This is a genomic window from Actinophytocola sediminis (genome assembly GCF_054779715.1).
In genome coordinates this window covers 56,182-169,823 of the sequence record NZ_BAAGXS010000020.1, presented here as the reverse complement: position 1 = coordinate 169,823, position 113,642 = coordinate 56,182, and the positions used below count along the sequence as shown (strand labels likewise).

Genomic DNA, 113,642 nt, shown 5'->3' with positions numbered 1-113,642 from the left:
CGACGATCACGCCGGGGCCGGTCATAACGGCAGCACCCCGCCCCTGGCCAGCACCGGCTGCTCGGCCAGCGGCGCGGTGTGCGGGTACTTGAGGGCGCTGCCGGTGTTGAGCACCACGACCTCCTCGCCGCCGTCGAGCCAACCGGTGCCCCGCAACCGTTCCACGGCCGCGAGTGTGGCCGCGCCCTCCGGGCACATCAGCACACCCTCGGCGGCGGCACAGTCGGCCTGGGCCTTGACGATGTCCTCATCGGACACCGCGATCGCGGTGCCGCCGGTGTCCCGGACGGCGTCCAGGATGAGGAAGTCGCCAAGCGCGCTCGGCACGTTGATGCCGAACGCGACGGTGTGCGCGTCCGGCCACGGTTGTGCGGTCCGCGCACCCTCCTCGAACGCGCGCACGATCGGCGCGCAGCCGGTGGCCTGCACGGCCACCAGTCGGGGGAGCTCGCCGGTGAGCCAGCCGAGCGTGCGGAGCTCGTCGAGCGCCTTGCGGATGCCGATCAGCCCGACGCCGCCGCCGGTCGGGTAGACGATCACGTCCGGCATCCGCCAGCCGAGCTGCTCGACGATCTCCAGGCCCATCGTCTTCTTGCCCTCGATCCGGTACGGCTCGCGCAACGTCGAGGTGTTGAACCAGCCGTCGGCCACCGCCTGCGCGGCGAGCTGGCCGGCGTCGCCGATCAGTCCGTCCACTATGTACAGTCGGGCGCCGGCGAGCGCGGACTCCGTCCTGGTGATCGACGGTGCCTCGGCCGGCATCACCACCAGCGAGGACAGCCCGGCCCGAGCCGCGTAGGTGGCCCACGCCGCGCCGGCGTTTCCGTTGGTGGGCATGGTGATCCGGTCGATGCCCAGCTCACGTGCCTTGGACACGCCGACCGCGGCGCCCCTTGCCTTGAAGCTGCCGGTCGGCAGCAGGCCCTCGTCCTTGACCAGCAGGCCGGGCAGGCCGATGCGCTGGCCGAAGGTGGATAGCGGGAGGATCGGCGTCATCCCCTCGCCGAGGGTGACGACATTGTGCTGGTGTACCACCGGAAGCAGTTCCCGGTAGCGCCACAGGTCGGGTGCGCGGGTCGCGATGTCCGCTGTGGACACCGAGGCGCCGACCAACTCCAGGTCGTACCGGACGAGCAGCGGGCTGCCGCAGGCACACACGTTCTGTGGGACCGACGCGTCGTGGCGGGTGCCGCAGCGCGCGCACTCCAGGTGGGTCAGGCCACTGGTCCATGATCCGTCCACGGGACTCCTGTTCGCTCTGCGCCGGGGAGGACGCCCGCGTCGTCGCGGGCGTCCTCCCACGGGCCGGGGTCAGTCCGCGACGGCCGCGAACTGTGCTGGGTCCAGCGTGGTCGCCGGGCCGTTGAACAGGGCGTTGAAGACCATCTTCTGCTCGCCGCGGTTCCAGGTACGGAACGCGGCCTGGTTGCCGAAGGTGACCACCGAGCCCTTGCCCACCTGCCAGGACACGGTGTTCACCGCGTCGCTGAGATACTCGCCGCCGATCAGCCAGCCGCTCTCGAGCTGGTCGTCGCCCGCCGGGTACTTGCCGACCACGGTGTGCGGATACTTGTCCTGGTCGGTGATCCGGTAGGCCCGGTCACCCTCGAACCACACCGGGTTGTCCGCCAGCATGCCCCAGGCCGCCGGGTCGGTGCTGTCGATCTCCTGGCGCAGCAACGAACCTGGACCGTAGAACACCGAGGAACTGGATGGCAGCACCGATTCCAGCGGCAGCTCGAACAGCTCCTGCGCGGTGGCGGCCGCGCTGCCGACGCTCACCAGCGTGCCGCCGCCGGTGACGAAGTCGCGCAGCTGGTTCCAGCCGGTCTCGCCGACGCCGAACGCCCAGCTCCACTCCTTGGGATAGTTGTTGGCGTTCAACCCGTTGACGATGGAGCCGCGGCTGACGCCGTCGGGCATCAGGATCGCGTCGAACTTGCCGGACAGGTTCTGGTAGTCCTTCGCCTTGACGATCTTGTAGTTGACCTTGTACTGGTCGAGCATCCACATCAGCCAGCCCGCCGGCATGTTGTTCGGCGGCTTGAGCAGGCCGATCCTGGTGCCCTCCTTGAGCCGCACGCCCTCGATCGCCGGCACGTCGGCGATCGCGTACACCGGGATGCCGGTCGCCTTCGACTGGTTGGCCAGCACCCGTTGCGCCGGCTCGGTCGGCGGCACGATGAACGTGCCGGCCGGGTGGTCCCGGCCGCTGTCGCTGAAGGCCGCCGCCGCGCGGAAGGTCGGGATGCCCTGCTGCTGGAGCTTGGCCACGATCTGGTAGACGCCGTAGGACTCCGGCCCGAGCACGTAGGCGCCGCCGTCGCCAGGTGCCGGTGGCATGGTCACCGGTGCCGGCTTGATCTCGGTCAACTCCTTGGTGCCGACGGAGAACTGCTCGGTGACCAGGTCGGCCTCGAAGCCGAGCAGCATCGGCAGGGTGTGCGCGGTGACGTCGTACGGCCGCTGTGGCGGGCCGCCGGGGTACTGCAGCAGCTCGGGGTAGTGCTGCACCTCCAGCAACGTCTTGGCCCAGCGCGAGTACGGCTGTTTCATGTAGATCACGTAGGAGCCGGCCGGGTAGGTCTGGTCGCCGGCCGTGAACTCGGTCTTGGCCTGGTGCACCTCGACCGCGCCCCGGAGCATGATCTCCATGGTGTCCCGGACCGCTTGCGGGTCGCGCTGGCCGGCGGGGATCACGTAGGCGAACGCGTCGGTTCGGGTGACCGCGTTGTTGGACACCTTGTAGAAGTCCTTGAGCCAGTTGTAGCCGTCGTTGGCCAGCTCGTCGACCGCGGAGTAGAACGACTGCGAGGTGTAGTCGACGATCTGGCGCAGCCGCCAGGTGTTCGAGTCGTACGGCTCGATGAAGTTGATCTCCGACTCCTGCTGGCCGAGCGGGCCGTCACCGACCTGTGGATAGGCCAGATTGGACACACTGGCCGCCTCGGTCAGCAGCCGGGCCGCGCCGTGGTAGACCTGGTACTGCCGTGACGGGGTCCAGTAGTCGTAGGACTTGGCCCAGCCGACGCCCTTCATGCCGGCCGAGGTCATGCCGCGCTGCATCGCCATGCCGGCGTCGTTGGTCTGCTGCACGGTGATCGGGTCGATGTTCGGGTCGTAGGGCGACAGGTAGGGCGGGGTGAACATCCTCGGCGCGCCGGTGCCCGCCTGGTGCGCGTCCTGGAACGCCTGCGGGTGGTACTTGTTCTGAATCGAGACCATCAGCTTGGACTCGTCCTGGGTGAGCATGAACCAGTCGCGGTTGTCGTCGTGCCCGGTGTACTTCTGGTACAGGTCGGGGTAGACGCGCGCGTAGTTGGTGCCCGCGGTCGCGTTGAAGTAGTCGTTGATGTGCCGCAGGCCGTCCGGGTTCTGCGACGGCACCATCAGGATGACTGCCTTGTCCAGGATGTTGTTGATGTACGGGGAGTTCTCCGTGGCGAGCCGGTGGGCGATCTCCAGCATGGCCTGCGCGTTGCCGACCTCGTTGGCGTGGATGCCGGCCTGCACGTAGTAGAACGGTTTCCCTTCCCTGGCAAGGGACTCGGCCTCGGTGGGGGACAGGCCGCGGGGGTCGGCCAGCCGGGAGTTGATCTCGACCAGCCGGTCGAGGTTGTCCAGGTTCTTCTTGGAGCTGATCGTCAGCATGACGTACGGGTTGTCCTCGGTCGTGCGACCGACTTCCTCGTGGTTCACCCGGTTGCTGCGATCGGCGATGAGCTTGAAGTACGGGAACATGGTGTCGATCGTGGCGAGCTTGCCGTCGGATCCGATGCGGAAGCCGAAGTACTGCTCGGGGTTCGGGATGCTTGGCGCGGCCGACGCGGCTGTCGGCAACACCGGCGCCACCAGAGCGATGACCGCGGTCGTGACCACGGCCATTCTCCGAAGAGGTGCGCGCATGTCCGCTCCTTCGGTGTCATATCCAGTTGTCAATCGCCAGCACGGCCGTACGGGCGACCGTGCGCAGGAGTCAGCGGACGACGGCGACGTCGCCCCGTAGCGGGATGGGTGGGGAGGATGAGTCCGCATCGGACCGTCCTCTGTGGAGGATGGTGGGGTGCGGGCTCTCACTCGTTTCTAACACCCAGGTGACACGGGATGCAATACTCGAGATTAGATCTAATGTTTAATCTGTGAGTCGGCTGCGCCGGTTGGCGTAACACAGCGGGGGCCGAGGACGAGTGGGTAACGTGGGCGTGCGGTGGAAGCAGGGAGTACGACCGGATGTCACTGACGCGAAGCACCCTGAGCAGCATGGCCTACCAGGCGCTGCGCCAGGCGATCCTCAGCGGCCGGCTCGCGCCCGGCGCACACGTGAGCGTGCGGCCGCTGTGCGAGGAGTTCGGGCTCTCGGCCACGCCGGTGAAGGCGGCACTGCACGCGTTGGAGCGGGAGGGCTTCCTGGTGCTGCGTCCGCACCGGGGGTTCTTCGTGCCCGAAGTGGACCGTGCGGACATGCGCGAGCTGTACGAGCTGCGCGAGGTGCTCGACGGCATCGCCGCGCGCCGGGCGGCGGCGTCCACCGAGCGCGACGGTCTGGTCGGCCGGCTGACCGGGTTGCTGGCGCGGCAGACCGCGGAGGTCGCCAAGCCGGACCTGGCCGGCTACGCGGACCTGGATGTGCTGTTCCACCAGGAGATCCTGACCGTGGCCGGCAACGGGCGCCTGCAGCACGTCGCGGAGAACATGATCGGCCAGCTCCGGCTCGGGCGGGCGACCTCGGCCAGGGTGCCCGGCAGGCCCGCGGCCGCGCTGGCGGAGCACGGGGAGATCATCGCCGCCATCGCCGCCGGCCAGGGACATCAGGCCGAGCGCCTGGCCCGCCGACACGTACGCAAGTCCGCTGACGCCCTGGACCGATACCTCTCGCGCACGGCTGGGTAACTGCCCTGAATGCCCCATTCAGGACGTTGAGCGTCGTCAATGCCTCATTCAGGGCATCGCAACTGGCGCCTCGCGTTTGTCCGCGTAGGCGGCCAGGGCTCGGTCGACCAGCAGGCCGCAGATGCCGAGGTAGCCGGCTGGGTCGAGGAGGGCGGGCAGGTCCGGGGCGGTGGCGCCGGCTTTGGCCAGTGCGACCGCGAGCACGTCGGCGAGGTCGGTGCCGGTGCGCTCGGCCTCGACGGTCGCCTCGGCGAGCAGGCGTTTGGCCGCGACCTTGCCCAGCAGCGGCGCCAGCGCCACGTTGACCCGTTCGGACACGATCGCGCCCCGGGTCAGTTCGAGGTTCGCGGCCATCGTCTCGGTCGAGACCCGCAGCGACGCGGTGAGGCTGGCGGCGTTGGCGGCGGCGCCGGCGGAGATCCGCAGGCTTTCCCGCAGCGCCTGCCATTCCGCGTGCCAGCCGCCGGATGACCGCTCGTCCTCGACGATCATCGACTGGAACAGCGTCATGGCGAGCGGCGGCAGTTGGCGGGCGGCGGTGGCCACCATCGTCGCGAACACGGGGTTGTGCTTCTGCGGCATGGCCGAGGACGCGCCCCGGCCGAGCGCCTGCTCCTCGGTGACCTCGCCGATCTCGGTGCGGGCGAGCACGAGGACGTCGGCGGCGAGCTTGCCCAGCGCGCCGGTGGTGACCAGCAGCGCGGCGGCCACATCGGCGATCGGGGTGCGGATGCCGTGCCAGGGCAGCACCTGCTCGACCAGGCCGAGCCTGCCGGCCACCAGCGCCGGCAGGCGCAGCGTCTGGCCGGCCGGGTCGTCGACGTGCAGCGCGTACTCGTGGTAGGCGGACAGGCTGCCGGCCGCGCCGCCGATGGAGACCGGGAGTCCGGCGCGGGTCGCGCGGACCCGGTCCAGCGCGTCGAGCACCAGCTGGAGCCAGGTGGCCGCCTTGACGCCGAAGGTGATCGGCACCGCCTGCTGGGTCAGCGTGCGGCCCGGCATGGCGGTCAGCCGGTGCCGCCGCGCCTGCGCGGCCAGGCTGTCCGCGCACGCCAGCAGGTCGCGCTCGATGTGGTCGAAGGTCGTCGCGCACAACAGCATCAGCGCGGTGTCCAGAATGTCCTGACTGGTCGAGCCGCGGTGGACGTACTCGGCGGCGTCGGGGTCGACCGCGCGCACCGCGGCGGTCAGCTGGCCGACGAAGGCCACCACCGGGTTCGCCGTCTCGCGCACCCCGGCGGCCACCTTGGCCGGGTCGATGTTCGCCGGCACGGCCGCGGTGCGGATGGCCGCCGCCGCTCGCGCCGGCACCACGCCGAGCTCGGCCTGTGCCTCGGCGAGCGCGACCTCGGTGTCGAGCATCGCCCGCAGCAGCGCCTCGTCGTCGACCAGCTCGGCCGCGCCCGTCGCCGCCCAGGCGGGGGCGAGAATGCCATGGTCCACAGTCGTCAACTCGCTCTCCCGAGATCGTCGTGGCCGGTGTTGGCGAACGCGAGCGATGGTACGTGGTCCAGCGCGATCCGCAGGGACGCGCGCGCCATCGCGTCCGCGTCGCCGAGGATCACCGAGTTGACGCCGGGGCGGATGCCGGCCGCGGTCACCCAGTGCACTGCCTCGGTCGGCACCCCGAACGCCAGTCGCCTGGCGTGCGGGCGGTCCTGCGCGTCGAGTAATCGGTAGGGGCGTCTGGAGACCGCCACGCCGCCGGTGAGGTAGTGCCCGCCGCCGCGGATCGGGATGCGGTAGGGCGCGCACTCGCCCCTGGCGAGCAACGAGACCAGCAGCGGATCGGTCGTGGTGCGCAGGTCGGTCTCCGGCAGCCGGGCCTCGATCAGCGTGCTGGCCGCGACCGTCCGGTCAGGACAGACAAGCGAACTGGCCACGAACCGCCCGTCGGCGCAGTCGACCCGCAGGTCCGGGCCGAGCACCTCGAGCAGCCCGGCGTCCATGAGCGCGCCGAACTGCTCGATGCGCTCGGCGGGCGGGCCGATCGACAGGAACGCGTTGAGCGGCATGTACCAGCGCTGCAGATCGTCCCGATAGGCGTCGCCGGACAGTCCACTGTGGTCGACCAGCAGCCGGATCTCGTTGCGCAGGTCGCGCAGCACGTCCAGCGCCGCCTTCAGCGAGCCGGTCACGTTTCCCTTGGCCGACTCCGCCATCTCGGTGTCCACATAGGAGCGCAACCAGCGTTGGAACCGTTCGGTCGAGGTCAGGTCCGCCGCGGTGTACGGCGTCGCGATCCGCGCCCAGTCCCAGGCAGGCTCGAGGTCGAACTTGGCGAGCACCTCGCGCTGGGCCTCGCTCTCCTGGATCGCCATCGGGTCGGCCCCCGGCGGGAGCACCGCGGGCTCGGCCGCGGCGAACGCGGCGCTGAACTCCTCGGCGTCGCAGGTGCAGCCCCGCTCCCGGACCTCGGTCGCGTAGTAGACCGTGCGGACCTCCTGGTCGACCAGCGGCCAGATGTCCCGGCGGAAGTCGGCCGGCGCGCCGTTGTCGGCCTCGGCGCGCATGCGCTCGATCACCTGCTCGGTGATGTAGCGGGGTTCGTGCCGGCCGAACGCGCCCTTCTGGTTGGCCGCGCGCGCCTGGTAGGGCACGCCTCGGCGGGATCCGGTGACCAGCAACGGTTCCTGCCCGGACGGGTGGTACCGCAGCACGCCATCGGCGTCCCGGACGAACCGGCCGCCCCGGCCGAGGGTGAACAGCGCGAGGTAGTCGAAGAAGTTGAGCCCCATGCCGCGCAGGATGACCGGCTCCCCGGCCGGCACGGCCCGCAGCGACACGTCGGCCGGGTTGCTCGGTGCGAGGTAGCGCAGCCCGTGCCGGCCGGCGAAGTCGCTCAGCGCGGCCTCGGTGTCGCCCAGCCGGTGGGGTAGATGGCCGAGCGCGAGCACCACGGCGCCGAGGCCGCCGATCGACTCGCCGTTGTCCAGCCGGATCTCCTGGCGCGTGTCCGCTGTGTCCACCAGGTCGACCGCGGTCGCCTGGTGGGACACGAAACTGACCGACGCTGGCGCGGTGCGCATGATGCGCCCCCTGGTCCAGCGCAGGTAGCTGCCGTAGAAGGCGCGGGACGGGTAGTCGTCCGGGCCGAGCCGGTCGGCCTCGGCGCGTACCGCGCCCGGCACGCTCGGCGTGCCGAGCAGGGTGATCGAGCGGGCCCACTCGTACAGGCTCGGCCCGCTGACCACCGGCCCGGCGCAGTCGACGGTCTCGTCGACGAACATGGTCACCTGGCTCGCGACCGTGTTCATCAGCAGCAGGCGGTTCTGGCTGCTGCGCCAGACCCGGCCACCGTCGAGCAGGTGCGGGTCGACGAGGTGGATGACCAGCTGATGTCCTTGCGGCAACAGCGAATCGGCGTTGGCACACAGGCGTTCCACCACCGAAAGGCCGCGTGGACCAAGGCCGATGACGGCGACCCGGATCACGTCAGTTGACACCGGGCCGCCGCCTGTCTCCCGTTGGTGATCACTTCGACCAGTACTCCCGATCTACGGTGCGGGCCCTCAGCCGGACGTGACCATGGTGAACTCGCGAATGGACTCGGCGAGCTTGGCCGGCTGGTCGAGCGGGATCAGCGTGTAGCTGTCCGCGATCTCCACCAGCTTGCTCTGCGGCAGCAGCTCGTCGAGCTGACGGCCGTGCGCCGGCGGCATGACCTTGTCCTCCGACGCCCACACGATCAACGTCGGCCGGTCGAAGGCGCGCAGGCCATCGACGGTGTCGGTCAGCAGCGTGCGGTTGGCCGAGATGGCGCGCAGCACCCGGACGGTGTCCTTGCGGATCTCCGGCTGGGTCAGGACCGGCCGCATCCAGCTGGCCATCGCGGCGTCGCCGCGCTTGGTCAGCCAGCCGAGCGTGAACGGCATCCGGCGCACCATCTTCAACCGCATCTGCTGCATGAACATGCCGAACACCGCGGGCGCGAGCTTCCCGGTGAGCACCAACGTCTTGCCGCTCAGGCCGGGCGGGAAGTTGTCGAACGCGTCGCAGGATACCAGGACCGCCTTGCCCACCCTCGGGTTCTGGTCGGCCATCAGCAACTGCACGATGACCCCGCCGGTGTCGTTGCCGACCACCGTGACGTCCCGCAGGTTGAGCTTGTCGAGGAACTCGGCGACCAGATCGGTGATGCCGCGCATCGTCAGGTCGGCGTCGGCGCCCAACGCTCTGGTGTGCGAGCCGAGCGGGAGCATCGGTGCCACACACCGGTAGTCCGCGCCCAGTTCCCTGATCACGTCGGCGTACAGGTCCGGGGTCATCAGCAGCCCGTGCAGCAACACGACCACCGGGCCGTCGCCGCCGGTGTCCACGTAGTCGATGGCGCCGGCCGCGAGATCGACCTTCTCCATGGTCATGCGAATTACCTACTTTCCGTCCGCTGGTTCGGTTGTCGCGTCGACGAGCGCGGTGCCGATCACCGGCTCACACCGCACCGGCGCGGGGCTTGTCCCGTACCGGCGCGCCAACCTTATTCTCTTTCGGTCGCATCGAGCTCGCCAGCGGATTGCGGCCGTTCCACAGACCGTCCACTTCGTACGGTCGCAACCGGACGAACACGGTCTCGTGGTGGAACACCTTGTCGTCGTTCTTCTTCATCGCGTCCCGGTGGCCGCCCGGGTAGGTGCCGACGGTGTACTGGCGCATCTCCCGCGCGGTGCGCCACAGGGTGAACGTGCTGATCAGGTTCGGCGGGTGCATCAGGGACGCGCCCTCGATGAACCCGGGGTGGCGCTGCGCCTCCCGCTCGGCCGGGCCGGCCGCCGCGGCGAACGCCCCGAGCTTGGTCAGCCGCATCTTGGCCATGGTGAGCACGGCGACCGGCTCGTCGTCGGTCGGCTTCTCCGTGCGCGGCAGGTCCGGCATGCCCGGCCAGGCGCCGACCGTGCGGACCGGCTCGAACCGGGCCCGCCAGCCCGGCTCGTACAGCTTGGCCAGCGGGTGGTGCAGGAACCGGTCGAGCGAGTCGTCGTCGTCCCAGGCGGCGATCAGCGCGATCCCCTGTACCTGGGTCGATGGCAGCAGCCCGGTGCGGAGCGGACTCACCAGCCAGCTCTCCGCGTAGCGAAGACCCTGGATCGCCCGTGGGTCGGGTTTTGCCCGCAACCCGGCGACCGCCTTGGGAGCCCCGACATTCACGATGTGGGCGGACAGAATCATGGCACTACTCCTACTGCTCCTGATCTCACACGATGACTGCGGACGTCTTCTTGCTCTTCGCTTCGTGCCCGACGATCACAGAATCATGGCGCTGTTCCTACGAGCGGTTTCACGCGATGACTGCGGACGTCTTCTTGCTCTTGGCCTCGTGCCCGGCGATCTCGGCCGCGACTCGCCGCCCGGAATAGATCGCCCCACTCATCGAGCCGTACTCGACGGGCACGGTCTCCGCGCCCGCCCAGTGAATCCGGCCGACCGGTTCCTTGAGCGCCGGGCCGAACTCCGTGTAGAGCCCGGGCGGGGCGTACCCGTGATAGCAGCCCTGGGTGAACTGCTCTGCCATCCAGTTCTGCTCGATGACCTCGTATGGCTTCTCCGCGCGCTTGCCGAAATAGCGGCCGAGCTGGCCGAGCAGCAGCTCCCGTCGGCGGGCCTGCGGCAGCTTGGCGATGGTGTGCGCGGGCGGGCCGGTGACGAAGACGGTGAGCACCCCGGGGGAGCCGTCCGGCGGGCTGCCGTCCAGTACCGCCCGGAACGGGCTGGTGAAGCTGATCGCCATCCCGCTCATCCCGTCGGTGCGCCAGAACGGCTCGTCGTAGAGCACCAGGTACTTGATCGCGGCGCCCATCGTCATCCGCTGGGTGAGCTGGACGCGGCTCTCCGGCAACGCCGGGGCGTAGTCGAGGTGTCCGGCCAGCGGGGTCGGCACGGCGACCACCACCCGCCTGCCGGTGGCCTCGAACCCGGGGCCACTGACCCGGACCCGGTCCTCGGTGTGCTCGATGCGGCGCACGTGCGCGTTGACATAGGTCTCGTCCCGCACGCTCTGCGCGATCCGCAGCGCGACGTTCTGCGAGCCGCCGGCGAAGCGGTTCTCCAACGTGCCGCCGGTGACCGAGGTCGTCGCGCGGAAACCGCCGGTGCCGTTGGAGTAGTTCAGCACGTGCAGCACCGAGACCTCGGTGGGCGAGGCGGCCATGCCGGCCTCGATCAGCAGCCGCATGAGCAGGCGGCCTTCCCTGGTCCTGATGTTGCGCCTGGTCCAGGACCACATGGTCTCGCTGTCCCACTGCGCGGCGTGCGGCGCGGTCCACGGCGACTCCTCCGGGACCTCCTTGCGCATCCGCTCGATCCGCAGCGCGGCCTGCCCGAAGTCCGCCAGCGCGAGCGGGCTGATCTTGGGGATCGAGCCCTTCCAGCGGGTGAGCTTGCTGCCGGTCTCGATCAGCTTGAAGCCGTCGTCGTACACCTTCTGCGAGCCGATGCCCAGCGAGGCCGCCATCCGGGCGCTGACCGCGTTGGGCTGCCCGTGGAACTCACAGCCAAGCTCGACGATCTTGCCCTCACCGATCGGGTGACTCAGCGACCGGCCGCCGAGGCGGTCCCTGGCTTCCAGCAGCGCGACCTGGTAGCCGGCCCGCTTGAGCTCGCTGGCCGCCGTGATGCCGGCGAAGCCCGCGCCGACGACCACGACGTCCACTTCGATCTTCGGGTTCTCCCGTACGTCCTGCACTTCATCCCCTCCAGCTGGTTTCACGCACCGTCACGCAGGACGACGTCTTGACGGATCGGTTCGGACGTCCCGAGCCGGTGGTTCTTGATCATCTCGGTGATCAGGTACCGCCGGGGCTTGACGGTCGCGGTGTGCAGCAGCTGCTCCGGGGTGACCTCGAACGGCTTGCCGAGACCGGCCAGGCCTGCCGAGGCGGTGTCCCAGGTCTGCGGGTCGAGGACCTTGCCGTCGCGCATGCAGACCACCGGGGTCGCCACGCCCTGCTCGTCGGGCACCACCACGATCTCCTCGGCGTCCGGGATCCGGCTCATCAGCACGTCCTCGAGCTGCAGGCAGCTGTCCACGCCGGCGATGCGGTCGGCGACCCGGTCGAGCACCTCGAGCTGGCCCGCCTTGCCCTTGCGGCCCCAGTCGCCGGTGTCGAACCACTTGCCGTGGCGGCGGTCCCAGTACTTCTCCGGCGTGCCGACGAACGACAGCGCCCTGGCCCGTGACTTCACCTGGATCATGCCGGGCTCGCCCTGGTCGGCGCGGCGCCTGCCGGTGTCCGGGTCGGCGATCCGTGCCCTGACCCCGGGGACCATCCAGCCGACGCTGCGGGAGTCCCGGTCGCCCGCCCGCTTGGTGGAGCCGAGCGTGTACGGCCGAACGGTGACCACCTGCACCTCGGTCATCCCGTAGCACTGGTACCAGACCGGGTTGGCCCGTTGCGAGGCCTCCAGCAGCCGCCGGATGGTGCGCGGGTGGATGGCGTCGAAGGTGTTCATGAACAGCCGGACGCTGGCGAAGGGCGACGACGGGTGGTCGATCTGCTTCTCCCAGCCGACATAGGCGTTCGGGTGACCCTCCACGAGGGTCGGCCGGTACCGGCTGAACAGGTCGACGATCGTGGCGTCGTCGTGGCCGCCGATGCCCAAAAGCGGGGTGCCCCGGGAGAAGGCCGCCTGCTGGGTGACCGCCGCGCGCACGTGCACGTGCGAGATCACGCTGGCGAACAGGTCCTCGGGGGAGTGCAGGAACGGGAACACCGACTCCATGAACGCGGAGAACCCGACCCCGGTCGCGGAGGCCTCGGCCAGCTTGGACACCCCGGTCGTGCTCGACGTGTGGGTGATCATCATCGGCTCGTCGTTACGGCCGGGGTTGGCCGCCGGGATCGGGCCGCCCCACAGGTCGGCCACCGGGATCCCGCCGTCGATGGACGCGATGGCCGTGCAGTTCAGCTCCCGCAGCCGCTGCGCGGTCAGCCCGACGCGGGCGGCGACCTCGGGGTCGGTGACGATGAAGCGGGCGTCGATGCGCTCCAGCAGGATCTGCAGGATGTTCGGGTCCAGCCTGGCCGACAGCAGCGCCGGGATGGCGCCGATCCTGGCCGCGGCCCAGGCAAGCGACTGGATGTCGTAGTTGGGCGACTTGAGGATGACCACCCGGTCCCGCTTGGTGACCCCGGCCTGCGCCAGTGCGGCGGACATCTGCTCGACCAGGGTGGCGACCTCGACGTAGTCCAGCTCGATCCGCTGCTGGGGGTCCCAGGTGAACGGCTGGTCGAGATAGATCGGCACCCGGCCGTGCCGGTTCGCCGCCAGCTCGGCCATCAGGCCGACGTTGACCGGCTTGAACAGCGACACCCGCTTGGGCGCGAACTGGGCGCGGAGCATCTTCGGGACGGTGGTGCGCCGGTCGGACAGTGCGACGGCGGACCTGCGTGCCTGTTCGGTCGTGGACATCGTGTCTCACCTTTTCCTGCGCTGCCAGGGACTCGCCCCGGCTCCGTTGGTCGCGCCCGCCGTCGCGAACTTGCGGCGTTCGGCGTCGAGCAGTCGTTCGTACTCTCGGGGGTCCACGAGCAGGTGCCCGGACGAGTCGTAGAAGCGCTTGTCCTGGCGGCGCCGGGAGCGGCGGATCTCCGACCACATGTGGCCGCGCGGCGGCAGGGCGACCCGGCCGGCGAGCAGGTCGCCGATCCACTCCGACTGGTGCTCGGCGACCGGCATGAGCGAGGTCATCGAGTGCAGCAGCCCGACGAAGTACAGTCCCTCGATCTCCGGCGGGACGGCCATCCGGTACAGCGGCGGCGCGTCGTCCCCGTCGCCGACGATCTGGTCGTCGAGGAACGGGTAGGCGATCCGGTAGCCGGTGCCGTGGATGAGCACGTCGGCGTCCACGATCTGGCCGTCGGCGAAGCGCACCTTCGTCCCGTCGACGGACTCGATCACCGGCTTGGGGCTGATCCGGCCGTGCATGATGCTGGGGAGGAACTCGCTGGTGGAGATCAGCGGCCCCTGCCCCGGCTTGTACGGTGGCGACGGCAGGCCGTAGGCCGACATGTCCCCGTGCACCAGCTTGAGCATCAACGTCATCAACGGCCGGCGCTGCTCGACCGAGAGCTTCTTCATGAACGGGGACAGCTTGTCGATCGGCTTGCCCTCGAGGATCTTCGGCACCACGTAGTGGCCGGTGCGCACCGACAGGTGCGTCTCCCCGGCCACCCGCGACACCTCGGTGGCGATGTCGGCCGAGGTGGCGCCGAGCCCGAGGACCACGACGGTCTTGCCGGCGAACTCCTCCGGGCCGTCGTAGTCGAACGAGTGCATCTCCCGGCCGGTGAACGTGCCCTCGTAGCGCGCGTAGGCCGGCACCCCGTGGCGTCCGCCGGAGGCCACCAGCACCGCGCGGTACCAGGTGGTCGTGCCGTCGGCCAGGGTCACCGACCAGCCGCCGCCATCGGCCTGCTCGACCCGGGTCACCTCGGTGTTGAACCGGATGTGCTCGCGCAGCCCGTAGTTGTCCACGTAGTCGTCGAAGTACCGCGCCACGTGCGAGTGATGCGGGTAGGGCGGCATCTCCTCCGGCATCGGGAAGCTGGGGTACTCCATGACCGTCTTGGACGTGTTCGCCGACAGCGAGGCGTAGGCACAGCTGTCGCCGCCGGGCGTGTAGCGCCACAGGCCGCCGACGCCGTCCCCGCGCTCGAAGCAGTCGAACGGGATGTCGCGCAGTACCAGCGAACGGCACATGGCGATGCCCGCCGACCCGGCGCCGATCACACAGACGCGGTCACTCGTGTCAGTTGTCCTGTCTGTCGTCGTGTCTGTCGTGTTAGTTGTCTTGTCATTCGTCTTGTCATTCGTCACTGGCGACCGCACCCCGCTTACGGTCCGCGACCACACCGGCCACCCCGAGCAGGGTCGCGACCAGGGCGATGCCGGTGTCGACGGTCGCCGACTTGGGCGGCTTGCCCTCGCGGTAGGCGATCAGGCCGGCGCCGACGTCGAGCGCGTCGCAGGCGATGCCGGCCTGGTACCACAGCCGGCGGGCCTTGCCCTTGCTCAGCAGCAGACCGGCGATGAAGGCCACGTTGCGGGCGGCGAACAGGCGGACCAGGTACTTGCCCTCGCCGTCGTCCTTGATGCCGAACACCTTGGCGCCGACCGACGGCGCGATGATGGCGCCGCCGCCCGCTGCCCGCAAGGCGCTCAGGAGCAGGGCGGGAACTTTGCTGTTGCTCATCTTGGGCTTACCTCGTTGGTGCCGTGATGGATGGGGTTGCTGTCCGCCGCGAAGCCGCTCTGGCGGACGATCACGCCGGCCGCCCGCAGCGCGGCGAGGTCGGCGCGGGGTTCGGCTGACTGCTCGGGAAACGACAGCCCGGCCGGCAGCCGGTGGCCGGCCAGCCCGAGCACGCGCTCGGCCGCGCAGACCGCGCCGACCGCGCTCAGATGCGCCTGTCCCTGGTGGTCGAGCACGTCGACGCGGGCCGTGCCGGCCGGGCCCTCCGCGGTGACCGTGATGCCGGCGAAGTCGCCGGTGCCCGGCCGCTCCAGCAGGGCCGACCGGGTGCGCCGCAACGCCGGCCGGGTGAGCGCGCGCAGCGCACCGGTCCGCTTGAGCCCGATCAGGGCGTAGAGCGATGCCGGATCCTGCAACGCCAACCGGGTCTCCACGGTCGGCACGCCGAGCGTGCGCGGCAGCGTGATCTGCTCCAGCGTGCCGACCAGCGCGGCCGGTCGTTCGTTGCCGTCGGCACACAGCACCCGGCGCACGCCGGTCAGCGGCTGCGCGGTCTGCCGCCTGCCGTGCCGCATCGGGTAGTACGGCCAGGCCAGTCGCTGGCCGAAGCCCTGGGAGTCCTTGCCGACCTCGTCGTCGGAGGAGGCCAGCGCCGTGATGTCGACCCGCAGCACCTCGCCGAGCTCGCGGATCACGGCGGCGGCCAGCAGCGCGGCCACCCCCGCCATCCAGCTGCCCGACAACAGCACCGGCGCGGTCGGCGCGGTGCCGGCCACCGAGACCGTGGCGTCCAGCACGCTCGCGTGCCCACCACGGTTGATGTCCGCGTAGGGCAGGCCCTGGCGGGCGGCGTCGATCAGCAGCTGGTCGACCGGGTCGCTGACCGCGGCCAGTACCGCGCTCGGCTGGGCCGACAGCGCCGCGAGCGGTTTGTCAGCGCTGGTGTCCACCATGACGGTGGTGGCGTTGATCGACTCGGCCAGCGCCCGCCCCTGTGCCGGCCGGCGGCCGCCGAGCACGATGCCGAGGTCGGGGTGGCGTTGGCGCAACATGCGGGCCGCCTGCGCGCCGACCAGGCCGTAGCCGCCGACGATGAGCAGCGTCGGGGCCTTCTTCGCGCGACTAGCCATGGTGGGTCAGCTCCTCTGCCGGTCTGCTGGCCGGCCGCTCGCCCGCGGCCCTGGCGAGCAGCTCGCCCGCCGCCCGGTTCCCCGAGTCGATGGCGCCGCCCATGGACCCCATCTGGTGGACGCCGGTCTCCGTGCCCGCCCAGTGGATCCGGCCGATCGGCGCGCGCAGCGCCGGGCCGTAGGCGGTCAGCGTGCCCGGCGGGGCGTAGCCGTGGTAGCAGCCGCGGGTGAACTCCTCGTCCAGCCAGTTCTGCTCGACGAAGTCCACGACCCGTGCCGCCTGCGGCCCGAGCCCCTTGACCAGACCGTCGAGCACGGCCGACCGGCGCTCGTCGGGCGGCAGCACGGTCAGCGCCCTGGCCGCCGAGCCGGTGACGAACGCGGACAGCACGCCGGGACTGCCGTCGGCCGGCGAGGTGTCGAACGCCACCCGGAACGGGCCGTCGGTGCTGGTCACCTGGCCGCTACGGCCCTGAGCGCGCCAGAACGGCTCGTCGTAGACCGCGAGGCACTTGATCGCCGACCCGGCGGGCATCCGCTGGGTCAGCTGGTCGCGGAAGCCCGGCAGCGCCGGCTCGTAGGCGATCCGGCCGGCCAGCGTCACCGGCAGCGCGACCACGACGTACCGCGCCCGTGCGGCGAACCCGGGGCCGCTGACCACCACCGAGTCCGACCGCTGCGCGATCGTGCGCACCACGGCGCCGGTGCGCAGCTGGTCGGACAGCGTGGCCGCCAGCTTGTTCGGGATGCTGTGCGCGCCGCCGTCGAACCGGTAGCGCTGGATGCCCTTGGTCACCTCGAGCAGGTAGCGGAACCCGCCGGAGGCGTTGGCGTAGGTGAGCACGTGCAGCAGCGACAGGTCGGCGGGCGAGGCGCAGTAGGCCGCCTCGACCGCCATGGTGAGGAACGCGCGGGCCGGCGCGGTGGCCACGTTGCGCCGCACCCACGACCAGAACGTCTGGCTGTCCAACCACTGCGCGTTGGGCGCGGTCCACGGCTTGTCCGGCGGCACGGTGCGGGCGAGCCGTTCGAGCTTGAGCACCGCCCGACCGAAGTCGGGCAGGGCCACCGCGCCCAGCTTCAACGGGATCAGGCCCGAGTACTCGAACCGTCTCCCGTTGATGAACGCGACCCGCGCGCCGTCGTCGTAGGTGGTGAACCGGTCGACGCCGACCGAGCGCGCGGTCTCGGCGATCGCGGTGCTCTTGTCGCCGAAGTACTCCCCGCCGAGGTCGACGGCCTTGCCGTGCCCGAGGTCGTAGCCCTTGAGCCGGCCGCCGACCCGGTCCCTGGCCTCCAGCAGCCGGACCGTCCAGCCCGCCCTGGTCAGTTCCCGGGTGGCGGTCAGTCCGGCCAGACCGGCGCCGACCACGATGGCGTCGGCTTCCAGGTTCGGCTCGTCGCCAACGTGCGTCGCGTCGATGTCGGGCTCAGCGGGTGCCATTACGCACCGCCTTGGCTGTTTCCTTTACGGCTTCGTCCTTTACCGCTTCCTTGGCTGCTTCCTTGATCACCGCGACCGGTGGCCCGGCCTCTGGGGCCGGGGTGGATTCCGGGGCCGGCGCGGTGTCCTCTGGCGGCCGGCGGCGGTCCAGCGGGGCCGGGGTGACCTCCGGGGACTTGAGCGAGGGCCTGCGGTTGATCCAGCGCCGCCGCGGTTCCCCGGCCAGCAGCGTGATGGCCTCCCGCACCAGCGGCAACCGCTTGCTCCGCCCGTTGAGCAACCGCTTTCCGGTCGCCAGGCCGAGATCGCGCAGCGGCAGCACCTCGTAGTAGTCCGTGCGGTGGCTGAACAGGTCGAGGAACTTGTCGAACTCGCCGCGCTCCTGCAGCCGCCGCACGGCCTCGGGGACCATCGACGGGAACGCGCCCGCCTTGCCGACGTCGGCCGCGAGCCAGTAGTAGCTCTTGAACCGCTCGTCGCGCCAGGAGCCCCACCGCGACAGCACGGTGTCCAGCTCGTCGCCGGATGGGTCGAGGCCCGCGATGATCGCCGGTGCCAACGCCTCGACCTGTAGGAAGGCATCGCCGATGCCCCGGCCGACGGCCGGGTCCTTGAAGTGCCCGGAGTCGCCGACCAGCACCCAGCCCGGCCCGGAGGCCTGCCGGAAGTAGCCGTCGAACTTCCTGATGCCGGAGATCTCGGTGGCGATCCGCGCGTCGGCCAGCGCCTCGGCGGTCGCGTCACAACTGCGCATGTGCGCGAGCAGCCCGAGATCGGTGTGGTGGCGGAAGTAGTCCCGCTCGTGCTGCTCGGGGGACACCCCGACCAGGTAGAGCCCGCCGTCGGCCGGCCCGGCCCACACCATCCGGTCACCCCACCGGTGGAAGACGAACGTGTCGTCGGCCGCCGGGTTCGCGCCCTCGAAGAAGGTGAAGTAGTACGAGCGCTGGCTGGGGTTCACGTTGTACTTGCGTGCCCCGACCATGTAGCCGATGGTCGAGGTCCGCCCGTCCGCGCCGACGACCAGCGGGGCACGGAGCAACGTGTCCTTGTTGTTGCTCCGTACCCGGACGCCGGCCGCCCGCTGGTTCTCCCACAGCACCTCGACGACCTTGGTGTTCATCCGGACGTCGGCGCCCGCCTCGATCGCCGCCTCGGCGAGGATCGAGTCGAGCAGGTGGCGGCGCAGGAACGCCGCCCCGCCGACGTCGTCGAACCGCAACGGCCACTGGGTGTTGATCCGGAACTCGTTGAGTCGCAGATCGACCTGCTTCAGGAACCGCACCCCGGTCTGGGTCACCGGATCGAGGACCCCGAGCCGCTGGAGGAACGACAGCCCGTCGGCCTCCATGAGATGCGAGGACAGCGTCGGTTTGGGGAAGGTCGCCTGCTCGACCACGACGACCTTCAGGCCGGCCCTGGACAGCAGGGTCGCCAGCGAGGAGCCGGCGCAGCGGGCACCCACGATGATCACGTCGAAGTGGGCGCTCGCGGCCGTCCTCCCGACCTCGTTCGTTGCCCGGATTGTTGTCGACATCGCCCACTCCGTCCTAGACCGGAAGCTTTTCCGGCGTGGAGAAGTCCTCGACCTCGACGTCCTGGAGCAGGCCCTCGTTGAAGCGGCCGTAGGCACCGAGGTCGAGCAGGCCGTGGCCGCTGTAGTTGAACACGATGGTGGCCTCGCGGCCGGTCTGCTTGCACTCCCTGGCGATGTCGATGACCGCGCGGATGGCGTGCGCGCTCTCCGGTGCCGGCAGGTAGCCGTGCAGCTGGGCGAAGGTCTTGGCCGCGGCGAAGACCTCGGTCTGCGGGTAGGCCTTGGCGTCGAGCAGGCCCTCGTGCCGCAGCAGACCCACCAGCGGGGCACAACCGTGGTAGCGCAGCCCACCGGCGTGGATCGGCGGCGGCACGAAGTCGTGGCCAAGCGTGTAGGTGTAGGCGGCCGGCGCCTTGCCCTCGGCGTCGGCGTAGTCCAGCCGGTACTCGCCGTTGGTCAGCGTGGCGCAGGCTTCCGGCTCGGCGGCCAGGATCTGGATGTCGGCGCCGTTGAGCTTGTCCTCGACGAACGGGTTGGCGAAGCCGCCGAGGTTGGAGCCACAGCCGACCGAGGCGACCAGGTAGTCGGGGGTCCGACCGATCATCGCCAGCTGCTCGCGCAGCTCGAGCCCGATCACCGTGTGGTGGAGCAGGCAGTGGTTGGAGAACGCGCCAACCGCCAGGCGGCTGTCCGGGTCGTCGTAGACGACCTCGATGGCCTCGCTGACCGCGGTCGCCTCGCTGCCGGGGTGGTCGGGATCCACGGCGAGCAGCTTCTGGCCGAACTCCGTGGTGTTGCTCGGGCTCGGCCGGACCTCCGCGCCGTAGGTCTCGATCAGGTGGCGCCGGTAGGGCTTCTGGTGGTAGCTGGCCCGGATCATGTAGACGACCAGTTCCAGGCCCATGAGCTTGCAGGCGAGGGCGAGCGCGGTGCCCCACTGGCCGGCGCCGGTGTCGGTCACCAGCCGCTTGATGCCGTCGCGCTTGGCGTAGTAGGCCTGTGCGAGCGCGGAGTTGAGCTTGTGGCTCCCGCTGGGCGAGGTGCCCTCGTACTTGAACCAGATCTGCGCGGGAGTGTCGAGTTCCTTCTCCAGCGCGACCGCCCGCACCAGGGGCGTCGGACGCCACATCTGATAGGCGTTGCGCACCGGCTCCGGAATGGCGATCCAGCGCTCGGACGATCTTTCCTGGGCGGACATGGCCGGCGTCAGCAGCCGGTCCATGAACTCCCTGGTAACCGGCTTTCCGGTGGCTGGATCGACATATTCCTCAGGGAGGCGTGGTAAATCCGGAATGACGTTGTACCATCGAGTAGGAATGCGATCCACCGGGAGATCGACTCGCTCAAGAATTCCCTCTGGCTTCATGGTCCCTCCAGAATTGCCGATAACCAGGACGCCATCCTATGGCGGTGGTTAGGGGTGAGTTCGCGTTCTTTGGTATCTCTAAGCCGGATTCGAGTCAGGCTTGAGCATGATCAGCATGCGGTGATCGAGGAATTACCGCACGTGTGCCGGGTCAGCGGGTGACGAGTTCGTCCAGCGGCTGTGGGTCACCGTTTCCCCAGGAGATGCCCTGTACATGGCTGGTGCGCAGGCCGACGAAATTCATCTCGCCGAAGACGCCGCCGGTCTTACCGGTGCCGCCGTGGGTGGAGAGGTAGGACGTGAAGCCGATGTGGGAGTCGTTGATCTTCAGCATGCCGCCGTTGTTGATCGAACTGGCGACCTCGTCCGCGATTTCCCGGGAACCGGTCCACAATGAGTTACGCAGGCCGTACTCGTTGTCATCGAGAAACTCGATGATGGTGGCCAGCAGTTCGGTGTCCTCGGTCGGGTCGCCGGCGTCGGGCACCACTACCGGCAGCAGCGGGAAGAACGTCTCCTCGCGCACCGCCGACAGCTTGCGGGAGTCCGCGAGGCCGTCGACCCGGATCACCGTCGGCTGCACGAACACCCCGTCGGCGGCCTCCTCGCCGTGGACGTCGACCCGCCGGCCGCCGCACAGCATGGTGGCGCCGGACTCGCGTGCCTCGGAGAGGAAGTCGAAGTACTTGTCGGTCTTCAGCACCGGCGACAGCAGCGTCGTCTCGTCTTCCGGGAAGCCCGGCTGCAACGCCTTGACCAGCGGAATCAGCTTGTCCAGGAACTCGTCGGCGACCGAGGGGTGCACCACGGCGTACTTGGGCACCATGCAGATCTGGCTCGACCCGTAGAAGCTCTCGATCAGCGCCCGCGCCGCCGCGTCGAGGTCGGCGTCGCGCCACACCACGAACCCGTCGTTGCCGGCGAGCTCCAGGATCGGCTTCTTGCCCCGGCGCACGCACTCCTCGCCGAGGCGCAGGCCGGAGACGCTGTCGCCGAAGAAGAACACGTCGTCCACGTCGGGGTCGGCCAGCCAGCCGTCGAGAACCTCGTTGGCACCACCGGAGATCACGTTGACGGTGCCGGCGGGAGCGCCGTACTGCTCGACCACCGGGATGACGATCTCGCGGTAGAACCAGGCCACGCTCAGCGGTGAGGACCGCGGCGCCTTGATCACCAGGGTGTTGCCGGCGAGCAGCGCGAGAATTCCCAGACCGGCGTTGGAGCCGGCGGCGTTCTGCGGCGGGTTGATGCAGACCACGCCGTCCGGCTTGCGGACCAGCTCGACCGTGCGGCCCTTGAATTCATAGGTCTGATGTAGTTGTTTCGTGTACCACTCGATCGTGGCCGGGTCGCAGCCGCGCAACACACCGCTGATCTCCCAGCGGGCGAGCCGGCGGGGGTGACCTTCGGCGACCAGCAGGTCCTCGAATTCCCGGACCCGGGCGACCACCGCATTGTGAATATCATTCAGCATTTTGGCGCGCGTGGCGAGCGGCGTGCGCCCGAATTCACGGCTGGCGGCCCGCGCCGCGCGCACGGCAAGACGAGCGTGCTCGGCGTTGCAGCGGGCGACCCGGCCGACGATCTCCTCCGGAATTTCGGCGCTCTTACCCAGTTCGAGCTGGCGCTTCATCCGAAAGGTGCCCCGGGAGTCCCGGAGATAAGCAGACGCTTTCGCGACATACGTCCAGCCGACCCCCTCAGCATCTTTACCGTCGATATACGGCGCATAACTGAGCACGACAATCCTCCTGTCGCATGCAAAATGGTGGATTGAGAGAAGTTCCCCTGCAGAGTAGGCTGCCGAGGCTAGCATGGCGAGCCAACCCGGACAACATCTTCATTTCAGGAGGCAACATGTCGGAGTATTCGCTCGAGCCTTACTCGGAAACCGCTCGTGCCGAATTAACTGGCGGTCGTAAAATCGGTGTTTTGCTCAGTCACGGATTCACTTCAAGCCCACACTGTCTGCGACCAATGGGGGAGGCGCTTGCCGCTCGGGGGTACGCCGTCGAGGTGCCACAGCTTCCTGGTCACGGCACGACTTGGCAGCAGCTCAACCGGACCACGTGGACGGACTGGTACGGCGAGCTCAACCGCGCCTTCGAGAAGCTCGAGCGAACCTGTGATCACGTTCTGGTCGGCGGCCATTCCTTCGGTGGTGGTATGTCGCTGCAGTTGGCCGCCGAGCGCAAGGACCGGGTCGCGGGCGTGATCCTGGTGAACCCGTCGGTGATGAACACGCGCAAGGACGCGACCGCGGTCGCGGTACTGAAAAACGTGCTGTCCTCGGCTCCCGGCATGGTCAACGACATCAAGAAGCCCGGCGTCACCGACTGGCTCTACCCCCGACTGCCGTTGAAGGCCGCCGCGTCACTGATGGCCGGCCGGTCGAAGGTGCGCTCCTACCTGCCGAGGGTGACCGCGCCGATCATCTTCTTCCGGTCCGTCGAGGACCATCTGGTGGATCCGCAGTCCGCGCGCAACATCATCAACCTGGTGTCCTCCGGCGAGGTCATCGAGCGGCGGCTGGAGAACAGCTACCACTTCGCCACGCTGGACAACGACGCCAAGCAGATCTTCGAGGAGAGCATCGCCTTCGTCGACCGGATCACCGGGCCCGCCCGGTAAGGCTCGTGACTCACTCGAGGCCGCCTCGAGCCCGGCGCGGTCGGCTCACGGTCAGTCCACTGTGAGCGGACCGGAGCCGGGCAACTTGGTGACCACGTCCGCGCCGAGCAACTGCGCCGGGGTGAGATAGCCGCCGGCCGGCGGGTTGCCGCGCAGCACGTCCACGGCGGCCAACGCGCCGTCGACGGTGATGCTGTACAGGTTCGCGGTGGTGATGCGCGCGGTGCGGCGTTCGCCCTCGGCATCGGTGACCTCGCCCCACACGCGCACCGGTCGCGCGTCGCGGGCGGCGGTCGCCGGGCCGCGCACGGTCCTGGCGACCAGCCACTTGAGTACCCGCTGCGCGGTCGGCCTGGCCAGCACCGGGCGCAGCAGGTTGCCCAGCCGCACCGCCCCCAGCTGTGTCGGCCGGACCCGCACGTAGACCTCGATATCGGGGATCGCGGTGGTGTGGAAGGCACTGGACACGTCCGCGGCGGGGAAGGTCATGGCCAGTTTCTCCCCGGCGCCGAAATCGATGCGCCGAGTACGCCAGGCCTGGGGCACCGCGATGATCCGGCCGTCGACCCGCACGCGCCCGCCGCTGGACAGGCCTTCGACAATCGTCTTGAAGGTGCCGGGCGACAGCCGGAAAGGCACGTCGAAACCGAGCTTCAACGCGGTGGCGGTCGGCAGTTCCTCGTGCAGTCGTGCCGCGACACAGTCGGTGGGGACGACGTCGAAACCCACTCCGGGGCACAGCACCACGCCGTCGCGCCGCGCCCGCGCGTGCCGGGTGGCAGCGTGCTCGAACACCTCGATCTCCCCGCTGATGTCCAGATAGTGCGTGCCCGTGCGCAGGCACGCCTCGACCATCGGCGCGCTGGTGGCGGAGAACGGTCCGGCGCAGTGCAACACGATGTCGACGTCGGTGAGCCCGCTGGCGATCTCCTCGGGGTCGGCGAGGTCGAACGCGCGGTGTTCCAGGCCGAGTTCGGCGGCCAGGGCGGCGATCCGGGACGCGTTGCGGCCGGCCAGGATCGGGCGCAGGCCACGGTTGGCGGCTTCGCGGGCGATCAGCTCTCCGGTGTAGCCGTTCGCGCCGTAAAGGAGCCAGGCAGTCTCCGTCATGCCGGCCACCTTAACGGTGGGCCACCGTCGCGCGAACGGTTTTGGTCAATCTGCTCCCGATTCATTGGCTGGCCACATTCGAATCACTCATTCCGTTCGGAAATTGTGACTCGAGGCGTCGAGCTGATTCCGCTACCAGGGTTGCTGTGAGTAATGACAGCTGGTCTCGGGAGTGATCGGCACCGCCTCGAGGCCGCCGATCGGCCAGGGACTAACGTCCGTTCGGCTTATATCCGACGCGTTGACGACTGGCTACGGTAACGCCACAAGCCTTCGACAGCTTCGCGTCGGCATTCCAAACACACACCCCAAGGTGAGGTCATGAGATCTGTCCGTATGTCACCCAGAGTCCTGAGTATTGTCTTAGGCTCGATGCTGGCCGCAGGCTCGCTTCTGGTCAGCACACCGGCCGCGGTCGGCGCCGACGACGAGTACGTCATCGCCAAGCCGACCGCCGTCGTCTCGCTTGGCGACAACGGGATCTCCGGGGAGGGCGCAGGCGACTACGTGGCCGGCACCAAGGGGGAGAACGGCAACTTCTGCCACCGCTCGGCGAACGCGCTGGTGCACCACACGGACCTGGCGGAGAAGACGATCAACATCGCCTGCTCCGGCGCGCGGGCCGAGCACGTCGCGTTCAACGGACCCGTGCACTACACCGAGGGCTCGCAGGCGAAGCGCCTCGGCGAGATCGCCCTCGACTACCAGGTGACCACCGTGATCGTGCGGGTCGGTTCCAACGACGACCCGCAGTTCTCCGGCACCGTGGCCGCCTGCATCTCCGCCTACCTGAACCCGGACAAGCCCGAATGCGCCACCGCGCTGCGTTCGGTGTGGCCGTCGCGGATGGCCGCGATGGCGCCGAAGGTCCGGGCCGCCCTCACCGACGTGAAGACCGCGATGAGCAACGCGGGTTACAGCTCCGGTTCCTACAACCTGGTGCTGACCTCCTACGCCTCGCCGATCACCCAGTACATGGTGCCCAGCGACCAGATCGGCGGCTGCCCGTTCCGTCTGCGGGACGCGGCCTGGGCCAAGCGGGAGGCGTTGCCGCAGCTGAACGCGGCGCTGCGGCAGGTCGCCTACGACTCGGGCGCCAACTACCTCGACCTCGGTGAGGCGACCAACGAGCGTGAGGCCTGCGCGGGCTACGACGACCCGTCCATCGAGTGGCAGACCCGGATCAAGGTCGACCCGTACAAGCTGGTGAGCGGCCAGCTGACTCCCGAGGAGAAGATTCTCGCCGCGGAGTCCTTCCACATCAACGCCGACGGGCACAAGCAGCTCGGCAACTGCATGACGGAGTTCGTCGAGGCCAGCGCCTATGACGGCTTCTGCCAGGAAGGTGCCGACGGCATGCTGCACGCGATCATCCCGAACCCGTAGCTGTTCGCTCGTGCGGTCCGCCGGGTCACCGACCTGGCGGACCGCACAGCTGTCTCAGGTGTTTCGCCGGCTGACCGCGTCGCGCACGCGGTCCACCAGCGCCATCCCCGGACCGGTCACCCGGTTGGCCGGCGGCGTGGCCGGCGCGCCGGGGTGCGGCCGGGTCGGGGAGACCTTCCTGGCCAGTTCGAACCGCCGGCCGAGCGCGGTGAGCGCGTCAGGCGCGGACGCGGCATGCAGTCGCGGCAGCACGTCGTGTTCCTCGGCGCGCAGGTGCGCCCGGACGTCGCTGACCAGTCGGATCACCAGCTCGTCGAACCAGGGTGTGGCGGCGTCGGTCTGCTGGAGCCGCTTCATCGTCTGCTCGTTCCTGGCGTGCGCGGCCAGTTCGTGGTCGGCGACCGCGTCGCCGTCGGGCAGCAGGCGGCGCACCGCCGGGTAGAGCACCTGTTCCTCGGCCGCCCAGTGCCCCGCCAGCTCGGCGATGACCTGTTCGACCAGGTCCCGGCGGTTGCGCGCGTCGCCGCTGGCGGCGAGGTCGTCGAGCAGCCGGGCCAGGGTGTGATGGTCGGCGAGTACGGCGTCGACAAGGTCAGTCATGCCTGCAAGGCCTCTTCCCGGGACATCGGCTTGGTTTCCTCGGAGGGTGTCGCCGTGGTGGCCTGTTCGGGTTGCCGCTGGTCGGGCGACTCCTCGTCACACGCGACCATCCGCTCCCGACACTGCCGGGCGAGTTGACGAGCGTGCACAGTCATGGCGTCCTCCTCTTTCCGGCACCCGAGTACCCTCACGCGCTGCTGGCCACACACTGTTCCGCCTCCCCGCGCTTCATAGTTTTGGTTGCGTTGGGGGTGACAGGTTCTGTGGGGACGTGCTCGTGGCTGGGTTGCTAGTCCGCCTCCCCGCGTTTCAAAGTTTTGGTCGCGTTGGGTGTGGCGGGTTCTTTGGGGGACGTGCTCGTGGCTGGGTTGCTTCACGTTCCCCTGAGGTGCGGTTGCGTAGGGCTTGGCTCCGCGCGTGCCGTCGGTTGGCTCCCGCCGAGTGCTGTCTGGACGCCGTCCAGGATGAGTTCCAGGCCGACGCGGAAGGTCTCCTGGGCCTGTGCCTCCAGGTAGGGCTGGTCGTCCGGGACGCGGTAGGTGTCCTCGGTGGCCAGGCCGACGATGGTCGGGTAGCGCTGCGCGAAGTCGGGGGCCACCTCGGGCATCACCGAGGAGCGCGCGGCCCACCAGTCCTCATTGGAGGTTCCGGTGGCGGCGGCGGCCAGCTGGCTGTCGGCGACGGTCTGCGCGGCGCCGCGGACGAAGTGGAACAGCGTGCTGATCGTGCGCAGCAGCAGCCGGGCGGGCAGGCCGCTTTCCCGCAGGATCACCGCGATCGCCTCCACCACGGTGTACTCGTGCGGGCCGAGGACCGGGCGCACCTGGGAGACCTGTAGCAGCCACGGGTGTCGTTGGTAGAAGGTCCACAGATCGCCCGCCCAGTCGACGGCGGCCGGCCGCCAGCCGGCGGTGGTCGGGTAGCTCGCCGGGAGTTCGGCGTGCACCCGGTCGTACATCAGGTCGATCAGCTCGCTCTTGTTCGGCACGTAGGTGTAGAGCGCCATGCCGGTGCGGCCGAGGCGCCGGCCGACCGCGCGCATCGACAGCGCGGCCATGCCGGCCTCGTCGGCGATGGCGACGGCCGCGTCGATGATCGCGTCGACGGTCAGCGCGGGTTTGGGCCCCGGGCGCACCTCGTCGGGCGTTGGGGCGCGCCACAGCAGCGCCATCGAGCGACGGGCGTCACCCTGAGCGGCGAAGACGACCACGGTGACATCCCCTTACCGACATCTCCTTACGGCGTAAAGTATCCTAACGGTACACCGTGGAAGGGGAGAACGCAGTGGGTAACGCACATCCAGCGGACGGTCACGAGCTGATCGAGGTCCGTGGCGCTCGCGGGAACAACCTGGCCGACGTGTCGGTCGACATCCCCAAGCGACGGCTGACCGTGTTCACCGGCGTGTCCGGCTCCGGGAAGTCCTCGCTGGTGTTCGGCACGATCGCGGCCGAGTCCCAGCGGATGATCAACGAGACCTACACCGCGTTCCTGCAGTCCTACATGCCGCGCATCGGCCGCCCGGATGTGGACGCGCTGCGCAACCTGAGTGCGGCGATCGTGGTCGACCAGGAGCGGATGGGTGCGAACGCGCGGTCCACAGTGGGCACCGCGACCGACGCGCACACCATGCTGCGGATCGTGTTGAGCCGCCTCGGTGAGCCGCACGTCGGCACGTCCGGGGCGTTCAGCTTCAACCTGGCCGAGGGCATGTGCCCGACCTGCGATGGCCTCGGTCGAGTGTCCGATGTGGACATCGACGAGCTGGTGGACCGGGACCTGTCGCTCAACGAGGGCGCGATCACCGTGCCGAACTTCGTCGTCGGCGGGTGGTACTGGAAGGGGATGGCCGAGTCCGGGTACTACGACCCGGACACGAAGCTGCGCGACTTCACCGAGCAGGAGTGGGCGGATTTCCTGTACCGGCCGCCGACCAAGGTCAAACTCGCCGACCTGAACACGAACTACGAGGGTCTCGTGGTCAAGGTCAAACGCCTGTACCTGTCCAAGGACCGCGAGTCGATGCAGGGGCACATCCGCGCGTTCGTCGACCGGGCCGTGACGTTCACGGTGTGCGGCGCGTGCCATGGCGCCCGGCTCAACGAGGCCGCGTTGTCGTCGCGGGTCGCCTGCCGCAACATCGCCGAGTGCTCGGCCATGCAGATCAGCGACCTGGCCGACTTCGTCCGCAAGCTCACCGACGAGTCGGTCGCTCCGCTGGTGGCCACCCTGAGCGAGACCCTCGACTCGCTGGTGGAGATCGGCCTTGGCTACCTGAGCCTTGACCGCGAGTCCGGCACGCTGTCCGGTGGCGAGGCGCAGCGGGTGAAGATGGTGCGCCACCTTGGTTCCAGCCTCACGGATGTCACCTACGTATTCGACGAGCCGACCATCGGCCTGCACCCGCACGACATCGCCAGGATGAACGACCTGCTGACCCGCCTGCGGGACAAGGGAAACACCGTGCTCGTGGTCGAGCACAAGCCGGAGACGATCCTGATCGCCGACCACGTGGTCGATCTCGGCCCCGGCGCCGGCACGGCCGGTGGTCAGATCTGCTACACCGGCGACGTGGCCGGCCTGCGCGCGTCGGACACGCTCACCGGCCGCCACCTCGACCACCGGGCGAGGCTGCGGACCACGGTGCGCAAGCCGACCGGCGCGGTGTCCATCACCGGCGCGAACCTGCACAACCTGCGGAACGTGAGCGTCGACATCCCGCTCGGGGTGCTCACCGTGGTGACCGGCGTGGCCGGCTCCGGCAAGAGCTCGCTGATCCACGGCTCACTGTCCACAGCGGAGGGTGTGGTGGTGGTCGACCAGTCGGCGATCCGCGGCTCGCGCCGGAGCAACCCGGCGACCTACTCGGGTCTGCTGGACTCGGTCAGGACCGCGTTCGCCAAGGCCAACGGGGTGAAGGCGGCGTTGTTCAGCGCCAACTCCGAAGGCGCGTGCCCGAAGTGCAAGGGCATCGGCCTGGTGTACACGGACCTGGCGATGATGGCCGGGGTGGCGTCGGTGTGCGAGGAGTGCGCCGGCCGGCGGTTCACCTCGGCGGTGTTGACGCACAAGTTGCGGGGCAAGGACATCGCCGAGGTGTTCGCGATGTCGGTTGCCGAGGCGCGGGAGTTCTTCCCGAGTGGACAGGCGAGGGTGATCCTCAACCGCCTGGCCGACGTCGGCCTTGGCTACCTGCGGCTGGGCCAGCCACTGACCACGTTGTCCGGTGGCGAGCGCCAACGCCTGAAACTGGCGATCCACATGGCGGAGAAGCGCACAACCTACGTTCTCGACGAGCCGACCACCGGCCTGCACCTGGCCGACGTCGACCAGTTACTGGCCCTGCTGGACCGCCTGATCGACGCCGGCAACACGGTGATCGTCATCGAACACCACCAGGCGGTGATGGCCCACGCCGACTGGCTGATCGACCTTGGCCCTGGCGCGGGTCACGACGGTGGCCGGATCGTGTTCACCGGCACCCCGGCCGAGCTGGTGGCGACCGGTGATTCGCTGACCGCGCAACATCTTCGTACGTACGTGGAGGCGTGATGGACCTGGTCGGCCTGCTGGCGGTGTTGTCGGTGAAGCACATGACCCCGAGAATGCGCCGGATCACCTTTGCCGCCCCGGAAGGTCTGACCACCTGGCCGGACCAGCAACTGAAGCTGTACTTCCCCCGCCAGGGCCAGCGGGTGCCAAGCCTCCCGCCCTCCGATGGCGACGACATGCGTTGGTACCAGGCTTTCCTGGCGATACCGGAGCAGGAGCGGCCGTGGATGCGGAGTTTCACCGTCCGCTCGCACGATCCCGCGCGCGGCGAGCTGGAGATCGACTTCGTCCTGCATGGCGCGAGTGGTCCAGCCGCCCGCTGGGCGGCGACGGCCGCGCCGGGTCAGGTCCTCGGTCGCTACGGCCCGTCGGCGGCGTACCGCACGACACTGCCGAAGGCGACGCGGTACCTGTTCGTCGGTGACGAGGCGGCGATCCCGGCGATCGGCTCGTTGCTTTCCGCGCTACCCGAGGATGTGCGGGTGACCGCGGTGCTCGAGGTGCGGGATGAGGCCGAGGAGCAGCCGCTGCCGTCACCGGCGTCCGTGGAGTTCCACTGGCTGCACCGTCATGACCGTGCCGCTGGCGGTGACCTGCTGCCGGCGAAGGTCGCCGAGCTGCCGGTGCCGAGTGGATCGGTGGCGTGGCTGGCCGGTGAGGCGGGGGTGGTGCGTTCCCTGCGGCGAAACCTGGTGGACCGGGGAATCCCGAAGAACATGATCGAGTTCACCGGCTACTGGCGCAGATCCCTGACCCAGGACGACCCGCCAACCACCGAGGACCTGGCGGAAGCCCAGGAACGCCTGACCAGATCGTGACGAGCGGGTCGACTGGCCTAGGCCGAGCCGCGGCGGACCAACGTCGGCGGGAAGATCACCTTGCTGGGTGGGGCATCCGGCTCGGCTATCCGGGCCAGCAGCAGTCGCGCCATCTCCGCGGCCATCTCCGCCACCGGTTGCCGGACGGTGGTGAGCGGGGGGTCGCAGGCCAGCGCCGCGCTGCTGTCGTCGAACCCGACCACCGCGACCTCCGTCGGCACCGACCGGCCGGCCGCCCGCAGCACCGCCAACGCCCCCTGCGCCATCAGGTCAGACGCCGCGAACACCGCGTCCAGCTCCGGATGCGCGGCCAGCAGCTGTGTCATCCCGACCGCACCGCTCTCCCTGGTGAACTCGCCCTCCACCCACGGCAGCTCGACATCGCCCAGCGCGTCCCGGAAACCGGTCAGCCGGTCCTGGCCGGCGGTGGTGTGCTGCGGGCCGGCGATCGTCACGATCCGGTCGCGGTGCAACGACATCAGGTGCCCTGCGGCCAGCGCGGCACCGGCGGACTGGTCGACGTCCACATAGGTCACCGGCAACGGGATGATCGGCCTGGACGACACCACCACCGGGTGGTTGGCCTCGATCAGCTGCCGGGGCAACGGATCCTCGCGGTCGGTGTGGATCAGGATCACCCCGTCCAGCCTGCCCCGCCGCAGATCGCTCACCACCTGCTCGCGGGTGTTGGTGTCCATCGTCATCAGCACCAGGTGCACGCCGCTTGGCCCGATCACGGTCATCACCCCGCGGATCACCGTCTCGAAGAACGGGTCGCCGACCAGGCGGGACTCCTCGGGCAGCACCAGCGCGATCGCGTCCGCGCGCCGGGTCACCAGCGAGCGCGCGGCCAGGTTCGGCACGTACCCGGTCGCCGCGATCGCGCGTTGCACCGCCGCCCGGATCGTCGCGTCCACGGTCGCCACGCCGTTCACCACGCGCGAGGCCGTCGCCCGCGACACCCCGGCCACCTTCGCCACCTCCTCGAGGGTGACGCGTTTCGTCGAGGGACTGCGCGGGTCGGACACCGCTTCTTTATACCTGCGGCCGACTGCCGCGCCGGTCCCGTTCAGCCAAGGCCGTCCAGCGTGGCCAGTTCGGCGTCCCGATCGGCGACCATGGTGGCGGCGACCGACTTCGTCCCGGCATGGGTGACGTTCTCGGCGGCCGAGTGTGCGACCGTTCTCGACTCGGTCAGGTGCGCCCTGGCCAGCCGGGCGAACTCGGTGTCGAACGCCGGTGACGCGCGCAGTGTGCTCAGCTCGTCCTCGGTCGGCATGCCCGGCATGTCGTGTCCGGCGTGGAGGTTCTGGTACTGCACCGACGCCTCGGTCAGCAGGGCGTGCAGTGCGGTGAGCTCCGTCCGCCTGGCCTCGGTGAGGTTCTTCGCGAGGTCGCGCAGCAGCGGCTCGGTCGCCGTGGTGGCGCCCAGTTCGAGCAGTTTCACCGCCTGGTCGTCGGTGGCGATCGCCAGTTGGACGAACGCCTGCTCGGTGACGCCGAAACCGCCGGCCGGCGTGGCCGAGGCCGGCGGCGGCGCGGAGACCGTCGGCGCGGGCGGTGCTGCCGGTGGAACCTGCTGGCCACAGGCGACCACGCCCATGGCCAGCAGGACGATCACGAGCGGACGCAACAACGTCACAGGGGACGCCCGTCGTGACCACACTTGACCACCGGTCGGATGCAGTCCCGCACCCGGCGCTCCATCTCGTCGGCCGGCCAGACGTTGAAGAAGTCGCCGTGCATGGTTCGGCCGTCGCCGGAGGCCAACCGCAGCACGGACGGGTCACCGCTGACCGGGTACCGCAGCACCATTCGCAGCTTCGGCACCTGCACCGGGTGCGACGACGGGCAGTTGCCGCCGACCGGGTAGGACATGTGGCTCTGGTGGTTCGCCGAGTCCAGGCTCGTGCCGTTCCAGCACTGCGGGAAGTCGAGATAGGTCTCCAGCTGGGTGCCGGACGGGCAGTTCACGAAGTTCTTCGACGGTGACACATGCCCGGCGTGCAGGCACGACCACCGGGCGATGCTGTCGTTGTCGCCGGTGGCCTTCGCGTTGCCGGCGACGATCTTGAGCCCGACCGGGGTCGGCTGGGTGGCCGCCGGGTTCTGCACCCCTTCGCCGAGGTAGTAGAAGGTGATTCCGGTCGGCACCACCGGTTGGTTGTTCCGGTAGAGCGTCGGCACCCAGTACGACGAGATGTCCGAGGCCGGGTTGCAGTTGCCGGTCGAGCCGAGCAGGTCCTCGTACTCGGAGAACGCGTCGGTCGCGTGGTTGCCGAAGAAGTCGTGCGAGTGCGACGCCCCCGGCAGGTTGGGTGCCACGATCGGATCGTCGGGCAGGCGGTGGCTCAGTGAACAGTCGGCCGGGAACTCGGCCACCGGGATCACCGCGTCGGCCCGCTTCGCCGCTCCGGTGACCCCACCGCCGATCACCGTGCTCGCGGCGAGCACGAACACCAGGCCGATCTTGGTGAGGGCGCGCCAGTTGGTCATGTTCTTCCCCATCGAAGACAAACTCCCTCGCTCTCAGGATTTGCAGGGCGTCGAGAGAGCGCTCTCACAACTAGAGGATGACCTGGCTCACACCTCTGGGTCAACGATTTTGTTCCGCACGGGAACAAATAGACGCCGTTCGGCCCAGTTCGTTGCGCCATCACGACCAGTGCGCCGCCGAGCTTGACAGCAGGTAGTCCGAAAGGCACTCTCTGTCCGGAGAGAGCGCTCTCACGGTTCCGTCTCTCCGTCTCCCGTCTCGTCTCGCGCCGCCGGCCCGCTGCCGCGGCGTGCAAAGGAGCACGCATGAAACCGGTGCTGTCCCGGCGGCGTGTCCGCCGGTTCCTCTCGATGGGTGTGATCACCGGCCTCGTGGTCACCCTGGTCCAGGTCCTCGCGCCCGCCGGCCCGGCCGTCGCCGCCGGCTCGCTGCTCTCCCAGAACCGCCCGGTCACCGCGTCGTCGACCGAGTCGGCCGCCTTCCCCGTGACCGCGGCCGTCGACGGCGATCTCGGCACCCGGTGGTCCAGCCAGTTCGCTGATCCACAGTGGATCCAGGTGGACCTCGGCCAGACCGCGACCGTTGACGAGGTGCGGCTCGACTGGGAGTCCGCCTTCGGCCGATCCTTCACCGTCGCGTTGTCCGACAACGGATCCACCTGGTCCACTGTGTACTCGACGGCAGCGGGTGTCGGCGGCGCACAGGTGTTGCCGGTCACCGGCACCGGCCGCTACGTCCGGCTGAACCTGACCTCACGGGCCACCCAGTGGGGGTACTCGCTGTGGGAGTTCCAGGTGTTCGGCACGACCGGTGGCGGCGCCGACCCCGGCCCGGAAGGCCTGCTGTCGTACCAGAAACCGGCGACCGCGTCGACCTATCAGGACGACGGCGCCTGTGGCGGCTGCACGCCAGCCAAGGCCACCGACCTCGACCCGGCCACCCGCTGGGCGACCAGCGCGACCAACGGCTGGGTGGACCCCGGCTGGATCACCATCGACCTCGGCGCGACCGCGACCATCGACACCGTTGTCCTGCAATGGGATCCCGCGTACGCGGTGGACTACCAGCTCCAGGTCTCCGACGACAACGCGAACTGGCGCACCATCTACACCACCACCGATGGCGGCGGTTTCAAGGAGACGCTGACGGTCTCGGGCACCGGTCGCTACGTGCGGATGTACGGCACCGAAAGGTCCAACGGCTACGGCTACTCGCTGTGGGAGTTCCAGGTCTACGGCACCGGCGGTGCGCCGACCCCGCCCCCGCCGACGCCCCCGGCACCCGACTTCACCCGGCTGGTGTGGAGCGACGAGTTCAACGGCGCCAACGGCGCCACCCCGGACCCGGCGAAGTGGACCCCGGAGACCGGCCCCGGCGTGAACAACGAGCTGCAGTACTACACGAACAACGACAACGCGCGGATGGACGGCGCGGGCAACCTGGTCATCCAGGCCAGGCGGGAGGTCACCCCCGGCTCGTCGTGCCCGCCGGACCCGAACAGCGGCGGCAGCACGACCTGCCAGTACACCTCCGGCCGGCTGAACACCGCCGGCAAGTTCGAGACGACCTACGGCCGGATCGAGGCGCGGGTCAGGGTGTCCAGCACCCAGGGGCTGTGGCCGGCGTTCTGGATGCTCGGCGGGAACTTCTTCGACGGCGTGCCGTGGCCGGCCAGCGGTGAGATCGACATCCTGGAACACATCGGCCGCGAGCCAACCCTGGTGCACTCGACGTTGCACGCCCCGGCCTACTTCGGCGCGGGCGGGCACGGCGCGCCGCTGGAGCTGGGTACCAACGCGAGCAACGCGTTCCACGTGTTCGCGGTGGAGTGGGACGCCGACCACATGACGTTCATCGTCGACGACAACCGGTTCTTCACCGTGGACAGGGAGACCCTCGAGCGGACCCGCGGCCCGTGGGTCTACGACCACCCGTTCTTCATCATCATGAACAACGCGGTCGGCGGCGACTGGCCGGGCCCGCCGGGACCGGGAACCGTGCTGCCGCAGAACATGATGATCGACTACGTGCGCGTGTACCGGTAGCTGGGGAGGTCACGGGGTGCGTAGGGCGGTGCGGACGCGGTCCATGAGGGTGTGTGACGGGCCGTCCTTGCCGGGCGTGGCGTGGATGACGAGTAGGCCGTCGGCGGCCAGTGCGGTGACGAGCTCGCGGGTGAGGTCCAGGGGGATACCCAGCCGGGCGGCGATCTCGGCCACCGCACTGGACTGGTGGCACAGGTCGCAGAGCGCGCGGTGCTCGGCGGGTAGGGAATCGCGGACAGCGTGGCCCTGCTCGGTGGTCAGGACCAGTGCCTCCAGGGCGAGGCGGTCGGTGGTGCGTGGTGGTGCGGGTGGCGGGTCGGCCAGCGCGTGCCGGGCGTGCCGGCCCCGGCTTGGCAGGCTCAAGTGCGCCAGCACCGCGACGAACCGGTCGGCCGCGTCCTCGAAGTTGTGCGCGGTGGCGCGCTGGAAGCACAGCGCGGCGCCGCGCACATCGCCCCGCTGCTCACACACCAGCCCGAGGGCGTAGTCGCCCTCGGGGTCGTCGTCGGCGGCCGGTGGCAGCGGTCTGGTCAGCTGTTCGTAGGCCGCGTGCAGCAGTTCCACGCCGTGGTCGACCTCGCGGGCCTCCTCGGGCGCGAGGGTGAACCCGCCGGAGTAGTCCGGGTCGCGGTGGCCGAGCGCCAGGTGCATGCGCACCACCGGCGCGCTGATCCGCTGAACCACCGCGATGTGCTCGACCGGTAACTCGACCAGGTCGTGCAGCACGATGGCGGTGGACCGCAGCGGGGTCGCCGAGGCCTGCCCGCGGAAGGCCCGCACCTGCTCGAGCACGATCGCGAACAGCACCACGTGCGGGTCGTCCAGCTCGTCGAGCGCCGCCCACTGCCGGCGGTGCTGGAGCAGGCTCACCCGCAGGATGTCCTCGACCAGATCGGTGCTGTCGTCACAGATCGAGGTCAGGAACGCGCGCAGCCTCGGCCGCCAGGCCGCGTGGAACTCGAGCCAGGCCGCGTCCCACACCTCGCCCGACTCCGGAAGGTCGCCAGCGGCGTTCACGAAGGGCAACTTACAACGTCGGACCCGATCGCCGTGCACAACCTCGCTCGAGTCCTAAAAGGACAGCGACGGTTGGAGAAACACTTGCCTTTTCAACTACATGGTGAAGAATTCGCCAGGTCGACCCCGGATGCCTGGGAGGCTTCATGTTCACGCGCCGATACGGCCACGCCGCCGCCGCACTCACCCTGCTCTGCTCGGCCGTCCTCGGCGCGAGCGTGCTTCCGGCGAACGCCGAGCCGGACCGGTTCACCGTCGCCGACGGCGAGCTGGCGCTCGTGCGGTTCGCCCTGCCGACCGAGACGATGTTGCCCGAGCTGATCGCCGGCGGCGCGGACGTCGCCGCGCACGGCCGGGACGCCGAGGGCCGGGTGCTCGCCGACCTCGTGCTCGACCGCGAGCGGTTCGACCAGCTGGTCGCCGAGGGCGCCCAGCCCCGGCAGCTGATCCAGACCGAGGGCGACGCGGCGGCCACCCTCGAACGCGGCGCGCGAGCGGCCCAGGACACCCTGCACGTCGTGTCCTCGGCCTGGTGGACCACCGGCGGCCAGACCTTCCTCGAGACCAGGGTGGCCACGACCGCGGTCCTCGACCCCGACGTCGAGATCACCGTGACCTGGCTGGCCGAGGACGGCACCACCGGCGCCTTCCCGCTGCGGCGCTTCGAGGACGCGGGCGAGTACCAGTACCACGTCACCGAGCCCCAGCCGCTGCCGGCGAAACCGGTCACGCTGACCGCGACCTCCAGCCTCGGCGGCACCACCCGCCCGACCATCCCGACCCCGTGGCCGGGCGCCACCCCACCGCCCCCGCCGGCGGGCTACCAGCGGGACTTCATCGACGCCTACCTCACCCCGACCGACATCAGGGCCAGGATCGCCCGGCTCGCCCGCCAGTACCCGGACCTGGTGGAGGTGATCGACCTGCCGCACCCCACCCAGGGCTACCGGCGCACCGCCACCGCCTACCTCGGCGACCCGGCGAGCGCCGCGGTCGTGGTCGAGTCGGTGCGCTTCGGCGACCAGGGCGCCAACGGCTGGCAGGTGCGCACGGTCGACCCGGGCGCGCCCAACCGGCCGGCACAGGCGACCTGGCGCGACCGGGTGCTGACCGTGTCGCTGGCCACCGGCGGCGACGGCGCGGTGATCAGCACGACCGACCAGGTCGCCGCGCTGATCACCGCCCGGTTCCCGCAGCTGTTCGGTGCGTTCGTCGAGGACGGCTCGGCCGGCAGGGTCATGCCGGTGGTCACCCCGGTGCGCATGGCCGACGGGCTGGACGCGCCCGCCGGGGTGCCGCACCGGCCGTGGACCGTGCAGGCCCTGCGCATCGGCGCGCACCGGGACGGCTCGAAGGTCGGGGTGCTGGCCTACTCCCAGGAGCACGCGCGGGAGTGGGCGACGCCGCTGGTGACCATGGAGTTCGCCGAGCGGCTGCTGGCCAACCACGCCACCGACGCGGAGACCGCCGCGCTGCTGGCCGACGTGGACGTGTTCGTGCTGCCGGTGGTCAACCCGGACGGGGCGAACTACTCGTTCCACGACGCGAACTTCCAGCGAAAGAACCTGTCCAACCACTGCGCCGGCGCACAGCGCGACCCGAGGTTCGCGGACTCGTGGGGCGTGGACGTCAACCGGAACTACACCGTCGGCTCGGTGTTCGACGGCTACGTCGGCGCGTCCGCGACGAACTGCCTGTCCGGGACCTACGCCGGCACCGACGAGCTGTCCGAGCCGGAGGCGCGCAACGTGATCGCGCTGGCCGCCGCGCACCCGAACATCAGGTTCGGCATGAACGTGCACTCCTACGGCGGGTACTTCATGTGGCCGCCGGGGGCCTACGCGATGCCCGGCCGGATCACCCTGCCGCGGCCGTCGCCCGAGGAGGCGGCGCTGTTCCAGGACTCGGCCAAGCGGATCGTCGGCGCGATCTCGGCGAGCCGGGGCACGGTGACCTGGCCGTCGCGCACCGGCCCGGTGGCCGACGTGCTGTACTCGGCGGCCGGCAACTCCGCCGACCAGCTGTACTACGAGCTCGGCGTCTACGCGTGGGACTTCGAGATCGGCAACGACCGCTGGAACCCGGCGACCGGCCAGTGGGAGGGCGTCGGCTTCCAACCCCCGTTCCCCGAAGCCCACGCCGAGTCCCAGGAGTACGCCGACGGCCTGATCGAGATGCTCCGCGTGGCCCGCGCCCACGCGGACTGACCGACCACGTTTCAGCCACTTTCCAGCGATGCCTCGCTGCCAGCCTCACGGTGACGGTTGGGCGAGACAACTGGAGAGGGAATCATGCGGCACACGACAGGACACGGGACAGGTAGGTCGACAGGCGTAGCAGCGGTACTGGGCGTGGTGATGGCGCTGGTGTTGTCGGGAATCGTGATGGGTTCGGGGACCGCGGCGGCCGCGCAACTGACCCCTGCGACACTCACGGAAAGCCAGGCTGAGGTGATCGCCCAGCAGAGTTGCGATGCCGGCTTCGTGTGTTTCTGGTCGGCTGCCTACTACGGCGGGGTAAGGGGGCAACTCGCGGGCAACAATGCGAACTGGAGCGCGTTCCCGCGACCCGAGTGCGGCGCGATCAGCAACTACACCTGGAACGACTGCGCGTCCTCGGCGTTCAACAACGGCACACAGTGCACCGCTTACCTCTACCGGGCGGGCGGCTATGTCGACCTGGGAGTCATCCTGCCTCGGGGCACAGGCGTGAACTACTTCAACCAGGCCAACAACGACGCGGTGAGCTCGAACGACTGGTGCTGAACTGCCTGTTGGTGAACTGACTGGTGCCCACCCGAATGCGGTGGGCACCAGTCCAGCTGCTCCCGAAGTGGTGATGACGATGAAGAAACGCGCGCACTCGAGCCTGGTCGCCGGATTCGCGGTCATGGCGGCGATGGTCGCGGGCTGTACGGCGTCCCCGACGTCCGCCGCCAGCACGTTGCCGGAGCACGGCGCCGCCCTCGACCTGCTCACCCGATCCGGGTCGTACCCGGCGAGACAGCATTCCCTGGAACGGGCAGAGGAACTTCTGGTTGATCGTTGTATGGACGCCAAGGGGTGGGCGTACCCGGCGCAGCCGCCTCCCATGCCGCAGACCTACGAAGAGCGTCTGCTGGGGCTGGCGGACCGCCGTCGCGTCGGCTATGGGCTCGCCGAGACAGAAAAGCCGGCGCCACCCGCTGACCGTTATCTGCGACAACTCACCCCAACCGACCAGGCGGATTTCAACCGGGCGCTGCTCGGCGACGCCCGCGAACGTAAGGCGATCGCGTTGCCCGAGGTCGGCGAGGTCTCCTTTCCGGGAGACGGTTGCGTGTTCGAGGGCCGGACCCGGTTGTTCCCCGGCATCCTCACCTGGGCGCGCGTCGCTCATCTGCCGGAGGCACTGCACAACCGGCTCGTGGACGAGGTCGGCACGACGCCCGCCTACGCCGACGCGATGCGCGAGTGGCGAGGCTGTATGGTGCGACGCGGTCATCACTACCAGTTACCGGAGGACGCGAAGGACGCCGTGTCCGCTCGCTACCAGGCCGAAGGGCCGAGCGACCGGCTGCGCGAACACGAGATAGCGGTTGCGGTCGCCGACGCCGAATGCGCTGACCAGGTCCGACTTCCCCAGATCATGCTGGACACCACGAAGGACAGGGTCGGCGACCTCTCCGCCGACGAGCAGCAGGCCCTGCTGGAAGTCACCGACGCGTGGTTGGCCGCGGTCACGACAGCGGAAAACGTGTTCGAAGAGTGACCGACGGCACGCTGGGGCGGGAACGGAACGGGACCCGCCGCCGTTGTACTGGTTGGTCGCTGCCTGAGCCAGGACGAATGGGGTGTTCCGGCAGTGTGACTCCCCCCAGAAGCACTGCCGACGTGACCTCAGTTGTCGCTCCGGCGACCACCGCCGGCCGGGTGCGACCCCCCAGCAACCGGCCGGCGGGCTTAAACCTCTACTATGGACAGTCCTTTGTGGACATCAAGTCACCTGGTGGGTGATTTCCGCCCGACACCACCGAGTGCGACCAGGTCCGCCGCGCGGTAACCGGTGATCTGCGGGCCGTCCGGCCACCAGTCACCGAGTTGGGTGACCCCCGGCTCGACCAGGTGGAGCCCGGTGAACATCCGCTCGATCTCCTCGCGGGTGCGGAAGTAGCCAGACCCCATGGCGCCGTTGACGAAGGCGTCCTCGAGCACGGTCGCCAGCAGGCTGCCCTCGCCGCCGTCGCGCGGGTCGTGGAAATGGCTCAGCGCCAGATAGGAACCCCTCGGCAGTAACTCGACGTAACGGCCGATGATCCGCCACGGATCCTCGCTGTCGGCCACGTGCGGCATGGTGGCGCTGTGCAGCAGCCCGACCGGGCGGGTGAGGTCGAGCAGGCTGGTGATCGCCGGATCGCCGAAGATCTCCTCCGGCCGGGTGAGGTCGGCCAACACCAGGCGGGTGCGGTCGTTCTCCTCCAGCAGCGCCCGGCCCCTGGCCGCGACCACCGGGTCGTTGTCCACGTAGACCACGCGTGCCCGGCGGTTCATCCGCTGCGCCGCCTGGTGGGTGTTCTCCTCGGTTGGCAGCCCGGCGCCGAGGTCGAGGAACTGGTCGATGCCCGCGGCTCCGGCGAGGAACCGGGTGACCCGCAGCAGCCAGTAGCGGTTGGCACGGGCGAGCTGGCACATCTCCGGGGCGACCGCGTTGATCTGCCGGAAGACCTGTCGATCGACCTCGTAGTTGTCCTTGCCGCCAAGGAAACAGTCATACACCCGGGCGGCGCTTGGCTTGCCCTGGTCAATCACCGCCACCGGTGGTAGCTGTGCGTCCCGGCTCACTTTCGGTACGTTACCGGAGCATTCAGACGGTGGTCACTCCGCCGTCCAGGCTCACCCGCACAGCCTGATCCAGGAGGGGAAATCCGTGGTCCACCCCATCGATCGACGTACCCTGCTCTCCGGTCTCGGCGTGGCAGGCGCGGCGGCACTCGCCGGCCAGCACCCCGCGTCGGCCACCCCGCCCAGCCCGCCCAACCCGCTCGACCTCCGGTTCACCACCACCCACCAGCACCGCCCGTTCGCGTTGATCGCGCCGGGTTTCGTCCAGTACGACACCGCCGTGGCGCCCCCGGCCGCGCGCGACTCGCTGGTGGTCACCGACCACGGGCCGCGGGCGCCCTACGGCACCGTCGAGGTCGAGGTGGGGTCGCTGTCGGGCACCGTGCTTGCCGGGCTCGCCGGCGACGGGGTGTCGGTGCTCGGCGCCTACGCCGACGGGCAGGCGAGCATCGAGGTCACCGTCGAGGGGACCACCACGACCGTCGCCGCCGCCGCGGCCGGGCTGACCGCGCCGTTCCGGTTCGCGGTCGTGGTCAACGAGAACGCGGTGACCGTGCTCGCCGAGACCGGTGCCGGTTGGCAGCCGCTGCTGTCCGCGCGGGCCGAGGTCCGCGCGCTGATCGACCTGCGCGACCCTCGGGTGCTCGGCCGGCTCGGCTACGCCTACGGCGGCCGGGACTCGGTCACGCTCGGCCGGGTCCGGGCCGGCTACTACGGCCAGGCGGGCGTGCGGGACCCGCACGTGGTGCAGCACGCGGACGGCCGGCCGCTCATCCGCGACGGCAAGCTCTACCTGACGCTCACCAACGCCGGGCTCGGCTTCTTCCAGCAGGCGCACTGGGGCGTGTGGACCGTCGACCTGGCCGACCCGGCCAAGCTGGAGCAGGTCGCGAACCTGTTCTTCGCCCGCGACGACGTGGTGCTCGGCGACCACGCCGGGCAGATCGTCCTGGACGGGGACCGGTTCATCCTCGCGAACTCCTCCTGGGGCGACTTCGACGGCTCCGGGGTGCACATCCGGCACCTCACCACCACCGCCGACGTGCTGTCCGGGGTGCACGTGCTGGCGAGCGAGCCGCTGCCGCTGCCGACCTCGGTCAGCTCCTGGGACCCGGCGCTGACCAGGATCGACGGCCGCTGGCACGTGGCGTTCGTGGAGAGCCCGACCCAGCAGCCGTCGTTCGTGTTCCACCCCGCGCTCGCCGCCGGCCCCCGCGGCGCCGCCCACGACGATGGTCTGGAGCTGGTCGGCGCGGACCTGTCGGTCGGCCAGACGGAGGGCACGATCATCCAGCGGTTCGGGTCACGCTGGTACGTGCTGGCCTCGGACGGGGACGCCCGTGAGTACCCGGTGTACGACCTGGGGATGCGCCTGCTCGGCACGCTGGACGCCCCCTACGGCACGAACATCCCGCATCCGATGATCGTGCCGTACCGCGGCGGCTGGCGGCTGCTCACGTTCGACGGCACGCAGTTCGCCGAGCCGGTGCTCGGCTACGGCGGCCACGGCGACTTCATCGTGCAGTCGGCGCGGTAGCGGCTCAGGTAGCGGGTTCAGGCCGCGAGTACGCCGGTGACCACGAAGTCGAGTCGCTTGGCGACAGACACAGTTTCTCGTGCGGTCTGCGCGGTAGCGGGTTCAGGCTGCGAGTACGCCGGTGACCACGAAGTCGAGTCGCTTGGCGACAGACACGGTCTGGTCGGCGAAGCGCTCGTAGTACCTGGCCAGCAGCGCGAGCGAGGTCGCGCACGGGATGCCGTGCGGCCAGCCGGGATCGGTGATCGCGGCCAGCACGGCGGCGTGCCGGGCGTCGACGGCCTGGTCGGTCTCGTTCAGCTCCGCGAAGCCGCCCTGGCCCGGCTGGCGGATCAGCTCGACGAGCCGGTCGGCCATGCCGGCGGCGATCGTGCCGAGCTCGGTGAACGCGCCGGTCAGCTCGGCGGGCACCGCGCATTCGGGGAATCGGATCCGCGCGGTGTCCGCCACGTGCGCGGCGAGGTCGCCCATCCGTTCGATCTTGTCCGCGCAGTGCACGGCGGTCATCACCAGCCGCAGGTCGCCGGCGACGGGGGCCTGCAGCGCGAGCAGGCGCTGGCCCGTCTCGTCGCAGCGGTCGCGCGCGGCGTCGAGCTCGGCGTCGTCGGCCATCACCGTGGCGGCCAGTTCACCGTCGCTGGTCAGCAGGGCTCTGGTCGCGACGCGGATGGCTCGTGCGGCCTGTTCGCCCATGTCGCCCAGTTGGTCACGGAGCTCGTCCAGGTCAGTCTGAAAGGCCGCTCGCATCTCATTGCCTCCTCGTTCACTTGTTGTTCACCTGTTGGACAGGTCAGGTTACCCTAAAAGCGGCAACCGGCGCTTGCCGTTTCCAGGCTCCCACCAGCGGACGGCGACTCGCGGATGGGGTAGAACCGGGCCATGAACGCGGCGAATGCCCCGACGTCGGGCCGGTCCCCGCTCGGCGTCCGGCTCGGTGAGGCCGGCGGTCTCGGCTTCTGGGTGGCGCGCACGTCCCAGCCGTGGACGCTGGGCATCGACGGGATCGTGGTGTCGGTCGGCACGATCCTTGGCGATCTCGGCCTGGCCGTGCAGCGGCGTTTTCCCGACGCGGACTGGGGTTCCGTGCCGCTTCGGGAGGTCACCCCCGGCACCGCGCGGCTGCTCCCGCTGCCTGGCGACCCGCTGCGGCTCGCGGTGCTGTCCTCGGTGCACAACCCGCTGTCGGCGTCGGCGACCGAGCTGCGCGGGATCGTCACGGCCACCGTGGCCAGCGCCAGGGCGGCCGACCGGGCCGAGGTGTCCGCGCTCGGCATGCCGCTGATGGGCACCGGCGCGCTCGGCTTCCCGGTCGACGAGGCGGCCGAGGCGGTGGTCGGCGAGCTGTCGACGGCCTTTCCCGACCCGCCACGACATCTGCGCGACGTGGTCTTCCTCTGCAACGACGCGCGGACCGAGCGGGCCATCGTCGAGGCCTGGTGGCGGCACGCGGAGGAGCCGCAGCTCGCCGGCGGGGTGTCCAGCGACCTGGTGCCCCCGAACCGGGGCATCCCGCTGTCGGCCGACCGGCTCGGCGTCGCGCCGTACGTGTCGATGCTGGCCACCGTGATCGCCGACCGGAACACCCCGCCGCCGCTGTCGATCGGCGTGTTCGGCGCATGGGGCTCCGGCAAGAGCTACTTCATGGGCCTGCTGCGCCACCGGGTGGCCGAGCTGGCCGGGTCGGGCGCCGACCGGTACTGCGCGACCATCGAACAGATCGGCTTCAACGCCTGGCACTACGCGGACAGCAACCTGTGGGCCAGCCTCGGCGACCACATCTTCGGCCACCTCGCCGGCCCGGACTCCTCGGCGCCCCACCGAAGAGAGCGGTTGCGCGCGGAGCTGACCAAGGTCCTCGACCAGCGCCAGGAGCTGGCCGACGCCGCCGACCGCGCCCGGCGGGAGGCGGTCGAGCTGCGCGCGCGGGCCGACGACGCGGCCGCGAGCCAGCAGGCGGGCGCGAAAGGCCTGTTGCGCTCGCTGCCCGGGGCGGCGGCGCACTGGGCCAGGATGGGCGTCACCGACGAGCACGAGCAGGGCGAGCTGCTCGGCGAGCAGCTGCGGGGCACCCTCGCCGAGGCCGACGCGCTGCGCCGCGCGCCGAAGGACCGGCGCGGCCGGCTGGTGCTGGCGGTGGCGGCGGTGGTCGCGGTCGCGGTGGCCTTCGGCATCGTGGCGCTGCCGGCGTGGCGGGAGTGGCTGGCCGGGATCGGCGCGGTCGCCACGGCGGTGGCCGGTGCCGGGGTGGCCTGGATGGCCGGCGCCAGGGCCGGGCTGCGCGGGCTGCGGGCGTTGGTGGCGCGGCTGCCGGCCGAGCAGCGGGAGCAGGTGGTCGCGCTGCGCCGGACCGAGACCGAGCAGCGGATCGCCGAGGCGGCGCTGGACGAGGCGGTCGTGCGGGTCGGCGAGCTCGGCAGGCGGCTGACCGAGCTCGCGCCGGGACACCGGCTGTACTCGTTCCTCGCCGAGCGCGCGCACGGCGAGGCCTACGCCGGCAACCTCGGGCTGATCTCCACCATCCGCAAGGACTTCGAGCAGCTGGTCACGTTGCTGACCGACTGGCGCGACCATCCGGGGGAGGACGACCAGCCGCCGATCGACCGCATCGTGCTGTACATCGACGACCTCGACCGCTGTAGCCCGCGCCAGGTCGTCGACGTGCTGCAGGCGGTGCACCTGCTGCTGGCGATGGAGTTGTTCGTCGTGGTCGTCGGGGTGGACCCGAGGTGGCTGCTGCGCTCGCTGGCCAGCTGTCACCACGAGATCTTCGAACCGCGGCCGGGCGACTGGCAGGCGACGCCGGCGGACTACCTGGAGAAGATCCTCAACATTCCGTTGGTACTCCCCGGAATGACCCAGGGCAGCCTGAGCGAGCTGTTGCGGTCGATGGTCGACGCGGTCGAGGAGCCGGCGGGTGCGGAGCCGGCGCCCGTTTCCGGGCAGGGCTCGGTTCCGGCGCCGGAGATCCAGATCGAGCCGGGCGCGGAGCTGGCCACCTACCGGCCGACCCCGCCACGGCCGCTGACCGAGCCGGAGCTGGCCTTGCTGTCCACATTGGACTCGATGGTCGACTCGCCGCGCGCGGCCAAGCGGCTGATGAACCTGTATCGCATGGTGCGCGCGACGCGTGACCTGTCACCGGCGTCCCGCTTCCTCGGCACGGCGGAGGAGCCGGGGGAGTACGAGGCGGTGGTCGTGCTGCTCGGCCTGCTGACCGCGCACGCGACCCTGCTGGCGCGGGCGTTGGACACTCCGCCAGACGAGCCGACCGGGCTCGCCGGCGGGCTGCTGCACCGGGACCAGGACAGCGGTCTCGGTGAGTTCGTCGCCGATCTGGAGCCCCGGTGGCTGGCCGACGGCTGGCACAACCGGGTGGTCGGCGCGCTGGCCGCCGGGGAGGTCGCACGCTGGCGTCGGCTGCACGCGGCGCTTGGCGAGGTCCTGCCCCGGCTGGGCACGACCTCGTTACGGACCTTTCACCTGTGGGTGCCGAGAGTTCGGCGGTTCTCCTACGTGTTGTCCGGCTGACGGTTGTCCCGGTCAGGCCGCCCGGTTCTGGTCCCCGGGCGGGGCGATGTTGAGCACGGCGGTCAGCGGGATCAGGCTCAGCGCGCGGTCCGGCGCGGCGTGCCCGATCCGCACGCCGATCCAGGTCTCGCCGGTCTGGGGGTCCTGCTCGACCGGGCCGATGACCTCCCCGACGCTGAATCGCTCGCCGTCTCCGTCGCGGAGCAGGAAAGTGACCATCGACCCGCTCGCCGGACCGCCGTCGGGTTCACGGTTCATCGCACTCGACCTCGCCTACGTTTCGGGGGACCAGACGATCAGCTGGATACCCCCGGCAGACGTCGAGCACACCTCCAGTGCTGGACTACGTAGGGTGATTGTCGCCGGGCCCGGTCAGGGACAGCGCGTACGCGCTGGCGGTGATCAGCACCTGGCGGGTGGAGGCGGGGGAACGCGCGTCGCAGTCGACCACGGCGATCTCGTCCGGCAACGCGAGCGCGTCGCGGATGTCCTCCTCCCGGAAGCGGTGCGCGCCGTCGAAGTTGTTCACCGCGACCAGGAACGGGACCCGGCGAGCCTCGAAGAAGTCGATCGCGGCGAAGCAGTCGGCCAGTCTGCGGGTGTCGATGAGCACGACCGCCGCGATCGCGCCGCGCACGATGTCGTCCCACATGAACCAGAACCGGTGCTGGCCCGGGGTGCCGAACACGTAGAGCATCAGGTCAGGTCCGAGCTGGATGCGCCCGAAGTCCATGGCGACGGTGGTGGACTGTTTGTCAGGTATCGCCTCGATGTCGTCGATGCCGATACTGGCGGCGGTGATCGTCGCCTCGGAACGCAGCGGTGCGATCTCCGACACCGAAGCGATGAACGTGGTCTTGCCCACCCCGAAACCCCCGGCGACCACTATCTTGGCCGCCGTGATCCCAGTCCGGTCGTGCATGTAGTCCACCGAGGACCCTTTCGTAACCGGAATTACGGTTTCGGACCCAATCGGAAATTCACGGATAGTGTCAAGAAAGGTCACCTGATCGAGTGGTGAATTCCCTGACCGAGCCGGCCGACTACACCATTTGGCCCAACGGTCTGATTACCGCCCGCGTAGGTCATTCGGTCATTCCGCACTCCAGCGAGAAAGCGGGGAATTTCCCGGGGTTTCGGTCGCCGCCGGTGCGGGCACCCGCGCGACATGACCACACCTACACCGCCCACCCCGGACCCGATCCCGCCGACGCCAGGGCCGACCGATCCGTCGCGGCCGGCCCCCGACCCGCCGCAGCCGCCGCTCCCGCCCGGCCCGGACCCGCTGCCGCCGACCCCGACACCGGATCCGTCCTGGTCCGGCGGCGACCCGTACCGGCGATAGCCCGGCAGGCTGCCGGTCGTTCCGAAATTTTCGGGACGGCCGGTCTGGCTGATCCCCCGTGCATAAGCACTCCGTACCCTGGATTCCGGCCGGACGGCCAGATATCGTAGCTCCGTTGCGAAATATGACCGAAACTTTCGGCTGCGATCAACGGAGATCGACATGATGATGCCCGTCCGGCTACTGGTCGCGGTCCTCGTGCTGACGACCGCGGCGCCGGCCACCGCCACCAGCCAGCCAGCCGGCCAACCGACCGGGCCCTCGCCAGAGTCCTATGTGGTCACCGCGCCCCGGCCAGGTTCGTTTCCCCTGGTAGCCAAGCGAAAGGCGGCGCCGGTCGTGGTCGCCACCGACGACCACGCCGGCGTGCGGCGGGTCGCCGGCGACCTGGTGACCGACATCGAACGGGTCACCGGCGTGCGTCCGGAGCACGTCAGGGACACCGTGCCCTCGGGCAGCGAGCCGGTGCTCGTCGGCACCATCGGCCACAGCACGCTCATCGACGGGTTGGTGGCGGCCGGAAAGCTCGACGTCAGCGGGATCGCCGGCAAGTGGGAGACCTCCCTGCAGCAGGTCGTGCGCGACCCGCTGCCCGGGGTCGCGCGGGCCTTCGTCATCGCCGGCAGCGACCAGCGCGGCACGATCTTCGGCGCCTACGACGTGTCCAAGGTCATCGGCGTCTCCCCGTGGCACTGGTGGGACGACGTGCCGGTCCGCCGCGCCGCCGAACTGCACGTGTTGCCAGGGCGGCACACCCAGGGCACGCCTGCGGTGAAGTACCGCGGCTTCTTCCTCAACGACGAGAACCCGGCGCTGGGCACCTGGGCGCCGCAGTACTTCGGACCGGGCAAGGCCCCCGGCCATCCCGGCGGGTTCAACGCCGACTTCCACGCCAGGATCTTCGAGACCATGTTGCGGCTCAAGGCGAACTACCTGTGGCCGGCGGTGTGGGGGCGCGCGTTCGCCGAGGACGACCCGGACAACCACGCCACCGCGACCGAGTACGGCGTGGTCATGGGCACCTCGCACGAGGCGCCGATGATGCGCGGGATCGAGGAGTGGAACCGGCACGCGGTGCCCGCGGTCCGCGACCAGGACGGCAACATCGTCACCCCCGGGCACGATCCCTATGGCGGTACGGGGGAGTGGAGCTTCCGCCGCAACGCCGACGCGATCAAGGCCTACTGGCGCGACGGGATCAGGCGGATGACCGAGGAGGAGTTCGAGGGCGTGGTCACCCTCGGCATGCGCGGCAACGGCGACGTCAGCCTGCCCGACGGCGACGGCATCGAGCTGATGCAGGAGATCATCGCCAGTGAGCGGCGGATCATCGAGGAGACCACCGGCCGCGACCCGGCGGAGACCCCGCAGGTGTGGACCCTCTACAAGGAGGTCCAACGGTACTGGGACAAGGGTTTGCGCGCCCCGGACGACGTGACCGTGGTGTTCACCGACGACAACTGGGGCAACATGCGCAAGCTGCCCGACCCCAGCCTGCCGGCGCGGGCAGGCGGCTACGGCATGTACTACCACTTCGACTACGTCGGCGGCGGGCGCAACTACAAGTGGGTCGACACCACGAACCTGGCCAACACCTGGGAGCAGCTGAGCACCAGCTACGAGTACGGCGTGGACCGGCTGTGGGTGGTCAACGTCGGCGACCTCAAGAACGAGGAGCTGCCGACGCAGTTCTTCCTCGACTACGCCTGGAATCCGGACGCGTGGCCGCTGTCGAAGCTGCCGGAGTGGGAGCGGCGGTACGCCGCGCAGAACTTCGGCCAGGCGCACGCGGCGGACATCGCCGAGGTGCTCAACACCTACGGCCACCTGCAGTCCCGGCGCAAGCCGGAACTGCTCAACCGGCGGATCACCATCGCGGCGGACGGCACGATCACCTACGACGACGAGCAGACCCCGTTCCACCTCGAGCACTACCGTGAACTGGCGCGGGTCACCGAACAGTGGCAACACCTCGCCGCGCGGGCGGAACGGGTCCGCGACCGGCTCCCGGAGTCCTATCAGGACGCCTACTACCAGCTCGTCGGCTACCCGGTGCTGGCCTCGGCGAACCTGTACGCGTTGCGGCAGGCGGAGTTCACCAATCTCCGGTACGCCGCACAGGGTCGGGCGGCGACCAACGACCACGCCGAGCTGACCGACCGGCTGTTCGACATCGACCAGGCCATGAACGACTACTACAACAACGAGCTGGCGGACGGGAAGTGGCGCGGGTTCCAGACCCAGCCCAAGATCGGCTACGGCGACATCGAGCGGTACGGCCCGAACGCGCCGTGGCAGCAGCCGGAGCTGGACGACGTGGCCCTGCCGGACGAGGTCTTCCCCGCCGTGCGACGGATCGAGCTGCCAGCCGGCGCGGACATGGGCGTCGCGATCGACGGCGCGGACACCTGGTGGCCGGCGGCCTCCGAGCCGGCCGTGCTGCCGACGTTCAGCCCGTACCAGAGCCAGCCGGGGCAGTACCTGGAGGTGTTCAACCGGGGCGCCGACCCGTTCGCCTACCGGATCGAGTCCGCGCGGCCGTGGCTGACGGTCACCCCGAACCGGGGGACCGTCGACCAGGAGGTCCGCGCGCGGGTGCGGGTCGACTGGCGGCGCGCGCCCGCCGGCACGACCAGGGTGCCGATCACGGTCACCGGACCCGGCGGCGCGACCGTCGAGGTCACCGCCGTGGTCGACAACCCCCGGCACGCGCCGAAGCGGGGTTTCGTCGAGGCCAACGGGTACGTGTCGATGCTCGCCGAGCACGCGAGCCGGGTCGTCGGCGGTGACGGGGTCGGCTGGCTGCGCATCCCGGGCATCGGCCGGGACTCCGACGGCATGCGGGCGAACCCGGTGACCGCGCCCCGCCAGGAGCCGGGCGGGGCGAGCCCCCGGCTGGAGTACACGATGAACCTGACCACCACCGGTCCGGTCACCGTGTGGGTGTACGTGTCGCCGAGGAACAACGTGCACCCGACCGACGGGCTGAGCTACGCGGTGTCGGTCGACGGGGCGGCGCCGCAGCGGGTGAACGTCACTACGGCCACCGGCGCGGACGACACCAGCATGAACCGCCAGTGGGAGCGCAACACCTCCGACAACGTCAACCGCACGGCCACCACGCACGTGGTGGCCACACCCGGTGAGCACGTGCTGAAGGTGTGGCTGGTCGACCCGACGGTGGTCGTGCAGAAGATCGTGGTGGACACCGGTGGTCTCGCGCCGAGCTACCTCGGTCCACCCGAGAGCCACCACGTCGGCCGGTAGCTGTCGGGCGCTAGCCCAGTACGGCGCTGGTCGCGAGGTTGGCGACCAGCGCCGCGCCCAGCCCGGCGCCCACGCTGAGGGCGACGTTGGCGCAGGCGTGGCCGTAGGCGCCGGTCTCGGCCAGGCGCACGGTCTCGTAGCCGAACGTGCTGTAGGTGGTCAGCGCGCCACACAGCCCGGTGCCGACCAGCGCGAGCACCGGGTCGGCCACGGCGGCGCCGGTCAGCGCGCCGAGCACGAGACAGCCGACGATGTTGACGGTCAACGTGCCCAGCGGGAGGCGGCTGTCGTGGCGGGACTGCACCCACCGGTCGACCAGGTACCGCAGCGGCGCGCCGACCATGCCGCCGAGGAACACCAGCAGCGCGGTCACCGCCGGACCCCGGCCAGCGCGCGGGTGACCCGGACCCCGACGACCACGGCGAGCAGCGCGCCGGCCAGGGTGGCGGCGAGGTAGCCGACCGCGACGCCGACCGTGCCGGGCGCCAGCAGCTCACGGATCTCCACGGCGTAGGTGGAGAACGTGGTGAACCCGCCGAGCACGCCGACGCCGAGGAACGGGCGCACGAGGCGGTGGGCGGTGCGCACCTCGGTGATCAGCACCATCAGCACCCCGATCAGCAGGCAGCCGAGCACGTTGGTGAGCAGGGTGCTCCACGGCAGCTGTCCCGGCGGGGTCGGCAGCAGCTGGGTGAGCCAGTAACGGGCGAGCGCCCCGAGCCCGCCACCGACGGCCACCGCACCGAGCACCGAGGGATGGTGGTGCGCCAACTCCCGCCGCTGGTCGGCGATGCCCAGATCGACGTCCGGGTCGACAGGCTCACGGTCCCCGCGCACGCCACCTCCCCACCTGCCCTGAATGCCTCATTCGGGACGTTGAACGTCGCCAATGCCTCATTCAGGGCATCGCGGCCAGGGCCGAACGGCTAGATGGTGAAGGGTAGTGCGTGGGCGACCTGGCGGCCGAGGTCCGTGTCGCCGGCGATGGCGATGTCCCCGAGGCGGTCGCCGACCGGGACCCGGCCGCCGGCCAGCCGGGTGAACAGCGTGGAGTCCAGGCGCAGCGTGGTGGTCGCCGGGCCGGGCAGCTGGTCGACCACCCTGGCCCGCCCGTCGACGGCCACGTGCCAGGTGACGGGCTCTGGCCCGGTCAGCTCGATGGTGACCGAGGAGCCGTCCGGGGCGGCGGCCCGTTTGCCGATCAGCAGCCCGAGGTAGGTGGCGATCTCGGTCAGCGCGAGCCGCGCGCACGGACCGCTGTCGTGGCCGGGGATGCCGAGGGCCTCGCGGATGTCCTGCTCGTGCATCCAGCAGTCGAACAGCCGGATCCGCATGAACCGGCCGTAGGTCCGGTTGCCCGCCGGCGTCCACGACGGCGCGTCGTACTCGGCCGGAGTCAGGGCGGTCAACCGTTTGCCCTGGCTGGCGGTGATCTCGCGGAACCGGTCGAGCACCTGGTCGGGGTGGTCGGCGCGCAGGCTGCGCACCCAGGCCTCGTTCGCCGCGCCGATGTCGTTGTGCACGTGGGGCAGCGCGCGGATGTCGACGTCGCTGGCCGGAGTCTCCTGGCCGCCGAGGAAACACTCGGTGCCGATGATGTGCGCGACGTTGTCCTGGACCGACCAGCCGGGCAGCGCGGTCGGCGTGGCCCACTGCTCGGGGCGCAGCGAGCCGAGCAGCTCGTCGATCGCCGCCCACTCGGCGATCAGGGTCGGGATGACGGTGTGCTGGTCGAGCGTCATGTCGGGGCACCTTCCAGGAGGTTGACGGCGATCAGCGCGCGCAGCCCGGTCGGGATGTCGGCGGCGGGCGCGTCGGTGACCTTCGCCAGCAGGATGAGTCCCTGGATCTGCGCCAGGATCATGTGCGCGAGCTGGTCGGGGTCGACGCCGGCGCGCAGCGCGCCGTGCGCCGCGGCGTCGTGGCACATGGTCGCCAGGGTGGCCGCCCAGGTGGCGAACACACCGGCGACGTGCGCGCGCAGCTCGTCGTCCGTTGTGGACAGTTCGGCGGCGAGGTTGCCGAACGGGCAGCCGACGACGCGGCCGAACCGGCGCTGGAACGCGTCGTGGATCTCGCCGATCGCGTCGGCGACCGCGAGCAGCCGGGCGGCCGGGTCGCCGGTCGCGGTGGCGTCGAGCCGGCGGAGCAACTCCCCGGCGTGCAGGTCGACGACCGCCTTGGCGAGGTCGGTCTTCGACGGGAAGAAGTGGTAGAAGCTGCCCTTGCGCACGTCGGCGGCGGTGCACAGATCAGCGATGCCCACCGAGCGGTAGCTGCGGGTGAGAAACAGCTTCGCCGCCGACCGGACGATCCGGTCACGGGTCTCCATGGGGAGGGAAACTAGTGGCGAGTTGACTGGTCAGTCAAGAGCCGATCGCCAGCAGCAGTATCGGTGTGCCGATGTCCTGGCCGGTCACCACCATCGCCAGCTCGCCAGGCCCCGGGTCCGGCTCCAGTGCCGGTCCGCCGCCCGCGGCGCAGACCGAGCCGCTGCCGGTGCCGTCGAGGGTGAACGTGGACACGCAGTTGCCCTCGGTCGAGCCGCTGCTGCCGCCGCCGGCGATGCTCACCTCGTACTCGACCCGGTTGTCGCCGACGAGAGTGATGGTGAGGGTGCCGTCGGGCACCGGGATGGTCTGGCTGTCCTCGAGCAGGACCTCGCAGTCGCCGTCGGCGCAGGCGGAGACGTCCGAGCCGTCCGCGGCGGTGGGCGGCGCCTGTTCTGGTTCCCGGTCGCCGGGCACCGGCGTGCCGTCCGTGCCGCCGGTCCGGCTGACACAGCCGGACACGGCGACCAGGACGAGCAGGGCGCTGGTCAGGCGCCTGGTCCACGTCATGGCCGCCAGGCTAGTGCGGGGTTTTCGGGACCGGTCCCGCCGGTGTTCCTTCGAACCGAAGAACGCCGGCCGTCGGCCGTCAGGATCGACGGATTCCGATCGGAAACTCCCAGAACTTCGGTCGAATTCGGCCGATGGTTCACGTCCGCGCCGGCCGGAGGTTCGAATTTTAGTCACCGGTTGAACATTGTCAGTGCCGCGCGCACCTGCTTATCATGAGATCCATCCTGGGGTGCTGGCAGGGAAATATATCGGTGTTTTTCGGCTGACAGGTATCCGAAAGTCTGGCCGTTTATCGCCGGGAAAACCCGAGCACCTGACTCCGGTTCACCGACGGTCCGGCGCCTTGCCGCTGACTCGTCGTGCCGCCGGCTGACAGGGTGTTGACCGTACTGGCTTTCATACTGTGCCCACCGGACCACTGTGGGCCGGAATTGGGGGTGTTCTGATGTTCAATCACAGCGCAGGCGATGGGCGCCGATGTTGTGCCGCGCTCGGCCAGCCGACCGAGACCGCGCCGCCGCCGCATTTCCCGCCGCCGCTGACCGAGGCGACCGTGGGGACGGTGCTCAGGTTCTATCCGGTCGGGCGGGAGGCCGCTCTCTGCAATCCGGACCAGTACAGTTAGGGGGAATGGGGGCTGTCATGCGTCGACCTCGGATCAAGTACGCGCATCGCCCGATGCGATATGACACCGGTCGAATCCGGATCGGTGGCGTTGTCCACGGCATCGCCACCGATGTCCACGACCCGGACGGCTGGATCTGGGCGCTGCTGGGAATTCTCGACGGTTCCCGCACGACCGACCAGGCGATCGCGGAACTAATCACCGTGTTTCCCGCCAGGTCAGCCGACGAGGTGCGCTCGGCCATCGACGATCTCGTCCAGGCAGGCTATGTGGAGGACGCCGGCGCGCCACCGCCGGCGGAACTGAGCGCGGCCGAGCAGGAGCGGTACGGGCGTGGCCTCGCGCTGTTGGCGTGGATGGACCGCACCCCGCTCGGCACCAGCCGGGACGCGCAGTCGCGCCTGCGCCGGGCGCGGGTCGTGGTGCTCGGGCTGGGCGGGGTCGGCGGGGCGGGTGCGCTGGCCCTGACGATCTCCGGGGTCGGACACGTGCACTGCGTCGACGGTGACGTCGTGGAACTGTCCAACCTCAACCGTCAGCTCCTGTTCACCGAACAGGATGTCGGCCGGTCGAAGGTGGCCGCGGCGACGGATCGGTTGCGGACGTACAACTCCGCGGTCACCGTCACCGGCGAGCAGCGCACGGTCGACGGACCGGACGCGGTGCGGGAACTGGTGGCGGGCAGTGACGTCCTGCTGCTCGCCGCCGATCAGCCGCGCCAGGTGCGTGACTGGGTCAACCGGGTGTGCCTCGCGACCGGCACCTCGTGGGTGTGCGCCGGCTATCACGGCCCGCAGGTCGGCGTCGGCCTGTATCGGCCGGGTGGCCCGTGCTACGAGTGCGCCCGCACGGCCGTGCGGAACCGGCGGCTGGGGAGACCGCCGCGCCCCCTGTGGGCGGGGGCGGGCAGCACTCGGGTGCAGGCGGCCAACGCGGTGTCGGCGAATGTCACCGGGTTGTTGGCCGCGCACGCGGTGATGAGCCTGATCACCGGTGTGCCCGCGCTGCGGACCAACTGCCAGTTCGGTTTCAACCTCGTCACCCTGCAGGACAGTGTCGCCGTCGGCCCGCCGGCCGCGGTTCCCGACTGTCCCGCCTGCGGCCGAACCGGTCGTTGACGCGGTCGATCACCCGCTCAGGCCTCGATCCGGTGCAGCCACTCCAGCACCAGGTCCGCCTGGGGATCGCCGTGTACGAACAGGATCCGCGACGCCTCGGCAAGACACCGCCCCGCGCGAGGGAGGTCACCGGTGTGTTCGAGGGAGGTCGCCGCGACCTGGAGCGCGGTCGCGATGTACCGATCGGTGCCGTCGAGGGCCCGGTACAACGCGACCGCCTGCTCCACCAGGTCGACGGCGGCCTCGTGGTCGCCGAGGCCCTGCCGTGCCGTCGCCAGATCGTGCAGCGCGTAGGCCTCGCCAACGTGGTCGTCGGTCTGGCGACGCAGCAGCAGTTCCCGCTCGGCATGGGTGAGCGCGGACCCGAAGCGTCCGAGGTGGACGTTGATCCGGCTGAGGTTGGCGTGTGCCACGGCCTGTCCTCTCAGGTCGCCGAGTTCGGCGGCGAGTGGTAGCGCCTGGGTGAAGAAGTCCCGAGCGTCCAGGTACCGGTCCTGGCGCAGCCGGACCTGACCGAGCCCGGCCAGCGCCACCCGTTGCTGACGCGGGTCGCCAAGGTCCCGACCCACCGCGAGCACGGCGGTGAAGTCGGCCTCCGCCGCCGCGAGCTGACCGAGGTCGGCGTTGGTGTCGCCGCGAAAGCTCAGCAGCAGCGCTTCCGCCGCGCGGTCGTGGCCGGCCCGCGCGGCGACCAGACCGAGGGTTTCCGCCTCCAGCCGAAGAGTCCACAGTGGCCGTTCCCGGAGCGAGAGGAAGCGCGCGGTCCCGGCGATGGCGATGGCGATCGGATACACCCGGTGCTGGACGGCGGCGCGCAGGGCCGCCGCCAGGTTGGCCCGCTCGGTGTTCATCCACAGCAGCGCCTGGGCGCGATCGGCGAGCCACGGCCCGTCGCCGGTCGGGGCCAGGTCGACCGCCACGTGCACCAGCCCGGGAAAGATCAGCCGGTCGGCGGCGACGGCGGTGCTGGCATACCAGGTGAGCAGGTCGGTCACCGCTTTCCGCCGGACGTCGGCCGGCTCGTCGAGTTCGGCCCGGTGGGCCGCGTAGGCGTGCAGCAGGTCGTGCATCCGGTAGTGCTGGTCACCGGTGGCCGTGACCAGGTGCATGTCGGCGAGATAGGCCAACTGCCGGTACATGGTCGCGGTGTCGACGCCGGCGAGGGTGGCGGCGGCCGGCACGCTGAACCGCGGTCCCAGATGCAGGCCAAGGCGGCGAAAGGCCTGGGCGTGGTCGGCGGACAGGCGCGCGTAGGACCAGTCGAAGACCATCCGCACCGCGCTGTGCGCGTCGCCGGTGCTGCTCAGGGCGGTGAGTGGGTCCTGGTCGCTGGTCATGCCGTCGATGATCTCGGCGATGCCGGCCGGGCGCGCGGCGATCCGGGCGGCGGCCACCCGCAGCGCCAGCGGCAGCCGCGCGCAGGCCGCGATGAGTGCGCTGACCGTGTTCGGGTCGGTGGTGTCCAGGTCGTTCCCGATGACGCCGTGGAGCAGGGCGGTGGCCTCGGCCTCGGTGAACAGGTCGACCGGGACGCGGTGGGCGGACTCGGCGACGACCAGCCCGGTCAGGTCGGCGCGGCTGGTGACCAGCACCGCACAGCCGGCGGCGCCGGGGAGCAGCGGGCGAACCTGCTCGGGGGTGGCGGCGTTGTCCAACACGATCAGGACCTGGCGGTCCGCCAGCAGCGACCGGTAGAGGCCGACCTGGGAGTCGAGGTCGGCGGGAATGCGTCGTTCGGCCACGCCGAGTACGCGCAGGAACGACGTCAGGACCAGGCTCGGGGTGCGGGGTGTGCTGGGGCCGAAGCCGCGCAGGTTGACGAACAGGGTGCCGTCGGGGAACCGGTGCTGGATCCGGTGTGCCCAGTGCACGGCCAGGGTCGTCTTCCCCACGCCCGCGGTGCCGGTCAGTGCCGCGATGACCAGCGCACCGGGGTTGGGCTGGTCCGCCGCCCGCACGAGGGCGTCCAGGACCGCGAGGTGGTTCTCGCGGCCGACGAAGTCCCGCAGTGCGGGGGGAAGCTGCCGGGGGATCGGCTCGTCGTGGTCGGCGAGTTGGCCGACCGGGGTGAGTTGGGCGGTGGGGTGGTCGGGGAGGTGGACCCAGCCGGTCGTCCTGGTCTCCTTGTGCGCGACGGTGACCCGGCGGTACCTGCCGGCGTCGGAGGTCGTGCTCTGCCGCACGACCTCCTCGAAGAACCACTGCGACACGATCACCGCGAGTAGTCCCGGTGAGGTGGCCAGGGCGCGTTTGAACACCGCCGCTTCCAGGAGTCGGAACGCCAGGTTGATCGAGGTGCCGGTGACGCCGTGCTCGTCGTAGACGACCTCGCCCGCGTGGACCGCGACGCGTAACCGGATTTGCTCCTGTTCGGTGTGGTGGCTGTTGTGCTGGCGTATTTTTTTTGCCAGCTCGTAGGGCAGCACGTCCACGAACAGATATTTGGGAGCCGCGGCGAGCACGAACACGCCGTCCCCGCGATCCTCGTGGTCACATTCTTCCCAGGAGATCCGCGACCGGTCGAACGCCTCGCGCAGAATCCGGTACAACCCCCGCCGAACGGCGACCTGATGCGGATTGGTCCGCCGCCGATCGCCGAACCCTTCTATGTCCACCAGGATGATGGTTCGGTGCACGGCGGGTGAACTCACCTTGGACCTCACAGAAGCCATGACCAAGGTGGCTCACTATACGCCGCTCGGGTCACGCCGGTCCGCTTCGCGCACAGCAACGACAGTCCGCTGGACCTGTGATCCGGCGAGCTCGCCGGTGGGGTAAGGTCTGACACAGTGGGTTGTTTGGCTGACTCAGAGAGCTGATTGCTGATCGTTTTGCTCGCCAGCACATCAGGGTTGACCAGCGGTTATCCCCACGCAGTACAGGAAATCACAGTTTTCGCCGAGGGAGTGATCTTGTTCAGGGGTTTTGTTCGAGCAGTAGTTACCGCCACGACGCTGGCCGTGATGTTCGTGGTGACCGCTCCCGCGGCTGGCGCCGTTCAAGGGCTGCTGTTTCCGTTCCACTGAGTCTGAGTCGATGACCGCCGAACAAGGTCTGCCAAATAAATGTGCCAGCCGTGACGGGAATCCCGGGTTTGACGACTTCCGCGCAGGCGACGGACGGGTCTTTCCGGCTCGGTAGGCGAGTTGGTGGTGCTTTCTCGTGCTACCGCCGAAAAGACCCGTCCGTGTCTCAGGTCATCGGGTCCAGATCACCGCGTGTGGCACCAGGCCTTCTGTGGTGGTCGGGTTCTCGCCGGCGATCGCGCCATGTTCGTTGATGTCGTAGGCGCCGGAGGCCCGGGTGAGGGCGGGCAGGAGGGTGGTCGTGCCACGCTCCCAGACAAAGGCGCCGTTACTGCTGGTGCCGACGACCTGCGTGTCGTCGTTGATGCCGTAGGCCTGGAGGAACGCGAACTCCTCGGCCGGCGGCGGGATCACGGTGAACCTGCCCCGCTGCCACACAAAACTTGCACTTCCTGACGATCCCCAGTGCATACCGGCGGTCGTGCCCTGTTGGTTGACCGCTTGGGCGGCCGATGATGTCGTGGTCAGCGACGACTCCGTGCCGTGCGACCACTGGACGGCGACACCGTTCACGTCGCCGACGATCTGCCCGCGGTCGTTGATGTCATTGGCCTGGCCGGGGGCGTTGCCAAGCTGAGTCAGCACGCCGTCCCGCCAATGGAAGGCACGGCCGGGACCGCTCGCGTCGACGCCACTCCAACCGACAATCTCGGTGCGGTCGTTGACGGCCGTCGCGGAGCTGGACTGATCGCCTGGCAGCGTGCCGAGGTCGGTCAGGGTGCCGGCTTGCCACAGCACGGCATGCAGGTTCTCCCCATCCCGCCGGTGCCCCACGACCTGGTCATGGTTGTTGATATCGGTCGGCGTGAACCCGCCGAGGTCGGTGAGCTGGCCATCCCGCCACAGGAACGCCTCACCGTCGCCCCTGGTACCGATCACGTGACCGTGGTCGTTGATCGCCCGGGCCACGCTGTCGTCACCGGCTCCGAGGTCGATCATCCGCCAGGATATCGGCGCCGCGGCCACCGGCGCGGCCGTGGCCTGACCGACCATCGCGGGCACGATCAGGCCGACCAGCCCGGCCACTAACGCATATCTGAAACGAGTACGCACAGCTTCTCCTCCACGTTCAACAGACGGGAACTCCCCAGCCCTCTAGCATCCAGGACGCCCAAGCACGGGACGGGTTGCCAACGTCGCCAAGGGTTTTCGACCCGCGGCCGCGTGCACCCAGTTGGTGTCGCGCGGGAATCCTCGTCGCCGAGATCATCACCCGGCTGGACGCCCGGTGGAGGTTAGGGTCGAACTGCTGATCCCGGCGTGAAGTCTCGGATATAGTTCAGCAGTTTTCTGCGGGATATCCCGCAGAAAATGGCCATCTCGGTCACCACGGCCCATGGTAGGCGTACCACGGCCGGCTCTCCTGGGTCGGTCGTGGTTACATCCGCCTTGATTCTGTTCTTGGCCCATCGGCGCAATGGGCGCAGTTCTTCGCGCTCGTCACTGAGGATTTTGTGAAGATCAATCTGAACACCGGATCTCTCCAGGTTGATCTCAAGTCGTTGAAGCGCGAGACCGAGCAGTTCGGTGACGTTGATGTCGAGCGCCAGACATATCTCAACCAGTCGCGCGGTTGGACATGCTCTGATTCCCTGCTCGTAGCCGGCCAGGGTGTTTACCGGTACCGGAGTCTTCATGCGTTTGATCAGTTCAGGGCGTGACCAGCCGGCGCTGCCTCTGGCTCGGCGGAGCTCCTCGCCGATGGCTCGGACGATCGCCTGATCGGTCGGATCCGCAGGGGCGTGGTCGGTGTCGTCGTTCAACATGTCACCTCTCCCCAGAAGTTGTCGTCGGAACGGCTGAGAACGTATCCGTTACTCCAGGTCTCACCCGTCCTGGTCAAGGGCCCACCTGATTATTCATCCAGTTTGTCCGAAAGTCACACCATCACCTGATGTGATGCTGGTCGTGCCGGCCGGGACGGAGCGTGTTCGCCGTTGCTTAGGTCGGGTCGCGCGCGGGCCACCGGGCGATAACGGGACAGAAAGCAGACATGGCGTGTCGGGAAATCTGTCAAATTTCCTTGATGAGATAACGAGCGTGTCTCAGAACATGAGACACGACGATTGATCTTGTTGCTGCCGGCAGACTCGAAAACACACGAGGGTCCGGCAACGAGGTGGTGCTGTGGTGATCTTTGGGATCCTTGGCAAAACTGCCTTACGTATCGACGGCGATCTCGACGAGAATTGGGGGTCACCACGGCTGCGGGCGATGTTGGCGACGTTACTTCTGCACCCCGGTCGGGCGCTGCCGGTCGAGACCCTGGTCGCCTGGGTCTGGCCGGAGGCGGCAGCCACTCCGCAGCACCCGGCGGCCACTTTCCATACCTACGCGGCGCGTATTCGCCGGTCGCTGCGACAATTGGCGAAACCGCCCGAACTGCATGCCGAGAACGGGTGCTACCGACTTGATCTCGATCGGTCATTGATCGACTATCACCGTTTCCGGACGCTCGTGGTCCGTGCACGGGAACACGCCCGCGCGCATGCACATCACGACACCGTCAGGTATGCCGGACAAGCCCTTGACCTGTGGCGCGGCCGAGGCCTGGATGACCTGGAAAGCCGACTGGCACAGGACTGGCGTCTTCGGGTGCTGCGGGACGAGTGGGTCCCGGCCAACGTGATCCTCATCGAGGCGCTGGTCGCGCTCGGCGAGTTCCACGACGCCCTCGCGCGACTCGACGCCCTCCGGGCCGACCACGAGGACGATGTCACGTCGGCGAAACTGCGCCTGTCGACCCTGCACGGCCTGGCGCGCTATTCCGACGGGGACGCCTACTACCTGGGAATGCGGAAGAAGTTCCGGGAGAACGTCGACGACCAGTCGGCGGAAAGCCTGCGCGAACATCACGAGAAGCTACGACATCAGTCGACAACGGCCACGTCGCCCATTTTCGCGGAGCCGACCGTGCCCCACCAGTTGCCCCATGACATCCGAGACTTCGTGGGCCGGGATCGGCTGCTGGGCGAACTTGACGCCGCTCTGCGAAATTTCGACCACACCAGCGGTGTGCTGGTTATCGACGGCATGGCCGGCGTGGGAAAGACGGCGTTGGCGGTCCGGTGGGGACACCAGGTGCGGCACCGTTTCCCCGGTGGCGATCTCTTCATCAACCTGAACGGGTTCTCGGACAGCGCTCGGATAACGCAGTCCGCGGTGGTCGACGGGTTCCTCATCGCGCTCGGTTGTCCGCCGACGGACGAGCTGCGTCCCCGGGCCAAGGAACTCCTCCTGCAACGCCTGCTGGCGAATCGGCCGGCGCTGGTCGTGCTGGACAACGCGCGCAGCACGGCCCATGTCAGGGATCTGGTGGCGCTGCTACCCAGCTGCGCCATCGTCATCACCAGCCGACAGCAGCTCACCGGGCTGAGCACCGCCACGGGTGTGCGCCGTATCCATGTCGACCGGATGAACGCCGACGAGGCGACCGAGCTGCTGTCGGCCCTGCTCGGTGACCGCCACCAGATCGGCACCGACGACCGGACGCGATTGGCGACGTTGTGTGACGGCCTGCCGCTGGTGATCACCGTTCTCGCCCAGCACATCTCCAGTCGGCCGGCTGCCCAGGTCGCCGACTTCGCCCGGCAGCTCGATCATCGGCAGCTGCTGACCGAGATCGGGGAGGACGGTGACGGCTCGGCCACCGCGGAGACATTCTTCCTGTCGTATCGCGCGTTGGCGGCGCCAGAGCAACGACTGTTCCGGCTGCTGAGCCTCAACCCGGGGCCGGACATCGGCGAGGACGCGATCCGCGCCTGTGACGGCCGCCAGGAGACGGCGGTCAGGCGAAGTCTCCGCATTCTGGTCGCGGCGCATCTGCTGGAACAACCCGACACCTACGATCGGTACCGATTCCATGACCTGATCCGCGAGTTCGCCCGGCATCGGGCGGCGGAGGACGAATCACCGGATACTCGGCAGCTGACGCGGTATCGGTTGTTCGATCACTATCTCGCGAATGCCTGGCGGGCGCATCGCACGCTCTACCCGGCGAGTCTCACAGCGGACGAACTGCCGACGGTGGCCGGCGACGACCCCGTCATCCTGGCTGTTGGCGACAACGCGCGCACCTGGTTCGATCGGGAACGCGTGAACCTGGTGGCCGCCATACACCTCGCGGTGGCGGAGGGCTGCCACGAACATGCCTGGCGGCTGACCGACGCCGTGGGCACCTTTCTCGACCGGCAAGGCTATTACGACGACAGTCGTACCGTGCGTCAGATCTCGGTCGGTTCGGCAAGAGCTGCCGGACATCGCATCGGTGAGGCGTCGACCCTGGTCGGTCTTGGCATGGTGCAGAACGTGTTGGGAGAACTTGACGACGCGCGCGACAGTCTCGAAGCGGCCCTACGTCTTGTCGAAGCGGACGGCAGTCAGCGTGGGCAGGCGTCCACCCTGCATCATCTGAGCAAGCTGGAACTGATGCGCGGGAACCTGGCCGGTGCGCTGAAGTTTCAGCAGCGCTGCCTGGACATAGCCCAGGACGCCCAGGACAGCGAGGCGCTGTGCTGGGCGCACTGTCAGATCGCCGAGGTGTTCCGGGCCATGAAGGAGTACGACCAGGCGCTGATTCACTTGCATCAGAGCCAGTTTCACGCCCAGCGGATCGGCGACGAGTCGGCCAAGGCCAGTGCCATGGTCGAGACCGGGTCAGTGTGTCGTGATCGCGGCGACTACCTGGTCGCGGTGGCGAACTGCGAGCAGGCGCTGCATCTCGTCGAGGCGATGCCGATCCCGGACCTCGCCATCATGTCCTCGGCGTGTGTCGCGTTGGCCGAGATACACCATGAGCTAACGGACGTCGAAGCCGCGACGAAATACATTCTGCGTGCGATCGACATGGCGCGGCACACGCACAACACCACCACCGAGGCACACGCGCAGAACGTGTACGGCGACATCCAGCATGCCGTCGGCGAGCCGACAGCCGCACAGAGTTGGCAACACGCCGCGGACCTCTACGAGAGCATCGGCAACACCTCCCGCGCCGCCGCGATTCGCCAGAAGACGGCGACACCACCACCGATCCACGACTAGCGCGTCACGGTCGACCAGAAGTGGCACTGGTGGTCCCGTGCGAGGTCAACCGGCCGGATGCCACCCGGTCCCGGTGCCAGTGACAGCGTGAACGGCACCGGATCGCGCGGCCGCACCTGCCGCCAGTCGGGCCGCGCATGGTCCCCTGGCGTCCCGGTGCGCGCGAAATCCGCCCAGTACTCGATCATCGTGTTGGCGAGCCTCGACTGTGCGGGGGAGAGCTCCGGGGACACCTGCCCCGCGCGCAGGTCGAACAGGTAGAGCGCGTCAGCCGAGTGATACGCGCCGTAGGGGTAGCCGACCGCCGGCAGGGTCGGCGGCGCGGACCGATCGGCGAACTCGTAGCCGTAGGTCGGCACGTGCCGGGCGAACAACCGGTTGCGCGCCAGCGTCGGGCAGGCGAGGGAACTGTCCGTGGTCACCCGCGCCCAGGTGCGACTGGCCGGCTCGTGCCGGCCGGCCGGGTAGACCTCCAGCACGCGGCTGGCGTCGGCGCCGAACGCCTCCTGGACGTAGCGCCGATAGTCCTGCGCGGTCAACGGTCGCCCGCCGAGGTCGTGGAGTGCCTGGATGAACGTGGTCTCGTCCCGGGTGGTGCCCGACAGCACCGGCACGCGATGCGTCCGGCCGGCCAGCAGCACCTGGACGGGGTCATCGGGCAGGATCCGGCTGCCGTGGGCCAGTCCCGCGAACTGCCCGAACTCCGACATCAGTCGGTCCGCTGGCAAGCGACGCAGGCACGCGACCGCGGTGGCCGGCTCGGCGCAGCCGAGTTCGGCCGCGCTGCGCAGGCCCCGCTCGGCGAGGCTGCGCGGTCCCTCCCATGGTGCGGTGGTGGGCAGTCCAGGCGCGAGCAGGTTGGCCGGGATGTTCGTGGTGCAGAACGAACTCTGGATGATGGCACGCTGGAACAGGCGCGCCGCCGTCGGCGAGGCGAGGTGCGCGCAGATGCTCTGCGCACCCGCGGACTGTCCGAACATCGTCACGGCATCCGGATCGCCGCCGAATGCCCGCACGTTGTTCCGGACCCAGCGCAGCGCGGCCTGTTGGTCGGCGAGTCCGAACGCGCCGGAGCCGGCCAACCCTGGCAGGCCGAGGTTGCCGAAGATCCCGAGCCGGTAGTTGATGGTCACGACCACGACGTCGCCCTGAGTCGCGAGCCGGCGTGGGTCGTACTCGTTGCCCGCGCCCTCGACGAAGCCACCGCCGTGCAACCAGACCATCACCGCCTTTGGCCGGCGCGGGCTCGCCGATTCCGGCACGGTGACGTTCAGATAGAGGCAGTCCTCGGCGGCGCTCGCTGGTGTCCCGGTGACCGACGCGTGCTGCGCGCAGCGGGCGCCAGGCCGGGAGGCGTCCCGGACACCACGCCACGGCGGTGGCGGCCGCGGCAGCCGCCACCGCAACGCCCCCACCGGGGCGGCGGCATACGGGATGCCGAGGAACTCTCGGTGGCCGGCGTTGACCACACCGCGCACCGAACCCGTGTCGGTACGGACGACGTCACCGTCCGGTGTGGACGCTCCGGTGAGCAGCGTGGCAGCTGTCACGACCGCCAGCACGCAGGCGACCGGGAGCCGGCTCACCATGTCAGCGCGCCCGGCTCTTCGGCCGTGCCGCGTTCCTGCTCCGTGCCACCAGCAGTAGCCCGGCGGCCAGCAGCAACGTATGTCCGAGCAGTGTCAGCGGTGTCGGCAGGCCCAGGTAGTTCAACGCGAACCAACTCGTCGATTCGGTGAACAGGTTGTTGATCACCCCGCCCCCGCCCTGCACTACCAGGAGGACGCCCAGCAATTCGATCATGACCCGCTCCCTCGCATCTAATCAATACGATCGTACCGATCTGCTGGCACCGTAGTCCGGACATCCATAGGGCGTCAAATCAGTACGATCGTCTTGAGAAGGAGGTGGCCATGAGCAGTGAACGGCCCGCCGGGCGCGGTCCGGGCGTGGCGCACGACGAGCGCCGTCGCGGCATCCTCGACGCCGTGTTCACCATCATCGACACTGCGGGAACCGAACAGGTCAGCATCCGGCACGTGGCCCACCAGGCGGACGTGTCCGTCGGCCGGGTCCAGCACTACTTCCCCACCAAGGACGATCTGCTGTCCGAGGCGTTCCGCGCGATCAACGACCGCGGCACGTCCCGAGTGCGCGATCGGCTCGCCGGCGAGCCGGCGGAGGTGCTCGGCGCACTGCTCGGCGAGTTGATCCCGCGTGCGGCGGAGGACCGCAGGGTTTTCCGTATCGCGCAGGCATTCGAGGTCTACGCGATGTCTCGGCCCGCGCTGCGGGAGCGGCTCACGCGCGGCTACGACGAGCTGGCCGACCTGATCGCCCTGCTGCTACGCGAGGCCGGGTGTCCTGGTGGGCCCGAGCCGTCGACGTTCCTGCCCGAGGCCCACGAGTTGCTCGCACTGAGCGTCGGCCTCGCCGGGCTCACCGTCACCGGGAACATCACCCCGGAACACGCCCAGCACCTCGCGTCCCGCCGGCTCGGGGAGACGCTGGCCGGCCTGTCCGAGCGGTCGGACTAGTCGCCGAGGGTGTTTTCCCAGACCGACACGTGTTTGGTGCTGTCGGCGGTGAACGCCGAGCGGTCCCAGTCCGCCCAGCGGTGCTTGCGGGTCATGCCGGCGATGCGCGCCATGAGGTCCATCTCGGCCGGCCAGGCGTACCGGAACGGAAGGCGGCGGAAATGCCCCGTCCCGTCCGGCGACACGGTCACGTGGTTCGACGTGAACTCCTGGGTCACCACGTCGTACTGCTCGAACCCGACGTAGCCGCTCGCCTGCCCTGGCCGCACCGCGAACGGGACGGTGTCCTGCCCTGGCGGCAGGCGGCGCAGCCGAGGCAGGCCGACCTCGATGAGGAACAGCCCGCCCGGCCGCAGATGTGCGGCCGCGTTCCGGAAGACGTCGACCTGCCCATCCTGGGTGTGCACGTTGTTGATCGTGTTGAACACCAGATATACCAACGAGAACTCGCCGGCCACCCGGGTGGAGGTCATGTCGCCGATCGTGACGTCGACCGCCTCGCCGCCGGGTTTGGTCGCGATCCGCGACGCCATCGCCTGGCTCAGCTCGATTCCGCTCACCGGCAGCCCACGCGCGGCCAGCGGGGCGCCGATCCGCCCGGTCCCGGCGGCGAACTCGAGCACCGGGCCGCCGTCGGCCAGCTCCGCCAGGAGGTCCACCGTGAGTGTCACCGCCTCGGGCACGTTCGCGCTGTCCGGGCCGTCGTAGGTCGCGGCCACACTCTCCGGGAACCAGCCGTCGGCTGGGTCGTCGCCGGTCGCGGTCACCTCATCGCTCATGGTTCCCGGACGCTACGCCTGACGACTGTCGCTACGCATTTCCTTTTTGGGCAAGGGTTTCGCGAGGGTGTGTCAGGCCGGCCCGTTGCCGGATGGCCAGCGTGGCCGCGTCGAGTGCGGCGGGGTCGGCGACGGTGGTGTTGTCCTCGTAGGTGACCCCGGGTGGCACGGCGTCGCTGCCAAGCGGGTCGGCGTCCCAGATGTTGCGCCGGTAGACGACGTTGTCCAGCGGTGGGGTCACGTGCAGCACGGCGGTGGTGTCGGCGCGCAGGACGACGTTGTCCTCGACGATGACCCAGGCGGCGCCGTAGTCGGTGTACAGCCCGAAGTTGTACGCGGTGTGGGTGTCGGTGATGACGTTGCCGCGGACGATCGCCCCGTCGTCGTGCGCGTCGCCCTGTTGGCCGGACAGGTAGACGCCGCCGCCGTCGGCCAGGCGTCGCATGGTGTTCGTGACGAGGTTGTGCAGGATGCGGGTGCCCCTGGCCGGTCCGCCAACGATGCCGCAGTGCGGGACCTCGGTGATCTCGTTGTGCGCCACGGTGCACTCGTGGGTGTCGCTGATCGCGATGCCGGGGGAGCCGGCGAACTCCAGGCCGACGTGGTGGACGCGGTTGTCCTCGATCAGGATGTTCCGGCCGCCGGTGACCGTGACACCGGAGCCCGCCAGGGTGTCGAAGTCGCAGCGGCGCACGACGAGGTTCGTGCTGTTGGTGAGACCGAGCCCGGCGGCGCCCAGCCGGGTGAACCGGCAGCCGTCGACGCGCACGTCCGTGCTGTCCTCGACGCGCACGCAGGCCGGGATCAGCGCCGATTCGCGCGGGACGGTCACCCATGCCTGGTCCGGTACGACGGTGACCTTGTCGACCGGACCGCCCTGGTAGTAGCCGTTTCCGTGGTAGTGCAGGAAGCCGTCGGCGCGCAGCCACGTGGCGTCGGCGAAGACCAGCCCGCGGAGCTCCGCGCCGGTGGCACCGGTGACGTGGAGCAACGTCTCCAGCACCGGGGCGATCACCTGTGTGGTCTCGGGGTGCTCGCCGGTGCGTGGCAGGTAGCGCAGGACGTGCTGGTCCTGGTGGGCGCGGTCGAGGACGAAGGTGCCGGGTTCGGTGAGGAAGGTGGGGTCGTTCTCCACCCGGGTCGGCGTCCCGGGGCCGCGCGTGGTCTGCCCCTCCCACGCGAAGTGGTACAGGTCGTTGGCGCGGGCGAAGGTGGGCTGGGCCATCGTGATGGTCGTGGCGCCGTCGGTGACGGCGGTGACGGCCACCGCGCACCGGGCCTCGGTCCACGGGTAGACGCCCCGGTAGACGAACTCCACGTCGCCCGGGCTCTGCCAGTCGAGCGTGACGTCTGTGACGTAACCCGTCTCCGTGCTGGTGACGGTGCCGGGGAGGTTGTCGATGGCGGCGCGCTCGGCCCGGCGGCCGTCGACGTAGAGCTGGCGGGTGTCCAGGTCGCCGACCTCGGCGGTCCACGTACCGTCGGCGCGTACCTGCCAGCCGGTGATCAGCCGGCCGCCGCTGAGCACGGCCTCCTCCATGGCCGCGGTCCCGTGGCCGTACGCCTGGACGACGATGTTCCCCGTGTCGAGCACCAGTGTCCGGTCCAGCACGTGCCGGCCGGCCCTGAGCTGAACGACGACCGCGCCGGTGGCCTCCCTGGCGGCGCGCGCGGCTCGGTCGAGCGTGGCGAACGGCTGGCGCTCGGTGCCCGGCCAGGCGTCGTCACCAGCTGGATCGACGAAGAACTCCGACATGCAACAACCTCACTTCGTGTTTACGGTGTACACAAGATATAACACCATAGACGAGAGGAACTCAATGACCGACGACCAGGCGGCCGATCCCGATCACGGGCTGGAGCTGCTGTGGCGCGAGCGCGAGCAGGAGCCGCGCCCAGGGCTGAGCCTGGCCAGGATCGTGCGCGCGGCCATCGAACTGGCCGACGCCGATGGCCTGGACGGGCTGTCGATGCGCAAGGTCGCCGAGCGGCTCGGCTTCACCACCATGTCGCTCTACCGGCACGTGCCGGGCCGTGACCAGCTGGTCGACCTCATGCTCGACGCCGTGCACGCCGAGACCGCCCCGATCACCACCGACGGCGACTGGCGGACGCGACTGGCGTCGTGTGCCCGCGCGGGCTGGGAGTTGCGCCGGCGGCATCCCTGGCTGGCCGAGGTGCGCGGCAGCCGTCATCTGCCCGGCCCCAACGTCATCGCCACCTACGACCGCATGCTCGGCACGGTCGCGGACGCCGGCCTGGCCCCCGCGCAGGTGGTCGCCGCGGTGAACCTGGTCGGCCGGTTCGTCGACGCCGAGGCGCTCGCGCTGGTGGAGATCGCGCGCCAGGAGCGCAACAGCGGGGTGAGTGAGAGCGCGTGGTGGGGCGCTCGCGACGCGCTCTACCAGCGTCTCGGCCGCTATCCCGCGCTCACGGCCCTGTGGGAGGCCGGTGGCTACGACGAGCCGGTGGACCCGTTCGAGTTCGGGCTGGCCCGCGTGCTCGACGGCATCGCCGCGCTCATCGCCGAACATCGTGATGAAATCCGTGATGTAACATGCCTGATGTGTGGGAACCCGGTCCCGCAACCGGCCTCCGGGAGACCCCGCGTGTACTGCTCACGCGCCTGTCAACAACGCGCCTACCGGCAACGCCGCCGCGGCTGACGAGGCCATGCACACGCCGATTCACGTGGAAAGTCATTACTTCGCATGACAAGAATGACCGGAACCCATTGCATCATCGCCGGATCCAACCCGCTGACTTGATGGTTTCGCGCGGTGGGAGTGAGATATGGAGAATGGATTCTGGGTGTCCGGAGCTCTCCAGCGGCACGGTACCCGGTTGGATGAACTGGCGGACGAGGTCAGAAACACCCGCAACCAGTGGGACCGCGAGACCCGCGACGGCGGGGCGAGTTTCCCGAGTACCGACTGCGGCCGGATCTTCACCCGCCTGCAGGATCAGCTGTTCGGTCTGCTCGGTACCCACGTCGACGTGATCGCGACCCTGGGAGAGGGAATCCACCACAGCGCCACCGCTTACGAGGCGATCGACGGGAACGTCGTCGCGGCACTGGGCGGTGGGTGACGATGCAGATCAACAGCGGCCAACTCGTCGACCGGGCACGGCGTCTTGACTTCCTCGCCGATGTCCTCACTGAGGAGACCCTGACGTCCGTGCTCGCCGAGGGATGTCGTCTGTGTGGTGACCGACTGCCGGGTGAGCCCGCGGAAGTCGCCTTCCTGGCCGAGTCGTTCGACGCGGCCGGGGTAAGGATCCGGCGGCATGGTGCCGACGTGATCCTGGTAGGGCGCAGTGGTCTCCCGATGTCGTGGCATGGTGTTGCTGCGGAGGCCGCCGCCACCTGTGTCACGACGGTCGGCCAGGGCGTGGACGAGGACCGGGACCGGTTCCATTTCGTGGCGACTCTGCTGCGTGACATGAGCGATGAGTTGCGGTTGGCCGGCGCGGTCCATGCCGATGTCCGGCAGCGGATGGTCGCCTTCCAGTACGAACCGGCCACGCCGGAACTCGTGCCGCTGGTCGCCAGCTGTCTTCGCGACGCGGCACACGTTCTTCGGGACGCGGACATTATTGACACCAACACCGGTGACGGGCTTGCCCGGCTAATCGACACGCCCGAACGGACAATGCTGAACGTCGTCGTCCCGAGCACGCCTTCGGTCATACCGGCGGTGCCGGGCTGGTTCGATCCGAACAATCCGTGGGAATCGATCCTGCCGCATGTGGATCCCGCTGAGGTAACCGCTTTACACCAACTGCTGGCGGAACTGGGGCAGGTGCAGGTGCCTGCTCCGCAGATCCCACCCGGCCTCTGGGAGAAGATCTGGACCGGATTCAAGGACCTGATCCTGAAATACTGGTGGCTCGTCCCGGTCCTCGGGGCGCTGTGGGCGCTCTGGAACATTGTCGGCCCCGGTGGATCGAGCGGCGGATCCGGGCGGTACCAGGTTGACTTCTCGAAGGATCCCTCGTGGAACACGCACATCAAACGTGACCACGTCAATGTTTCAGACGACAAACTGTGGGACCGGCTGGTGGCGGACCCGCTCATCGACGGGGCGTCCACATTCTCTGACGAAGCCACCGCACAGGAGGCGATCCAGAAGGCGATCGACCAGCACCGCAGGGACATCGATGCGTGGATCAAACTGTGTCAGCGGTATCCAAACAGTGCGGCGGCCGAGCGCCCGTGGTCACTTCCGGACACCGAGTTCCCCGACCCGATCGGTTGGGGGCTGAGTCGCGATGATTACCATCATCAGGAAAAGGTTCCCCAGAACTACTACCGAGTACGCGTCACACTGGTCTTCGTTCCGCCGGCCGGTTTCCGGCTGGTGACCGCATTTCCCACGTACTGACCTGATTCATCCGCCTTGTGCGACATCTGAACCAGGAGGAGAGCCGATGGTCGTCGATGGGCCGCCGGGAAGCCCACCGCCGGGGGAGGCCGGTCGGTGATGCGGACCTTCACGGCGGCGGACTGGCCCACCCTGCGACAGCGCCTCCCGGGCACCGACCAGGCCGCGCTGGCCGAGGCCACGGCCTTCGCGGCGCGCTGGCACGGCGATCAGACCCGACCGGCGGGCGAGCCGTACCTGGACCACCTGCTGGAGGCGACCTGTGTGCTCGTCGCGGCCATCGGGGTGACCGACGTCGACATCCTGCGCGCCGCCGTGCTGCACGACGTGGTCGAGGACACCGCGTGCACACTCGACGAGGTCCGGGCACGCTTCGGTGACCGCGTGGCGACCCTCGTCGACTGGGTGACCAAACCGCCGCGCGGCGAAGGCACGAGCCGTGAGCAGGCGCGCGCCGCCTATCTGGACCGCCTGCGCGACGCCCCGGACGACGCGATCCTGGTGAAGCTCGCCGACCGGCTGAGCAACGTCCAACGGCTGGACACCCATCCGCGACCCGAGAAACGCCGCGCCTACTACGCCGAGACCGTGCGGTCCGTCCTGCCGCTCGCCGAACGCCACCCGTGGTTCCACGACTGGTACGGCACCTGGCGCACCGAGTTCCGCCACCTCACCGACTGACGGAACCGCATGATCGGATCGGACCGCCGCGATCGGGTGCGGCCGGGGTGCCCTCGGCCAGAGTTGAGGTCGAAGGGGGTGGCGTTGTGATCTCGGCACTCAACCAGCTCGTCGACCTCGTCGAGGAGCACCTCACCGAGGAGTTCGACGTCCGCGGACTGTCCAGGAGGCTCGGCACGACCGAGTACCACCTGCGCCGGATGTTCTCGTCACTGGCGGGCATGCCGCTGTCGGAGTACGTGCGCCGGCGGCGGATGACAGTGGCCGCCGCCGACGTCGTCCGCGGTGAGGATGATCTGCTGAGTGTCGCGGTCCGTCACGGGTACGGCTCGACCGAGGCGTTCGGCCGGGCGTTCCGGGCGGTCCACGGCGCCGGTCCCGGTGACGTGCGCCGCGACGGCGGCCCCCTTCGCACACAACCGCAACTCAGGTTCCGCCTGACCGTCGAAGGGAACATCCCCATGGACACCCGCATCGTCGACCGCCCCACCTTCCGGCTCGTCGGCCACGCGACCCGGGTTCCGCTGATCCACCACGGCGTCAACCCGCACATCCAGGAGCACATCACCGCGCTGCCGCAGGAGGCGCACCCGCGGCTGAAGGCCCTCGGCAACGCCGAACCGGCCGGCATCCTGCAGATCTGCGACGACCTCGACCCCGACAGCACCGAGGGCAGCGAGCTGACCTACGTGCACGGGGTCGCCGTCACCCAGGACACCCCGGCGCCCGCCGACCTGGACGCGATCGAGGTGCCCGCTGGCAGGTGGGCGGTCTTCCGCACCGCCGGGCCCTATCCGCAGACCCTGCAGAACACCTGGGCCGCGACCGCGACCGAGTGGTTCCCCGCCAACCCGTGGCGGCTGCGGCCGGGACCGTCGATCGTCGCGGTCCTCGACCGCACGGCCGACTTCAGCACTGCCACCTGCGAACTGTGGCTGCCCGTCGAGCCGACCTGACCGGCGCTCCCGCGGTCAGACCGGCGGGCGGCGTCCCCTCTGCTCGGGGGCGCCGCCCGCCGCCGCTGCCGACAACGTCTGGCCCGTGGCGCCGAGGTGGCACACTCCGCGCGTGGACGAGCAGCGGACGGTACGGATCTCGAAGTATCTGGCCAAACACCTGCGCCATCAGCCAGCGCGCCTCGGCCTCGTCCTGGACAGCGGTGGCTGGGTGGACGTCGACGAGCTGCTGGCGGCGTGCGCGCGCAACGGTTTCCCGCTCACCCCGGCGGAGCTGGCGCACGTGGTCGCGGCCAACGACAAGCAGCGCTACGGCTTCGACGAGACCGGCCTGCGGATCAGGGCGAACCAGGGGCACACCGTCGAGGTCGATCTCGACTTGCCGGTGGCGACGCCGCCCGACGTGCTGTTCCACGGCACCACGGAGCGGTTCCTGCCGCAGATCAGGCAGGAGGGCCTGCGGCCGATGGCGCGCCACGACGTGCACCTGTCGACCGATCAGGCCACGGCCACGCGCGTCGGCGCCCGTCGTGGGAAGCCGGTCGTGCTGACCGTCGACGCGGCGGCCATGACCGCCGCCGGACACACCTTTCGGGTCAGTGCCAACGAGGTCTGGCTCGTCGGCGCGGTGCCGCCGGAGTACCTCCACTGAGGACCGTATCGCCCGCGAACGGGTCTCTCAGCGTCGTCTCAGGGGCGTGGTGGGAGGTTGTGTCCTGAAAGGAGGCATCGATGACCACTGTTCGGGAGGCGCCTCCTGCCAGCGCCCGGTTGGTGATCTGTTGGGTCACGATCGTGTCCACTGTGCCCTATCTGGTGCTTAAGGTGTTGTGGCTGCTCGGTAGTTCCGTCGGTGCCGCCGACGCGGCGGGCGCGGCGGAGCTGCTGGACGTGCGGCACCTCGTTGGCGATGTGGTGACGGCGGGCATGGAGGTGTTCGCGATCGCGCTGGTGGTGGCGTTGACCTACCCATGGGGTCGCCGACTGCCGGCGTGGCTGGTGGCCGGACCCATCTGGGTGGCCACCGGGCTCCTGGCGCCGATCGCGCTCGGGCTGCCGCTTGGCCTGGCCGCGCAGGCGTTCGCGGGTGGGTCCGCCGCGCCGGTCGACAACGGACTCCACGGCTGGGTGTACGCCCTGGTCTACGGGGGCTTCGCGGTGCAGGCGATCGGACTGCCGGCCGCGTTCGTCGGTCATGCCAGGGAACGCTGGCCCGAGATGTTCCGGCTGCGCATGACACAACTGCCGGTCACCGCGTCCCCGCACCGGCGCACGATGACCACCGCCGCGATCGCGGCCGCCGGATACGCGGCGGTGCTGTTCGCGTGGACGGTGACCGGGTCGAGCTGGGGCGGTCCGGCTGGCTTCGACACGGTCGCCCAGCGAACCGCCCTGCTCGCGACCGGCATGCTCGTGCTGGCCGGCGCCATCGCCGTGCCCGCCCTGCGGTGGTGGCGGGGAGACCGGCGGCTGGTGGGCCCGCTCGTCCTGGCCTGGATCGGCACCAGCGTCATCGTCACCGCTGGACCGACCCACATCGCGCTCAGCAACCAGGGCCGCGTCAGTCTCCTGCTCGTGGCGGTCTCCCTCGCCGCGACCCTGTCCGGGCTGCTGCTCACGCGCTCGATGATCCGTTCCGTCGCGACGGTCCCGTAGCCGGCTTGATGACCTGGTCGGCCAGTTGGTCGAGTACCTCGATGAAGGTGTGGCGTCTCGCGGTCGGCACCGAGGTCAGGAAGTCGGCCTCCATCGCGCGGATGTCCGCGCCGCAGGTGTTGAGCACGGCCCGGCCGTCGTCGGTCAGCGCGACCACCCGGTTGCGCCGGTCGGTCGGGTCGGGGGTACGGGTGAGCAGCCCCCGGGCCTCCAGCCGGTCCAGGATCGGGATGAGTCGTGTCTTGTCCCGGTACACCGTCGTCGCCAGCTCCGACTGGGTCGGCGCCGCACCGGACTCGAGTGCGCTCAGGACGACGTAGTCCCACATCTCGACGCCGTGCGCGTTCAGGATCGGCGTTTCGGCCTCGATCATCGCCCTGGCCAGGCGGGCGAACGACGCTCCAAGGTCATGGCGCTGTCCCGTCATGGCGTGATGGTACCTATTGACCAATCGTCTACCATGGTAGATGGTTAGCGCATGCAGAACATCAGGGATCTTCACCGTCACGCACTCGACACCATCCGGCCGATCGTCGCGCGGGTCCGCCCCGTCGACCTGGACCGCCAGACCCCCTGCGCGGGCTGGGATCTGCGGGCGCTGTTGGCGCACATGATCGGCCAGGACCACGGCTTCGCGGCCGCGGTGCTGGCCGACGTGCCGGCCGGGGCGTTCGCCCCACGTGCGCCGTCGATCGACGCCCGCGACGCCGGCGTGGCGGTCGTGGCGGCCTCGTTCGCCGCTGCCGATCCAGACCGGCCGGTGCTGCTGGCGGAGTTCGGTGACCGCCGGTTCCCCCTCCACACCGTGATCGGCTTCCACCTGCTCGACACGCTGGTGCACGGCTGGGACGTCGCCGCCAGCCTCGGCATCGACGTCACCTACGACGAGGAGCTGGTCCTCGCCGCCCGCGCCCAGGCAGAGCTCGTCCCCGCCGGGGCCGCCCGCGCCACCCCCGACGCGCCGTTCGCTGCCGTCCTGCCGGTGGCGGAGGAGTCAACCGGCTGGGCACGCGTCCTGGCCCTGCTCGGCCGCGACTCGAACTGGACGGGCCAGGACGCGCCGGCCGAGGTCCGGTAGGGATGTCCGACGTGCGTGCGCGGCGATACGTGGCGATCGGCGACAGCTTCACCGAGGGGTGTGGTGATGAACTGCCGGACGGCTCGGTGCGGGGGTGGGCTGACCTGGTGGCGGCGGGACTCGCCGGCGCCACGGGTGACACCGTCCAGTACGCCAACCTGGCTGTGCGGGGGCGTCGGCTCGAACCGATCGTGACCGGGCAGTTGGAGGCCGCCATGGCACTTCGGCCGGCGCCCACCCTGATGACGCTCAACGGCGGTGGCAACGACATGTTGCGGCCGCGTACCGACGTCGAACAGCTGCTGGAGCTGACCGGCAGGGTGGTCCGTCGCTGTGCGGACGCGGGGGTGCGACTGGTGTTGCTCAGCGGCGCAGACCCGTCGGACCGGCTTCCGCTCGGCCGGCTGATCCGACGACGGGGTGCGGAGCTCACCCTGCGCGTCGCCGAACTGGCGGCGACCCACGGTGTGCTGTTCGTGGATGTGTTCCACGACCCCGAGATCCGCCGGCCGTGCTACTGGTCCGCCGACCGACTGCACCTCAACGCGTCCGGCCACCAGCGGGTGGCCGGTCTGGTGCTGACGGCTCTCGGCGTCGAGGCGGCATCCGTGCCTGGCGACTCGGGACTGCCCGAGGCGCGCCGGCTCCTCGCGGAGGCCCGTTACTACTGGGAGCACGTGCTGCCCTGGGTCCATCGCCGTCTCCGCAACCGCTCCTCCGGCGACGGACGAAACGGCAAGCACCTCGGCTGGACCGTCATCGAGGCCGCCGTGCGCCAGTAGAGCGTGCGGGTCGCGCTGGGTCGTTCGTGCCGCACACGTCTACTAGCTGGACATATATACGCAATACCCCCGCTCGCATGGGGTATTGTGTAAAATGTTCAGGACGAGAGGGGTGCCATGAGTCCAGCCCAGTTCCTCGCGGTCGCCGACGCCGCGCGGCAACTCGCCGTCTCGCCCCACCGTGTCCGCGAGCTGGTGCACAGTGGACAGCTCGACGCACATTGTGTAGGGCGGGAGCTGCTCGTCGATGCCGACTCCGTGTATCGACGAGCCCACGTCATCCGTCCGGCGGCGGGACGCCCGCTGTCCCCGCGGATGGCCTGGGGTCTGCTGTGGTGGCTCAGCGGTGTGCGCGCGCCATGGTTGTCGCCGGCTGAGCGCAGTCGGCTGCGAAAGTACGCAGCCCGGGTGGCTCTCGAGAAGTGGCCGCGCACGCTGGCCGGCCGGGCTGACGCGTATCGCGCGCGCATGTTGCCTGGTCCGCTCAAGCGCCTACGGGAGGGTCCGCGTGTGGCGGTCGGTGGTGTGTCGGCTGCCATGCACTATGGCCTGAACCTGATGGGCGATGCGGACGACGTCGAGCTCTACATCGAGGACGAGTTGTTCCAGGAGTTGGTTGAGGCGAAGCGAATCAACCTCGCTCCAGAGGCATCGAACGTGCTGGTTCGCGTACCACGTATCCCGTCGGCCTTGTCGTTCGACGACGCACATGCCGGCTTCGCGCCACCTGCGGCAGTGGCGGCTGACCTCGCTGACGCCGGCGACGAGCGTTCCGTGAACGCCGCAGGTCACCTGCTCGCCAACCTCGACGAGGCGCGATGAGCACCACACCACATCTTGGATCGGTACGCCTACCTCCGCTGGCGAACAACCGCGACGAAGTGCTCTGGCCGGTCCTGATGGATCTAGCCGCCGAGCTACCCAAGCCGTGGACGGTCATCGGTGGTCAGATGGTCTACCTGCATGGCCTGGTCGTCGGACGCGCCCCGCACCGGTACACCGAAGACATCGACCTGGTCTTCGATATCACTCTCAACGTCCGTGTGATCGAGAAGGCACACGCGGCGCTCGGCCGTCTCGGTTTCGAGGTGAAGGACGTCAGCGCCGAAGGACTGGCACATCGGTACGTGAACAGCCAACGCGTCGAGGTGGACATCCTCGCGCCCGACAATGTCGGCGAACGAGCGGCCACCAGGCTGAGCACTCCGGCGGGCAGAACCGTCCAGGTACCAGGTGGGCGAAAAGCCCTCCAGAACACGTGCTCCGTCGAGGCGAACTACGCCGACCGGACAGCACCGCTGTTCATTCCCGACCTTCTGACCGCCGTGGACATCAAGCTCAAGGCGATGAATCTGCCCGGCCGCACCGATGCCGGTCGTTCGCGGCACCTGGACGACATCGCCTTCCTGCTGTCGCTGTCCGACGACCCCGACGAGCTGCTGGAAAGTCCCGCCACAAGCCGTCTTCGCCTGACCCCCGCCACAGCCCTGGACGATGCGAGCCACCCGTCGTGGCGACTTCTGGGCCAGCACGGGGAGGACGGGTTTGCAGTGTGGGAGATGCTCCGCACCCGATAGCGCTCTGCCCGCCTGGTTGTCGGCTGGTGTGGACCCGGTAACGGTGGCCGAGTGGGCGGGGTTGGGTAAGGCGAGGCGATCTGACAGCTCTGTTAGCTAGCCGGTCGTCCCTACGACCTGCGGCACGCGGCCGTAAGCACGTGGCTGACAGGTTGTTCGTTCTGATGGAGGTCTACGCCGCCTGCCTGTACGGCCAGGACGTGGCGAACCGGCGACGCGTTCAGGAAGCTCTAGGGCACAGACCGTCCCGTGAGCGCGTCCGTGCGGTGTCCGTAAACGTCCACAGAAGGCCAGCGTTAGCCGGGTAGAACGAGAACCGCCGCTGACCGGTGTTCGTGCTGGTCAGCGGCGGTTTCTGTATGTCTGATGTGGGGCGCCCTTGGCAGGATTCGAACCTGCGACACCTGCCTCCGGAGGGCAGTGCTCTATCCCCTGAGCTACAAGGGCCCGTCGTCCTTGGGACGCACGCAGCTTAGCGCATCCGGTCCGCCCGCCCGGCGGCGGCTACCGTGGCCGCATGAATGGGGTACGACAGCGTTGGGTCGAGTCCGGCGGGCTGCGGTTGGCGGTCTACGAACGCGGCTCACCCGCCGCCCCGACCGTCATCCTCGTGCACGGCTACCCGGACAACGCCACCGTCTGGACCGACGTCGCCAGCCGGCTCGCCGAGCGGTTTCACGTCGTCACCTACGACGTCCGCGGCCACGGGAACTCCGACACGCCGGACACCACCGGCGGCTACCAGCTGTCCGCTCTCGCCGCCGATCTCTCGGCCGTCGCGCGGGCGGTGGCGGACGGGCCGGTTCACCTGGTCGGTCACGACTGGGGCTCCATCCAGGCCTGGGCCGCCATCGAACCCGGGCTCTTCCGGTCGTTCACCTCGATCTCCGGGCCCGAGCTCGGGCAGATCGCCCACTGGCTGCGCTCCTGGCCCCGGCGGCCGCGTGCCGTCGCCAGCCAGCTCGCGCATTCCTGGTACATCGGGGCGTTTCAGGTGCCGGTGATCCCCGAACTGGTCTGGCGCAGCCGACGTCTGCGGCGCACCTTCGCCGCCGACTACCGGGACGCCCGCAACGGGCTGCGGCTCTACCGGGCCAACATGGGCCGGGTCACCCACCGCGCGCGGCGGATCTCGGTGCCGGTCCAGCAGATCGCGCTCACCCGGGATCGCTACGTCACCCCGCCGTTGCTGGCCGCCGCCGACGCCTGGTGTGACCGGCTCTACCGGCGTGAGCTGGTCGCCGGGCACTGGGCGCCGCGCACCCACCCGGACGCGGTCGCCAGGATGATCGCCGACTTCGCCGACCACGTGGACGGTGAGCCGCCACCGCGTGAGCTGGCCAGGGCTCGGGTCGGCCAGGAGCAGCCGGCGTTGGCCGGGCAGCTCGCCCTGGTCACCGGCGCGGGGAGCGGGATCGGGCGGGCCACCGCCCACGCGCTCGCCGACAACGGCGCGCACGTGCTCTGTGTCGACCTCGACTTCGGCTCCGCGCAGCGGACGGCCGGCGATGTCGGCGGCTCGGCCTACCAACTCGACGTCGCCGACGGCGCGGCCACCGCCCGCCTGGCCGACCACGTGCTCACCGAGCACGGCGTGCCCGACCTCGTCATGGCCAACGCCGGTGTCGGGGTCAGCGGCGGGTTCCTGCAGACCTCGGTCGAGGACTGGCGCCGGGTCCTGGACACCAACCTCTGGGGCGTCATCCACACCCTCCGGTCGTTCCTGCCGGGCATGGTCGAGCGGGGGGAGGGCGGCCACGTCATCGTCACGTCCTCGGCGGCCGGGTTCCTGCCGCTGCCGTCGCTGCCCGCCTACGGCACCACCAAGGCCGGTGTGCTCATGCTCGCCCAGTGCCTGGCCGGTGAGCTGCGGCCGGCCGGCATCGGGGTCAGTGCGATCTGCCCGGGCATCGTGCACACCAACATCACCGCGACCACCCGGTTCGCCGGCACCGATCCGGCCGAGGAGCGCCGCCGCCAGACCTCGGCCACCGCCGCCTACCGCAGGCGCGGTTACGGGCCGGAGAAGGTCGCCGCCGCAGTCGTCGCGGCGATCTCCTCGGCGCGGCTGGTCGTGCCGGTGACGCCGGAGGCCCAGGTCGGCGCGGTGGGGGCGCGGTTCCTGCCGGCGACCACCCGGGCGATCGCCCGCTGGGTCGACCGATCCTGAGTTGCACTCATGCGCATGTGACTATATGTTCGGCCGGCGGGAGTGAAAGGAGCCGGTAGATGGGTCACGGGCACGGGCACGCGGTCAGCGCGTCCGGACGGCATGTCGGCCGGCTGGCCATCGCGTTCGCGATCACGGCGGCCTTCATGGTGCTCGAGCTCACCGTCGCCGTCACCACCTCCTCACTCGCCCTGCTCTCCGACGGCGCGCACATGCTCACCGACGTCATCGGCGTCGGCCTGGCCCTCGCGGCGATCCTGGCCGCCCGCCGCGCCCGGCGGAAGGCCGACCGCACCTTCGGGCTCTACCGCGCCGAGGTGCTCGCCGCGCTGGCCAACGCCGTGCTGCTGTTCGGGGTCGCCTTCTACGTGCTGTACGAGGCCATCGACCGGTTCCGGCACCCACCGGCGGTCCCCGGGCTGACCGTCGTGCTCGTGGCGCTCGCGGGCCTGGCCGCCAACGTCGTCGCGTTCCTGCTGCTGCGCGCGGGGGCCAAGGAGAGCCTCAACCTGCGCGGCGCCTACCTCGAGGTGCTCGCCGACCTCGTCGGCTCGGTCGGCGTGCTGGTCAGCGGGCTGGTCACGCTGCTGTTCGGCTGGCGCTACGCCGACCCGATCATCGGCGCCGCCATCGGCCTGTTCGTCCTGCCGCGCACCTGGACTCTCGCTCGCCGCGCGCTGCGGATCCTGTTCCAGCACGCCCCGGAACGGGTCGACGTCGACGCGCTCACCACCGCACTGTGCGCCATCGACGGCGTCAGCGAGGTCCACGACGTGCACGTCTGGACGCTGACCTCCGGCATGGAGGTGGCCTCCGCGCACGTGGCCGTCGAACCCGGCGTCGACCAGTCCGGCGTGCTCGCCTCGGCGCGCGGCCTGCTGGCCGAGGAGTACCAGATCGAGCACGCCACACTGCAGGTCGAGACCGACGAGGCGGCCGGCGGCTGCCACGAGCTGCACTGGTAGGTCAGGCGGGCGGCAGCGGCTGGGCGCCCCGCTTGGCGAGCATGTCGGTCAGCTGGTTCACCTCGGACACCTGGCTGGACACGACCTTCTTCGCCAGGTTCCGCACGTAGCCGGCGCTCGCGTGCGCCGCGCCGTACTCGGCCATCTGCAGCCCGCCCTGGTGGTGGCGCAGCATCAGTTGCAGGAACAACACGTCCAGCTGGCGGCCGGTCGCCGCGCGCAGCCGGTCCAGCTCCTCGGAGGTGGCCATCCCGGGCATCCGGTCGACCGCGCCGGTGGTGGTCTTGCCCAGCGCGTCGGTGTGCTCGTGGCTACCGCCCTGGGACATCCACTCCATGTGACCGGCACTGGGTTCCGGCAGGCTCGGCCTGCCCCACACGGTCAGCCAGCCCGCCATCTCACTGGACTGCGCGAGCTGGGTGGACTCGATGTCGAACGCCAGCCGCCGCAGTTCGCCGTCCTCGGAGCGGTCGCGTTCGATGCCGGCCATGGTGACCGCCTGCAGGTGGTGCACCCGCATGTCCTGGGCGAACCCGACGTCGACCGAGTCCGGCCCGGGCGTCGAGTTCTCCGCCCTGGACAACGTGAGCAGCATGCCGCCGGCGGCGCCCACCAGCAGCACGGCCACCATGCCGGCGATGATGATCAGCACCCGGCTGCCGGCCCCGCCGCGCGGCGGGGCCTCGTAGCCGTCCTCGTCCTCGTTCTCGACGTTGGGGTCTCGGTCGCGCTCGGTCACTGGCTGGGCGGGGGCGCGCCTGTGCCGGTCGCCGGGGGCGCTGCTGGCGGCGGGGTCTCACCGCCGGTGGCCGGCGGCGCCGGGGGCAGCTGCTGGCCCTGCTGTTCCTGCTGGGACTCGTCGGTCGCGCCGGTGCCGTCCATCTTCACCGCGTCCGCGCCGGGCGCCTCCGGCACGAAGGGCGGCGGGTTGGCCGGGTCGAAGCCCGTGCCGTCGACGTCACACCGGCCGCCGGGCTCCGGGTTCTGGTACTGGTTCTCCCGCAGCGAGCGGATGAACTCGTCGATCCGCGAGTCGTCCGCGCGGTCCAGCTTGAGCTGGTGGCCCCACGACTGCAGCGAGATCGGCCGGTCGAGGTCGGGGTAGGGCGACATCATCATGTACGGCTTGCCCTCGACCATGGACTTGAGCTTGTCCAGGTCGCCGCCCTTGACCTTGTCCGGGTTGTAGGCGATCCACACCGAGCCGTGCTCCAGCGAGTGCACCATGTTCTCGTTGCGCACCGCGGTGTCGTAGACCACGCCACTGCACGCGGCCCACGCCTGGTCGTGCGGGCCGCCGAAGGGCGGTGACTGGTCGTAGGCGACCCGTTGGTCGGGGGTCACGTGCTGGCCGGACTCGTACTCCTCCCGCTGCACGTCACTGATGTTCTCCGACGGGTCGGGGTTCTCCTCCGAGGCGACCCACTTCTCCTTCTCGTTGATCTGCAAGAAGGCATAAGTGAAAACGCCGCCGGCCAGCAGGACGACCGCGAGTACCGCGGCGATCGTGCCCCACGGCTTCGGCCGTTTCGGTCGGGACAGCGCCGAACGGGAGCGCCCCTTGGCGCCGCTCTTGTTCTTGGGCTTGCTGGTGCCCTTGCTCTTCGTCCCGCTCGCCACCGGTCTCGGACCTCGTCTCGTACCACTCTTACCGGATGTACACACCCCAGCGGGTAAGTGTAAGGACCCGGTGTGGGCTCGGTGTCAACGGCCGCCGGTCACGGCCTGTTCACACCCCGTCTGTTCACACCCCGTCTGTTCACACTCCGTCGACCGGCACGGCGTCCGGGCCGGGCGGGCTCGGATCGAACGGCGGCGGGTTGGTCAGGTCGAACATCGCGGGGTCGGTCTCGCACGGCGCCCCCGGCTCCGGGGTCGTGTACTCGTTGTCCCGCAGTGCGCGGATGAACTGGTCGATCCGCTCGTCGTCGGCCCCGGCCACCCGCAGCTGGTGGTTCCACGCCTGCAGTGCGATCGGCGGCTCGATGCCGGGGTAGGGGGAGAGCATCAGGTAGGGCTGGCCGTCGACCCGCTCGGCGAGCAGGGCGACCTCCTCCGGCGACAGCGCGGCTGGGTCGTAGGCGATCCAGACCGCACCGTGTTCGAGCGCGTGCACCATGTGCTCGGTGCGCACCGCGCGGTCGTACACCGCGCCGTTGCAGTTGGCCCACACCTCGTCGTGCATGCCGCCGACCGGTGGATGCCGGTCGTAGGCCACCCGCCGGTCCGGTGGGGCGTGTAAGCCGCCCTGGTGGTCGGCCAGTTCGACGCCCTCGATGTCGGTCGACGGGTCCTGGTTGTCCGGCGCCGGCTGGAAGGGCGTCGAGGTCGTCGACGGGTCTGGGTCCTCGGCGCTGCGGCTGGTACAGCCGGCGAGCAGGGTGATGGCGGCCAGGACGGCGGCCGTGCGCGCGGTGTTGATACTGATCGTCTCCCGGTCCGGAAACCCCCCGGTCAATCCTATGGTCGAGGCCGCTCCGGCCGGTAGGTTCGGGCTACCTAGACTTCTGCGGGTGACTCCCGCCGCTCTTGCCGACCTCGTCCGCGCTGTCGCCGTGGACGTGCTGACCAGCCGAGATCTCGACGGCGCCGCACTGCCGCCGACCGTGACCATCGAGCGCCCGCGAAATCCCGACCACGGCGACTACGCCACGAACGTCGCCCTCCAGGTGGCCAAGAAGGTCGGCGTCGCGCCGCGTGAGCTGGCCGGCTGGCTGGCCGAGGCCATCGCCGGGCGCGACGGGGTGGCGAGCGCCGAGGTCGCCGGCCCGGGGTTCATCAACCTGCGCCTGGCCGCCGACGCCCAGGGCGAGATCGTCCGCCAGGTGCTGGCCGCGGGCGCGGACTACGGCCGGGGCGAGGCGCACGCCGGCCAGCGGATCAACCTGGAGTTCGTCTCGGCCAACCCGACCGGCCCGCTGCACCTCGGCGGCACCCGCTGGGCCGCGGCCGGCGACGCGCTCGGCCGGGTGCTGTCCGCGCAGGGCGCGGAGGTGGTCCGGGAGTACTACTTCAACGACGCGGGCGCGCAGATCGACCGGTTCGTCCGCTCGCTGATCGCCTCGGCGAGGGACGAGCCGCCACCGGCCGACGGCTACGCGGGCGCCTACCTGTCCGACGTGGCCGCCGAGGTGCTGCGCAGCGAGCCCAACACGCTGTCGCTGCCGGCGGACGAGTGCGCGGAGACCTTCCGGCGCATCGGCGTCGGGCTGATGTTCGCGGAGATCAAGCGCAGCCTGCACGACTTCGGCACCGACTTCGACGTCTTCTTCCACGAGGACTCGCTGCACGCCTCCGGTCAGGTCGGCGAGGTGATCGCGGAGCTCAAGGCGCACGGCCACCTGTACGAGGCCGACGGCGCGTGGTGGCTGCGCACCACCGAGTTCGGTGACGACAAGGACCGGGTGGCGATCAAGTCCGACGGCGACCCGGCCTACATCGCCGGGGACATCGCCTACTTCCGGGACAAGCGTCGCCGCGGGTTCGACCTGTGCATCTACATGCTCGGCGCGGACCACCACGGCTACATCGCCCGGCTCAAGGCGGCGGCCGCCGCGTTGGACGACGACCCGAACACCGTCGAGGTCCTCATCGGACAGATGGTCAACCTGGTCGCCGACGGCAAGCCGGTGCGGATGAGCAAGCGGGCCGGCACCGTGGTGACCATGGAGGACCTGGTGGACGCGGTCGGCGTGGACGCCGCCCGCTACGCGCTCGTCCGGTCCTCCGCGGACGCGACGCTGGACATCGACCTCGACCTGTGGAGCAGGCGGACCAGCGACAACCCGGTGTACTACGTGCAGTACGCGCACGCCCGGCTGGCCTCGTTGGTGCGCAACGCGCGGGAGCTGGGCATCGCGGTGCCCGACAGCGCCGAGGGAGTCGACCTCGGCCTGCTCACCCACCAGCGGGAGGGCGAGCTGATCCGCACGATCGGCGACTTCCCGAAGGTGGTGGCGACCGCGGCCGCGCTGCGCGAACCGCACCGGATCGCGCGCTACCTCGAGGAGTTGGCCAGCGCGTACCACAAGTTCTACGACAGCTGCCGGATCCTGCCCCAGGGCGACGAGACCGCGACCCCGCTGACCACCGCCCGGCTCGCGCTGTGCGCCGCCGCGCGCCAACTGTTGGCCAACGGGCTCGCGCTGCTCGGCGTGTCCGCGCCGGAACGGATGTGACGGTATGAGAGCACATCCGGCCGGACCCCGGCACGCGGAGGTCCTGCCGCCCGGTTGGCCCGCCATTCCCCGACCGTCCACAACGGAGGGTCTGGACGAGCTGCTGCCCGAGGTGTGGCCGCGCAACGCCGGCCGGGGCGAGGACGGCGTGGTGCGCCTGGCCGGCGTGGACGTCCGCGAGCTCGCCGAGGCGTACGGCACGCCGCTGTTCGTGGTCGACGAGGACGACTTCCGGGCAAGGTGCGCCGAGCACGCCGAGGCGTTCGGCGACCCGGCGCTGGTGCACTACGCGTCCAAGGCGTTCCTGTCCGTGCGGATCGCCGAGTGGGTCGCCCAGGAGGGTCTGTCGCTGGATGTGTGCAGCGGCGGCGAGCTGGCCATCGCGCTGCGGGCGGACTTCCCGCCGGAGCGGATCACCTTGCACGGCAACAACAAGTCGCCCGCTGAGCTGGCCGAGGCGGTGGTCGCCGGGGTGGGCGCGGTGGTGCTCGACTCGTTCCACGAGATCGTGCGGCTCGACCGGATCGCCCGCGACCACGGCGTCGTGCAGCCGGTGCTGGTGCGGGTCACGGTGGGCGTGGAGGCCCACACCCACGAGTACATCGCCACCGCGCACGAGGACCAGAAGTTCGGTTTCTCGCTGGCCGGCGGGGACGCGGCCGAGGCGGTGCGCCGGGTGCTCGGCTCTGCCGGGCTGAAGCTGATCGGCCTGCACAGCCACATCGGCTCGCAGATCTTCGACGCCAACGCCTTCGAGCTGTCCGCCCACCGGGTCATCGCGCTGCTGGCGGCACTGCGCGACGAGCACGGCGCGGACGCGCTCGCCGATGTGTCCATTGTGGACCTCGGGGGTGGGCTGGGGATCGCCTACACCGCGCTGGACGACCCGCCGTCGCCGGCCTGGCTGGCCGAGCAGCTGCGCAACATCGTGGCCAAGGAGTGCGAGCAGTTCGCGCTGCCGGTGCCCAGGGTCGCGGTCGAGCCGGGACGGGCGATCGTCGGTCCCGGAACGGTGACGCTGTACGAGGTCGGCACCATCAAGGACGTCGAGCTCGGGCACGGCACCGCGCGCCGGTATGTCAGTGTGGACGGTGGGATGAGCGACAACATCCGCACCGCGCTCTACGACGCCGAGTACGACTGCCGGTTGGTGTCCCGGTTCGCCGACGACGGCATGCGGGCCGGCGAGCCGCTGCTGTCCAGGGTGGTCGGCAAGCACTGCGAGTCCGGCGACGTCGTGGTGCGGGACTGTTGGCTGCCGGAGAACCTGGCGCCGGGCGACCTGATCGCGGTGGCCGCGACCGGCGCGTACTGCTATGCCATGGCGTCGAGCTACAACCGGCTGCCAAGGCCCGCGGTGGTCTCGGTCCGCGACGGCGAGACCAGACTGTTGCTGCGCCGGGAGACCATCGAGGACCTGCTGCGGTTGGAGGTGCCATGACTCAACCACGTATCAGGGTCGCCATGCTGGGGTGCGGCACCGTCGGCGCCCAGGTGGTGCGGCTGCTGACCGAGCAGGAGGGTGACCTCACCGCGCGCATCGGCGGGGCGGTCGAGCTGGTCGGGGTCGCGGTCCGGCGACCCAACCGGCACCCCGAGATCCCGGCACACCTGATCACCACCGACGCCACCGCGCTCGTCGAGTCCGATGTGGACGTCGTGGTCGAGGTGATCGGCGGCATCGAGCCCGCCCGCACGCTGCTCACGAAAGCCCTGCGCGACGGCAAGTCCGTGGTCACCGCGAACAAGGCGCTGCTGGCAGAACACGCGGCCGAGCTGTTCGCCGCGGCCGCGTCCTCCGGTGCCGACCTGTACTTCGAGGCGGCCGTCGCCGGCGCGATCCCGTTGCTGCGCCCGCTGCGCGAGTCGCTGGCCGGCGACCGGATCACCCGCGTGATGGGCATCGTCAACGGCACCACCAACTACATCCTGTCCGCGATGGACACCTCGGGTGCTGGCTACGCGGAGACCCTCGACGAGGCCTCCCGGCTCGGCTACGCGGAGGCCGACCCGACCGCCGACGTCGAGGGCTACGACGCGGCGTCCAAGGCGGCCATCCTCGCCTCGATCGCCTTCCACACCAGGGTCACCGCCGCCGACGTGTACCGCGAGGGCATCACCTCGGTCACCCCGGCCGACATCGCCGCCGCGCGCACGCTTGGCCGCACGATCAAGCTGCTCGCGATCTGCGAACGCGTCGACCGGGACGGCGTCGAGGCGGTCGCGGTCCGGGTGCACCCGGCGATGATCCCGCGCAGTCACCCGCTGGCCAGTGTCGGCGGCGCGTACAACGCGGTGTTCGTCGAGGCCGACGCCGCCGGCTCGCTGATGTTCTACGGCCAGGGCGCGGGCGGCGCGCCGACCGCGAGCGCGGTGCTCGGCGACCTCGTCGCGGCCGCGCGCAACCGGGTCGTCGGCGGGCGTGGCCCGGGGGAGTCCTCCTACGCCGCGCTGCCGATCCGCCCGATCTCCCAAGTGGACACTCGCTACCACGTGAGCCTGGACGTCGCCGACCGCGCGGGCGTGCTGTCCACTGTGGCCTCGGTGTTCGCCGAGCACGACGTGAGTATCGCCGCGGTGCGCCAACAGGGCAGGGCCGAGGACGCGAGCCTGGTGATCGTCACCCACTCGGCCTCCGACGACGCCTTACGCTCCACAGTGGACAAGATCGGCGGACTGCCAGCGGTGCATGACGTGGTCAGCGTGATGCGGGTCGAAGGAGAGGAACCATGACAGCATCGGCCGGGGTGCGGCCGGCGTGGCCCGGAGTGATCCGCGCCTACCCGGACCGGATCAGCCTGCCAGAGGGCGCGCGGGTGGTGACCCTGCAGGAAGGCGGTACGCCCCTGCTCGAGGCGCCACACCTGTCCGACCTGTGCGGCTGCGAGGTGTACCTGAAGATCGAGGGCGCCAACCCGACCGGGTCGTTCAAGGACCGCGGCATGACCGTGGCCATCAGCCACGCGCTGGCCACCGGCGCCACCGCGGTGATCTGCGCGTCCACCGGCAACACCTCGGCCTCGGCCGCGGCCTACGCCGCCCGCGCCGGGCTGACCTGCGCGGTGCTGGTGCCCCGGGGCAAGATCGCGCTCGGCAAGCTGGCCCAGGCGGTGTCCCACGGCGCGCGGATCCTGCAGATCGACGGCAACTTCGACGACTGCCTCGAACTGGCCCGCAAGACCGCCGCCGAGTACCCGGTCGAGCTGGTGAACTCGGTCAACCCGGTGCGGCTGATCGGCCAGCAGACCGCGGCGTGGGAGATCTGTGACGCGCTCGGCCGCGCGCCGGACGTGCACCTGCTGCCGGTCGGCAACGCCGGCAACATCACCGCCTACTGGCGGGGCTACTCGGCCTACGCCGCCGAGGGCGTGGTTGCCGGCACGCCGAGGATGTTCGGGTTCCAGGCCGCCGGCGCCGCGCCGCTGGTCATCGGCGAGCCGGTGCGCGACCCGGACACCGTGGCCACCGCGATCCGCGTGGGCAACCCGGCGTCCTGGGCGGGCGCGATCGCCGCGCGGGACGCCTCGGCCGGGCTGATCGACGCGGTGCCCGACGAGCACCTGCTCGACGCCTACCGGCTGCTCGCCGCCAGGGAGGGCGTGTTCGTGGAGCCGGCATCGGCGGTCAGCGTCGCCGGCCTGCTGATGACCGCCCGCGACGGCCGGCTGCCGGCGGGCTCGCTCGCGGTGTGCACGGTCACCGGACACGGCCTCAAGGACCCGGACACCGCGCTGGCCGGCATGCCGCCGGTCGAGCCGGTGCCGGTCTCCCCGGGGGCGGTGGCCACCGCGCTGGAGTTGAGTTGAGTTCCATTCGGGTCACGGTTCCGGCCTCGACGGCCAACCTGGGGTCCGGTTTCGACGCGCTCGGCCTGGCGCTCGCGCTCTACGACGAGATCGAGGTCACGGTCACCGACGGCGGCGTGACCGGCACCATCACCGGTGAGGGCGCCGACCTCGTCGTCGACGAGAAGCACCTGCTGGTCCGCGCGCTGCGGGCCACCGCGGACCACCTCGGGCTCGACCTGCCCGGGGTGGCGCTGACCTGCGTGAACGCCATTCCGCATGCCCGAGGGCTCGGCTCGTCGGCTTCGGCCGTGGTCGCGGGGGTGGCCGCCGGGTACGCGCTGGCCGGCCAGCAGCTCGACCAGGAGGCGCTGCAACTGGCCGCCGCGTTCGAGGGCCACGCGGACAACGCGGCGGCCAGCCTCACCGGCGGGCTGGCACTGACCTGGGTCGACCAGGAGCGGTATCACGCGGTGCGCCTGGAGCCACACGTGCGGTTGCGGCCGATCCTGTTGGTGCCGGCCGACCGGTCCGCGACCGCGCTCACCAGGGGACTGCTGCCGGCGCGGGTGCCGCACGGGGACGCGGCGTTCGCCGTCGCGCGCGGCGCGCTCGCGGTGCACGCGTTCACCGAGCGGCCCGACCTGTTGCTGGCCGCGACCGCTGACCGGCTGCACCAGGACTACCGGGCCAAGGCCTGGCCGAACACCAGTCGAGTAGTGCGTGAACTTCGCGACAACGGAGTCGCCGCAATGGTTTCCGGCGCCGGGCCGACGGTGTTCGTCGCGACCGTGGACGGCAGGCTGCCACCGGAGGTCGACACCTCGGAGTTCGCCGTGCGTGAGCTTGCCGTCGATCGAGGTGGGGTCCGTGTCCAGTCGACTGGAACAAATTCCAGGTAGCCGGGGTTGTAGCCAGTTGTTGGTCATCAGCCACGCCGGTGCACCCGGTTGTTGCACGCGGATGCGGGGCCGTCTACCCTCAGGGGCGTTCAGTCACCGCGCGTACGGGCGCCCGGTGTCGTTCCCGGATAAATCTTTCCGGGTCGCATCAATCCGTTGAGATGCCGACTCGGCCTCGTGAGGTCGAAGTCGACGCTGGCGGATACCGAAAGCCGTGGTGACCGAGATAGCTCGCGTTGACGGTCATCGTCCGCAAATGGTGAATCGCCAGGTAGCCATGATCGAGACGAGGGCCAGTCAGCCGGGGCATACGCCGTATCGAGCTCGTCGAGCGGCGGTCCGCTGGTACACGGGTCCTCCTGTGGAGGCGGGGACCTGGTCAGGAAGGACATGAGTGAGCAACACTGATCTGCTGGGTAGCGAAACAGCCAACGGAGCTGTCGCCGACGCGGCGCAGACGCCGCGCACCAGCGCAAACGGGGGCACGACCAAACGGCGCGCCGGCCTTTCCGGCATGGTGCTCGCCGAACTGCGTGAACTCGCCGGCCAGTTGGGCATCACCGGCACGACCGGGATGCGCAAGGGCGACCTGATCGCCGCCATCAAGGAGCGGCAGGGCGGTGGCTCCGCCCCCGCGAAGACCGAGACCACGGCCGACACGTTGCCGCTTGGTCTGGAGAGCAAAGGTGCGGAGCGTAAGCAGAAGGCCGAGCCGAAGGCGGAGGTGACGGCTGCCCCGGTGGTGGCCAAGACCGACGCCCCGCCCGCGCCGGCCAAGGAGGCCGACAGCGAGGACGGCGACCGCCGCGAGCCGACCAGCCGCAGGCGCCGTGGGTCCGGCCGCGCGGCCGGCAGCCCGGAGGCCGAGGTGCGGACCGACGACCGGCCGGACAAGTCCGACCGGCGCGAGGACCGCGGCGCCGACCGTGGCGCAGACCGTGGCGACCGTGGTGACAAGGGCGGCGATCGGCAGCAGGGTCGCGACCGGCAGAGCGGTGACCGTCAGGGCGGTGAGCGGCAGAGCGGTGAACGGCAGAGCGACGGGCGTAACGACCGTGGCGGCCGGGACCGCAACCAGGACCGCAACGACCGTAACCAGGACCGCAACCAGGACCGGGGTCAGAACCGCAATCAGGAGCGCGGTCAGGACCGCAACCGGGACAACGGTCCGGACGACGATGACGACGACGACGGTGGCCGGCGTCGCGGCCGGCGTTTCCGGGACCGCCGCAGGCGCGGTGGCACCAGCAGCGGCAGCGGCGGCCGGAGCGAGAGCCCGGACACCGAGGTCCGCGAGGACGACGTCCTGCTGCCGGTGGCCGGCGTGCTCGACGTGCTCGAGAACTACGCGTTCGTGCGCACCTCGGGCTACCTGTCCGGGCCCAACGACGTCTACGTCTCCCTCTCGCTCGTGCGCAGGTACGGCCTGCGCCGGGGCGACGCGATCACCGGCATGGTGCGCCAGCCCCGCGAGGGCGAGCAGCAGCGGCAGAAGTTCAACCCGCTGGTGCGCGTGGAGACGATCAACGGGCTCGAGCCCGACCAGGCCAAGAACCGGCCGGAGTTCACCAAGCTGACGCCGCTGTACCCGAACGAGCGGCTGCGTCTGGAGACCGAGTCCCACCTGCTGACCACCCGGGTCATCGACCTGGTGATGCCGGTCGGCAAGGGCCAGCGGGCGCTGATCGTCTCGCCACCCAAGGCCGGTAAGACCTCGGTCCTGCAGGCGATCTCGAACGCCATCACCACGAACAACCCCGAGTGCTACCTGATGGTCGTGCTCGTGGACGAGCGGCCGGAAGAGGTCACCGACATGCAGCGGTCGGTGAAGGGTGAGGTCATCGCCTCCACCTTCGACCGCCCGCCGTCAGACCACACCACGGTCGCGGAGCTGTCCATCGAGCGGGCCAAGCGACTGGTCGAGATGGGCCACGACGTGGTCGTGCTGCTCGACTCGATCACCCGTCTCGGCCGGGCCTACAACCTGGCCGCGCCGGCCTCCGGGCGAATCCTGTCCGGTGGTGTCGACTCGACCGCGCTGTTCCCGCCGAAGCGGTTCCTCGGCGCGGCGCGCAACATCGAGGACGGCGGCTCGCTGACCATCTTCGCCACCGCGCTGGTGGAGACCGGCTCCGCGGGTGACACGGTGATCTTCGAGGAGTTCAAGGGCACCGGCAACGCCGAGCTCGTCCTCGATCGCAAGATCGCCGACAAGCGCACGTTCCCGGCGGTCAACGTGGACGCCTCGGGTACTCGTAAGGAAGAGCTGCTGCTCTCGCCGGACGAGCTCGCGGTCACCGTGAAGCTGCGCCGGGTGTTGCACGCGCTGGACAACCAGCAGGCCATCGACCTGCTGCTCACCCAGCTCCGCAAGACCAGGACCAACATCGAGTTCCTCATGCAGGTGGCCAAGAACACCCCGTCAGTCAACGACGACTAGTACGGGACCCCCGAATGCCCTGAATGAGGCATTGGCGACGTTCAACGTCCCGAATGAGGCATTCAGGGCAGTTGACCACCGCTAGCGACGTCGTGAGCGGGCCTGCCGGCACAACAGCACCAACACGCCGAGTGCCGGCAGCCCGATCGCGACTGCGGTGTGGGTGGGGATGGTGACCCCGCCGAGCAACAGGCCGAGGCCGAACACCAGCACCGGGTAACCGATCCGCAGCGCCCACCGGCAGCCGGCCGGCCACGACTCCGGCTGGACGTCGATGAGCGCGGTCACCGCGGCCGCGGCACCCCACAACGCGCTGGACAGCGTCGCCTGCCAGTCGGCGTCGATGAGGATGCCGAGCATCGCGACCAGGCCGAGGACGGCGGCCGCGAACAGCACGGGAACGGCCAACCACGCCTGTACGGACAGCGGCTGGCCCAACGGATCGGACACAGGAAAAGTGTGTCCTCGGGCCACCGTCACTGTCGGCTGACGTCGGTGAGCGCCGGAGTGGTTGCGCTGGGTGGTGTTTGTTGCGCGACGAACGGTCCGGTTCCGGATGCGGGCGCACAGCCCGGCTGCTATGGAATAGCCCCTGATCGGGGGACGTTGAACGAGATTGCCAGGCTATCTGGCAGACTGTCTGGTCGAGTCCGGCTCCGGTTCACCCCGAGCACTTCCGGGGACCCGGCGGCCATTGAGAAAGGGCAAGATCTGTGAAGACCGGAATTCATCCCGAGTACGTCGTGACCGAGGTCGTCTGCGGCTGTGGGAACACGTTCACCACGCGCAGCACCAAGAAGTCGGGCAGCATCCACGTGGAGGTCTGCTCGAACTGCCACCCGTTCTACACGGGCAAGCAGAAGATCCTCGACACCGGCGGCCGGGTCGCCCGCTTCGAGGCCCGCTACGGCAAGCGGCAGAAGAACAAGTAGCTTCGCGCACGGCGCCCACCCGCATGCTCGGGTGGGCGCCGTTTTCATGCCGTGGTTCTTCTGCCGTGCAAGGAGGTCGCTCGTGGACTCGACGTCACTCAAGGAACTGTTGACCGAGTACGGCGAGCTCGAGCAGGCGCTGTCGGATCCCTCGGTACACGGTGACCAGAACCGGGCCCGCCGGCTCGGCCGCCGCTACGCCCAGCTGACGCCGACGGTCAAGACGTTGCGCGAGCTGGAGACCGCGCGCGGTGACCTCGCCGCGGCCAGGGAGCTGGCCGCCGAGGACGCGACGTTCGCCGCCGAGGCCGACGCGCTCGCCGAGCGGATCCCCGCGCTGGAGGCCAAGCTCACCGAGCTGCTGTTGCCGCGCGACCCCCACGACGGCTCGGACCTGCTGCTGGAGATCAAGTCGGGGGAGGGCGGCGACGAGTCGGCGCTGTTCGCCGGCGACCTGCTGCGGATGTACCTGCGCTACGCCGAACGGCACGGCTGGCAGGCCGAGGTGCTCGACGGCACCGACACCGAGCTCGGCGGGTTCAAGGACGTCACGGTCGCGATCAAGAGCAAGGTGCCGACCGCGGACGGCGTGTGGTCCCGGCTGAAGTTCGAGGGCGGCGTGCACCGCGTGCAGCGGGTCCCGGTGACCGAGTCCCAGGGCCGCATCCACACCTCGGCCGCCGGCGTGCTGGTGTACCCGGACGTCGAGGACGTCGAGGTCGAGATCGACGAGAAGGACCTGCGGATCGACGTGTTCCGGTCGTCTGGCAAGGGCGGGCAGAGCGTCAACACCACCGACTCCGCGGTGCGGATCACCCACCTGCCGACCGGGATCGTGGTGTCCTGCCAGAACGAGCGCTCCCAGCTGCAGAACAAGACCCGCGCGCTGCAGGTGCTGCGGGCGCGGCTGGTGGCCGCCGCCGAGGAGGAGGCGGCCAAACAGGCCTCGGACAACCGGCGCAGCCAGGTGCGGACCGTTGACCGGTCGGAGCGGGTGCGGACCTACAACTTCCCGGAGAACCGGATCTCCGACCACCGGGTGAACTACAAGGCCTACAACCTCGACCAGGTGATGAACGGCGACCTGGACGGGGTGTTGGACGCGCTCGGGGTCGCCGACCGCGAGGAGCGCCTGGCCGCCAGCCAGTCCGGTTGAGCGGGTCGCCGAGGCCGGGGTGTGCGATCGTGAGCCGATGACCCGACAGCCGCTTCGGCTCGCCGTGATGGAGGCCGAGCGCATCCTCGCCGGCGCCGGGGTCGCGTCGCCCCGGGTGGACGCCGAGCTGATCGCCGCGCACGTGCTCGGCACCGAGCGCGGCAAGCTGGTGCTGGTGCCGCTGGTGGACCGGCAGGTGGTCGAGGCGATCGGCCGGCTGGTCACCGAGCGGGCCAAACGCGTGCCGTTGCAACACCTGCTCGGCTGGGCGGGGTTCGGCCCGGTCACCGTCGAGGTCGGGCACGGCGTGTTCGTGCCGAGGCCGGAGACCGAGCTGCTGTTCGAGTGGGGGGTCGGCGCGCTGCGCGCGGTCGCCGAGCCGCTGGTCGTCGACCTGTGCACCGGCTCCGGCGCGCTCGCCCTGGCCATCGCGGCCGCCCGGCCGGACGCGACCGTGCACGGCGTCGAGCTGGACTCCTCCGCGCTGGCCTGGGCCAGACGCAACGTGGACCTGCGGGCGAGCACCGGCGCGCCGGTCGTGCTGCACGCCGGCGACGTGGCCGACCCCGGGCTGCTGGCCGACCTGGACGGCCAGGTCGACCTGCTGGTCTGCAACCCGCCCTACGTGCCGCTGGGCACCGAGGTGCCGCCGGAGGTGGCCGAGCACGACCCGTTCGGCGCGGTGTTCGGCGGCGCGGACGGGCTGTCGGTGATCCCGCACGTGGTGCGCGCGGCCGCGCGCCTGCTGCGGCCGGGCGGCTGGTTCGCCATGGAACACGACGACTCCCACCAGGCCGAGGTACTCGACCTGCTCGCCACCCGCCGCGTGCTGACCGACATCACCCCGCACACCGACCTGACCGCCCGCCCCCGCTTCATCACCGCCCGCCACACCTAACCGCCCCCCGCCCCCCGGCCCGCAGCGAAGGGCTCCTTCGCTGCGGGGGACGCAGTCAAGGGACCCTTCGCTGCGGGTGGGATCAGGGACGGGAGTTGGCGACCATCTGGTCGTAGACGGGCTTCATCCGGTGCCACTGGGGGTCGGGGCCGGAGGCGAAGATGAAGTACTCCACGCCGTCCACCTGCCAGAACAGCGCGCGTACGTGCTGGCGGCCGCTGCCGTCGTCGTGCTCGTACTCCCACTCGACCGCCGGGTGTCCGGCATAGGTCGCCCGGTTCATGTCGATGCGCTCGTAGTCGTCGGTGCGCTCGGCGAACTTCGTCTCGTTGGTCGCGTGCGTCGCCGCGATGTCCTCGGCCGCCGCCGGAGCGCCGCCGTAGCCGACGAACCGGCCACTGTCGGCCGGGTCGGTCGCGCGCATCGCGCCCGGGGCGCCGCCACGCGCCACCTTCCAGCCGAGGGGGATCACGGTCTGCACCAGCTCTGGCCCGGTCACCCGCTGGAACCCGTTCGGCGGCGGCCGGGTGGTGGTGATGGTGGTGGTCACGGTCGCCGTGGCGTTGCCGTTCCCGTTCCCGGCGTTCCGTTCCGCGACCGAGGTCGGGTCGTTGCCGTTGGCCACGCCTGCCGGCTGCGGCTGCGGCGTGGCCAGCAGCGCGACCCCGATCACCGCACTCACCACGAGGTAGAGCGCGGCACAGGAGACCGCGAGCCACCTCGAGCTCAGCGATCGCAAGCTCGGCACGTTCTTCACCTCGACACCCCCCGACACGGGTCTACCGAGAGTAACGTGCCCGCCGGGGTGATCCAATGCTTCGGGCGTGGCAGGACGTGATCGTCAAATGGCGGCTGGTGCCGGACGACCTTCCGGGTGGGGACCCGGCGGGGCGTCAGCATGCCGATTTGGCCAGGTCCGCGCTGTTGGCCGGCAAGCTCGACACCGCGTTCGACGAGTACACCGAAGCCACCAGCCGGCGGGACGATCCGCTCGATCACATCGGTTTGGGTGATGTGCTGCTCGCTCGCGGTCGGTGGCGGGAGGCCGACGAGCACTACCGGCGAGCGCTGCCCGCCGGCGGCCTGGCGGCGCTGCTGGCCCGCCTGGGCAGCACCCAGGTCCTGATCGGCGAGGGGCGCGCCGCGGCCGCGGTCGCCGACCTGGAGAACCTGGTCGCCGACCGGCCGGCCGAGCCGACCCTGCGCTACTACCTGGCGAGCGCCTGGTTCTCGGTCGCCGAACAGTGCCGGGCGCGCACCGGGGACGACACGCTGGTCATCACGAGCGAACAGCAGCTGCTGATCTGCGAGCAGGCCGCCGAGCGCATCCTGTCGCTGCGGGTGGCCGACGATGAGCTCGACCGCGGCGCCGAGGCGCTGCTGCGCGAGGTCGCCCTCGGCCGCCGCTGGACCTGGTCGCCGGAGGGCATCGCGGTCAGCCTGGCCATCCTGACCGTGGCCCTCGGGCTGATCACGGTGGTCGCCGGCGGGCTGATGGCCAACCCGATACTGGTGCTCATCGGCATCGTGGCCGGCGCCGGACTGCTGTTCGCGATCGTGTTCCGCTTCCGCCGCCAGACCTGGCGCCGACGCGCGAGCGAGATGGCCCCGCACATCACCAAGCCGGGCGTATAGGGTCTGACCCCGTGAGTGTCGTGTACGACTGCGCGGTCGAACAGGATCGCGCGGACGGTCTAGCCGCGGCCGCCAGTGCGGTGCGCGCCGGGCGTCTGGTGGTGCTGCCGACCGACACGGTCTACGGCATCGGTGCGGACGCGTTCTCCTCGTCCGCGGTCCAGTCGCTGCTGGCGGCGAAGAACCGCGGCCCGGACATGCCGGTCGGCGTGCTGGTCGGCTCGTGGTCGACCATCGACGGCCTGGTGCTGTCGGTGCCCAAACAGGCCAGGCAGCTGATCGAGGCGTTCTGGCCGGGCGACCTGTCGATCGTGCTGCCACACGCGCCCTCCCTTGCCTGGGACCTCGGCCGCAGCGGCGGCACGGTGATGCTGCGCATGCCGCTGCACCCGGTGGCGATCGAGCTGCTGCGCGACGTCGGCCCGATGGCGGTCTCCAGCGCGAACCGCTCCGGCCAGCCACCCGCCGCGAACGCGGGCGAGGCCCGCGACCAGCTCGGCGACTCGGTGGCGGTGTACCTGGACGGTGGGCCCTCCGGCGAACCGGTGCCCTCCACCATCGTCGACCTGACCAGCGGTGAGCCGGTGGTGCTGCGCGAGGGCGCGGTCAGCGTCGAGGCCGTCGCCGAGGTGGTCGGCACCGAGGTGCGCAGCCCGTCCTGATGGTGTCCCTGCGTCCGACGGTCCCCGCCGATCTCGCGGCGGTGACCGCGTGGGAGGCCGACCGGGACACCGCGTGCTGGCTCGGCGACACCGGTCCGGCCTGGCACCGGCGCGCGCTGTCCGACCCGGCCCAGGAACACCTCATCGCCGTGCACGACGCCCGTGCGGTCGGGTTCCTGGTACTCGCCGGGCTCGCCGGCCAGGAGATCGAGCTGCGCCGGTTGGTCATCGCGCGGGCGCACCGGGGCGCGGGGTTGGGCGGCGCGCTGTTGCGCGCGGCGATCGACCGCGCCGCGCGCACCCCCGGCGCGACCGAGATCTGGCTGGATGTCAAGGCGGGCAACGACAGGGCGCGCACCCTGTACGCCTCGGCCGGCTTCACCGTCGCCACCGCGCTCGGTGAGTTGATCTTCCTGAGCCGCCCGGTCACCACGACATCGGAGGCCGGCGGGGGCGCGGTAACCTGACGCCACTGCAGCCTCGTGGAAGAAGCAACGCGTTTGGACACGCCGTTCTGGGGCCCGGACTTCGACGCCCTGGCCAGCACGGATCCCGAGATCGCCGACGTCGTACTCGGAGAGCTCGAGCGGCTCAGAGGCGGCCTCCAACTGATCGCGAGCGAGAACCTGACCAGCCCGGCCGTCCTGGCCGCGCTCGGGTCGACGCTGTCCAACAAGTACGCCGAGGGCTATCCCGGCCGCCGCTACTACGGTGGCTGCGCACGGGTGGACCAGGCCGAGGAGATCGGCATCGCCAGGGCACGGGAGCTGTTCGGCGCCGCGCACGCCAACCTCCAGCCACACTCCGGGGCCAGCGCCAACCTCGCCGCCTACGCCGCGTTCTGCGAGCCGGGCGACCGGGTGTTGGCCATGGATCTCAAGCAGGGCGGTCATCTCACCCACGGGTCGAAGGTCAACTTCTCCGGCCGCTGGTTCGAGCCGATCGCCTACGGGGTCCGCGCGGACACCGAGCTGATCGACTACGACCAGGTCCGTGACCTCGCCATCGCGCACCTGCCCCGGATGATCATCGCCGGCGCCACCGCGTACCCGAGGCTGATCGACTTCGCCGCGTTCCGCGCGATCGCCGACGAGGTCGGCGCGATCCTCATGGTCGACGCCGCGCACTTCATCGGGCTGGTCGCCGGCCAGGTCATCCCCTCGCCGGTGCCGTTCGCCGACGTGGTCACCTTCTCCACCCACAAGGTGCTGCGCGGTCCCCGTGGCGGCATGATTCTCTCTCGTGCCGAGCACGCGAAGGCGATCGACAAGGCCGTGTTCCCGTTCAACCAGGGCGGTCCGCTGATGCACGGGGTCGCGGCGAAGGCCGTCGCCCTGCGCGAGGCGGCGACGCCGGAGTTCCACGACTACGCGACCCAGGTCGTGGCCAACGCCGCGGCGCTGGCCGGTGGCCTGGAGGCCGAGGGCATGCGCGCGGTGTCCGGCGGCACCGACACCCACCTCGCGCTGCTGGACGTGCGCGCGCTCGGGGTCACCGGCGCGGAGGCCGAGCTGCGCTGTGACGCGGCCGGCATCACGTTGAACAAGAACACCATCCCGTTCGACCCGGCGCCGCCCGCGATCGCCTCCGGCATCCGCGTCGGCTCGCCGAGCGTGACCACCCAGGGGATGACCGAGTCCGCGATGGCCGAGACCGCGCGGCTCATCGGCCGCGCGGTGCTCGCCGAGCCGGGCACCGCGGGCGGGGACGCCGAGCACGCCGCCGTGCTCGCGGACGTGCGTCAACTCACCGCCGCTCACCCCGCGTATCCGCGATGAACCTCGCGCAGGACTTCCAACCAGAGGGACTCCCGATCCGGGAGTACCTGCTCGTCGGCCTGACCGCCGCGGTGCTGACCTTCCTGTTCACCGGGCTGATCCGGCGGTTCGCCATCCGCTGGGGCGCGGTCGCCCATCCACGCCAGCGCGACGTGCACACCGTGCCCATCCCGCGCCTCGGCGGCGTGGCCATGTACCTCGGCGTCTGCGGCGGAATGCTGCTGGCACACCAGCTTCCGGCGTTGCGCCGCGGCTTCGAGTACACCTACGACCCGACCGCCGTGCTGATCGGCGGCGGGGTCATCGTGCTGATCGGCATGCTGGACGACCGGTTCGAGCTCGACTCGCTGACCAAGCTCGCCGGCCAGACCACCTGCGCGGGCATCCTGGTGCTGTTCGGCCTGCAGTGGATCATCGTCTGGGTGCCGTGGGGCGGCGACGACAGCGTCGGCTCGATGCTGGTCCTCGACCAGAACCAGGGCGCGATCCTGACCGTGCTGCTGGTGCTCACGATGGTCAACGCGATGAACTTCGTCGACGGCCTCGACGGGCTGGCCGCCGGGGTCGGCTTCATCTCCGCGGCGGCGACCTGCGCGTTCTCCCTGCACCTGCTGGACGAGTCCGGCGGCGACGTGAACAACTACGCGCCGGCGATGATCGCGGCCACGCTCGCCGGGGCCTGTCTCGGCTTCCTGCCGCACAACTTCCAGCCGGCGAAGATCTTCATGGGCGACTCCGGCTCGATGCTGATCGGCCTGATGATGGCCGCCGCGAGCACCTCGGCCTCGGGGCGGGTGGTCGCCCCGGACGGCACCGAGACGATCGCGCTGCTGTCCCCGTTGCTGGTGGTCGCCGCGGTGCTGTTCGTGCCGCTGCTGGACCTGCTGATGGCGGTCGTGCGGCGGACCCGCAAGGGCCTGAGCCCGTTCCACGCCGACAAGATGCACCTGCACCACCGGTTGTTGGAGCTCGGTCACTCCCAGCGACGCGCGGTGCTGCTGATCTACCTGTGGGCCGCGGTACTGGCCTTCGGCACGGTCGCGATGACCCTGTTCGACGCGTTCGCGGTGGTCTGGGTGATGGGTTTCGGCCTCCTGATCGCATTGATCGTTTCGGCCGTACCTAGACTGAGGCAGCGATGACTGAGAAGACGGATAACGAAGAGCTGGGACTCGGCCTGCTCGCGGACATGCCGCGCAGCCACGCCGAGTCGGTACACAAGCTCGCCGATGCCATGCTGCGCTACGCGATGTGGCCGGCGATCGCGGTCGTGGTGGCGGGTATCACGGTCGGCACGCTGGTGGCGGGGGTCGAGGGTTCACTCGGCGCGCTCGTCGGCGGCATAGTGGCGTTCGCCTCATCGTTCGCCACGCTGTGGCTGATGAGACGGACCGCCGCGTTCAACCCGATGATGGTGATGGGTGCCGCCCTCGGCGGGTTCATCGGCAAGATGCTCGTGCTGCTGGTGGTGATGTTGCTGTTGGGCAACGTCGGCTTCCTGCACACCGAGTCGTTGGCGTTCACCATGCTCGCGGTGGTGGTGGTCTGGGCGGCGATGGACATGATCGCCTTCCGGCGCACCAAGATCCCCACGCTGATCATGGACAGCGACCAGCAGTAGATCTTCAACTGGATCACCGGCCGGCGATCGGTGCTGGCAGGTGTGATGTGCACGCCAAGTAGTACGCGCGTCCTTCTAGCCCGAGAGTGGCTGATATGGTGCGCGGCAGGGCACTTGGGGCACCCCTGGGAGGCAGGGGTGCCGCTGTCAGATGCCCAGGGTCGCTGAGGTACGTTAAGTCCTGATCGTGACGATTCCCCCGGCGGGATATCTGCCGGCCGGGAGAACCGGAAGGAGCCCAGTTGCGGGCGCTGTGGCTAGCAGAGGGTGGCGAGTTCGTTCCCCCTGGCGCGGGTGATTTCTTCCTGCCGCCCATTTTCGGCTCGGTAACGAAGCCGATGGTGCTGATCGTCCTGTCGGTCATCATCATCTCGGCGTTCTTCCTCCTGGCATCCCGCCGGTTGCAGGTCGTGCCGGGTAAGTTCCAGTACTTCGCCGAGTCGGTCTACGACTTCGGCCGAAACAACATCGCGCGCGAACAGATCGGGTCGAAGGACTTCCTGCCCTTCGTGCCGCTTGTTCTCGCGTTGTTCACCTTTGTGTTGGTGAACAACATCTTCGGGCTCATCCCGGTCATCCAGTTCCCGTCGTTCTCCCACATCGGGTTCCCACTGGCGTTGTCGATCCTGGTCGTCTACCCCGTTTACCACGGGGCGGGGTTCCGCCGACACGGGTTCATCGGGTACTTCAAGCACCAGCTGTTCCCGCCCAACGTGCCGAAGCCCATCTACCTGCTGCTCACGCCGATCGAGCTGTTCACGAAGTTCATCATGAACCCGATCACGCTGGCGATCCGAGTTTTCGCGGCGATGTTCGCCGGACACCTCATTCTCATGGTGTTCGCCATCGCCGGCGAGTTCCTGCTGATCGAGGGCGCTGGCGCACTCAAGGGCGTCTCGGTGGTGGCCTTCGCCTTCAACATCGCGATGACGTTCGTCGAGGCACTGATCATGGTGATCCAGGCCTATATCTTCGCGTTGCTGTCCGCCAACTACATCGGACAGGCGATGTCCTCGGACCACTGAGCCGAACACCTGCCGAACACCGGGAAAACAACAGACACACACCCGATCCACGCACTGGCGCGGACCGAGTTTGAAAGGGAAACACGTGAGCAACATCCTTCTTGCCCAGGATCCGGTCAACCTCAACCCGGGCCTGGCGCTCATCGGCTACGGCCTCGGCGCGATCGGCCCCGGCATCGGTGTTGGCATCATCTGGGCCGCCGTCATCAACGGCACCGCCCGGCAGCCGGAGGCCCAGGGCAAGCTGATGAACATCGCCTGGACCACCTTCGTGCTGACCGAGGTGCTGGCCCTGATCGGTCTGGTGCTCTTCTTCATCGCCTACGCCGCCTGACCTTCGCCGCGCTGGGTAAGGAGACGCCATGTTGAACACCATCGTGCTGGCCGCCGACGAGCCGAATCCGGTTCTGCCGCACACTTCCGAGCTCATCCTCGGTCTCATCGCGTTCCTGCTCCTGTTGTTCGTGCTGTGGAAGTTCGCGGTGCCGCGCTTCGAGGCCGCGTACAAGGAGCGGGCGGAGAAGATCGAGGGCGGCATCAAGAAGGCCGAACTCGCTCAGGCCGAGGCCGAGAAGGCACTGCAGACCTACACCGCGCAGCTGGCCGAGGCCCGTGCCGAGTCGGCACGCATCCGCGACGACGCCCGGCTGGAAGCCGAGCAGATCAAGGAAGAGCTGCGGGTGCAGGCCCAGGACGAGGCCGCGCGCATCGTGGCTCAGGGCCAGGCACAGCTGGAGGCCCAGCGTGCGCAGATCGTCGCCGAGCTGCGGGCCGACCTCGGCCGGACCGCGGTCGAGCTGGCCAGCCGGATCGTCGGCGAGTCCCTCGAGGACGACGCGCGGCGCAGCGGCACGGTCGACCGGTTCCTCGACGACCTCGACGCGGTGTCGGCGCCCGCCGCCAAGAACTAGGACCCGCTGATGACATTCCACGCCGCTAGTCGCGACGCCCTGGCCGCAGCCGAGCTCACGCTGCTCGACGTGCTCGGCACGGCATCGGGTACGGCATCGGGCACGGCGAAAGCCAAGCCGGCCACCCGGTCGCGGTCCACCAAGGCCACGGCCGCGGCCGCGGGCGCCGACCAGCTCGGCGACGAGCTGTTCGCGGTCGTTCGGCTGCTGGACGCCGAGGTCGGCCTGCGCCGGGCCATCGGCGACTCGTCGGCCTCCCCGGAGCGTCGCGAGCAGCTGCTGTCCGGTCTGCTGTCCGGCAAGGTCAGCGACCAGGCACTGCGGGTGCTCGCCGCCGCCGTGCGGGAACGGTGGTCGACGCCGCGTGAGCTGGTCGACGGGATCGACCACCTCGGTCGGACCGCGCTGCTGGTGCGGGCCGAGCGCGACGGCAGGCTGGACGCGGTGGAGGACGAGCTGTTCCGGTTCGGCCGTATCGTGGCTGGTGACAGCAGGCTGGAGCAGGCACTGACCGACCGGTCAGCGCCGAACTCGGCCAAGGCGGCGCTGGTGGCGTCGCTGATCGCCGACAAGTCGGAGTCGGTCACCGTCGCGCTGGTCGAGCAGCTGGTGGTCGCGCCGCAGGGCAGGGCGCTGGTCGTCGGGCTCGCCGAGCTGGCCGCGGAGGCGGCCAAGCGGCGGGAACGGTCGGTGGCCTACGTGGTCTCCGCCGGCCCGCTGAGCAGCCAGCAGCAGGACCGGCTGGCCGCGGCGCTGGACCGGATCTACGCGCGACCGATCGCGCTGCACGTCGAGGTCGACCCGAGGATTCAGGGCGGCCTGGTCGTCAAGGTCGGTGACGAGGTCATCGACGGCAGCGCCATCGGCCGGATCGACGAGCTGCGTCGGCGCCTGGCCGGTTGAGCGGCATTGGACCCCCAGACATTGAAGTACAAGACGGTAGGAGCGGGAACGCCATGGCGGAGCTGACGATCTCGTCGGACGAGATTCGCAGTGCGATCGACAACTACGTGTCCAGTTACTCGCCCGACGTCAGCCGGGAGGAGGTCGGCCTCGTGGCCGACACCGGTGACGGCGTCGCGCACGTCGAGGGCCTGCCCTCGACCATGGCCAACGAGCTGCTGGAGTTCCCCGGCGGCATCCTCGGGGTGGCCCAGAACCTGGAGCCGCGCCGGATCGGTGTCGTGATCCTGGGTAACTACGAGCAGATCGAGGAGGGTCAGGAGGTCAAGCGGACCGGCCGGATCCTCTCGGTCCCGGTCGGGGACGCGTTCCTCGGTCGCGTGGTCGACCCGCTCGGCAAGCCGATGGACGGCCTCGGCGAGATCGACTCCACCGAGACCCGCGCCCTGGAGCTGCAGGCCGCCTCGGTGGTGCAGCGCCAGCCGGTGAGCGAGCCGCTGCAGACCGGCATCACCGCGATCGACGCGATGACCCCGATCGGCCGCGGCCAGCGCCAGCTGATCATCGGCGACCGCAAGACCGGCAAGACCGCGGTCTGCGTGGACACGATCCTCAACCAGCGTGCGAACTGGGAGACCGGCGACCCCAAGCAGCAGGTGCGCTGCATCTACGTCGCGGTCGGCCAGAAGGGCTCCACGATCGCCTCGGTGCGCGCGGCGCTCGAGGAGCACGGCGCGCTGGAGTACACCACGATCGTCGCCGCTCCCGCGTCGGACTCGGCCGGCTTCAAGTGGCTGGCCCCCTACACCGGCTCGGCCATCGGCCAGCACTGGATGTACCAGGGCAAGCACGTGCTTATCGTGTTCGACGACCTGACCAAGCAGGCCGAGGCCTACCGCGCGCTGTCGTTGCTGCTGCGCCGCCCGCCGGGCCGCGAGGCGTTCCCCGGCGACGTCTTCTACTTGCACTCCCGGCTGCTCGAGCGCTGCGCGAAGCTGTCCGACGAGCTCGGCGCCGGCTCGCTCACCGGGTTGCCGGTCATCGAGACCAAGGCCAACGACATCTCGGCCTACATCCCGACGAACGTCATCTCGATCACCGACGGGCAGTGCTTCTTCCAGTCCGACCTGTTCAACTCCGGTCAGCGCCCGGCGGTCGACGTGACCACCTCGGTGTCCCGAGTCGGTGGTTCGGCGCAGATCAAGGCCATGCGGAAGGTGTCCGGCTCGCTGCGGATCGACCTGTCGCAGTACGAGGAGCTCAAGGCGTTCGCCGCCTTCGCCTCCGACCTGGACGCGACCTCCCGCGCGCAGCTGGACCGCGGTGGCCGGCTCTACGAGCTGCTCAAGCAGTCGCAGTACTCGCCGGTGCCGGTCGAGCAGCAGGTGGTGACCGTGTTCCTGGGCACCAACGGCCACTTCGACGAGGTGCCGATCGAGGACGTCGCGCGGTTCAACCGGGAGCTGGCGGAGAACCTGCGCCACCGGCACGAGGGCATCCTCGCCGAGATCCGCGGTGGCGGTGCGTGGACCGACGAGCTCGCCGAGCGGGTCGTCGCGGCCGCCACCGAGTTCAAGAAGGGCTTCACCACCGCCGAGGGCAAGAGTCTGGTCGAGGCGGACGCTGAGGCCATGGCCGCCGACGAGGTCGGGCAGGAGACCGTCAAGGTCAACCGGCCCGCGCCCAAGAGCTGACCGGGAAACCCCCATGGCACAACTTCGCGAGCTACGGCAGAAGATCCGGTCGACCAGGTCGATCGGGAAGATCACCAAGGCGATGGAGCTCATCGCCACCTCGCGCATCAGCAAGGCGCAGGCCAGGGTGGACGCGTCCCGGCCGTATACCGCGGAGATCACCAAGGTGCTCTCCGCACTGGCCAGCGCGGCGTCCACTCTGGACGACCCGTTGCTGACCGAGCGGGAGAACCCCGGCCGGGTCGGTGTGCTGGTGGTGACCAGCGACAAGGGCCTGAGCGGCGGCTACAACACCAACGTGGTGCGCGCGGCGGAGGAGCTGCTCTCGCTGCTGCGTGAGCAGGGCAAGACGCCGGTGCTGTACGTGATCGGTCGCCGGGGCCTCGACTACTACCGGTTCCGCGATCGCGAACTCGCCGGCAGTTGGACCGGGTTCACCCAGTTGCCGAGGTACGAGAACGCGGCCGAGATCGGCACCACGCTGGTGGAGGCGTTCCTGGCCGGCGAGGACGACGAGGGCGACCAGGCGGGCGCGGACGGCATCCTCGGTCTCGACGAGCTGCACATCATCTACTCCGAGTTCCGCTCGATGCTCTCCCAGGTCCCGGTGGCCAAGCGGATCGCACCGCTGGAGGTCGAGTACACCGAGGTCGACGAGACGGCCGAGGAGACCAAGCCGGCCAGCGACGTGATCGCACCGGCCTACGAGTTCGAGCCCAACGCGGAGGCCCTGCTCTCGGCACTGCTGCCCAAGTACATCAACACCCGGATCTACGCCGCTCTGCTGGAGGCGGCGGCCTCTCAGTTGGCCGCGCAGCGCAACGCCATGAAGTCGGCGTCGGACAACGCCAGCGATCTGGTGCAGACCTACACCCGCCTCGCGAACCAGGCGCGGCAGGCCCAGATCACCCAGGAGATCAGCGAAATCGTCGGTGGAGCGAACGCGCTCGCCGCGGTAGGAAGTGAAGACTGATGACGACAACCGAGAACGCAGCCAAGGGCCGCATCGTGTCGGTGACCGGGCCCGTGGTCGACGTCGAGTTCCCCCGCGGCGCGGTCCCCGAGCTGTTCAACGCCCTCAAGGTGGAAATCGAGTTCGAGGAGCTGCGCAAGACGGTGACCCTCGAGGTCGCCCAGCACCTCGGCGACAACCTCGTCCGCACGATCTCCCTGCAGCCGCAGGACGGTCTGGTGCGCGGCGCCGAGGTCACCGACACCGGCGGCGCGATCTCCGTGCCGGTCGGCGAGAAGGTGAAGGGCCACGTCTACAACGCGCTCGGTGAGTGCCTGGACGTGCCCGGCTACGGCGAGGACCTCGAGAAGTGGGAGATCCACCGCAAGCCACCGGCGTTCGACCAGCTCGAGGGCCGCACCCAGATGCTGGAGACCGGCCTCAAGGTCATCGACCTGCTGACGCCCTATGTGCTCGGCGGCAAGATCGGCCTGTTCGGCGGTGCCGGGGTCGGCAAGACGGTGCTGATCAAGGAGATGATCACCCGCGTCGCGCGTAACTTCGGTGGCACCTCGGTGTTCGCCGGGGTCGGCGAGCGCACCCGTGAGGGCACCGACCTGTTCCTGGAGATGAGCGAGGACGGGGTCATCAACGACACCGCGCTCGTGTTCGGGCAGATGGACGAGCCGCCCGGCACGCGTATGCGGGTCGCGCTGTCCGCGCTGACGATGGCGGAGTACTTCCGCGACGTGCAGAACCAGGACGTGCTGCTGTTCATCGACAACATCTTCCGGTTCACCCAGGCGGGTTCCGAGGTGTCGACGCTGCTCGGCCGGATGCCCTCCGCGGTGGGCTACCAGCCGACGCTGGCCGACGAGATGGGCGAGCTGCAGGAGCGGATCACCTCGACCAAGGGCCGGTCGATCACCTCGATGCAGGCGATCTACGTGCCGGCGGACGACTACACCGACCCGGCCCCGGCGACGACCTTCGCCCACCTGGACGCCACCACCGAGCTTTCCCGGTCGGTGTTCCAGAAGGGCATCTTCCCGGCGGTGGACCCGCTGGCGTCGACGTCGACCATTCTGAACCCGGCGATCGTCGGGGAGAAGCACTACGCGGTGGCCTCCGAGGTCATTCGGATCCTGCAGAAGTACAAGGAGCTGCAGGACATCATCGCGATTCTCGGCATGGACGAGCTGTCCGAAGAGGACAAGGTGACCGTGCAGCGGGCACGCCGGATCGAGCGTTTCCTGTCGCAGAACATGTTGGTGGCCGAGCAGTTCACCGGTCAGCCGGGTTCCACGGTGCCGCGCGAGGAGACCGTCGAGGCCTTCGACCGGATCGCCAAGGGCGACTTCGACTCCTACCCGGAGCAGGCCTTCCTCGGTATCGGTGGCCTGGACGACCTGGAGAAGAAGTACCGCGAGATCACCAAGAAGTAGCTTGCCGGACAACGAGAACGGCGCCCCCGCGAGTCGCGGGGGCGCCGTTCTCGTTGCGGCTACGGCAAAGTGACCACCTGGTCGTCGACAAGTACCTGAGTCGCCTCTGGCGGCAGCAACGTGGCGTCGTGGGCTGGCGGGGACCAGGTCGCGGTCGGGGAAGCCCGGTAGCGCAACGGTTTCCCGAACGCCGCGACCAACCAGGCCGAGTCGGGGAGCCTGCGGACCACCGGCAGGACGGTGTCGGGGTCGGCCACGGACATGCGCTCCACGACGTACCGGCCGTCGCGGCCGGGCATCGCCGCGTACAGGTACGCCGGGTGGTCCAGTTCCTGTTCCTCGCCGATGATCAGGACGCCGTCGGTCACTCTCGTCGCGATGAGCCACGGCGACCGCTGGTCCTGATAGGAGGATGGGTCGAGCAGTCCGCTGTCCCGGAGGGCCTTGGCGAACACGGCGTCGGGATCGAACAGGTCGCCCAGGTCCCCGAACTCGACCGAGGTGTCCCACGGCAGGCCCCGCCGGACCGGTTGGGCCGGTTCGGGGTCGCTGGTCAGGACGAGGGGCAGGTGTCCGCCGAGCTTCATGTTCTCCCGTTCCGGTCGGCCGCCTGCGATGAGTCGCACGTTGAGCGGGTTGGTGCCCGCCGGCAGGCGGATCATGCCGACGCCGTCCTGGAGCGGGAGGGACGTCCAGTCACGCCGCGAGCCCTCGCCGGTGTAGTCGATCTCCGGGGACACCCACATGGCGGAGTCGGGATGTGCCACGGCGAGCACGGTGCGGTCGTCGGGGAGCACGAAGTGGCCCTGTTCGCCGGGGTCGTCCTCCTGCACGCCGAGCAGGCGGGGCGCGGGGGAGCCGGGTGCGGCGGCGACCAGACCGGTGAGGACGCGCTCCTCGTCGTGCCCCAGGCGGACGGGCTGTACGACGATCGCGGCCTCGCCGTAGGGGGTGTCGCCCGCCCAGTACACGTGCGGGTCGCCGGTCCGGTCGTCGTAGCCGCCGTCGCGGTTGACGCGCTGGCCGGATCGCAGGCCGGTCTGCCAGGCCTCGACGATCCCGGTGACGCGGAGCGCGTCGTCGATGTGCTCGCCGCCGAGGTGGGTCATGCGCCAGTCGTCCTTGGGCTGGGGCGCGGCGGTGGTCGAGGCGCCGGGCGATGGTGGTGCGGAGACCGCGCTCGGCACCGCCACCACCACGGCGGCGACGACGAGGGTGCCGGTCACGGCGGCGGCCACGGTGATCCGGTTTCTGGTCCGGCGCCGTCGGCTCGCGGTGACGACGTCGTCGGTGAAGCCGAGGCGTGGCTCGAGGTCCTCGGTGGCGGCACGCAGGGCCCTGGTGAGGTCACGGTTGTCCATCAGGCGCTCCGGTGTTCGGGGACGGGGTCGAGGTGCTCGCGGAGCCGGGCGAGCCCGCGGGAGGTCTGGCTCTTCACCGTGCCGACGGCACACCGCAGCGCGGTGGCAGTCTCCGCCTCGGACAGGTCGTCGAAGAAGCGCAGGACGAGGACGGCGCGCATCCTCGGCGGCAGCGCGGCCAACGCGCGGACGACGAGGTCGTGATCGAGCACGTACTGCTCGGGCCCGATGGTCGCCGGCTCCGGGGCGTCGGCGGTCAGCGGTGCCTCGCGGATCCGGCGGGCTCGGTGGCGCCAGCGGTTGGTGGCCGCGTTGGCGAGCGCGGCGCGGACGTAGGACTCGGGGTGGTCGCGGATGTGTCGCCAGCGGAGGAACACCCGTTCGAGGACTTCCTGCAGCAGGTCCTCCGCGGCGGCGTGGTCGCCGCCGCACAGCAGGTAGGCCGAGCGCAGTAGCGCGGGGGAGCGGTGGGTCACGAAGTCGGCGAACTCCGCCTCACTCATGGGTGCCCCAGGTTTCGGCTAGGTGACTGGTTTCACCCGTAATGACACCGGCCTGGTGGGAGAGGTTGCCAACAGGTCAATTAGACTTCGACCCAAGCTCACCGAGGGAGGTACCGCGTGGCCGAGATGTCCGTCCAGTTGGTCGCCGTGGAACGACGCCTGTGGTCGGGTACCGCCACGTTTGTCGTCGCCCAGACCACCGAGGGCGAGATCGGCATCATGCCCGGTCACGAGCCCGTACTCGGACAGTTGGTCGAGGGCGGTGTAGTCACCGTGCGGACGACGGCAGACGAGACCGTGACCGCCGCGGTACACGGCGGCTTCCTTTCGGTCACCGCGGACACCGTGAGTGTCCTCGCCGAGTCAGCCGACCTGGCCGACGAGATCGACGTGGCCCAGGCCAGGGCCGACCTCGACGCCGACGAGCACACGCGCGCGAGAGCACTCGCTCGACTGCGCGCTGCGGGACAGACGGACTGACGGCTGGCGGGGGCGGGCCGTCGTGGACATCACTGTCGTCGTCGTAGCGGTCCTCTTCCTCGTCACGGTGGTGCTCTTCTGGCTGACCGTGCGCCGGTTGCGCGCGCTGCGCTCCGGTGGGGTACACGCGGCGTTGCGCACCCGGCTGGACGACTCGGCCAAGGGCTGGCATCTGGGCGTCGGCCGGTACCAGGGAGACGAGTTCGTCTGGTTCCGGGTGCTGAGCCTGCGGCCGGGCCCCGATCGGGTGATCCACCGGAGTGGGTTGGAGATCGCCGACCGTCGTGAGCCGTCCGGTCCGGAGCTGTACAGCATGCCGCCCGCGTCGCGGGTGCTGCGGTTCCGCGCGCGGGCGACCAGCGCCGATGCCGACGTGGAGATCGCGATGGGTCCGGACGCGCTGACCGGGTTCCTGTCCTGGCTGGAGTCGGCGCCGCCCGGCCGGCTGCCCTGGGCTTCCTAGGTTCGGTGTGCCTTGGCCGCGGCCAGGCAGTAGACGCCGTACGCGGCCAGGCCGAGGGCGACCACGACGAGCGCGGCGGTGCCGAACGGCTGGCTGGCGACCGTCTTGAGCGCGGTGTCGAGGCCGCCGGCCTCGCCCGCGTTGTGCCGCAACGCGGCGATGCCGATCAACCCGCCGACGATGCCGAGCACCAGGCCCTTCGCGAGGTAGCCGGCGACGCCGAGGCGGGTCACCCAGCGGCGGCTGCCGGTGGGCAGGTCGGTGGTGTCCAGGTCGTCGAGGAACGACTTGCGCACGCCCTGGCGGACCAACCCGACCGCGACCGCGATGACGGCCACGGCCACCGCGCCGACGAGTAACCGCCCGGCGGGCAGGGACAGCAGGTCGGCGGTCCAGGACTGTTGTTGCTGGTCGCCGGAGCCGCTGCTGCCGGCGCCGCTGGCGAGTCGGGACGCGGTGATGCCGAGGGAGACCCCGATGACCGCCTTGACGACGGCAGCGACGCGTTTACGGGTGCGTTTGCCCTGTTTGGTGACCCACTGGAAGCTCGTGGCGGCCAGCAGGAGTTGCCACGCGGCGTAGGCGAACAGTCCGACGGCGAGGATCCACAGGATGATCTGGCCGGCGCCGCCGGTGCCGACCTCGGTGAGCGCGCCCTGCTGGTCGGCCTGCTCGGCGCGGTCGCCGAACGCGATGCGCAGCGCGAGGTAGCCGATGAGCAGGTGGATGGTGCCGTAGCAGGCCATGCCGGCCCAACCGAGGACCCGGGTGGTGTTGTTCGTGGTGCGCGTGACTGACATGGCCCGGTGACTACCCAGGTCAGGCGGGCCTGAACGGTCCGTTCGCAGTAATCCTGGTTACCGGTCCCCGCCCGGCCGCCACAGCACGTCGCCGCCCGGGTTGGCCACCCGGCCGAGGACGAACAGCAGGTCGGACAGCCGGTTGAGGTAGCGGGCGGCGAGCGGGTTGGTCCGGTCGGCGTCGGTCTCGATGAGCCGCCAGGCGCCGCGCTCGGCCCGCCGGGTGACGGTCCTGGCGACGTGCAGCAGGGCCGCGCCCGAGGTGCCGCCGGGGAGGATGAAGGAGGTGAGCTTGTCGAGGCGGGCGTTGAACTCGTCACACCAGGTCTCGAGGCGGGTGAGGTAGGCCTCGGTGATGCGCAGTGGCGGGTACTTCGGGTTCTCGACGATCGGGGAGCACAGGTCGGCCCCGACGTCGAAGAGGTCGTTCTGCACGGCCTGCAGCACGGTGGTGAGCTCGTCGTCGAGCCCACCCATGGCCACGGCGACGCCGATCGCGGCGTTGGCCTCGTCCACGTCGGCGTAGGCCGCGAGGCGCGGATCGGTCTTGGGTACCCGGTGCCCGTCGCCGAGCGCGGTGGTGCCGTTGTCGCCGACTTTTGTGTACACCCGCGTGATGTGGACCGCCATGCCCTGGACGATACCGATGCCGTCAGCGGCGTACCGCCAGCAGCGTCTTGCCGACGGTGGCGCGTGACTGGATGGCCGTGTGCGCGTCGGCGGCCTTGTCGAGCGGGAACCGTTGTCCGATCAGTGGCCGGAGCCGCCCGGCCGCGGTCTCGGCGATGGCGGTCTCGGTGAACTGGCGTAGCTGTGCCGGCGTGGGGGCCGGGCGGATCCTGGTGATGTCGCGGGCCGCGGCCTCCTCGTCGGTGACGTCGTTCCAGGTGCCGCTGGCGAGTCCGTAGGCCAGGAGCCGTCCGCCAGGTCTGAGGATGTCGAAGGCCGCGCGCCCGATGTCGCCGCCGACCCCGTCGAACACCACGTCGACCTGGCCGGCGTGGGTGGCCCAGTCCGGCGCGAGGTAGTCGATCGCGAGGTCGGCGCCGAGTTCACGGGCGATGTCGGCCTTGCGCGGCCCACCCGCCGCGGCGATGACGTACGCGCCCGCGGTGCTGGCCAGCTGGACGAGCAGGCTGCCGACCCCGCCCGCGGCCGCCTCGACGAGTACGCGGTCGCCGGGCCGCAGGTCGGCCGCGTGCGCGAGCATGGTGGCGGTACGTCCGTCGGCGAGCACCGCGACGGCGTCGTCCACCGCGAGGTTGTCGGGCAGGATGACGAGCCCGTCGGCGTCGGCGGCGACCAGTTCGGCGTATCCGCCGGCGCCGCCGGTACTGGTGACCACGGTGGCGCCGACCAGGCCGGGGTCCTCGGCCGTGCGCACGACGCCGCCGACGCCGTTGCCGGGGATCGTCGGCAGGGCGGGCTGGAATGGCCCGGTCCCGGCCCGAACCTGGGTCTCGACGAAGGTGATGTTCGCGAACCGCACGTCGATCAGCACCTGGCCTGGTCCGGGGATCGGATCGGGGGAGTCCTTGGGCACGAGCACCTCTGGCCCGCCGAACTCCGACATCCACACCGCACGCATGCTTCCTCCAGTCGCCGGCAGCGCTTCGTACCAGCCTGCAACCTCGACCAATGTGGAGGTCAACATGCCCGTAGCGCTGGTCGACCCGGGCCGTCGGTGGTCGGATCGGCGTACTGCGGCATGATGGGCGCTCGTGACAGAGCACTTCCAGGTTCACGGTGGCGCACGGCTGACCGGTGAGGTCGAGGTCGTTGGCGCCAAGAACAGCGTGTTGAAGCTGATGGCGGCGGCGTTGCTCGCCGAGGGCACCACCACGTTGACCAACTGCCCACAGATTCTGGACGTGCCGTTGATGGCCGAGGTGCTGCGCAGCCTCGGCTGCGAGGTCGTCATCGTGGGTGACACGGTCACCATCACCACGCCCGCGGACCTGAACCACCGCGCAGACTCCGCGTCCATGGGCAAGCTGCGCGCCTCGGTGTGCGTGCTCGGTCCGCTGGTCGGCCGGTGCAAGCGGGCCGTGGTCGCGATGCCCGGCGGCGACGCGATCGGGTCGCGGCCGCTGGACATGCACCAGAACGGTCTGCGCCAGCTCGGCGC

At 69.9% G+C, this 113,642-nt stretch carries 106 protein-coding genes and 1 tRNA gene (1 of these 107 running past the window's edge); 56 read left to right on the top strand and 51 right to left on the bottom strand.

Features of this window, described 5'->3' with window-relative positions:
* Window positions 1-21: 21 nt before the first annotated feature.
* Both ACYVIP_RS13855 and ACYVIP_RS13850 read right to left on the bottom strand, forming a co-directional pair.
* Window positions 22-1,242, bottom strand: a complete 1,221-nt coding sequence (locus ACYVIP_RS13855; RefSeq protein WP_460396004.1) for a threonine synthase — start codon at window positions 1,240-1,242, stop codon at window positions 22-24.
* Window positions 1,243-1,311: 69 nt separating this feature from the next.
* Window positions 1,312-3,906, bottom strand: coding sequence for a M14 family zinc carboxypeptidase (locus ACYVIP_RS13850; RefSeq protein ID WP_460396002.1), 2,595 nt, complete (start codon window positions 3,904-3,906; stop codon window positions 1,312-1,314).
* 324 nt (window positions 3,907-4,230) lie between these two features.
* Between ACYVIP_RS13850 and ACYVIP_RS13845 the strand changes: the two genes are divergently transcribed.
* Entirely contained in the window at window positions 4,231-4,890 is a 660-nt protein-coding gene (locus ACYVIP_RS13845) for a GntR family transcriptional regulator (protein WP_460396000.1), read from the top strand.
* Between the two features lie 48 nt (window positions 4,891-4,938).
* Here ACYVIP_RS13845 and ACYVIP_RS13840 read toward each other — a convergent pair whose 3' ends face one another.
* From ACYVIP_RS13840 to ACYVIP_RS13780, 13 genes are all read right to left on the bottom strand, one after another.
* Window positions 4,939-6,342: a class-II fumarase/aspartase family protein gene (locus tag ACYVIP_RS13840; RefSeq protein ID WP_460395998.1), complete on the bottom strand. Its 1,404-nt coding sequence runs from the start codon at window positions 6,340-6,342 to the stop codon at window positions 4,939-4,941.
* The gene (locus tag ACYVIP_RS13835) at window positions 6,339-8,336 is read right to left on the bottom strand and encodes an FAD/NAD(P)-binding protein (protein ID WP_460395996.1); all 1,998 of its coding nucleotides are present in this window, start codon (window positions 8,334-8,336) and stop codon (window positions 6,339-6,341) included. Before ACYVIP_RS13835 ends, ACYVIP_RS13840 begins: the two co-directional genes overlap by 4 nt.
* A gap of 66 nt (window positions 8,337-8,402) precedes the next feature.
* Window positions 8,403-9,254 carry an alpha/beta fold hydrolase gene (locus ACYVIP_RS13830; protein WP_460395994.1) on the bottom strand — a complete coding sequence of 284 codons (852 nt, stop codon included), beginning with the start codon at window positions 9,252-9,254 and terminating at the stop codon, window positions 8,403-8,405.
* 67 nt (window positions 9,255-9,321) lie between these two features.
* Complete coding sequence (locus tag ACYVIP_RS13825) at window positions 9,322-10,056, bottom strand: hypothetical protein (RefSeq protein ID WP_460395992.1); 735 nt, start codon at window positions 10,054-10,056, stop codon at window positions 9,322-9,324.
* 109 nt (window positions 10,057-10,165) lie between these two features.
* Window positions 10,166-11,569, bottom strand: coding sequence for a flavin monoamine oxidase family protein (locus ACYVIP_RS13820; protein WP_460395990.1), 1,404 nt, complete (start codon window positions 11,567-11,569; stop codon window positions 10,166-10,168).
* A gap of 20 nt (window positions 11,570-11,589) precedes the next feature.
* A complete protein-coding gene (locus tag ACYVIP_RS13815; RefSeq protein WP_460395988.1) occupies window positions 11,590-13,296 on the bottom strand; it encodes a class I adenylate-forming enzyme family protein in 1,707 nt (568 codons plus the stop codon).
* Between the two features lie 6 nt (window positions 13,297-13,302).
* On the bottom strand, window positions 13,303-14,616 hold the full coding sequence (locus tag ACYVIP_RS13810; protein WP_460395986.1) for a flavin-containing monooxygenase: 1,314 nt from the start codon (window positions 14,614-14,616) through the stop codon (window positions 13,303-13,305).
* 76 nt (window positions 14,617-14,692) lie between these two features.
* The gene (locus tag ACYVIP_RS13805; protein WP_460395984.1) at window positions 14,693-15,079 is read right to left on the bottom strand and encodes a hypothetical protein; all 387 of its coding nucleotides are present in this window, start codon (window positions 15,077-15,079) and stop codon (window positions 14,693-14,695) included.
* Entirely contained in the window at window positions 15,076-16,209 is a 1,134-nt protein-coding gene (locus tag ACYVIP_RS13800) for a hypothetical protein (RefSeq protein WP_460395982.1), read from the bottom strand. The genes ACYVIP_RS13805 and ACYVIP_RS13800 overlap by 4 nt, the downstream gene beginning before the upstream one ends.
* Window positions 16,202-17,653 (bottom strand): flavin monoamine oxidase family protein, encoded by a 1,452-nt coding sequence (locus ACYVIP_RS13795; RefSeq protein WP_460395980.1) that lies wholly within the window; start codon window positions 17,651-17,653, stop codon window positions 16,202-16,204. Before ACYVIP_RS13795 ends, ACYVIP_RS13800 begins: the two co-directional genes overlap by 8 nt.
* Window positions 17,640-19,190, bottom strand: a complete 1,551-nt coding sequence (locus ACYVIP_RS13790) for an NAD(P)/FAD-dependent oxidoreductase (RefSeq protein ID WP_460395978.1) — start codon at window positions 19,188-19,190, stop codon at window positions 17,640-17,642. The genes ACYVIP_RS13795 and ACYVIP_RS13790 overlap by 14 nt, the downstream gene beginning before the upstream one ends.
* 13 nt (window positions 19,191-19,203) lie before the next feature.
* Entirely contained in the window at window positions 19,204-20,556 is a 1,353-nt protein-coding gene (locus ACYVIP_RS13785) for a TrpB-like pyridoxal phosphate-dependent enzyme (RefSeq protein ID WP_460395976.1), read from the bottom strand.
* A gap of 151 nt (window positions 20,557-20,707) precedes the next feature.
* Window positions 20,708-22,372, bottom strand: coding sequence for an aldehyde dehydrogenase family protein (locus tag ACYVIP_RS13780; RefSeq protein WP_460395974.1), 1,665 nt, complete (start codon window positions 22,370-22,372; stop codon window positions 20,708-20,710).
* 41 nt (window positions 22,373-22,413) lie between these two features.
* On the opposite strand from ACYVIP_RS13780, the gene ACYVIP_RS13775 reads away from it, so the two are divergent.
* Entirely contained in the window at window positions 22,414-23,187 is a 774-nt protein-coding gene (locus ACYVIP_RS13775) for an alpha/beta hydrolase (protein ID WP_460395972.1), read from the top strand.
* Between the two features lie 51 nt (window positions 23,188-23,238).
* Here ACYVIP_RS13775 and ACYVIP_RS13770 read toward each other — a convergent pair whose 3' ends face one another.
* A complete protein-coding gene (locus ACYVIP_RS13770) occupies window positions 23,239-24,297 on the bottom strand; it encodes a saccharopine dehydrogenase family protein (RefSeq protein ID WP_460395970.1) in 1,059 nt (352 codons plus the stop codon).
* Window positions 24,298-24,669: 372 nt separating this feature from the next.
* Here ACYVIP_RS13770 and ACYVIP_RS13765 point away from each other — a divergent pair, with 372 nt between their 5' ends.
* The gene (locus ACYVIP_RS13765) at window positions 24,670-25,683 is read left to right on the top strand and encodes a GDSL-type esterase/lipase family protein (RefSeq protein WP_460395968.1); all 1,014 of its coding nucleotides are present in this window, start codon (window positions 24,670-24,672) and stop codon (window positions 25,681-25,683) included.
* Window positions 25,684-25,737: 54 nt separating this feature from the next.
* Here the strand turns inward: ACYVIP_RS13765 and ACYVIP_RS13760 are convergent, their stop codons facing one another.
* The 3 genes from ACYVIP_RS13760 to ACYVIP_RS13750 all read right to left on the bottom strand — a co-directional run bounded on the left by ACYVIP_RS13760 (window position 25,738) and on the right by ACYVIP_RS13750 (window position 27,493).
* The gene (locus ACYVIP_RS13760) at window positions 25,738-26,283 is read right to left on the bottom strand and encodes a hemerythrin domain-containing protein (RefSeq protein ID WP_460395966.1); all 546 of its coding nucleotides are present in this window, start codon (window positions 26,281-26,283) and stop codon (window positions 25,738-25,740) included.
* On the bottom strand, window positions 26,280-26,438 hold the full coding sequence (locus ACYVIP_RS13755; RefSeq protein WP_460395964.1) for a hypothetical protein: 159 nt from the start codon (window positions 26,436-26,438) through the stop codon (window positions 26,280-26,282). Before ACYVIP_RS13755 ends, ACYVIP_RS13760 begins: the two co-directional genes overlap by 4 nt.
* A gap of 218 nt (window positions 26,439-26,656) precedes the next feature.
* Window positions 26,657-27,493: a TetR/AcrR family transcriptional regulator C-terminal domain-containing protein gene (locus tag ACYVIP_RS13750; RefSeq protein WP_460395962.1), complete on the bottom strand. Its 837-nt coding sequence runs from the start codon at window positions 27,491-27,493 to the stop codon at window positions 26,657-26,659.
* 74 nt (window positions 27,494-27,567) lie between these two features.
* Between ACYVIP_RS13750 and ACYVIP_RS13745 the strand changes: the two genes are divergently transcribed.
* Both ACYVIP_RS13745 and ACYVIP_RS13740 read left to right on the top strand, forming a co-directional pair.
* Window positions 27,568-29,835 carry an ATP-binding cassette domain-containing protein gene (locus ACYVIP_RS13745; RefSeq protein ID WP_460395960.1) on the top strand — a complete coding sequence of 756 codons (2,268 nt, stop codon included), beginning with the start codon at window positions 27,568-27,570 and terminating at the stop codon, window positions 29,833-29,835.
* Window positions 29,835-30,653 carry a siderophore-interacting protein gene (locus ACYVIP_RS13740; protein WP_460395958.1) on the top strand — a complete coding sequence of 273 codons (819 nt, stop codon included), beginning with the start codon at window positions 29,835-29,837 and terminating at the stop codon, window positions 30,651-30,653. Before ACYVIP_RS13745 ends, ACYVIP_RS13740 begins: the two co-directional genes overlap by 1 nt.
* A 17-nt stretch (window positions 30,654-30,670) precedes the next feature.
* Here the strand turns inward: ACYVIP_RS13740 and ACYVIP_RS13735 are convergent, their stop codons facing one another.
* From ACYVIP_RS13735 to ACYVIP_RS13725, 3 genes are read right to left on the bottom strand one after another with little or no spacing between them, the layout of a single operon-like run.
* Window positions 30,671-31,681, bottom strand: a complete 1,011-nt coding sequence (locus tag ACYVIP_RS13735; protein WP_460395956.1) for a LacI family DNA-binding transcriptional regulator — start codon at window positions 31,679-31,681, stop codon at window positions 30,671-30,673.
* A 41-nt stretch (window positions 31,682-31,722) separates the two neighbouring features.
* A complete protein-coding gene (locus ACYVIP_RS13730) occupies window positions 31,723-32,289 on the bottom strand; it encodes a DUF305 domain-containing protein (protein WP_460395954.1) in 567 nt (188 codons plus the stop codon).
* A 2-nt stretch (window positions 32,290-32,291) separates the two neighbouring features.
* Window positions 32,292-33,161 carry a DUF1996 domain-containing protein gene (locus ACYVIP_RS13725; protein ID WP_460395952.1) on the bottom strand — a complete coding sequence of 290 codons (870 nt, stop codon included), beginning with the start codon at window positions 33,159-33,161 and terminating at the stop codon, window positions 32,292-32,294.
* 294 nt (window positions 33,162-33,455) lie between these two features.
* Between ACYVIP_RS13725 and ACYVIP_RS13720 the strand changes: the two genes are divergently transcribed.
* On the top strand, window positions 33,456-35,195 hold the full coding sequence (locus ACYVIP_RS13720; RefSeq protein WP_460395950.1) for a discoidin domain-containing protein: 1,740 nt from the start codon (window positions 33,456-33,458) through the stop codon (window positions 35,193-35,195).
* A 9-nt stretch (window positions 35,196-35,204) separates the two neighbouring features.
* Here the strand turns inward: ACYVIP_RS13720 and ACYVIP_RS13715 are convergent, their stop codons facing one another.
* A complete protein-coding gene (locus ACYVIP_RS13715; RefSeq protein ID WP_460395948.1) occupies window positions 35,205-36,212 on the bottom strand; it encodes a DUF742 domain-containing protein in 1,008 nt (335 codons plus the stop codon).
* Window positions 36,213-36,358: 146 nt separating this feature from the next.
* Between ACYVIP_RS13715 and ACYVIP_RS13710 the strand changes: the two genes are divergently transcribed.
* The 3 genes from ACYVIP_RS13710 (at window position 36,359) to ACYVIP_RS13700 (ending at window position 39,962) form a co-directional block, all read left to right on the top strand.
* On the top strand, window positions 36,359-38,419 hold the full coding sequence (locus ACYVIP_RS13710; protein WP_460395946.1) for a M14 family zinc carboxypeptidase: 2,061 nt from the start codon (window positions 36,359-36,361) through the stop codon (window positions 38,417-38,419).
* A gap of 150 nt (window positions 38,420-38,569) precedes the next feature.
* On the top strand, window positions 38,570-38,977 hold the full coding sequence (locus ACYVIP_RS13705) for a peptidase inhibitor family I36 protein (protein ID WP_460396030.1): 408 nt from the start codon (window positions 38,570-38,572) through the stop codon (window positions 38,975-38,977).
* Between the two features lie 79 nt (window positions 38,978-39,056).
* Entirely contained in the window at window positions 39,057-39,962 is a 906-nt protein-coding gene (locus ACYVIP_RS13700) for a hypothetical protein (protein ID WP_460395944.1), read from the top strand.
* A gap of 230 nt (window positions 39,963-40,192) precedes the next feature.
* Here ACYVIP_RS13700 and ACYVIP_RS13695 read toward each other — a convergent pair whose 3' ends face one another.
* Window positions 40,193-41,032 (bottom strand): SAM-dependent methyltransferase, encoded by an 840-nt coding sequence (locus ACYVIP_RS13695; RefSeq protein ID WP_460395942.1) that lies wholly within the window; start codon window positions 41,030-41,032, stop codon window positions 40,193-40,195.
* An 85-nt stretch (window positions 41,033-41,117) separates the two neighbouring features.
* Between ACYVIP_RS13695 and ACYVIP_RS13690 the strand changes: the two genes are divergently transcribed.
* The gene (locus ACYVIP_RS13690) at window positions 41,118-42,569 is read left to right on the top strand and encodes a glycoside hydrolase family protein (protein WP_460395940.1); all 1,452 of its coding nucleotides are present in this window, start codon (window positions 41,118-41,120) and stop codon (window positions 42,567-42,569) included.
* A gap of 102 nt (window positions 42,570-42,671) precedes the next feature.
* Here ACYVIP_RS13690 and phoU read toward each other — a convergent pair whose 3' ends face one another.
* Window positions 42,672-43,316 (bottom strand): phosphate signaling complex protein PhoU, encoded by a 645-nt coding sequence (gene phoU / locus ACYVIP_RS13685; RefSeq protein WP_460395938.1) that lies wholly within the window; start codon window positions 43,314-43,316, stop codon window positions 42,672-42,674.
* Window positions 43,317-43,448: 132 nt separating this feature from the next.
* On the opposite strand from phoU, the gene ACYVIP_RS13680 reads away from it, so the two are divergent.
* The gene (locus tag ACYVIP_RS13680) at window positions 43,449-46,097 is read left to right on the top strand and encodes a P-loop NTPase fold protein (RefSeq protein WP_460395936.1); all 2,649 of its coding nucleotides are present in this window, start codon (window positions 43,449-43,451) and stop codon (window positions 46,095-46,097) included.
* A 12-nt stretch (window positions 46,098-46,109) separates the two neighbouring features.
* Here the strand turns inward: ACYVIP_RS13680 and ACYVIP_RS13675 are convergent, their stop codons facing one another.
* Window positions 46,110-46,355, bottom strand: a complete 246-nt coding sequence (locus ACYVIP_RS13675) for a hypothetical protein (RefSeq protein WP_460395934.1) — start codon at window positions 46,353-46,355, stop codon at window positions 46,110-46,112.
* 85 nt (window positions 46,356-46,440) lie between these two features.
* Window positions 46,441-47,019 carry a GTP-binding protein gene (locus ACYVIP_RS13670; protein ID WP_460395932.1) on the bottom strand — a complete coding sequence of 193 codons (579 nt, stop codon included), beginning with the start codon at window positions 47,017-47,019 and terminating at the stop codon, window positions 46,441-46,443.
* A 246-nt stretch (window positions 47,020-47,265) separates the two neighbouring features.
* On the opposite strand from ACYVIP_RS13670, the gene ACYVIP_RS13665 reads away from it, so the two are divergent.
* Window positions 47,266-47,442, top strand: coding sequence for a hypothetical protein (locus tag ACYVIP_RS13665; RefSeq protein WP_460395930.1), 177 nt, complete (start codon window positions 47,266-47,268; stop codon window positions 47,440-47,442).
* A gap of 162 nt (window positions 47,443-47,604) precedes the next feature.
* Complete coding sequence (locus ACYVIP_RS13660; RefSeq protein ID WP_460395928.1) at window positions 47,605-50,709, top strand: glycosyl hydrolase 115 family protein; 3,105 nt, start codon at window positions 47,605-47,607, stop codon at window positions 50,707-50,709.
* Window positions 50,710-50,719: 10 nt separating this feature from the next.
* Here ACYVIP_RS13660 and crcB (ACYVIP_RS13655) read toward each other — a convergent pair whose 3' ends face one another.
* From crcB (ACYVIP_RS13655) to ACYVIP_RS13635, 5 genes are all read right to left on the bottom strand, one after another.
* Complete coding sequence (gene crcB / locus ACYVIP_RS13655; RefSeq protein ID WP_460395926.1) at window positions 50,720-51,082, bottom strand: fluoride efflux transporter CrcB; 363 nt, start codon at window positions 51,080-51,082, stop codon at window positions 50,720-50,722.
* The gene (crcB, locus tag ACYVIP_RS13650; protein ID WP_460395924.1) at window positions 51,079-51,546 is read right to left on the bottom strand and encodes a fluoride efflux transporter CrcB; all 468 of its coding nucleotides are present in this window, start codon (window positions 51,544-51,546) and stop codon (window positions 51,079-51,081) included. The genes crcB (ACYVIP_RS13655) and crcB (ACYVIP_RS13650) overlap by 4 nt, the downstream gene beginning before the upstream one ends.
* Window positions 51,547-51,635: 89 nt before the next feature.
* A complete protein-coding gene (locus ACYVIP_RS13645) occupies window positions 51,636-52,451 on the bottom strand; it encodes a maleylpyruvate isomerase family mycothiol-dependent enzyme (protein WP_460395922.1) in 816 nt (271 codons plus the stop codon).
* Entirely contained in the window at window positions 52,448-53,041 is a 594-nt protein-coding gene (locus ACYVIP_RS13640; RefSeq protein WP_460395920.1) for a TetR/AcrR family transcriptional regulator, read from the bottom strand. Before ACYVIP_RS13640 ends, ACYVIP_RS13645 begins: the two co-directional genes overlap by 4 nt.
* Before the next feature lie 34 nt (window positions 53,042-53,075).
* Window positions 53,076-53,549: a hypothetical protein gene (locus ACYVIP_RS13635; RefSeq protein WP_460395918.1), complete on the bottom strand. Its 474-nt coding sequence runs from the start codon at window positions 53,547-53,549 to the stop codon at window positions 53,076-53,078.
* A gap of 448 nt (window positions 53,550-53,997) precedes the next feature.
* Here ACYVIP_RS13635 and ACYVIP_RS13630 point away from each other — a divergent pair, with 448 nt between their 5' ends.
* On the top strand, window positions 53,998-54,177 hold the full coding sequence (locus ACYVIP_RS13630) for a hypothetical protein (RefSeq protein WP_460395916.1): 180 nt from the start codon (window positions 53,998-54,000) through the stop codon (window positions 54,175-54,177).
* Between the two features lie 53 nt (window positions 54,178-54,230).
* A complete protein-coding gene (locus ACYVIP_RS13625; RefSeq protein WP_460395914.1) occupies window positions 54,231-55,295 on the top strand; it encodes a ThiF family adenylyltransferase in 1,065 nt (354 codons plus the stop codon).
* A 17-nt stretch (window positions 55,296-55,312) separates the two neighbouring features.
* Here ACYVIP_RS13625 and ACYVIP_RS13620 read toward each other — a convergent pair whose 3' ends face one another.
* Entirely contained in the window at window positions 55,313-57,931 is a 2,619-nt protein-coding gene (locus ACYVIP_RS13620) for a tetratricopeptide repeat protein (RefSeq protein WP_460395912.1), read from the bottom strand.
* Window positions 57,932-58,114: 183 nt separating this feature from the next.
* Here ACYVIP_RS13620 and ACYVIP_RS13615 point away from each other — a divergent pair, with 183 nt between their 5' ends.
* Entirely contained in the window at window positions 58,115-58,321 is a 207-nt protein-coding gene (locus ACYVIP_RS13615; RefSeq protein ID WP_460395910.1) for a hypothetical protein, read from the top strand.
* Window positions 58,322-58,492: 171 nt separating this feature from the next.
* Here the strand turns inward: ACYVIP_RS13615 and ACYVIP_RS13610 are convergent, their stop codons facing one another.
* Both ACYVIP_RS13610 and ACYVIP_RS13605 read right to left on the bottom strand, forming a co-directional pair.
* Window positions 58,493-59,434, bottom strand: coding sequence for a hypothetical protein (locus ACYVIP_RS13610; protein ID WP_460395908.1), 942 nt, complete (start codon window positions 59,432-59,434; stop codon window positions 58,493-58,495).
* A 182-nt stretch (window positions 59,435-59,616) separates the two neighbouring features.
* Window positions 59,617-60,147 carry a helix-turn-helix domain-containing protein gene (locus tag ACYVIP_RS13605; RefSeq protein WP_460395906.1) on the bottom strand — a complete coding sequence of 177 codons (531 nt, stop codon included), beginning with the start codon at window positions 60,145-60,147 and terminating at the stop codon, window positions 59,617-59,619.
* A gap of 364 nt (window positions 60,148-60,511) precedes the next feature.
* Between ACYVIP_RS13605 and ACYVIP_RS13600 the strand changes: the two genes are divergently transcribed.
* Window positions 60,512-63,424 carry a tetratricopeptide repeat protein gene (locus ACYVIP_RS13600; protein ID WP_460395904.1) on the top strand — a complete coding sequence of 971 codons (2,913 nt, stop codon included), beginning with the start codon at window positions 60,512-60,514 and terminating at the stop codon, window positions 63,422-63,424.
* Here the strand turns inward: ACYVIP_RS13600 and ACYVIP_RS13595 are convergent.
* The gene (locus tag ACYVIP_RS13595) at window positions 63,421-65,013 is read right to left on the bottom strand and encodes a carboxylesterase/lipase family protein (protein ID WP_460395902.1); all 1,593 of its coding nucleotides are present in this window, start codon (window positions 65,011-65,013) and stop codon (window positions 63,421-63,423) included. The two genes, ACYVIP_RS13600 and ACYVIP_RS13595, sit on opposite strands and share 4 nt — an antisense overlap.
* Before the next feature lies 1 nt (window position 65,014).
* A complete protein-coding gene (locus ACYVIP_RS13590) occupies window positions 65,015-65,227 on the bottom strand; it encodes a hypothetical protein (protein WP_460395900.1) in 213 nt (70 codons plus the stop codon).
* Between the two features lie 110 nt (window positions 65,228-65,337).
* Between ACYVIP_RS13590 and ACYVIP_RS13585 the strand changes: the two genes are divergently transcribed.
* The gene (locus ACYVIP_RS13585) at window positions 65,338-65,961 is read left to right on the top strand and encodes a TetR/AcrR family transcriptional regulator (RefSeq protein WP_460395898.1); all 624 of its coding nucleotides are present in this window, start codon (window positions 65,338-65,340) and stop codon (window positions 65,959-65,961) included.
* Here the strand turns inward: ACYVIP_RS13585 and ACYVIP_RS13580 are convergent.
* Both ACYVIP_RS13580 and ACYVIP_RS13575 read right to left on the bottom strand, forming a co-directional pair.
* Window positions 65,958-66,740, bottom strand: coding sequence for a class I SAM-dependent DNA methyltransferase (locus tag ACYVIP_RS13580; RefSeq protein WP_460395896.1), 783 nt, complete (start codon window positions 66,738-66,740; stop codon window positions 65,958-65,960). The genes ACYVIP_RS13585 and ACYVIP_RS13580 overlap by 4 nt on opposite strands.
* A gap of 31 nt (window positions 66,741-66,771) precedes the next feature.
* Entirely contained in the window at window positions 66,772-68,496 is a 1,725-nt protein-coding gene (locus ACYVIP_RS13575; RefSeq protein ID WP_460395894.1) for a right-handed parallel beta-helix repeat-containing protein, read from the bottom strand.
* Between the two features lie 64 nt (window positions 68,497-68,560).
* Between ACYVIP_RS13575 and ACYVIP_RS13570 the strand changes: the two genes are divergently transcribed.
* The 7 genes from ACYVIP_RS13570 (at window position 68,561) to ACYVIP_RS13540 (ending at window position 74,418) form a co-directional block, all read left to right on the top strand.
* Window positions 68,561-69,406 (top strand): TetR/AcrR family transcriptional regulator, encoded by an 846-nt coding sequence (locus ACYVIP_RS13570; protein WP_460395892.1) that lies wholly within the window; start codon window positions 68,561-68,563, stop codon window positions 69,404-69,406.
* 178 nt (window positions 69,407-69,584) lie between these two features.
* Window positions 69,585-69,830, top strand: coding sequence for a hypothetical protein (locus ACYVIP_RS13565; protein ID WP_460395890.1), 246 nt, complete (start codon window positions 69,585-69,587; stop codon window positions 69,828-69,830).
* Between the two features lie 2 nt (window positions 69,831-69,832).
* Window positions 69,833-71,125, top strand: coding sequence for an RNase A-like domain-containing protein (locus ACYVIP_RS13560; protein WP_460395888.1), 1,293 nt, complete (start codon window positions 69,833-69,835; stop codon window positions 71,123-71,125).
* A gap of 99 nt (window positions 71,126-71,224) precedes the next feature.
* Entirely contained in the window at window positions 71,225-71,806 is a 582-nt protein-coding gene (locus tag ACYVIP_RS13555; RefSeq protein ID WP_460395886.1) for an HD domain-containing protein, read from the top strand.
* 86 nt (window positions 71,807-71,892) lie between these two features.
* The gene (locus ACYVIP_RS13550; RefSeq protein WP_460395884.1) at window positions 71,893-72,762 is read left to right on the top strand and encodes an AraC family transcriptional regulator; all 870 of its coding nucleotides are present in this window, start codon (window positions 71,893-71,895) and stop codon (window positions 72,760-72,762) included.
* A gap of 112 nt (window positions 72,763-72,874) precedes the next feature.
* Entirely contained in the window at window positions 72,875-73,414 is a 540-nt protein-coding gene (locus tag ACYVIP_RS13545; RefSeq protein WP_460395882.1) for an RNA 2'-phosphotransferase, read from the top strand.
* Between the two features lie 80 nt (window positions 73,415-73,494).
* Window positions 73,495-74,418, top strand: coding sequence for a hypothetical protein (locus ACYVIP_RS13540; protein WP_460395880.1), 924 nt, complete (start codon window positions 73,495-73,497; stop codon window positions 74,416-74,418).
* Here the strand turns inward: ACYVIP_RS13540 and ACYVIP_RS13535 are convergent.
* Entirely contained in the window at window positions 74,378-74,845 is a 468-nt protein-coding gene (locus ACYVIP_RS13535; RefSeq protein ID WP_460395878.1) for a MarR family winged helix-turn-helix transcriptional regulator, read from the bottom strand. The two genes, ACYVIP_RS13540 and ACYVIP_RS13535, sit on opposite strands and share 41 nt — an antisense overlap.
* A 51-nt stretch (window positions 74,846-74,896) precedes the next feature.
* Between ACYVIP_RS13535 and ACYVIP_RS13530 the strand changes: the two genes are divergently transcribed.
* The 4 genes from ACYVIP_RS13530 (at window position 74,897) to ACYVIP_RS13515 (ending at window position 77,855) form a co-directional block, all read left to right on the top strand.
* A complete protein-coding gene (locus ACYVIP_RS13530; RefSeq protein WP_460395876.1) occupies window positions 74,897-75,496 on the top strand; it encodes a TIGR03086 family metal-binding protein in 600 nt (199 codons plus the stop codon).
* 2 nt (window positions 75,497-75,498) lie between these two features.
* Window positions 75,499-76,278: an SGNH/GDSL hydrolase family protein gene (locus ACYVIP_RS13525; protein ID WP_460395874.1), complete on the top strand. Its 780-nt coding sequence runs from the start codon at window positions 75,499-75,501 to the stop codon at window positions 76,276-76,278.
* 117 nt (window positions 76,279-76,395) lie between these two features.
* Entirely contained in the window at window positions 76,396-77,100 is a 705-nt protein-coding gene (locus ACYVIP_RS13520; RefSeq protein WP_460395872.1) for a helix-turn-helix domain-containing protein, read from the top strand.
* Window positions 77,097-77,855 carry a nucleotidyl transferase AbiEii/AbiGii toxin family protein gene (locus ACYVIP_RS13515; protein WP_460395870.1) on the top strand — a complete coding sequence of 253 codons (759 nt, stop codon included), beginning with the start codon at window positions 77,097-77,099 and terminating at the stop codon, window positions 77,853-77,855. The genes ACYVIP_RS13520 and ACYVIP_RS13515 overlap by 4 nt, the downstream gene beginning before the upstream one ends.
* Window positions 77,856-78,229: 374 nt before the next feature.
* Here the strand turns inward: ACYVIP_RS13515 and ACYVIP_RS13510 are convergent.
* Window positions 78,230-78,302: transfer RNA gene (locus ACYVIP_RS13510), tRNA-Arg, on the bottom strand.
* A gap of 70 nt (window positions 78,303-78,372) precedes the next feature.
* Here ACYVIP_RS13510 and ACYVIP_RS13505 point away from each other — a divergent pair.
* Both ACYVIP_RS13505 and ACYVIP_RS13500 read left to right on the top strand, forming a co-directional pair.
* Entirely contained in the window at window positions 78,373-80,025 is a 1,653-nt protein-coding gene (locus ACYVIP_RS13505) for an SDR family oxidoreductase (RefSeq protein WP_460395868.1), read from the top strand.
* 59 nt (window positions 80,026-80,084) lie between these two features.
* Window positions 80,085-80,990, top strand: coding sequence for a cation diffusion facilitator family transporter (locus ACYVIP_RS13500; protein WP_460395866.1), 906 nt, complete (start codon window positions 80,085-80,087; stop codon window positions 80,988-80,990).
* A gap of 1 nt (window position 80,991) precedes the next feature.
* On the opposite strand, the gene ACYVIP_RS13495 is transcribed toward ACYVIP_RS13500, so the two are convergent.
* From ACYVIP_RS13495 to ACYVIP_RS13485, 3 genes are all read right to left on the bottom strand, one after another.
* Window positions 80,992-81,729: a DUF305 domain-containing protein gene (locus ACYVIP_RS13495; RefSeq protein WP_460395864.1), complete on the bottom strand. Its 738-nt coding sequence runs from the start codon at window positions 81,727-81,729 to the stop codon at window positions 80,992-80,994.
* Entirely contained in the window at window positions 81,726-82,610 is an 885-nt protein-coding gene (locus tag ACYVIP_RS13490; protein WP_460395862.1) for a DUF3105 domain-containing protein, read from the bottom strand. The genes ACYVIP_RS13495 and ACYVIP_RS13490 overlap by 4 nt, the downstream gene beginning before the upstream one ends.
* A gap of 139 nt (window positions 82,611-82,749) precedes the next feature.
* Entirely contained in the window at window positions 82,750-83,448 is a 699-nt protein-coding gene (locus ACYVIP_RS13485; RefSeq protein WP_460395860.1) for a DUF3105 domain-containing protein, read from the bottom strand.
* 55 nt (window positions 83,449-83,503) lie between these two features.
* Between ACYVIP_RS13485 and argS the strand changes: the two genes are divergently transcribed.
* From argS to rho, 6 genes are all read left to right on the top strand, one after another.
* Entirely contained in the window at window positions 83,504-85,168 is a 1,665-nt protein-coding gene (argS, locus tag ACYVIP_RS13480) for an arginine--tRNA ligase (RefSeq protein ID WP_460395858.1), read from the top strand.
* A gap of 4 nt (window positions 85,169-85,172) precedes the next feature.
* Window positions 85,173-86,609, top strand: a complete 1,437-nt coding sequence (gene lysA, locus ACYVIP_RS13475; RefSeq protein ID WP_460395856.1) for a diaminopimelate decarboxylase — start codon at window positions 85,173-85,175, stop codon at window positions 86,607-86,609.
* Window positions 86,606-87,901 (top strand): homoserine dehydrogenase, encoded by a 1,296-nt coding sequence (locus tag ACYVIP_RS13470; RefSeq protein WP_460395854.1) that lies wholly within the window; start codon window positions 86,606-86,608, stop codon window positions 87,899-87,901. Before lysA ends, ACYVIP_RS13470 begins: the two co-directional genes overlap by 4 nt.
* A complete protein-coding gene (gene thrC / locus ACYVIP_RS13465; RefSeq protein ID WP_460395852.1) occupies window positions 87,898-88,974 on the top strand; it encodes a threonine synthase in 1,077 nt (358 codons plus the stop codon). Before ACYVIP_RS13470 ends, thrC begins: the two co-directional genes overlap by 4 nt.
* The gene (thrB, locus tag ACYVIP_RS13460) at window positions 88,971-89,855 is read left to right on the top strand and encodes a homoserine kinase (protein WP_460395850.1); all 885 of its coding nucleotides are present in this window, start codon (window positions 88,971-88,973) and stop codon (window positions 89,853-89,855) included. The genes thrC and thrB overlap by 4 nt, the downstream gene beginning before the upstream one ends.
* 394 nt (window positions 89,856-90,249) lie before the next feature.
* Window positions 90,250-92,295, top strand: a complete 2,046-nt coding sequence (gene rho, locus ACYVIP_RS13455; RefSeq protein WP_460395848.1) for a transcription termination factor Rho — start codon at window positions 90,250-90,252, stop codon at window positions 92,293-92,295.
* 81 nt (window positions 92,296-92,376) lie between these two features.
* Here the strand turns inward: rho and ACYVIP_RS13450 are convergent, their stop codons facing one another.
* Window positions 92,377-92,745: a hypothetical protein gene (locus ACYVIP_RS13450; protein ID WP_460395846.1), complete on the bottom strand. Its 369-nt coding sequence runs from the start codon at window positions 92,743-92,745 to the stop codon at window positions 92,377-92,379.
* Between the two features lie 263 nt (window positions 92,746-93,008).
* On the opposite strand from ACYVIP_RS13450, the gene rpmE reads away from it, so the two are divergent.
* From rpmE to prmC, 3 genes are all read left to right on the top strand, one after another.
* Entirely contained in the window at window positions 93,009-93,227 is a 219-nt protein-coding gene (rpmE, locus tag ACYVIP_RS13445) for a 50S ribosomal protein L31 (protein WP_460395844.1), read from the top strand.
* An 82-nt stretch (window positions 93,228-93,309) separates the two neighbouring features.
* Window positions 93,310-94,383, top strand: coding sequence for a peptide chain release factor 1 (gene prfA / locus ACYVIP_RS13440; RefSeq protein WP_460395841.1), 1,074 nt, complete (start codon window positions 93,310-93,312; stop codon window positions 94,381-94,383).
* Between the two features lie 37 nt (window positions 94,384-94,420).
* Window positions 94,421-95,281, top strand: coding sequence for a peptide chain release factor N(5)-glutamine methyltransferase (gene prmC / locus ACYVIP_RS13435; protein ID WP_460395839.1), 861 nt, complete (start codon window positions 94,421-94,423; stop codon window positions 95,279-95,281).
* 82 nt (window positions 95,282-95,363) lie between these two features.
* On the opposite strand, the gene ACYVIP_RS13430 is transcribed toward prmC, so the two are convergent.
* On the bottom strand, window positions 95,364-96,029 hold the full coding sequence (locus tag ACYVIP_RS13430; protein WP_460395837.1) for a hypothetical protein: 666 nt from the start codon (window positions 96,027-96,029) through the stop codon (window positions 95,364-95,366).
* Window positions 96,030-96,094: 65 nt separating this feature from the next.
* Here ACYVIP_RS13430 and ACYVIP_RS13425 point away from each other — a divergent pair, with 65 nt between their 5' ends.
* The 13 genes from ACYVIP_RS13425 (at window position 96,095) to atpD (ending at window position 107,907) form a co-directional block, all read left to right on the top strand.
* On the top strand, window positions 96,095-96,916 hold the full coding sequence (locus ACYVIP_RS13425) for a hypothetical protein (RefSeq protein ID WP_460395835.1): 822 nt from the start codon (window positions 96,095-96,097) through the stop codon (window positions 96,914-96,916).
* Between the two features lie 11 nt (window positions 96,917-96,927).
* Window positions 96,928-97,578, top strand: a complete 651-nt coding sequence (locus ACYVIP_RS13420) for an L-threonylcarbamoyladenylate synthase (RefSeq protein ID WP_460395833.1) — start codon at window positions 96,928-96,930, stop codon at window positions 97,576-97,578.
* Entirely contained in the window at window positions 97,578-98,045 is a 468-nt protein-coding gene (locus tag ACYVIP_RS13415) for a GNAT family N-acetyltransferase (protein ID WP_460395830.1), read from the top strand. Before ACYVIP_RS13420 ends, ACYVIP_RS13415 begins: the two co-directional genes overlap by 1 nt.
* Window positions 98,046-98,078: 33 nt before the next feature.
* Window positions 98,079-99,356: a serine hydroxymethyltransferase gene (locus tag ACYVIP_RS13410; RefSeq protein ID WP_460395828.1), complete on the top strand. Its 1,278-nt coding sequence runs from the start codon at window positions 98,079-98,081 to the stop codon at window positions 99,354-99,356.
* Entirely contained in the window at window positions 99,353-100,498 is a 1,146-nt protein-coding gene (locus ACYVIP_RS13405; protein WP_460395826.1) for a glycosyltransferase family 4 protein, read from the top strand. The genes ACYVIP_RS13410 and ACYVIP_RS13405 overlap by 4 nt, the downstream gene beginning before the upstream one ends.
* Window positions 100,495-100,977 (top strand): hypothetical protein, encoded by a 483-nt coding sequence (locus ACYVIP_RS13400; RefSeq protein ID WP_460395824.1) that lies wholly within the window; start codon window positions 100,495-100,497, stop codon window positions 100,975-100,977. The genes ACYVIP_RS13405 and ACYVIP_RS13400 overlap by 4 nt, the downstream gene beginning before the upstream one ends.
* A gap of 242 nt (window positions 100,978-101,219) precedes the next feature.
* Entirely contained in the window at window positions 101,220-102,002 is a 783-nt protein-coding gene (gene atpB, locus ACYVIP_RS13395; protein ID WP_460395822.1) for a F0F1 ATP synthase subunit A, read from the top strand.
* A gap of 85 nt (window positions 102,003-102,087) precedes the next feature.
* Window positions 102,088-102,336, top strand: coding sequence for an ATP synthase subunit c family protein (locus ACYVIP_RS13390; RefSeq protein WP_460395820.1), 249 nt, complete (start codon window positions 102,088-102,090; stop codon window positions 102,334-102,336).
* 28 nt (window positions 102,337-102,364) lie between these two features.
* The gene (locus ACYVIP_RS13385) at window positions 102,365-102,913 is read left to right on the top strand and encodes a F0F1 ATP synthase subunit B (protein WP_460395818.1); all 549 of its coding nucleotides are present in this window, start codon (window positions 102,365-102,367) and stop codon (window positions 102,911-102,913) included.
* A gap of 9 nt (window positions 102,914-102,922) precedes the next feature.
* Window positions 102,923-103,816, top strand: coding sequence for a F0F1 ATP synthase subunit delta (locus ACYVIP_RS13380; protein ID WP_460395816.1), 894 nt, complete (start codon window positions 102,923-102,925; stop codon window positions 103,814-103,816).
* A gap of 53 nt (window positions 103,817-103,869) precedes the next feature.
* On the top strand, window positions 103,870-105,510 hold the full coding sequence (gene atpA, locus ACYVIP_RS13375) for a F0F1 ATP synthase subunit alpha (protein WP_460395814.1): 1,641 nt from the start codon (window positions 103,870-103,872) through the stop codon (window positions 105,508-105,510).
* Window positions 105,511-105,523: 13 nt separating this feature from the next.
* The gene (locus ACYVIP_RS13370) at window positions 105,524-106,483 is read left to right on the top strand and encodes a F0F1 ATP synthase subunit gamma (RefSeq protein WP_460395812.1); all 960 of its coding nucleotides are present in this window, start codon (window positions 105,524-105,526) and stop codon (window positions 106,481-106,483) included.
* Window positions 106,483-107,907: a F0F1 ATP synthase subunit beta gene (gene atpD, locus ACYVIP_RS13365; protein ID WP_460395810.1), complete on the top strand. Its 1,425-nt coding sequence runs from the start codon at window positions 106,483-106,485 to the stop codon at window positions 107,905-107,907. Before ACYVIP_RS13370 ends, atpD begins: the two co-directional genes overlap by 1 nt.
* 59 nt (window positions 107,908-107,966) lie before the next feature.
* Here atpD and ACYVIP_RS13360 read toward each other — a convergent pair whose 3' ends face one another.
* Together ACYVIP_RS13360 and ACYVIP_RS13355 are read right to left on the bottom strand one after the other, a co-directional pair.
* Window positions 107,967-109,268 carry a hypothetical protein gene (locus ACYVIP_RS13360; RefSeq protein ID WP_460395808.1) on the bottom strand — a complete coding sequence of 434 codons (1,302 nt, stop codon included), beginning with the start codon at window positions 109,266-109,268 and terminating at the stop codon, window positions 107,967-107,969.
* Complete coding sequence (locus ACYVIP_RS13355; RefSeq protein ID WP_460395806.1) at window positions 109,268-109,771, bottom strand: SigE family RNA polymerase sigma factor; 504 nt, start codon at window positions 109,769-109,771, stop codon at window positions 109,268-109,270. Before ACYVIP_RS13355 ends, ACYVIP_RS13360 begins: the two co-directional genes overlap by 1 nt.
* Window positions 109,772-109,888: 117 nt before the next feature.
* Here ACYVIP_RS13355 and ACYVIP_RS13350 point away from each other — a divergent pair, with 117 nt between their 5' ends.
* The gene (locus ACYVIP_RS13350; protein WP_460395804.1) at window positions 109,889-110,251 is read left to right on the top strand and encodes a F0F1 ATP synthase subunit epsilon; all 363 of its coding nucleotides are present in this window, start codon (window positions 109,889-109,891) and stop codon (window positions 110,249-110,251) included.
* A 22-nt stretch (window positions 110,252-110,273) separates the two neighbouring features.
* Window positions 110,274-110,714, top strand: a complete 441-nt coding sequence (locus tag ACYVIP_RS13345; protein ID WP_460395802.1) for a DUF2550 domain-containing protein — start codon at window positions 110,274-110,276, stop codon at window positions 110,712-110,714.
* Here ACYVIP_RS13345 and ACYVIP_RS13340 read toward each other — a convergent pair.
* The 3 genes from ACYVIP_RS13340 to ACYVIP_RS13330 are packed head-to-tail and all read right to left on the bottom strand — an operon-like array spanning window position 110,711 to window position 113,102.
* Complete coding sequence (locus ACYVIP_RS13340) at window positions 110,711-111,514, bottom strand: DUF1206 domain-containing protein (RefSeq protein WP_460395800.1); 804 nt, start codon at window positions 111,512-111,514, stop codon at window positions 110,711-110,713. The genes ACYVIP_RS13345 and ACYVIP_RS13340 overlap by 4 nt on opposite strands.
* A 57-nt stretch (window positions 111,515-111,571) precedes the next feature.
* Entirely contained in the window at window positions 111,572-112,144 is a 573-nt protein-coding gene (locus ACYVIP_RS13335) for a cob(I)yrinic acid a,c-diamide adenosyltransferase (RefSeq protein WP_460395798.1), read from the bottom strand.
* Window positions 112,145-112,166: 22 nt separating this feature from the next.
* Window positions 112,167-113,102, bottom strand: coding sequence for a zinc-binding dehydrogenase (locus ACYVIP_RS13330; protein WP_460395796.1), 936 nt, complete (start codon window positions 113,100-113,102; stop codon window positions 112,167-112,169).
* Window positions 113,103-113,235: 133 nt separating this feature from the next.
* Between ACYVIP_RS13330 and murA the strand changes: the two genes are divergently transcribed.
* On the top strand, window positions 113,236-113,642 hold the 5' portion of the coding sequence (gene murA / locus ACYVIP_RS13325) for a UDP-N-acetylglucosamine 1-carboxyvinyltransferase (RefSeq protein ID WP_460395794.1). The gene runs 868 nt beyond the window's last position; 407 of the gene's 1,275 nt are visible here — the first part of the coding sequence; its start codon is at window positions 113,236-113,238; the stop codon falls past the right edge of the window.

Excerpts from the sequence above, each read along its gene's own strand:
- ACYVIP_RS13850 (WP_460396002.1), bottom strand. The coding sequence starts at position 3,906 with ATGCGCGCACCTCTTCGGAGAATGGCCGTGGTCACGACCGCGGTCATC.
- ACYVIP_RS13845 (WP_460396000.1), top strand. The coding sequence starts at position 4,231 with ATGTCACTGACGCGAAGCACCCTGAGCAGCATGGCCTACCAGGCGCTG.
- ACYVIP_RS13830 (WP_460395994.1), bottom strand. The coding sequence starts at position 9,254 with ATGACCATGGAGAAGGTCGATCTCGCGGCCGGCGCCATCGACTACGTG.
- ACYVIP_RS13825 (WP_460395992.1), bottom strand. The coding sequence starts at position 10,056 with ATGATTCTGTCCGCCCACATCGTGAATGTCGGGGCTCCCAAGGCGGTC.
- ACYVIP_RS13815 (WP_460395988.1), bottom strand. The coding sequence starts at position 13,296 with ATGTCCACGACCGAACAGGCACGCAGGTCCGCCGTCGCACTGTCCGAC.
- ACYVIP_RS13805 (WP_460395984.1), bottom strand. The coding sequence starts at position 15,079 with ATGAGCAACAGCAAAGTTCCCGCCCTGCTCCTGAGCGCCTTGCGGGCA.
- ACYVIP_RS13800 (WP_460395982.1), bottom strand. The coding sequence starts at position 16,209 with ATGGCTAGTCGCGCGAAGAAGGCCCCGACGCTGCTCATCGTCGGCGGC.
- ACYVIP_RS13795 (WP_460395980.1), bottom strand. The coding sequence starts at position 17,653 with ATGGCACCCGCTGAGCCCGACATCGACGCGACGCACGTTGGCGACGAG.
- ACYVIP_RS13790 (WP_460395978.1), bottom strand. The coding sequence starts at position 19,190 with ATGTCGACAACAATCCGGGCAACGAACGAGGTCGGGAGGACGGCCGCG.
- ACYVIP_RS13785 (WP_460395976.1), bottom strand. The coding sequence starts at position 20,556 with ATGAAGCCAGAGGGAATTCTTGAGCGAGTCGATCTCCCGGTGGATCGC.
- ACYVIP_RS13780 (WP_460395974.1), bottom strand. The coding sequence starts at position 22,372 with ATGCTAGCCTCGGCAGCCTACTCTGCAGGGGAACTTCTCTCAATCCAC.
- ACYVIP_RS13775 (WP_460395972.1), top strand. The coding sequence starts at position 22,414 with ATGTCGGAGTATTCGCTCGAGCCTTACTCGGAAACCGCTCGTGCCGAA.
- ACYVIP_RS13770 (WP_460395970.1), bottom strand. The coding sequence starts at position 24,297 with ATGACGGAGACTGCCTGGCTCCTTTACGGCGCGAACGGCTACACCGGA.
- ACYVIP_RS13765 (WP_460395968.1), top strand. The coding sequence starts at position 24,670 with ATGCTGGCCGCAGGCTCGCTTCTGGTCAGCACACCGGCCGCGGTCGGC.
- ACYVIP_RS13760 (WP_460395966.1), bottom strand. The coding sequence starts at position 26,283 with ATGACTGACCTTGTCGACGCCGTACTCGCCGACCATCACACCCTGGCC.
- ACYVIP_RS13755 (WP_460395964.1), bottom strand. The coding sequence starts at position 26,438 with ATGACTGTGCACGCTCGTCAACTCGCCCGGCAGTGTCGGGAGCGGATG.
- ACYVIP_RS13740 (WP_460395958.1), top strand. The coding sequence starts at position 29,835 with ATGGACCTGGTCGGCCTGCTGGCGGTGTTGTCGGTGAAGCACATGACC.
- ACYVIP_RS13725 (WP_460395952.1), bottom strand. The coding sequence starts at position 33,161 with ATGGGGAAGAACATGACCAACTGGCGCGCCCTCACCAAGATCGGCCTG.
- ACYVIP_RS13720 (WP_460395950.1), top strand. The coding sequence starts at position 33,456 with ATGAAACCGGTGCTGTCCCGGCGGCGTGTCCGCCGGTTCCTCTCGATG.
- ACYVIP_RS13710 (WP_460395946.1), top strand. The coding sequence starts at position 36,359 with ATGTTCACGCGCCGATACGGCCACGCCGCCGCCGCACTCACCCTGCTC.
- ACYVIP_RS13705 (WP_460396030.1), top strand. The coding sequence starts at position 38,570 with ATGGCGCTGGTGTTGTCGGGAATCGTGATGGGTTCGGGGACCGCGGCG.
- ACYVIP_RS13700 (WP_460395944.1), top strand. The coding sequence starts at position 39,057 with ATGAAGAAACGCGCGCACTCGAGCCTGGTCGCCGGATTCGCGGTCATG.
- phoU (WP_460395938.1), bottom strand. The coding sequence starts at position 43,316 with ATGCGAGCGGCCTTTCAGACTGACCTGGACGAGCTCCGTGACCAACTG.
- ACYVIP_RS13680 (WP_460395936.1), top strand. The coding sequence starts at position 43,449 with ATGAACGCGGCGAATGCCCCGACGTCGGGCCGGTCCCCGCTCGGCGTC.
- ACYVIP_RS13675 (WP_460395934.1), bottom strand. The coding sequence starts at position 46,355 with ATGAACCGTGAACCCGACGGCGGTCCGGCGAGCGGGTCGATGGTCACT.
- ACYVIP_RS13670 (WP_460395932.1), bottom strand. The coding sequence starts at position 47,019 with ATGCACGACCGGACTGGGATCACGGCGGCCAAGATAGTGGTCGCCGGG.
- ACYVIP_RS13665 (WP_460395930.1), top strand. The coding sequence starts at position 47,266 with ATGACCACACCTACACCGCCCACCCCGGACCCGATCCCGCCGACGCCA.
- ACYVIP_RS13660 (WP_460395928.1), top strand. The coding sequence starts at position 47,605 with ATGATGATGCCCGTCCGGCTACTGGTCGCGGTCCTCGTGCTGACGACC.
- ACYVIP_RS13645 (WP_460395922.1), bottom strand. The coding sequence starts at position 52,451 with ATGACGCTCGACCAGCACACCGTCATCCCGACCCTGATCGCCGAGTGG.
- ACYVIP_RS13640 (WP_460395920.1), bottom strand. The coding sequence starts at position 53,041 with ATGGAGACCCGTGACCGGATCGTCCGGTCGGCGGCGAAGCTGTTTCTC.
- ACYVIP_RS13635 (WP_460395918.1), bottom strand. The coding sequence starts at position 53,549 with ATGACGTGGACCAGGCGCCTGACCAGCGCCCTGCTCGTCCTGGTCGCC.
- ACYVIP_RS13630 (WP_460395916.1), top strand. The coding sequence starts at position 53,998 with ATGTTCAATCACAGCGCAGGCGATGGGCGCCGATGTTGTGCCGCGCTC.
- ACYVIP_RS13625 (WP_460395914.1), top strand. The coding sequence starts at position 54,231 with ATGCGATATGACACCGGTCGAATCCGGATCGGTGGCGTTGTCCACGGC.
- ACYVIP_RS13605 (WP_460395906.1), bottom strand. The coding sequence starts at position 60,147 with ATGTTGAACGACGACACCGACCACGCCCCTGCGGATCCGACCGATCAG.
- ACYVIP_RS13595 (WP_460395902.1), bottom strand. The coding sequence starts at position 65,013 with ATGGTGAGCCGGCTCCCGGTCGCCTGCGTGCTGGCGGTCGTGACAGCT.
- ACYVIP_RS13590 (WP_460395900.1), bottom strand. The coding sequence starts at position 65,227 with ATGATCGAATTGCTGGGCGTCCTCCTGGTAGTGCAGGGCGGGGGCGGG.
- ACYVIP_RS13585 (WP_460395898.1), top strand. The coding sequence starts at position 65,338 with ATGAGCAGTGAACGGCCCGCCGGGCGCGGTCCGGGCGTGGCGCACGAC.
- ACYVIP_RS13580 (WP_460395896.1), bottom strand. The coding sequence starts at position 66,740 with ATGAGCGATGAGGTGACCGCGACCGGCGACGACCCAGCCGACGGCTGG.
- ACYVIP_RS13575 (WP_460395894.1), bottom strand. The coding sequence starts at position 68,496 with ATGTCGGAGTTCTTCGTCGATCCAGCTGGTGACGACGCCTGGCCGGGC.
- ACYVIP_RS13570 (WP_460395892.1), top strand. The coding sequence starts at position 68,561 with ATGACCGACGACCAGGCGGCCGATCCCGATCACGGGCTGGAGCTGCTG.
- ACYVIP_RS13560 (WP_460395888.1), top strand. The coding sequence starts at position 69,833 with ATGCAGATCAACAGCGGCCAACTCGTCGACCGGGCACGGCGTCTTGAC.
- ACYVIP_RS13555 (WP_460395886.1), top strand. The coding sequence starts at position 71,225 with ATGCGGACCTTCACGGCGGCGGACTGGCCCACCCTGCGACAGCGCCTC.
- ACYVIP_RS13540 (WP_460395880.1), top strand. The coding sequence starts at position 73,495 with ATGACCACTGTTCGGGAGGCGCCTCCTGCCAGCGCCCGGTTGGTGATC.
- ACYVIP_RS13535 (WP_460395878.1), bottom strand. The coding sequence starts at position 74,845 with ATGACGGGACAGCGCCATGACCTTGGAGCGTCGTTCGCCCGCCTGGCC.
- ACYVIP_RS13530 (WP_460395876.1), top strand. The coding sequence starts at position 74,897 with ATGCAGAACATCAGGGATCTTCACCGTCACGCACTCGACACCATCCGG.
- ACYVIP_RS13525 (WP_460395874.1), top strand. The coding sequence starts at position 75,499 with ATGTCCGACGTGCGTGCGCGGCGATACGTGGCGATCGGCGACAGCTTC.
- ACYVIP_RS13520 (WP_460395872.1), top strand. The coding sequence starts at position 76,396 with ATGAGTCCAGCCCAGTTCCTCGCGGTCGCCGACGCCGCGCGGCAACTC.
- ACYVIP_RS13515 (WP_460395870.1), top strand. The coding sequence starts at position 77,097 with ATGAGCACCACACCACATCTTGGATCGGTACGCCTACCTCCGCTGGCG.
- ACYVIP_RS13505 (WP_460395868.1), top strand. The coding sequence starts at position 78,373 with ATGAATGGGGTACGACAGCGTTGGGTCGAGTCCGGCGGGCTGCGGTTG.
- ACYVIP_RS13500 (WP_460395866.1), top strand. The coding sequence starts at position 80,085 with ATGGGTCACGGGCACGGGCACGCGGTCAGCGCGTCCGGACGGCATGTC.
- lysA (WP_460395856.1), top strand. The coding sequence starts at position 85,173 with ATGAGAGCACATCCGGCCGGACCCCGGCACGCGGAGGTCCTGCCGCCC.
- ACYVIP_RS13470 (WP_460395854.1), top strand. The coding sequence starts at position 86,606 with ATGACTCAACCACGTATCAGGGTCGCCATGCTGGGGTGCGGCACCGTC.
- thrC (WP_460395852.1), top strand. The coding sequence starts at position 87,898 with ATGACAGCATCGGCCGGGGTGCGGCCGGCGTGGCCCGGAGTGATCCGC.
- prmC (WP_460395839.1), top strand. The coding sequence starts at position 94,421 with ATGACCCGACAGCCGCTTCGGCTCGCCGTGATGGAGGCCGAGCGCATC.
- ACYVIP_RS13425 (WP_460395835.1), top strand. The coding sequence starts at position 96,095 with ATGCTTCGGGCGTGGCAGGACGTGATCGTCAAATGGCGGCTGGTGCCG.
- ACYVIP_RS13415 (WP_460395830.1), top strand. The coding sequence starts at position 97,578 with ATGGTGTCCCTGCGTCCGACGGTCCCCGCCGATCTCGCGGCGGTGACC.
- ACYVIP_RS13405 (WP_460395826.1), top strand. The coding sequence starts at position 99,353 with ATGAACCTCGCGCAGGACTTCCAACCAGAGGGACTCCCGATCCGGGAG.
- ACYVIP_RS13400 (WP_460395824.1), top strand. The coding sequence starts at position 100,495 with ATGACTGAGAAGACGGATAACGAAGAGCTGGGACTCGGCCTGCTCGCG.
- ACYVIP_RS13385 (WP_460395818.1), top strand. The coding sequence starts at position 102,365 with ATGTTGAACACCATCGTGCTGGCCGCCGACGAGCCGAATCCGGTTCTG.
- ACYVIP_RS13380 (WP_460395816.1), top strand. The coding sequence starts at position 102,923 with ATGACATTCCACGCCGCTAGTCGCGACGCCCTGGCCGCAGCCGAGCTC.
- atpA (WP_460395814.1), top strand. The coding sequence starts at position 103,870 with ATGGCGGAGCTGACGATCTCGTCGGACGAGATTCGCAGTGCGATCGAC.
- ACYVIP_RS13370 (WP_460395812.1), top strand. The coding sequence starts at position 105,524 with ATGGCACAACTTCGCGAGCTACGGCAGAAGATCCGGTCGACCAGGTCG.
- atpD (WP_460395810.1), top strand. The coding sequence starts at position 106,483 with ATGACGACAACCGAGAACGCAGCCAAGGGCCGCATCGTGTCGGTGACC.
- ACYVIP_RS13360 (WP_460395808.1), bottom strand. The coding sequence starts at position 109,268 with ATGGACAACCGTGACCTCACCAGGGCCCTGCGTGCCGCCACCGAGGAC.
- ACYVIP_RS13355 (WP_460395806.1), bottom strand. The coding sequence starts at position 109,771 with ATGAGTGAGGCGGAGTTCGCCGACTTCGTGACCCACCGCTCCCCCGCG.
- ACYVIP_RS13340 (WP_460395800.1), bottom strand. The coding sequence starts at position 111,514 with ATGTCAGTCACGCGCACCACGAACAACACCACCCGGGTCCTCGGTTGG.
- ACYVIP_RS13335 (WP_460395798.1), bottom strand. The coding sequence starts at position 112,144 with ATGGCGGTCCACATCACGCGGGTGTACACAAAAGTCGGCGACAACGGC.
- ACYVIP_RS13330 (WP_460395796.1), bottom strand. The coding sequence starts at position 113,102 with ATGCGTGCGGTGTGGATGTCGGAGTTCGGCGGGCCAGAGGTGCTCGTG.